This is a genomic window from Pseudomonas sp. NPDC088444 (assembly GCF_044900175.1).
GTDB lineage: Bacteria > Pseudomonadota > Gammaproteobacteria > Pseudomonadales > Pseudomonadaceae > Aquipseudomonas.
Window position 1 is genome coordinate 227,916 of record NZ_JBJDNK010000009.1, and the last position, 115,343, is coordinate 343,258.

At 59.7% G+C, this 115,343-nt stretch carries 98 protein-coding genes, 1 tRNA gene, 2 pseudogenes and 1 riboswitch (2 of these 102 cut by a window edge); of the genes and pseudogenes, 52 read left to right on the forward strand and 49 right to left on the reverse strand.

Annotated elements, in window-relative coordinates; all coding sequences use genetic code 11:
• From ACI2KB_RS19140 to ntrC, 4 genes are all read left to right on the forward strand, one after another.
• Positions 1–75, forward strand: the 3' end of a protein-coding gene (locus tag ACI2KB_RS19140; RefSeq protein WP_404636809.1) for a DUF4124 domain-containing protein. It extends 453 nt beyond the left edge of the window; the window shows 75 of its 528 coding nt (coding positions 454–528); the start codon falls outside the window, past its left edge; its stop codon occupies positions 73–75.
• Complete coding sequence (locus ACI2KB_RS19145; protein WP_404636811.1) at positions 59–700, forward strand: DUF4124 domain-containing protein; 642 nt, start codon at positions 59–61, stop codon at positions 698–700. The genes ACI2KB_RS19140 and ACI2KB_RS19145 overlap by 17 nt, the downstream gene beginning before the upstream one ends.
• A gap of 295 nt (positions 701–995) precedes the next feature.
• Positions 996–2,081, forward strand: a complete 1,086-nt coding sequence (gene glnL, locus ACI2KB_RS19150) for a nitrogen regulation protein NR(II) (RefSeq protein WP_404636813.1) — start codon at positions 996–998, stop codon at positions 2,079–2,081.
• Positions 2,078–3,514 (forward strand): nitrogen regulation protein NR(I), encoded by a 1,437-nt coding sequence (gene ntrC, locus ACI2KB_RS19155; protein WP_404636815.1) that lies wholly within the window; start codon positions 2,078–2,080, stop codon positions 3,512–3,514. The genes glnL and ntrC overlap by 4 nt, the downstream gene beginning before the upstream one ends.
• 133 nt (positions 3,515–3,647) lie before the next feature.
• On the opposite strand, the gene mgrA is transcribed toward ntrC, so the two are convergent.
• Positions 3,648–4,685 (reverse strand): L-glyceraldehyde 3-phosphate reductase, encoded by a 1,038-nt coding sequence (mgrA, locus tag ACI2KB_RS19160; protein ID WP_404636817.1) that lies wholly within the window; start codon positions 4,683–4,685, stop codon positions 3,648–3,650.
• Between the two features lie 132 nt (positions 4,686–4,817).
• On the opposite strand from mgrA, the gene ACI2KB_RS19165 reads away from it, so the two are divergent.
• Entirely contained in the window at positions 4,818–5,660 is an 843-nt protein-coding gene (locus ACI2KB_RS19165) for a LysR family transcriptional regulator (RefSeq protein ID WP_404636819.1), read from the forward strand.
• Between the two features lie 128 nt (positions 5,661–5,788).
• On the opposite strand, the gene betT is transcribed toward ACI2KB_RS19165, so the two are convergent.
• Positions 5,789–7,783 carry a choline transporter BetT gene (gene betT / locus ACI2KB_RS19170; protein ID WP_404636821.1) on the reverse strand — a complete coding sequence of 665 codons (1,995 nt, stop codon included), beginning with the start codon at positions 7,781–7,783 and terminating at the stop codon, positions 5,789–5,791.
• A 414-nt stretch (positions 7,784–8,197) separates the two neighbouring features.
• Positions 8,198–9,142, reverse strand: a complete 945-nt coding sequence (gene epsC, locus ACI2KB_RS19175; protein WP_404637020.1) for a serine O-acetyltransferase EpsC — start codon at positions 9,140–9,142, stop codon at positions 8,198–8,200.
• A gap of 216 nt (positions 9,143–9,358) precedes the next feature.
• Between epsC and ACI2KB_RS19180 the strand changes: the two genes are divergently transcribed.
• From ACI2KB_RS19180 to ACI2KB_RS19240, 13 genes are all read left to right on the forward strand, one after another.
• Entirely contained in the window at positions 9,359–10,360 is a 1,002-nt protein-coding gene (locus tag ACI2KB_RS19180) for a D-cysteine desulfhydrase (protein WP_404636823.1), read from the forward strand.
• 323 nt (positions 10,361–10,683) lie between these two features.
• Positions 10,684–11,481, forward strand: coding sequence for a cystine ABC transporter substrate-binding protein (tcyJ, locus tag ACI2KB_RS19185; protein WP_404636825.1), 798 nt, complete (start codon positions 10,684–10,686; stop codon positions 11,479–11,481).
• Entirely contained in the window at positions 11,478–12,146 is a 669-nt protein-coding gene (tcyL, locus tag ACI2KB_RS19190; protein WP_404636827.1) for a cystine ABC transporter permease, read from the forward strand. Before tcyJ ends, tcyL begins: the two co-directional genes overlap by 4 nt.
• A gap of 3 nt (positions 12,147–12,149) precedes the next feature.
• Positions 12,150–12,893 carry an L-cystine ABC transporter ATP-binding protein TcyN gene (gene tcyN, locus ACI2KB_RS19195; protein WP_404636829.1) on the forward strand — a complete coding sequence of 248 codons (744 nt, stop codon included), beginning with the start codon at positions 12,150–12,152 and terminating at the stop codon, positions 12,891–12,893.
• Positions 12,894–13,450: 557 nt separating this feature from the next.
• The gene (locus ACI2KB_RS19200; RefSeq protein WP_404636831.1) at positions 13,451–14,185 is read left to right on the forward strand and encodes a hypothetical protein; all 735 of its coding nucleotides are present in this window, start codon (positions 13,451–13,453) and stop codon (positions 14,183–14,185) included.
• Between the two features lie 479 nt (positions 14,186–14,664).
• Positions 14,665–15,906 (forward strand): SfnB family sulfur acquisition oxidoreductase, encoded by a 1,242-nt coding sequence (locus ACI2KB_RS19205; RefSeq protein ID WP_404636833.1) that lies wholly within the window; start codon positions 14,665–14,667, stop codon positions 15,904–15,906.
• Between the two features lie 23 nt (positions 15,907–15,929).
• On the forward strand, positions 15,930–17,144 hold the full coding sequence (locus tag ACI2KB_RS19210) for an SfnB family sulfur acquisition oxidoreductase (protein WP_404636835.1): 1,215 nt from the start codon (positions 15,930–15,932) through the stop codon (positions 17,142–17,144).
• The gene (locus ACI2KB_RS19215) at positions 17,144–18,529 is read left to right on the forward strand and encodes an LLM class flavin-dependent oxidoreductase (RefSeq protein ID WP_404636837.1); all 1,386 of its coding nucleotides are present in this window, start codon (positions 17,144–17,146) and stop codon (positions 18,527–18,529) included. Before ACI2KB_RS19210 ends, ACI2KB_RS19215 begins: the two co-directional genes overlap by 1 nt.
• A 164-nt stretch (positions 18,530–18,693) precedes the next feature.
• Positions 18,694–19,488 (forward strand): MetQ/NlpA family ABC transporter substrate-binding protein, encoded by a 795-nt coding sequence (locus ACI2KB_RS19220; protein ID WP_404636839.1) that lies wholly within the window; start codon positions 18,694–18,696, stop codon positions 19,486–19,488.
• Positions 19,489–19,490: 2 nt separating this feature from the next.
• Positions 19,491–20,618, forward strand: coding sequence for a methionine ABC transporter ATP-binding protein (locus ACI2KB_RS19225; RefSeq protein WP_404636841.1), 1,128 nt, complete (start codon positions 19,491–19,493; stop codon positions 20,616–20,618).
• Positions 20,608–21,252, forward strand: coding sequence for a methionine ABC transporter permease (locus ACI2KB_RS19230; RefSeq protein WP_404636843.1), 645 nt, complete (start codon positions 20,608–20,610; stop codon positions 21,250–21,252). Before ACI2KB_RS19225 ends, ACI2KB_RS19230 begins: the two co-directional genes overlap by 11 nt.
• A 235-nt stretch (positions 21,253–21,487) precedes the next feature.
• Positions 21,488–21,754, forward strand: coding sequence for an acyl carrier protein (locus tag ACI2KB_RS19235; RefSeq protein WP_404636845.1), 267 nt, complete (start codon positions 21,488–21,490; stop codon positions 21,752–21,754).
• A gap of 311 nt (positions 21,755–22,065) precedes the next feature.
• A complete protein-coding gene (locus ACI2KB_RS19240) occupies positions 22,066–22,692 on the forward strand; it encodes a class I SAM-dependent methyltransferase (RefSeq protein WP_404636847.1) in 627 nt (208 codons plus the stop codon).
• Positions 22,693–22,812: 120 nt separating this feature from the next.
• Here the strand turns inward: ACI2KB_RS19240 and ACI2KB_RS19245 are convergent, their stop codons facing one another.
• The 7 genes from ACI2KB_RS19245 to ACI2KB_RS19275 form a co-directional block, all read right to left on the reverse strand.
• On the reverse strand, positions 22,813–25,887 hold the full coding sequence (locus tag ACI2KB_RS19245; protein ID WP_404636849.1) for an efflux RND transporter permease subunit: 3,075 nt from the start codon (positions 25,885–25,887) through the stop codon (positions 22,813–22,815).
• Positions 25,884–26,954, reverse strand: coding sequence for an efflux RND transporter periplasmic adaptor subunit (locus ACI2KB_RS19250; protein ID WP_404636851.1), 1,071 nt, complete (start codon positions 26,952–26,954; stop codon positions 25,884–25,886). The genes ACI2KB_RS19245 and ACI2KB_RS19250 overlap by 4 nt, the downstream gene beginning before the upstream one ends.
• Complete coding sequence (locus ACI2KB_RS19255) at positions 26,951–28,078, reverse strand: efflux RND transporter periplasmic adaptor subunit (RefSeq protein ID WP_404636853.1); 1,128 nt, start codon at positions 28,076–28,078, stop codon at positions 26,951–26,953. The genes ACI2KB_RS19250 and ACI2KB_RS19255 overlap by 4 nt, the downstream gene beginning before the upstream one ends.
• A 188-nt stretch (positions 28,079–28,266) precedes the next feature.
• The gene (locus tag ACI2KB_RS19260; protein WP_404636855.1) at positions 28,267–29,286 is read right to left on the reverse strand and encodes an ABC transporter substrate-binding protein; all 1,020 of its coding nucleotides are present in this window, start codon (positions 29,284–29,286) and stop codon (positions 28,267–28,269) included.
• 42 nt (positions 29,287–29,328) lie between these two features.
• The gene (locus tag ACI2KB_RS19265; protein WP_404636857.1) at positions 29,329–30,195 is read right to left on the reverse strand and encodes an ABC transporter permease; all 867 of its coding nucleotides are present in this window, start codon (positions 30,193–30,195) and stop codon (positions 29,329–29,331) included.
• A gap of 144 nt (positions 30,196–30,339) precedes the next feature.
• Positions 30,340–31,221: an ABC transporter ATP-binding protein gene (locus ACI2KB_RS19270; protein ID WP_404636859.1), complete on the reverse strand. Its 882-nt coding sequence runs from the start codon at positions 31,219–31,221 to the stop codon at positions 30,340–30,342.
• 21 nt (positions 31,222–31,242) lie between these two features.
• Positions 31,243–32,139, reverse strand: a complete 897-nt coding sequence (locus ACI2KB_RS19275; protein ID WP_404636861.1) for a TauD/TfdA dioxygenase family protein — start codon at positions 32,137–32,139, stop codon at positions 31,243–31,245.
• Between the two features lie 260 nt (positions 32,140–32,399).
• Here ACI2KB_RS19275 and ACI2KB_RS19280 point away from each other — a divergent pair, with 260 nt between their 5' ends.
• A complete protein-coding gene (locus ACI2KB_RS19280) occupies positions 32,400–32,552 on the forward strand; it encodes a hypothetical protein (RefSeq protein WP_404636863.1) in 153 nt (50 codons plus the stop codon).
• A gap of 156 nt (positions 32,553–32,708) precedes the next feature.
• On the opposite strand, the gene ACI2KB_RS19285 is transcribed toward ACI2KB_RS19280, so the two are convergent.
• From ACI2KB_RS19285 to ACI2KB_RS19300, 4 genes and pseudogenes are all read right to left on the reverse strand, one after another.
• On the reverse strand, positions 32,709–33,497 hold the full coding sequence (locus ACI2KB_RS19285) for a MetQ/NlpA family ABC transporter substrate-binding protein (RefSeq protein WP_404636865.1): 789 nt from the start codon (positions 33,495–33,497) through the stop codon (positions 32,709–32,711).
• Positions 33,498–33,773: 276 nt separating this feature from the next.
• A pseudogene (locus ACI2KB_RS19290) lies at positions 33,774–34,589 on the reverse strand (sigma 54-interacting transcriptional regulator); the annotation flags it as partial.
• A gap of 106 nt (positions 34,590–34,695) precedes the next feature.
• Positions 34,696–35,277 (reverse strand): alpha/beta hydrolase, encoded by a 582-nt coding sequence (locus ACI2KB_RS19295; protein WP_404636867.1) that lies wholly within the window; start codon positions 35,275–35,277, stop codon positions 34,696–34,698.
• Positions 35,278–35,679: 402 nt separating this feature from the next.
• The gene (locus ACI2KB_RS19300) at positions 35,680–36,777 is read right to left on the reverse strand and encodes a fatty acid desaturase (protein ID WP_404636869.1); all 1,098 of its coding nucleotides are present in this window, start codon (positions 36,775–36,777) and stop codon (positions 35,680–35,682) included.
• 111 nt (positions 36,778–36,888) lie between these two features.
• Between ACI2KB_RS19300 and ACI2KB_RS19305 the strand changes: the two genes are divergently transcribed.
• Entirely contained in the window at positions 36,889–37,896 is a 1,008-nt protein-coding gene (locus ACI2KB_RS19305) for an AraC family transcriptional regulator (protein WP_404636870.1), read from the forward strand.
• 5 nt (positions 37,897–37,901) lie between these two features.
• Here ACI2KB_RS19305 and ACI2KB_RS19310 read toward each other — a convergent pair whose 3' ends face one another.
• On the reverse strand, positions 37,902–38,612 hold the full coding sequence (locus ACI2KB_RS19310; RefSeq protein WP_404636872.1) for a Crp/Fnr family transcriptional regulator: 711 nt from the start codon (positions 38,610–38,612) through the stop codon (positions 37,902–37,904).
• Between the two features lie 105 nt (positions 38,613–38,717).
• Here ACI2KB_RS19310 and ACI2KB_RS19315 point away from each other — a divergent pair, with 105 nt between their 5' ends.
• A complete protein-coding gene (locus ACI2KB_RS19315; RefSeq protein WP_404636874.1) occupies positions 38,718–39,254 on the forward strand; it encodes a DUF962 domain-containing protein in 537 nt (178 codons plus the stop codon).
• A gap of 161 nt (positions 39,255–39,415) precedes the next feature.
• Here ACI2KB_RS19315 and ACI2KB_RS19320 read toward each other — a convergent pair whose 3' ends face one another.
• From ACI2KB_RS19320 to dibA, 6 genes are all read right to left on the reverse strand, one after another.
• Positions 39,416–40,405: a sulfate/molybdate ABC transporter ATP-binding protein gene (locus ACI2KB_RS19320; RefSeq protein ID WP_404636876.1), complete on the reverse strand. Its 990-nt coding sequence runs from the start codon at positions 40,403–40,405 to the stop codon at positions 39,416–39,418.
• A gap of 3 nt (positions 40,406–40,408) precedes the next feature.
• Positions 40,409–41,281, reverse strand: coding sequence for a sulfate ABC transporter permease subunit CysW (gene cysW / locus ACI2KB_RS19325; RefSeq protein ID WP_404636878.1), 873 nt, complete (start codon positions 41,279–41,281; stop codon positions 40,409–40,411).
• Positions 41,282–41,291: 10 nt separating this feature from the next.
• Complete coding sequence (gene cysT, locus ACI2KB_RS19330; RefSeq protein WP_404636880.1) at positions 41,292–42,113, reverse strand: sulfate ABC transporter permease subunit CysT; 822 nt, start codon at positions 42,111–42,113, stop codon at positions 41,292–41,294.
• 234 nt (positions 42,114–42,347) lie between these two features.
• Positions 42,348–43,358: a sulfate ABC transporter substrate-binding protein gene (locus ACI2KB_RS19335; protein ID WP_404636882.1), complete on the reverse strand. Its 1,011-nt coding sequence runs from the start codon at positions 43,356–43,358 to the stop codon at positions 42,348–42,350.
• A 196-nt stretch (positions 43,359–43,554) separates the two neighbouring features.
• Positions 43,555–43,737, reverse strand: coding sequence for a sulfur starvation response protein OscA (oscA, locus tag ACI2KB_RS19340; RefSeq protein WP_108237597.1), 183 nt, complete (start codon positions 43,735–43,737; stop codon positions 43,555–43,557).
• A gap of 195 nt (positions 43,738–43,932) precedes the next feature.
• Complete coding sequence (gene dibA / locus ACI2KB_RS19345; RefSeq protein ID WP_404636884.1) at positions 43,933–45,849, reverse strand: phosphodiesterase DibA; 1,917 nt, start codon at positions 45,847–45,849, stop codon at positions 43,933–43,935.
• Between the two features lie 177 nt (positions 45,850–46,026).
• On the opposite strand from dibA, the gene desA reads away from it, so the two are divergent.
• Both desA and ACI2KB_RS19355 read left to right on the forward strand, forming a co-directional pair.
• Positions 46,027–47,211 carry a delta-9 fatty acid desaturase DesA gene (desA, locus tag ACI2KB_RS19350; protein ID WP_404636886.1) on the forward strand — a complete coding sequence of 395 codons (1,185 nt, stop codon included), beginning with the start codon at positions 46,027–46,029 and terminating at the stop codon, positions 47,209–47,211.
• A 141-nt stretch (positions 47,212–47,352) separates the two neighbouring features.
• Positions 47,353–48,324, forward strand: coding sequence for a GGDEF domain-containing protein (locus ACI2KB_RS19355; RefSeq protein WP_404636888.1), 972 nt, complete (start codon positions 47,353–47,355; stop codon positions 48,322–48,324).
• Between the two features lie 107 nt (positions 48,325–48,431).
• Here ACI2KB_RS19355 and ACI2KB_RS19360 read toward each other — a convergent pair whose 3' ends face one another.
• The 3 genes from ACI2KB_RS19360 to gabD all read right to left on the reverse strand — a co-directional run bounded on the left by ACI2KB_RS19360 (position 48,432) and on the right by gabD (position 52,839).
• Complete coding sequence (locus ACI2KB_RS19360) at positions 48,432–49,652, reverse strand: HDOD domain-containing protein (RefSeq protein ID WP_404637022.1); 1,221 nt, start codon at positions 49,650–49,652, stop codon at positions 48,432–48,434.
• Between the two features lie 163 nt (positions 49,653–49,815).
• Positions 49,816–51,099 (reverse strand): 4-aminobutyrate--2-oxoglutarate transaminase, encoded by a 1,284-nt coding sequence (gene gabT / locus ACI2KB_RS19365; RefSeq protein WP_404636890.1) that lies wholly within the window; start codon positions 51,097–51,099, stop codon positions 49,816–49,818.
• A gap of 297 nt (positions 51,100–51,396) precedes the next feature.
• Positions 51,397–52,839, reverse strand: a complete 1,443-nt coding sequence (gabD, locus tag ACI2KB_RS19370) for an NADP-dependent succinate-semialdehyde dehydrogenase (protein ID WP_404636892.1) — start codon at positions 52,837–52,839, stop codon at positions 51,397–51,399.
• A gap of 340 nt (positions 52,840–53,179) precedes the next feature.
• On the opposite strand from gabD, the gene ACI2KB_RS19375 reads away from it, so the two are divergent.
• A tRNA-Arg gene (locus ACI2KB_RS19375) sits at positions 53,180–53,256 on the forward strand.
• A 201-nt stretch (positions 53,257–53,457) separates the two neighbouring features.
• Here the strand turns inward: ACI2KB_RS19375 and ACI2KB_RS19380 are convergent.
• Positions 53,458–54,186, reverse strand: coding sequence for a DUF4431 domain-containing protein (locus ACI2KB_RS19380; RefSeq protein WP_404636894.1), 729 nt, complete (start codon positions 54,184–54,186; stop codon positions 53,458–53,460).
• A 136-nt stretch (positions 54,187–54,322) separates the two neighbouring features.
• Positions 54,323–54,386: riboswitch (Fluoride riboswitch) on the forward strand.
• A 76-nt stretch (positions 54,387–54,462) separates the two neighbouring features.
• Between ACI2KB_RS19380 and crcB the strand changes: the two genes are divergently transcribed.
• The gene (gene crcB / locus ACI2KB_RS19385) at positions 54,463–54,840 is read left to right on the forward strand and encodes a fluoride efflux transporter CrcB (RefSeq protein WP_404636896.1); all 378 of its coding nucleotides are present in this window, start codon (positions 54,463–54,465) and stop codon (positions 54,838–54,840) included.
• Positions 54,841–55,184: 344 nt separating this feature from the next.
• Positions 55,185–55,319, forward strand: a pseudogene (locus tag ACI2KB_RS19390) (hypothetical protein); the annotation flags it as partial.
• 60 nt (positions 55,320–55,379) lie between these two features.
• Here ACI2KB_RS19390 and tagQ read toward each other — a convergent pair.
• The 12 genes from tagQ to tagH all read right to left on the reverse strand — a co-directional run bounded on the left by tagQ (position 55,380) and on the right by tagH (position 72,599).
• On the reverse strand, positions 55,380–56,321 hold the full coding sequence (gene tagQ / locus ACI2KB_RS19395) for a type VI secretion system-associated lipoprotein TagQ (protein WP_404636898.1): 942 nt from the start codon (positions 56,319–56,321) through the stop codon (positions 55,380–55,382).
• Positions 56,322–56,405: 84 nt separating this feature from the next.
• On the reverse strand, positions 56,406–58,133 hold the full coding sequence (locus tag ACI2KB_RS19400) for a formylglycine-generating enzyme family protein (RefSeq protein WP_404636900.1): 1,728 nt from the start codon (positions 58,131–58,133) through the stop codon (positions 56,406–56,408).
• Positions 58,126–59,328 carry an ABC transporter permease gene (locus ACI2KB_RS19405; RefSeq protein WP_404636902.1) on the reverse strand — a complete coding sequence of 401 codons (1,203 nt, stop codon included), beginning with the start codon at positions 59,326–59,328 and terminating at the stop codon, positions 58,126–58,128. The genes ACI2KB_RS19400 and ACI2KB_RS19405 overlap by 8 nt, the downstream gene beginning before the upstream one ends.
• Positions 59,328–60,044 carry an ABC transporter ATP-binding protein gene (locus tag ACI2KB_RS19410; RefSeq protein ID WP_404636904.1) on the reverse strand — a complete coding sequence of 239 codons (717 nt, stop codon included), beginning with the start codon at positions 60,042–60,044 and terminating at the stop codon, positions 59,328–59,330. The genes ACI2KB_RS19405 and ACI2KB_RS19410 overlap by 1 nt, the downstream gene beginning before the upstream one ends.
• Positions 60,044–63,103 carry a serine/threonine-protein kinase gene (locus ACI2KB_RS19415; protein ID WP_404636906.1) on the reverse strand — a complete coding sequence of 1,020 codons (3,060 nt, stop codon included), beginning with the start codon at positions 63,101–63,103 and terminating at the stop codon, positions 60,044–60,046. The genes ACI2KB_RS19410 and ACI2KB_RS19415 overlap by 1 nt, the downstream gene beginning before the upstream one ends.
• Positions 63,104–63,113: 10 nt before the next feature.
• Positions 63,114–63,845: a PP2C family protein-serine/threonine phosphatase gene (locus ACI2KB_RS19420; protein WP_404636908.1), complete on the reverse strand. Its 732-nt coding sequence runs from the start codon at positions 63,843–63,845 to the stop codon at positions 63,114–63,116.
• Complete coding sequence (tagF, locus tag ACI2KB_RS19425) at positions 63,846–64,499, reverse strand: type VI secretion system-associated protein TagF (RefSeq protein WP_404636910.1); 654 nt, start codon at positions 64,497–64,499, stop codon at positions 63,846–63,848. It abuts the gene before it with no gap.
• On the reverse strand, positions 64,496–67,999 hold the full coding sequence (gene tssM / locus ACI2KB_RS19430) for a type VI secretion system membrane subunit TssM (protein ID WP_404636912.1): 3,504 nt from the start codon (positions 67,997–67,999) through the stop codon (positions 64,496–64,498). Before tssM ends, tagF begins: the two co-directional genes overlap by 4 nt.
• The gene (locus tag ACI2KB_RS19435) at positions 67,996–69,324 is read right to left on the reverse strand and encodes a DotU family type VI secretion system protein (RefSeq protein WP_404636914.1); all 1,329 of its coding nucleotides are present in this window, start codon (positions 69,322–69,324) and stop codon (positions 67,996–67,998) included. The genes tssM and ACI2KB_RS19435 overlap by 4 nt, the downstream gene beginning before the upstream one ends.
• A gap of 6 nt (positions 69,325–69,330) precedes the next feature.
• Complete coding sequence (gene tssK / locus ACI2KB_RS19440) at positions 69,331–70,665, reverse strand: type VI secretion system baseplate subunit TssK (protein ID WP_404636916.1); 1,335 nt, start codon at positions 70,663–70,665, stop codon at positions 69,331–69,333.
• 15 nt (positions 70,666–70,680) lie between these two features.
• Positions 70,681–71,187, reverse strand: a complete 507-nt coding sequence (tssJ, locus tag ACI2KB_RS19445; RefSeq protein WP_404636918.1) for a type VI secretion system lipoprotein TssJ — start codon at positions 71,185–71,187, stop codon at positions 70,681–70,683.
• A 53-nt stretch (positions 71,188–71,240) separates the two neighbouring features.
• Positions 71,241–72,599, reverse strand: a complete 1,359-nt coding sequence (tagH, locus tag ACI2KB_RS19450; protein WP_404636920.1) for a type VI secretion system-associated FHA domain protein TagH — start codon at positions 72,597–72,599, stop codon at positions 71,241–71,243.
• Positions 72,600–72,990: 391 nt separating this feature from the next.
• Here tagH and tssA point away from each other — a divergent pair, with 391 nt between their 5' ends.
• From tssA to ACI2KB_RS19505, 11 genes are all read left to right on the forward strand, one after another.
• Positions 72,991–74,004, forward strand: coding sequence for a type VI secretion system protein TssA (gene tssA / locus ACI2KB_RS19455; RefSeq protein ID WP_404636922.1), 1,014 nt, complete (start codon positions 72,991–72,993; stop codon positions 74,002–74,004).
• 108 nt (positions 74,005–74,112) lie between these two features.
• Positions 74,113–74,628, forward strand: a complete 516-nt coding sequence (tssB, locus tag ACI2KB_RS19460) for a type VI secretion system contractile sheath small subunit (protein ID WP_404636924.1) — start codon at positions 74,113–74,115, stop codon at positions 74,626–74,628.
• Positions 74,629–74,643: 15 nt separating this feature from the next.
• Positions 74,644–76,137, forward strand: coding sequence for a type VI secretion system contractile sheath large subunit (tssC, locus tag ACI2KB_RS19465; protein ID WP_404636926.1), 1,494 nt, complete (start codon positions 74,644–74,646; stop codon positions 76,135–76,137).
• 225 nt (positions 76,138–76,362) lie between these two features.
• The gene (locus ACI2KB_RS19470; RefSeq protein ID WP_404636928.1) at positions 76,363–76,851 is read left to right on the forward strand and encodes an Hcp family type VI secretion system effector; all 489 of its coding nucleotides are present in this window, start codon (positions 76,363–76,365) and stop codon (positions 76,849–76,851) included.
• A gap of 73 nt (positions 76,852–76,924) precedes the next feature.
• Positions 76,925–77,362 carry a type VI secretion system amidase effector protein Tae4 gene (locus ACI2KB_RS19475; protein ID WP_404636930.1) on the forward strand — a complete coding sequence of 146 codons (438 nt, stop codon included), beginning with the start codon at positions 76,925–76,927 and terminating at the stop codon, positions 77,360–77,362.
• Between the two features lie 478 nt (positions 77,363–77,840).
• Positions 77,841–78,269 carry a hypothetical protein gene (locus ACI2KB_RS19480; protein WP_404636932.1) on the forward strand — a complete coding sequence of 143 codons (429 nt, stop codon included), beginning with the start codon at positions 77,841–77,843 and terminating at the stop codon, positions 78,267–78,269.
• Positions 78,266–78,778, forward strand: coding sequence for a type VI secretion system baseplate subunit TssE (gene tssE / locus ACI2KB_RS19485; protein ID WP_404636934.1), 513 nt, complete (start codon positions 78,266–78,268; stop codon positions 78,776–78,778). The genes ACI2KB_RS19480 and tssE overlap by 4 nt, the downstream gene beginning before the upstream one ends.
• Complete coding sequence (tssF, locus tag ACI2KB_RS19490) at positions 78,775–80,634, forward strand: type VI secretion system baseplate subunit TssF (RefSeq protein WP_404636936.1); 1,860 nt, start codon at positions 78,775–78,777, stop codon at positions 80,632–80,634. The genes tssE and tssF overlap by 4 nt, the downstream gene beginning before the upstream one ends.
• The gene (tssG, locus tag ACI2KB_RS19495) at positions 80,598–81,677 is read left to right on the forward strand and encodes a type VI secretion system baseplate subunit TssG (RefSeq protein ID WP_404636938.1); all 1,080 of its coding nucleotides are present in this window, start codon (positions 80,598–80,600) and stop codon (positions 81,675–81,677) included. Before tssF ends, tssG begins: the two co-directional genes overlap by 37 nt.
• Entirely contained in the window at positions 81,670–84,351 is a 2,682-nt protein-coding gene (gene tssH / locus ACI2KB_RS19500) for a type VI secretion system ATPase TssH (RefSeq protein ID WP_404636940.1), read from the forward strand. Before tssG ends, tssH begins: the two co-directional genes overlap by 8 nt.
• A 153-nt stretch (positions 84,352–84,504) precedes the next feature.
• The gene (locus ACI2KB_RS19505) at positions 84,505–86,445 is read left to right on the forward strand and encodes a type VI secretion system Vgr family protein (RefSeq protein ID WP_404636942.1); all 1,941 of its coding nucleotides are present in this window, start codon (positions 84,505–84,507) and stop codon (positions 86,443–86,445) included.
• A 133-nt stretch (positions 86,446–86,578) separates the two neighbouring features.
• On the opposite strand, the gene ACI2KB_RS19510 is transcribed toward ACI2KB_RS19505, so the two are convergent.
• From ACI2KB_RS19510 to ACI2KB_RS19545, 8 genes are all read right to left on the reverse strand, one after another.
• Entirely contained in the window at positions 86,579–86,974 is a 396-nt protein-coding gene (locus ACI2KB_RS19510; protein ID WP_404636944.1) for a DUF6911 family protein, read from the reverse strand.
• Positions 86,975–87,369: 395 nt separating this feature from the next.
• Positions 87,370–87,765: a DUF6911 family protein gene (locus ACI2KB_RS19515; RefSeq protein ID WP_404636946.1), complete on the reverse strand. Its 396-nt coding sequence runs from the start codon at positions 87,763–87,765 to the stop codon at positions 87,370–87,372.
• Positions 87,762–89,033, reverse strand: a complete 1,272-nt coding sequence (locus tag ACI2KB_RS19520) for a PAAR domain-containing protein (RefSeq protein ID WP_404636948.1) — start codon at positions 89,031–89,033, stop codon at positions 87,762–87,764. Before ACI2KB_RS19520 ends, ACI2KB_RS19515 begins: the two co-directional genes overlap by 4 nt.
• A gap of 3 nt (positions 89,034–89,036) precedes the next feature.
• A complete protein-coding gene (locus ACI2KB_RS19525) occupies positions 89,037–89,480 on the reverse strand; it encodes a DcrB-related protein (protein WP_404636950.1) in 444 nt (147 codons plus the stop codon).
• Positions 89,481–89,701: 221 nt separating this feature from the next.
• Positions 89,702–90,160 carry a GTP pyrophosphokinase gene (locus tag ACI2KB_RS19530; protein ID WP_404636952.1) on the reverse strand — a complete coding sequence of 153 codons (459 nt, stop codon included), beginning with the start codon at positions 90,158–90,160 and terminating at the stop codon, positions 89,702–89,704.
• Positions 90,157–90,390 carry a hypothetical protein gene (locus ACI2KB_RS19535; RefSeq protein ID WP_404636954.1) on the reverse strand — a complete coding sequence of 78 codons (234 nt, stop codon included), beginning with the start codon at positions 90,388–90,390 and terminating at the stop codon, positions 90,157–90,159. Before ACI2KB_RS19535 ends, ACI2KB_RS19530 begins: the two co-directional genes overlap by 4 nt.
• On the reverse strand, positions 90,380–91,741 hold the full coding sequence (locus ACI2KB_RS19540) for a PAAR domain-containing protein (protein WP_404636956.1): 1,362 nt from the start codon (positions 91,739–91,741) through the stop codon (positions 90,380–90,382). Before ACI2KB_RS19540 ends, ACI2KB_RS19535 begins: the two co-directional genes overlap by 11 nt.
• A 41-nt stretch (positions 91,742–91,782) precedes the next feature.
• Positions 91,783–92,208 carry a DUF1795 domain-containing protein gene (locus tag ACI2KB_RS19545; RefSeq protein ID WP_404636958.1) on the reverse strand — a complete coding sequence of 142 codons (426 nt, stop codon included), beginning with the start codon at positions 92,206–92,208 and terminating at the stop codon, positions 91,783–91,785.
• 250 nt (positions 92,209–92,458) lie between these two features.
• On the opposite strand from ACI2KB_RS19545, the gene ACI2KB_RS19550 reads away from it, so the two are divergent.
• The 4 genes from ACI2KB_RS19550 (at position 92,459) to cysC (ending at position 97,576) form a co-directional block, all read left to right on the forward strand.
• The gene (locus tag ACI2KB_RS19550) at positions 92,459–94,153 is read left to right on the forward strand and encodes a molecular chaperone HscC (protein WP_404636960.1); all 1,695 of its coding nucleotides are present in this window, start codon (positions 92,459–92,461) and stop codon (positions 94,151–94,153) included.
• Between the two features lie 5 nt (positions 94,154–94,158).
• Positions 94,159–95,997, forward strand: coding sequence for a J domain-containing protein (locus ACI2KB_RS19555; protein ID WP_404636962.1), 1,839 nt, complete (start codon positions 94,159–94,161; stop codon positions 95,995–95,997).
• A gap of 231 nt (positions 95,998–96,228) precedes the next feature.
• Positions 96,229–96,924, forward strand: coding sequence for a sulfotransferase family 2 domain-containing protein (locus ACI2KB_RS19560; RefSeq protein WP_404636964.1), 696 nt, complete (start codon positions 96,229–96,231; stop codon positions 96,922–96,924).
• A complete protein-coding gene (cysC, locus tag ACI2KB_RS19565) occupies positions 96,917–97,576 on the forward strand; it encodes an adenylyl-sulfate kinase (protein WP_404636966.1) in 660 nt (219 codons plus the stop codon). Before ACI2KB_RS19560 ends, cysC begins: the two co-directional genes overlap by 8 nt.
• Positions 97,577–97,604: 28 nt before the next feature.
• Here cysC and ACI2KB_RS19570 read toward each other — a convergent pair whose 3' ends face one another.
• The gene (locus ACI2KB_RS19570; protein ID WP_404636968.1) at positions 97,605–99,092 is read right to left on the reverse strand and encodes a YdgA family protein; all 1,488 of its coding nucleotides are present in this window, start codon (positions 99,090–99,092) and stop codon (positions 97,605–97,607) included.
• 216 nt (positions 99,093–99,308) lie between these two features.
• Here ACI2KB_RS19570 and ACI2KB_RS19575 point away from each other — a divergent pair, with 216 nt between their 5' ends.
• The 4 genes from ACI2KB_RS19575 (at position 99,309) to ACI2KB_RS19590 (ending at position 104,396) form a co-directional block, all read left to right on the forward strand.
• On the forward strand, positions 99,309–100,001 hold the full coding sequence (locus ACI2KB_RS19575; RefSeq protein ID WP_404636970.1) for an HAD-IA family hydrolase: 693 nt from the start codon (positions 99,309–99,311) through the stop codon (positions 99,999–100,001).
• Positions 100,002–100,222: 221 nt separating this feature from the next.
• Positions 100,223–100,729, forward strand: a complete 507-nt coding sequence (locus ACI2KB_RS19580) for a sigma-70 family RNA polymerase sigma factor (protein ID WP_404636972.1) — start codon at positions 100,223–100,225, stop codon at positions 100,727–100,729.
• Complete coding sequence (locus ACI2KB_RS19585) at positions 100,729–101,694, forward strand: FecR domain-containing protein (protein WP_404636974.1); 966 nt, start codon at positions 100,729–100,731, stop codon at positions 101,692–101,694. The genes ACI2KB_RS19580 and ACI2KB_RS19585 overlap by 1 nt, the downstream gene beginning before the upstream one ends.
• Positions 101,695–101,933: 239 nt before the next feature.
• On the forward strand, positions 101,934–104,396 hold the full coding sequence (locus tag ACI2KB_RS19590; RefSeq protein ID WP_404636976.1) for a TonB-dependent siderophore receptor: 2,463 nt from the start codon (positions 101,934–101,936) through the stop codon (positions 104,394–104,396).
• Positions 104,397–104,504: 108 nt separating this feature from the next.
• On the opposite strand, the gene ACI2KB_RS19595 is transcribed toward ACI2KB_RS19590, so the two are convergent.
• Complete coding sequence (locus tag ACI2KB_RS19595) at positions 104,505–105,470, reverse strand: LysR family transcriptional regulator (protein ID WP_404636978.1); 966 nt, start codon at positions 105,468–105,470, stop codon at positions 104,505–104,507.
• A gap of 306 nt (positions 105,471–105,776) precedes the next feature.
• On the opposite strand from ACI2KB_RS19595, the gene ACI2KB_RS19600 reads away from it, so the two are divergent.
• The 5 genes from ACI2KB_RS19600 to ACI2KB_RS19620 all read left to right on the forward strand — a co-directional run bounded on the left by ACI2KB_RS19600 (position 105,777) and on the right by ACI2KB_RS19620 (position 110,836).
• Positions 105,777–106,655 carry an amino acid ABC transporter permease gene (locus ACI2KB_RS19600; protein WP_404636980.1) on the forward strand — a complete coding sequence of 293 codons (879 nt, stop codon included), beginning with the start codon at positions 105,777–105,779 and terminating at the stop codon, positions 106,653–106,655.
• Positions 106,656–106,689: 34 nt separating this feature from the next.
• Positions 106,690–107,454 (forward strand): amino acid ABC transporter ATP-binding protein, encoded by a 765-nt coding sequence (locus ACI2KB_RS19605; RefSeq protein WP_404637024.1) that lies wholly within the window; start codon positions 106,690–106,692, stop codon positions 107,452–107,454.
• A gap of 22 nt (positions 107,455–107,476) precedes the next feature.
• A complete protein-coding gene (locus ACI2KB_RS19610) occupies positions 107,477–108,298 on the forward strand; it encodes an ABC transporter substrate-binding protein (protein ID WP_404636982.1) in 822 nt (273 codons plus the stop codon).
• Between the two features lie 153 nt (positions 108,299–108,451).
• Complete coding sequence (locus ACI2KB_RS19615; RefSeq protein WP_404637026.1) at positions 108,452–109,636, forward strand: MFS transporter; 1,185 nt, start codon at positions 108,452–108,454, stop codon at positions 109,634–109,636.
• Between the two features lie 195 nt (positions 109,637–109,831).
• The gene (locus tag ACI2KB_RS19620) at positions 109,832–110,836 is read left to right on the forward strand and encodes an aldo/keto reductase (protein WP_404636984.1); all 1,005 of its coding nucleotides are present in this window, start codon (positions 109,832–109,834) and stop codon (positions 110,834–110,836) included.
• Positions 110,837–110,959: 123 nt separating this feature from the next.
• Here ACI2KB_RS19620 and lapD read toward each other — a convergent pair whose 3' ends face one another.
• Both lapD and lapG read right to left on the reverse strand, forming a co-directional pair.
• Positions 110,960–112,903 carry a cyclic di-GMP receptor LapD gene (gene lapD, locus ACI2KB_RS19625; RefSeq protein ID WP_404636986.1) on the reverse strand — a complete coding sequence of 648 codons (1,944 nt, stop codon included), beginning with the start codon at positions 112,901–112,903 and terminating at the stop codon, positions 110,960–110,962.
• A 27-nt stretch (positions 112,904–112,930) separates the two neighbouring features.
• Entirely contained in the window at positions 112,931–113,641 is a 711-nt protein-coding gene (lapG, locus tag ACI2KB_RS19630) for a cysteine protease LapG (protein WP_404636988.1), read from the reverse strand.
• Between the two features lie 328 nt (positions 113,642–113,969).
• On the opposite strand from lapG, the gene ACI2KB_RS19635 reads away from it, so the two are divergent.
• On the forward strand, positions 113,970–114,713 hold the full coding sequence (locus tag ACI2KB_RS19635) for a GntR family transcriptional regulator (protein ID WP_404636990.1): 744 nt from the start codon (positions 113,970–113,972) through the stop codon (positions 114,711–114,713).
• A 176-nt stretch (positions 114,714–114,889) separates the two neighbouring features.
• On the forward strand, positions 114,890–115,343 hold the 5' portion of the coding sequence (locus ACI2KB_RS19640; RefSeq protein WP_404636992.1) for a thioesterase II family protein. Its footprint extends 302 nt past the window's final position; 454 of the gene's 756 nt are visible here — the first part of the coding sequence; it begins with the start codon at positions 114,890–114,892; its stop codon lies beyond the right edge, outside the window.

Consider the following 115,343-nt stretch of genomic DNA (forward strand, 5'->3'; position numbering starts at 1 on the left):
CAAGGCACGCAAATCGTCCAGACGAGCCAGACCATCAACCTGACCGTGCAGCGAGTCCATGTCGGTAAGCCTTGAATTCACCTGGCTACGCGGTGCCTTGCTGTGCCTGCTGATGCTCATCGCCCATTCAGCCACTGCCGAGGTCTACACCTACATCGACGCCGATGGGAATCGGGTGTTCACCGACCAGCCGCACAAGAACGCGAAGAAAGTCCCGATTGCCCCCAGCAACGAAATCCGCTCGACGCCCAAAAAACCTGTTCAGGCCTCCAGCACCAAGCCCAAACCCGGCCCGCTGTTTCATTACTCGTTGCTGCGCATTCTGGCACCGGAGCCCGACAGCGCGATTCGCGACATTCAGGGCAACCTGATCGTCACGGTGACCAACGAGCCGGAATTGCAACCTCGCCACACCTACCGCCTGCTATTGGACAACAAGGTCTACGCCGAAGGCGGGCGCAGTCCGGTGTTCCCAATGACCAACATCGACCGGGGCACTCATCAACTCTCCATCGAAATCGTCGACGAGTTCGGCCGCGTCGCCGAGCGCACGCCCAATCAGCCGTTTCACATGATGCGCACATCTCTGGCACAAAAGCGTCTGGCGCAGCCCTGCAAGACCGACGATTACGGGATACGCCCCGAATGCCCCCTCAAGGACAAGCCACCTGAAGAAAGCAGCATCCTGCCTTTTTTCTGAATACCTCTACGCCAGCGACTAAGCTCCACAATGGTGCACAACCTGAACGAGCGTGCGATTTAAAATCCCATTTTGGTTCACAAATCGCCTTCCGCTGCGCTCTCTTTGCGCTGACGGTGCAAAAAAAGTCCGAAATGCGTCGTCGAACGCTTCTTTTCGGAGCCTTGGTTTGTTTTTTGCAATCTTTGGTAACCGGTACCGTATCAGCGGCTATAGACGCTGGCGAAGACCAACCAGAGCCTGCACGTTTGGGCCTGCCCCATGTGCAATGTGCCAAAAGAGGTCAACGAGATTCATGACTATCAGCGATACGTTGCACCGACTGTTACTCGACAACCTGACCACTGCCACGATTCTGCTCAACTCGGACTTGCGCCTGGAGTACATGAATCCGGCAGCCGAAATGCTGCTGGCAATCAGTGGTCAGCGCAGTCACGGGCAATTCATCAGTGAGTTGTTCACCGAATCCGCCGAAGCCCTCAGTTCGCTTCGTCAGGCGGTGGAACAAGCGCACCCGTTCACCAAGCGCGAAGCCATGTTGACCGCGCTCACCGGCCAGACGCTGACCGTCGACTACGCCGTGACGCCGATTCTGTCGCAGGGCGAAACGATGTTGCTGCTGGAAGTCCACCCCCGTGATCGCCTGTTGCGCATCACCAAGGAGGAGGCTCAGCTCTCCAAACAGGAAACCACCAAAATGCTGGTGCGTGGCCTGGCGCACGAAATCAAGAATCCCCTTGGTGGCATTCGTGGCGCCGCACAACTGCTGTCCCGAGAGTTGCCGGAAGAAAGCCTGAAGGACTACACCAACGTCATCATCGAAGAGGCCGACCGGCTGCGGAATCTCGTCGACCGCATGCTCGGCTCCAACAAACTGCCATCGCTGGCGATGACCAACGTCCACGAAGTGCTGGAGCGCGTGTGCAGCCTGGTCGAAGCGGAAAGCCAGGGTTGCATCACTTTGGTGCGTGACTATGACCCAAGTATTCCGGACGTCCTGATCGACCGCGACCAAATGGTTCAGGCCGTGCTCAACATCGTGCGCAACGCCATGCAGGCCATCAGCGGGCAGAACGAGCTGCGCCTGGGCCGTATCAGCCTGCGTACCCGGGCAATGCGTCAGTTCACCATCGGCCATGTGCGCCATCGGCTGGTGAGCAAGATCGAAATCATCGACAACGGTCCCGGCATTCCGCCGGAACTTCAGGAAACCATTTTTTACCCAATGGTCAGCGGCCGCCCGGATGGCACCGGGCTGGGCCTTGCCATCACCCAGAACATCATCAGTCAGCACCAGGGGCTGATCGAGTGCGAGAGCCATCCTGGCCACACCACTTTCTCGATCTTCCTGCCGCTGGAACAAGGAGCAGCTTCGACATGAGCCGTAGTGAAACTGTCTGGATCGTCGACGACGACCGTTCCATCCGCTGGGTATTGGAAAAAGCCTTGCAACAGGAAGGCATGACCACGCAGAGCTTCGACAGCGCTGACGGCGTGATGAGCCGTCTGGCACGTCAACAGCCCGACGTGATCATTTCCGATATTCGCATGCCCGGCGCCAGCGGCCTGGACCTGTTGGCACGGATTCGTGAGCTGCATCCGCGTCTGCCAGTCATCATCATGACCGCCCATTCGGATCTGGACAGCGCCGTCGCTTCTTATCAAGGCGGCGCATTCGAATACCTGCCCAAACCGTTCGACGTTGACGAAGCGGTTTCGCTGGTCAAGCGCGCCAATCAGCATGCTCAGGAACAGCAAGGGATGGACGTCGCGCCCGCCCTGACCCGCACCCCGGAAATCATCGGTGAAGCCCCGGCGATGCAGGAAGTGTTTCGCGCCATCGGGCGTCTGAGCCACTCCAACATCACGGTGCTGATCAACGGTGAGTCGGGTACCGGTAAAGAACTGGTTGCCCACGCCTTGCATCGCCACAGCCCGCGTTCGGCCTCGCCGTTCATTGCGTTGAACATGGCGGCGATTCCGAAAGACTTGATGGAATCCGAGCTGTTCGGCCACGAGAAAGGCGCGTTCACGGGCGCAGCCAACCTGCGTCGCGGCCGCTTCGAACAAGCCGACGGCGGCACGCTGTTCCTCGACGAAATCGGCGACATGCCCGCCGACACCCAGACCCGACTGTTGCGCGTACTGGCCGATGGCGAGTTCTACCGCGTGGGCGGCCATGTGCCGGTCAAAGTCGACGTGCGGATCATCGCCGCAACCCACCAGAATCTGGAAACCTTGGTACAAGCGGGCAAGTTCCGTGAAGACTTGTTCCACCGCCTGAACGTCATTCGTATCCACATCCCACGCCTGTCGGACCGTCGCGAAGACATCCCGACCCTGGCCAAGCACTTCCTGAGCCGCGCTGCGCAGGAACTGGCGGTCGAGCCGAAACTGCTCAAGGCCGAGACTGAGGAGTACCTCAAGCACCTGCCTTGGCCGGGCAACGTGCGTCAGTTGGAAAACACCTGCCGCTGGATCACGGTCATGGCCTCGGGTCGCGAAGTGCATATCAGCGATCTGCCGCCAGAACTGCTGAGCCTGCCGCAAGACGCCGCGCCCGTGACCAACTGGGAACAGGCACTGCGTCAATGGGCCGATCAGGCGCTGGCGCGCGGTCAGTCCAGCCTGCTGGACAGTGCCGTGCCGACGTTTGAGCGCATCATGATCGAAACCGCCCTGAAGCATACCGCAGGTCGTCGTCGCGACGCCGCCGTGCTGCTGGGCTGGGGCCGCAACACCTTGACCCGCAAAATCAAGGAGTTGGGCATGAAGGTCGATGGTGGGGATGATGATGAGGGGGATGAGGGCTGATCTCAGCACCTCGTAACGTTGTGGGAGCCGGCTTGCTGGTGAACGCGGTGTGTCAGCCACCGAATTTGGTACTGACATATTGCGTTCGCCAGCAAGCCGGCTCCCACAGGGTCGGCATTTCAAATCATTTGCATCACTCGGCCGACGACGGCTTTTCCCACAGGTTGATCCCGCCTTCCACTGCAAACCGGTCGATCTCGGCCAGCTCTTCCTGACTGAAGGTCAGGTTATCCAGCGCACCAACGTTCTCGATGATCTGCTCCGGACGGCTCGCCCCGATCAGCGCGGACGTGACGCGCGGATCGCGCAGCGTCCACGCCAAGGCCATTTGCGCCAGACTCTGGCCACGACGCTTGGCGATCTCGTTCAACGCCCTCACATGCTCGATGTTCTTCTCGGACAGGTGCGACGCCTGCAACGAACCACCGCCCGGACGGTTGACCCGCGCGTCTTTCGGAACGCCGTTCAGGTATTTGTCCGATAGCAGCCCTTGCGCCAGCGCAGTGAACGCAATCACGCCAGAACCCAGCTCGTCGGTGGTGTCCAGCAAGTCTTTTTCCACCCAACGGTTGAGCAGGTTGTAGGCCGGTTGGTGAATCAGCAGTGGTACTTTCCACTCTTTCAGCAGGCCCGCGATTTCGCGGGTCTTGGCGCCCGAGTACGACGAAATTCCGATGTATAACGCCTTACCCTGCTGCACAGCAGTCGCCAATGCGCCTGCGGTTTCTTCCAGCGGCGTGTCCGGGTCGAAACGGTGTGAATAAAAGATATCCACATAGTCCAGGCCCATGCGCTGCAGGCTTTGATCAAGGCTGGCCAGCACGTATTTACGCGATCCGCCGCCCTGACCGTAAGGGCCAGGCCACATGTCCCAACCGGCCTTGGTGGAGATGATCAACTCGTCGCGGTATTGCTTGAAATCCTCGCGCAGCAGACGACCGAAGTTGATTTCGGCACTGCCGTAGGGTGGGCCGTAGTTGTTGGCGAGGTCGAAGTGGTTGATGCCCAGATCGAACGCAGTGCGCAACATGGCGCGCTGGGTGTCCATCGGCGTGCTGTCGCCGAAGTTGTGCCACAGGCCCATCGACAGCGCAGGCAACACCAGGCCGCTGCGGCCCACGCGGCGGTAGGGCACACGTTCATAACGGTTTTCGGCAGCGATATAGGTCATTCAATCCTCTCTTCTTTTCTGAATGGCAGGGAGCGATAAGACGCGTCGATAGATAAGCGAGAAAACGAGTATATTCAGCCCTCACTATCCTCGAAAAATGCTTTATTCCTCTCGCTGGCATCGGATTCTGATATGGATATGCGGCAACTGAATGCGTTCATCGCAGTCTTCGAAGAGCGCAACATCACCTCGGCAGCGCAACGCCTGTTTACCAGTCAGCCCACGCTGTCTGTGACGATTCGCCAGCTTGAAGAAGCGTTGGGCACTACGCTGTTCGAGCGTTTGCCCAGGGGCGTGGAAGTGACCGATGACGCGCGCACGCTCTATCCCCAAGCGCGCCGGTTACTGGCCGATGCGCAGGCACTTAGCAATCAATTCCGCCAACGCAATGATCGGCTGACGTTGGAAATCGGCGTTGAAAGCGAAATCGCCGCCAGCCATCTGGAAGCATTTCTCGCCATGGCTTACCGGGTCGTGCCGAATCTGTTGCTGACGTTGCAGGATGGCTGCAGCGGCGATGCGCGCCTCTCTGTGGAGGAAGACTGCTGCGAGGACGAGCTGTTTTTGCCCTTGTGGGAAGAAGCTTTCGCGCTGGCACTTCCTGCGGGTCATCCACTGGCAGAGCGGTCCCATCTGGACGAAGCCGATCTGGCCAACGCGCAGTGGATTACCTGCCCTTCGCACCCTTCCCATCAGCGTTTGATGGAGTTGTACAACCGCTCAGGCGCAGTGGTCGCGACAGCAGGCTCTATGACACTGGCCTTGCGGCTGGTTGCGGCGGGCGCAGGGCTGGCGATGCTGCCGGAATCGATGGTCCACCATCACGCAGGCGTCATCACCCACCCGGCCCGCACGCCCAACCTCATCCGCAGGGTTGGCCTGTGCTATGCGGCACAGGCGCTGGATACGCCAGCATTGAGGATCTTGCACACCCACCTGCAGACGCCACATACGCGGGGCGCCGCAATTCCGTAACAGAAACTCCGAACGACTTGTGGGAGGAATTTATTCGCGAGGCGTCGTTACAGCCGATAGAGATGCCTCAGGTGTACGGTCAATCTCGGAATGAATTCGCTCCCACAGAGGGATTTTCATCGAGCTCGCTAACGCACCAAGTGCAAAAACTGCATGTGCCGCTCGTACTGATCAAGGATGTCGTTGATCACCTGCTCTTTGGTGTAGCCCACCAGGTCGTAATCCTGACTGCCCTCACTCAAATGCACCTCGGCCCGGTAGTAACGGCGGTTGTTGAGTTGCTTGGACCCCATCCCGGCGCGAGCGAATGACGGCGTGAAATAACCCCGCATCGTCACCTGGTAGATGAAAGGTCGCTCTTCGCCGTGGCCGATTTCCAGTCCCACGGTGTGATTCGCCGGATCGGGCTGCGTGACCACGCTCAAGCCTTTTTCGACGAAGACCGCGGTCACGTCTTCGATGGCCGGGCGCACGGTCTGATCGAGAAAGCGGTACACCTCATCTCGGGACGGGAAATGCACCGCCTGACTCAAACGCTGACGCCAACCACCTCGCCGCGCACCGGAGACCGGCGCCAGCGAGTAAAGCTGGGCGATTTGTCGTTGCGACTCCATGTAGAACGCTTTGTGCAAGCCCCACATCATGGTCAACAAAATCAACGAGAACGGCAGCGAGGTGAGTACAACCGCTGATTTCAGTGCATCGATGCTGCCGGAAAACAGCAAGCCACTGGTGATCAGCGCGGTCATCACGCCCCAGAACACGCGCAGCCACTTGGGGCCGTCTTCATCAGGACTGCCGCCTTTCGCTGACAAGGTCGAAAGCACGACCGTGCCCGAATCCGCTGAGGTTACGAAGAATACGAAGCTGATGAACACCGTGACCGCAATGACGGTTTTGCTCCACGGGTAGTTTTGCAACATCAGATAGAGGGTCATGGACGGGTCGTCGATGGCGGACAGGCCGAGCGCCGTCATGCCGTGGTTGAGCACCTGATCAAGTGCGCTGTTGCCGAAGATCGACATCCACGCCAAGGTGAAACCCAATGGAATCAGCAACACGCCGAAGACGAATTCGCGGATGGTCCGGCCACGAGAAATTCGTGCGATGAACAGCCCGACAAACGGCGACCACGCGATCCACCACGCCCAATAGAACACGGTCCAGCCGCCCAGCCAGTCGCTCGGACCGTTGTAGGCATAGACATCGAAGCTCTTGACTGGCAACGCCCCGAGATAATCGCCGATGTTCTGCACCAGCGTGTTGAGCAGATACTGCGTCGGCCCCGCGAACAGGACGAATAACAGCAGCGCACAGGCCAGCAGCATGTTGATGTCGGACATGACGCGCACGCCCTTGTCGACGCCTGCCACCGCCACGATGATCGCCGCGCCCATCATCAGAGTGATCAGGCCCACCTGAATCCAGTGGGTGTGGGCCACGCCAAACAAGTAATCCAGCCCCGAATTCAAGTGCAGCACACCAAAGCCCATGTCGGCGCCCAGGCCGAAGATCGTGGCGATGATGCCGAACCCGTCCACCGCGTAGCCGATAGGGCCGTTGATACGCTTGCCGATCAATGGATAGAGGGCTGAGCGCAACGCCAGCGGCAGGTTGTGGCGATAAGCGAAATAGGCCAGTGCCATGCCGACGAACGCAAACACGCCCCAGCCGTGCAAACCCCAGTGCAGAAACAGCAATTGCATGGCCTGGCGCGCGGACTCGGTGGTGCCGCCCTCGCCCTGCGGAGGTTGCAGCATGTGGGTCAGGGGTTCGGAGACGCAGAAGAAGAACAGCGTGATGCTGATCCCGGCGGCGAACAACATTCCGGCCCAGGACAGGTAACTGAACTCGGGTTCATCGTGGTCGGCACCAAGTTTGATCTTGCCGTAACCGGACAGCGCGGTGACCACGACGAACAGCAGGTAAAGCGTCATCGCCAGCATGTAATACCAGCCGACGGTATTGGCCGCCCAGTTTTGCGCAGCGAGGAGCCACTGGCCAGCGGTGTCGGGAAAGCTGATCACGACCAGCCCGAAGATAAGGATAAAACTGGCAGCGAAGTAGAAAACGGGAGCGTTCATGCGGACCGGCGCGCTGTTTTGCGCGCTCGAAACACTCATGAATCCGCCCTCGTGACGAGGGGTGAAACGTTCAGGCAAAGCAGATACGGCAAGGGTAGGCCTCCTGGTGTGAAGGGCAGCGAACCACCGGTTTAACTTGATTGAACGTTCAATTAAAACACAGAAGGCGGACCGAGGACCAATTGCATAGCCGACCGGTCGCGTTAGGCGAGGCAATACAGAGCACATTGTGGGAGCCGGCTTGCTGGCGAAAGCGGAGTGTCAGTCACCTAATCGGGTTCAGATATACCGTATTCGCCAGCAAGCCGGCTCCCACAGTGATGCGTGTCGAGCCCTGGATTTGTGCCTGGCGCCGATTCTGTGGGAGCCGTCTTGGTGCGGGCGGCGTTCCGACGAAGGCGGTTGATCGACCAACATGGAATCTCCCACACGAAAACCGGGGAAAATCAGGGGTTACTTCTGCGTCCCGTCATCGTGCTGCAAGTTCGCCTGATTCACATTGCTGCCTGCAGGTACGCCACGGGTCAGCCAGACGTTACCGCCAATAGTCGAGCCTTTCCCGATGGTGATGCGCCCCAGAATCGTTGCGCCCGCGTAGATCACCACGTCGTCCTCGACGATCGGGTGCCGCGCGTGGCCCTTCTGCAACTGGCCATCTTCGTCTGCAGGAAAACGTTTCGCACCCAGCGTCACCGCCTGATAGATCCGAACACGTTCGCCGATGATCGCCGTTTCGCCAATCACCACGCCGGTCCCGTGGTCGATGAAGAAGCTCGGGCCGATTTGCGCACCCGGGTGGATGTCGATGCCGGTGGCCGAATGCGCCAGTTCGGAACTGATCCGCGCCAGCAGCGGCAGGCCGTTGTTGTACAGGTGATGAGCCAGACGGTGATGGATCACCGCCAGAATCCCCGGATAGCACAGCAACACCTCATCGACACTGCGCGCCGCCGGGTCGCCGTGGTAAGCGGCCAGCACATCGGTGTCGAGAATGCGGCGGATGTTCGGCAAGGCGCTGGCAAAATCCTGAATCAGGCGCTCGGCATGGACATCCGCGCAACTGGCATCCTCGCCGCGCTGGCGAGCCACATAACGCAACTCCAGACGCGCTTGCCCCAGCAGCGAGTTCAGGGCCACATCGAGGGTGTGTCCGACATAAAAATCTTCGCTTTCTTCACGCAGGTCCACAGGACCCAGACGCATCGGAAACAACGCGCCACACAGGGCTTCGAGAATGTCACGCAGCGCTTCGCGGGAAGGCAGTTCACGACCGCCCTTCTCCCCGCTGACACGACCGTTACGGGTGCGCCACTCATCACGTGCAGCGCGCAACTCACCAACGATCCGCTGCAACTGCCAGTGGCCGGTCACGCCTTCGGCACAGGCTTCTGGAGACAGTTCGGGAATAGTGCTCACGCAGATTTCTCCTCAGTTCAACGGCTCGTCAGGCTGGACATGGCCGAGATCGGATCACTCTACGGCAAACAAAACCGGCAAAAAAATAACAATTTTCGTGAGGCTATAACCCGACACCTGTAAGAAACGGGGCGGTTGCCCTGTGGGAATCGTCTGCCTATAGTCCAGCGACTCACTCGAAGACGCCTCGACACGAACATGATCAAACAACAGCTCGACCGTTTTAATCGCCTGGAACTGCTGGGCGCTCCCACTCCGCTGGAAAAACTCGAACGCTTGTCGGTCTGGGCCGGTCGCGACATTTATGTGAAGCGCGACGACATTACCCCGCTGGCCATGGGCGGAAACAAGCTGCGCAAACTCGAATACCTCGCCGCCGACGCCCTGGCCCAAGGCGCCGACACGCTGATCACGGCGGGCGCCATCCAGTCCAATCACGTACGTCAAACGGCAGCGTTGGCCGCGAAACTGGGACTAGGCTGCGTGGCCCTGCTGGAAAACCCCATCGCCACCGACGACAGCAACTACCTCGGTAACGGCAATCGCTTGCTGCTGGATCTGTTCGACGCCAAGGTCGAGCGGGTGGAAAACCTCGACAACGCCGACGAGCAACTTCAGGCCCTGTCCGCTCGCTTGAGCGCCAGCGGCAAGAAGCCCTACCTGGTGCCGATTGGTGGCTCAAGCCCCGTGGGCGCGCTGGGTTACGTGCGTGCAGGCTTTGAGCTGGCAGAGCAGATTCAGCAGACACGTCTGGACTTCGCAGCGGTCGTGTTGGCTTCGGGCAGCGCGGGCACTCACAGCGGTCTGGGTCTGGCGCTGGCAGAAGCTTTGCCACAACTGCCGGTGATCGGCGTGACCGTTTCGCGCCCGGAAGAAACCCAGGCGCCGAAGGTGCAGGGTTTGGCGGAACGTACCGTTGAGCTTTTGGGTGAATCCTTGCCCGCCGCGTTCAAAGTGAACCTCTGGGATGAGTATTACGGTCCACGCTATGGTGAGCCGAATGCGGGCACCTTGGCGGCAGTGAAGCTGGTGGCGAGTCAGGAAGGCCTGTTGTTGGACCCGGTGTACACCGGCAAGGCCATGGCCGGGTTGCTGGACGGCATCGGCCGCCAGCGCTTCGACGACGGCCCGATCATTTTCCTGCACACCGGCGGTGCCCCGGCGTTGTTTGCATACCCCGGCGTTTTCTCCGGACAGTAATTAGGGCAGTTGTGGGAGATTCTATGTCGGCTGGTCAATCGCTTTCGCCACCAAAGGCGGCTCCCACAAGGATCAGCGTCAATCACAAATCCAGGGCTCCCACAGATGTCGCGAAATCTGACAAACCGCATACATAGACCAAAACAAACTAAATAAACTATTTTTAATTCTTTTTCATCCTGAACGCTTGCTCATATCATCGCCGCCAGTCGCTTCGACAACACCCGTCAGACCGCTGAAAAAGCTGGATAAAGCGGCGATGTCACAGTAGTTTCGTCAGGTCTGAGGCGCACCTGACATACCAATTAAAACAGGGGACTTACATGAACATGTCTGCAATCCGCCGCACTTTTCTGCTGTCGGCCTTCAGCCTGGTGCTGGGCACCGGTCTGGTGAGCCACGCTGTCGCTGGCGAGCAACTGGAAACCATCAAAAAGAACGGCACGCTCAACGTCGGCCTGGAAGGCACTTACCCGCCGTTCAGCTTCGTCGGTGAAGACGGCAAGCTGACCGGTTTCGAGGTCGAATTCTCTGAAGCACTGGCCAAGGAACTGGGCGTCAAGGTCAAGCTGACCGCCACTCCATGGGCAGGCATTCTGGCTGCGCTGGAATCCAAACGTCTGGACGTGGTCATCAACCAGGTGACCATTTCCGACGAGCGCAAGAAAAAGTACGACTTCTCTGAGCCCTACACCGTTTCCGGTATTCAGGCCCTGGTGCAAACCAAGGATGCGGGCAAGTTCAAAACAGCCAATGACCTGACCGGCGCAAAAGTCGGCGTGGGTCTGGGCACCAACTACGAAGAATGGCTGAAGGCTAATGTGCCGGGCGCCATCGTCAAAACCTACGACGATGATCCGACCAAATATCAGGACCTGCGTGTAGGCCGCATCGACGCCATTCTGGTCGACCGCCTTGCCGCACTGGAACTGATCGCCAAAACCAAGGACAAGCTGGCGGTTTCCGGCGAACCGTTCTCCCGTCAGGAAGCCGGTATCGCGATCCGCAAAGGTGAGCCTGAACTGGTCGACGCGCTGAATAAGGCCATCGACAAGCTGCGCGCTGACGGCACCCTCGCCAAGCTGTCCGAGAAGTACTTCAAGGCTGACGTGACCAAATGATTCCAGAGAGCCTACAGCTCGCGCTGGACTCCGCGCCCTTTCTGCTCAAGGGCGCGTATTACACGGTGGGTCTGAGTCTCGGATCGATGTTCTTCGGGTTGGTGCTGGGCTTCGGCCTGGCACTGATGCGGCTGTCGAAAGTCTGGGTCATCAGCGCCATCGCCAGGGTCTACGTGTCATTCTTTCGCGGCACTCCCCTACTGGTTCAGCTCTTCATGATTTATTACGGACTGCCGGATCTGGGCATCGAACTGGATGCGATCACGGCAGCGCTCATCGGTCTGTCCCTGAACATGGCCGCCTACGCCTGTGAAATCCTGCGCGCCGCCATCGGTGCGGTGGATAAAGGCCAGTGGGAAGCGGCCGCCAGTATCGGCATGACCCGCGCCCAGACCATGCGTCGGGCGATCCTGCCGCAAGCCGCGCGCACGGCATTGCCACCGCTGGGCAACAGCTTCATTTCACTGGTCAAAGACACCGCCATGGCCGCCACCATTCAGGTGCCGGAAGTGTTCCGTCAGGCGCAGCTTATTTCGTCGCGCACGCTGGAAGTCTTCACCATGTACTTCACCGTCGCGGTGATCTACTGGGTGTTGTGCACGGTGCTCGCGCACTTCCAGAACCGGCTTGAAGCCCGGGCCAACCGCCATGATGTGGAGTCCTGAGGCATGATCACCGTTGAAAAACTGACCAAGGAATTCAAGGGCAATCAGGTCCTCAAGGGCATCGATCTGAGGGTCGAGCCGGGTGAAGTGGTCGCCATCATTGGTCCCAGCGGCTCAGGCAAAACCACTTTTCTGCGCTGTCTGAATTTTCTTGAAGAACCCACCAGCGGCACCATCGTAGTCGGCGACATCAAGATCGATGGCAGCCGCCCGTTGAGCCAGCAGACCGGTCTGATCCGCCAGTTGCGCCAACACGTCGGTTTCGTGTTCCAGAACTTCAACCTGTTCCCCCATCGCACGGCGCTGGAAAACGTCATCGAAGGCCCGACCATCGTCAAGAAGGTTCCTCGCGAACAAGCGCTGGAACTGGGCCGCAAGCTGCTCGCTAAAGTGGGTCTTGCAGGCAAGGAAGACGCCTACCCCCGTCGCCTGTCTGGCGGGCAGCAGCAGCGAGTCGCGATTGCCCGCGCGTTGGCCATGGAACCTGAAGTCATCCTGTTCGACGAACCGACCTCGGCCCTCGACCCTGAGTTGGTCGGTGAAGTGCTCAACGCGATTCGCGCGCTGGCCGAAGAAAACCGCACGATGGTCATCGTCACCCATGAAATGAAGTTCGCCCGGGACGTCGCCAACCGGGTGGTGTTCATCGACAAGGGCGTGATCGTCGAACAAGGCGAAGCCAAAGAACTGTTCGCGAACCCCAAGGAAGAACGTACAAGGCAATTTCTGGAGCGCAGTAGGAATTAGTCCTACAACACGTGCTTAAAAAACGGCGTCTCTTGGCGCCGTTTTCTTTTTTTCGAACATTTGGAAACGGTGCAACACCCCCGCTGTTCGGGAGTGACAGGGCGAACTTTCGACTTTTCCTATCAAATTTTTCAATACGAACCGTGGGCACCTCCAGGCGTTACACGCCAGATCCGAAACGTTTTGTTTGATGTTAAAAGCCGTTCCGCTTTCCGACCCTGCCGTACTCACGATCAGACTATATGTCTCGAGGAGTAGGCAAACTTCTTTTTTTCAACTACTAGAGCTGGTTAAACCGTAGGAAATGTCTGTTTCTTTAAATCATGAAGTTTTACACCTTCAACCCTGTTGACAGATATGCAGCAACACAATTAGCTGAATGAAGAAAATCGGACCTTTAAGACCATTTAAATCAAGTCCGAAATTGGAACTGTTTGTATGGTTTGCCAACAATGCGCATCGAGCGTGTACTAACGGCATAACGTTCCTGGGACGTTTACAGCAGCGAACACTGCTGCAGGACGAATTCAGACCTACTATTCAACGAGCGTACGAAGATGATCAAAACCCCTGTCAGCCAAACACCCCTCAAGCTTTTTGCGCCTTATTTACCTCAGTCGAACCGGCAGGGCATTGGCGCACTCGCGGCCACTCACCTGCTGGTAAACATTGATCCATATCCCGACATGGAAAGCGGCGACCTGATTGAACTTTTCTGGGGCGATTGTTATGTCGCGTCAACACTTTTATCAGATTCTGACATTGGTTATACAACCGTCCTACATGTTCCAGAGAGTTTCCTACAAACAGGCAAGGTTAAAACTTACTACCGGGTAACGAAAATCGGCAGTGAGCCGGTTAAATCTCCGGGGCGCAAAATGTGGGTCAAACTGGAAATACCAGGAGGGCATCTGGTTGGTATCGATGGCGAGGAAAATCAAGGGCTGGCGCCGGTCAAGTTTTCCGAGCACCTGCCAGAAACCGGCCTGACCTCTCGGCATCTCGACGAAGGTATCGAGCTGGTCATCGAGCGCTATCCACACATGGAGGCCTACGATGAAATCACCCTGCGCTGGGGCGACAGGCGTATGGACTTCCCCGCACTGACCGAACAGCAAGTAGGCAGCGCGATCAAGTTGCACGTACCGGGGGACTTGATCAGAGAGGCCGGCGATGATGAGCATCAAGAGGTGACGTATTGCATCATTGACCGCGTCGGCAACAATTCCCTGTGGGCGCCGCCCCGCTCAATTCGGGTCAACATTCCTGACGGGGCAAGCCTTGAAGGTTGAAGCCGTCTGCCAGTCAATACGCAGTCGCGGTACTGAAACTCCATGCCGCGACGCCCGACTGCGCTGCCCCCGTGACGAACTCCACAAAACCCACCGGCAAAAGAAAAATCCCACAAAACGGATCAACCCTCCCCTACATCTCGTTTCACGCCCTTCGAACGCTCGCTGCTAGCCTGCTGGGAAACTCTTCACGAGACGTTCGCCATGCGCTGCAAACATATCGTCAAGTACCTGGTTTTGCTGATGCTGTTTGGCTCCTGCCTGACCTGGGCAGGCCACTTGGGGGGCCATCAAAGCCTCTGCGCGCCTTCTATGCTTATTCCCAAATGTTAGTTTATTTAATCTTTATACGTGTTTAGGGTATATGCACCGGACCACCGGACCACCGTCAGTTTTCCTGCCGCCATCGCGGTATTGATTCGAGGTTCGAATGGTCACGCACAACTACCCCAGTGTCCACGCTCGCGAAGGTCGCCATCATGACTGAGCCGAGCAGCCTGGCCTTCCAGCACCCACTGGACGTAGCCCCCCCTTTGCATTCGGCCAACGTTCTGCGCAACGACGCCGAAGCCATCGCCGCCGCCCATGAGCTGGCCGCGCAGATTCGCCCTACCGCTGCCGTGCGTGATCGCGAACGTCAGCTGCCATGGGCCGAGATCGAGGCCTTCACCCGCAGCGGGCTGGGCAGTATCTCGATTCCCCGAGCCTTCGGTGGCGCCCAAGTGTCGTTCGAAACCGTCGCGAAAGTGTTCGCCATCGTTTCTGCGGCGGATCCGGCAGTCGGACAAATCCCACAGAATCAGTTCGGCATTCTCAATTCGTTGAACGGCGCCGCCAGTGAGGCGCAGAAGAAGATCCTGTTCGAGAGCGTGCTCAACGGTGCCCGTATCGGTAATGGCGGGCCGGAGCGAGGGACCAAAAACACGCTTGACGTAAAGACACGCCTGACCGCCGACGGTGATCATTTTCTACTCAACGGCCGCAAGTTCTATTCGACTGGCGCCCTGTTCGCCCACTGGGTCGCAGTCAAGGCAATCAATGACGACGGCAAGCAAGTGCTGGTGTTCGTGCCACGGGGTACGCCGGGCCTGCATATCATCGACGACTGGTCCGGTTTCGGGCAGCGCACCACCGCCAGTGGCAGCGTGTTGCTGGACAATGTGCGTGTCAGCGGAGATCTGGTCATTGAAAACTGGAAGCTGGCCCTGTCTCCCAACATTCAGGGCGCGGTCTCCCAACTGATTCAAGCAGCCATCGACGCGGGCATCGCCCAAGAAGCCATCGACGAAAGCATTCGTTTCGTGCGCGAACGTGCGCGACCATGGATTGAAGCAAATGTCGAACGGGCCAGTGACGACCTTTACGTGATCGCCGACATCGGCAAGTTGAAGCTGGAGCTGCATGCGGCGCAAGCCCTGCTCTACAAGGCCGGGCGTGTGCTCGATGAAATCGCTGCTGCGCCCATCGACGCGCAGTCCGCCGCCCGAGCCTCCATTGTCGTGGCCGAAGCCAAGGTGCTGACCACCGAAATTGCCCTGCAAGCCAGCGAGAAGCTGTTCGAGCTGTCCGGCAGCCGAGCCACGCTGGCCGAGTTCAACCTCGACCGCCACTGGCGCAATGCACGCGTCCATACCCTCCATGACCCGGTGCGCTGGAAAGTCCACGCCGTCGGCGCCTGGCACCTCAACGGCACCCTGCCTGCCCGTCATTCCTGGATCTGAACCAGACAACTGGAAGCACATGTATGAGCCTTCAACCTTTGCCGCGTGACTCGCAGGCGGCGACCCCGATCATCCAAAATGACGCTCAGGCGCTGGAAATTGCCCACGCCTTGGCGGCCACCTTCACGCAACACAGCGCCCAACGCGACCGGGAACGTCGCCTGCCTCATGACGAACTGGAGCAGTTTTCCCGCTCGGGCTTGTGGGGCATCAGCGTGCCGAAAGCCTTTGGCGGCGCGGGGGTGTCCAGCGTCACCCTGGCCGAAGTCATTCGCATCATCTCAGCGGCGGATGGCTCGCTGGGGCAGATTCCGCAAAACCATTTTTATGCGCTTGAAGTGCTGCGCGTGAACGGCAGCCCAGAACAGCAGAAACGTCTGTACGCAGATGTCCTGGCAGGCCAGCGTTTCGGTAACGCCTTGGCGGAGCTGGGCACCAAAACCGCCCATGACCGCACCACCCGTCTGAGCCGCGACGGCCAAGGCTGGCGCATCAACGGTCACAAGTTCTACTCGACCGGTGCGATTTACGCCCAGCGCATTCCGACCTCAGTGATTGATGACGACGGCATTCAGCAACTCGCATTCGTCCCCGCAGACGCACAAGGTCTGAGCGTCATCGACGACTGGAGCGGTTTCGGCCAGCGCACCACAGGCAGCGGCTCGGTGGTGTTCGATAACGTTTACGTCAGCGATGAAGACGTGGTGCCGTTCCAAACTGCTTTCGAGCGCCCCACCACCGTCGGCCCGCTGGCGCAGATCCTTCACGCCGCCATCGACACCGGCATCGCCCGCGCAGCCTTTGAAGACGCGTTGCATTTCGTGCGCACCCGCACTCGGCCATGGATCGACTCAGGCATCGAAAAAGCGGTCGATGATCCACTCACGCTGCACAGCTTCGGCAAGCTCGGCATCCGTCTGCACGCCGCCGAGGCCTTGCTGGAACGCGCCGGGGAATATTTGGATCGCGCACAAGCCGACAGCACCGCCGAGAATGTGGCCGAAGCGTCGATCGCCGTTGCCGAAGCCCGCGCCATCAGCACTGACATCTCCTTGGCTGCCGGTAGCACCCTGTTCGAACTGGCCGGCTCGCAATCGACGCTGGCCGAACACGGGCTGGATCGTCACTGGCGCAACGCGCGGGTCCACACGCTGCACGACCCGGTGCGCTGGAAGTACCACGCCATCGGCAACTTCTATTTGAACGAGGTGAATCCACCGCGCCGGGGGACGATCTGATGAGCAAGAAAAAGATCCTGCTCAATGCGTTCAACATGAACTGCATCGGCCACATCAATCATGGTTTCTGGACCCATCCGCGAGACACCTCGACCCAGTACAAGACCCTCGACTACTGGACGAATCTCGCACAACTGCTGGAGCGCGGGCTGTTCGACGGGCTGTTCATCGCAGACATCGTCGGTGTCTACGACGTGTACCAGAAATCCGTCGACGTCACGCTGAAGGAGTCGATCCAGCTACCGGTCAACGACCCGCTGCTGCTGGTGTCGGCCATGGCGGCGGTGACGAAGAACCTCGGTTTCGGCCTGACCGCCAACCTCACCTATGAAGCGCCGTATCTGTTCGCCCGACGCATGTCGACGCTGGATCACCTGACCCGGGGGCGCGTGGGCTGGAACATCGTTACCGGCTATCTGGACAGCGCGGCCAAGGCCATGGGCCTCAAGGAGCAGATCGAGCACGACCGTCGCTACGATCAGGCCGACGAGTATCTGGAGGTGTTGTACAAGCTCTGGGAAAGCAGTTGGGAAGATGACGCAGTGATCGAGGATCGCCAGGCGCGAGTCTATGCCCAGCCCGAGAAAGTGCACTACGTGCGCCATCAGGGCGAGTTCTATCAGGTCGAGGGTTATCACCTCTGCGAGCCGTCGCCGCAGCGCACGCCCGTGTTGTTTCAGGCGGGCAGTTCGGATCGCGGCTTGCAGTTCGCGGGTAACAACGCCGAATGCGTGTTCATCAGTGGCCAGAACAAACCGGCGACCCGCGAGCAGGTAGACAAGGTTCGCGCCAGCGCCGTGGCGGCCGGACGCAACCCGGATGACATCAAGGTTTTCATGGGGTTGAACGTGATTGTCGGTGCAACCGAAGCAGCAGCCCGAGCCAAGCATGCCGAATACCTGCAATACGCCAGCGCGGAAGCGGGGCTTGCGCATTTCGCGGCGTCCACCGGGATCGATTTTGCCGACTACGAACTGAACGAGCCGATCCAGCACGTCAAAGGCAACGCGATTCAATCAGCAACGAAGATCCTCAAGAACAACGACTGGACCCGGCAGAAGTTGCTGAATCAGCACGCACTGGGCGGGCGTTACATCACCGTCATTGGCTCGCCTGAACAGGTGGCTGACGAACTGGAATCCTGGATCGCCGAAACCGGCCTGGACGGCTTCAACCTGACCCGCATCGTCACGCCGGAAAGCTATGAGGACTTCATCGATCTGGTGATTCCCGAGCTGCAGCGGCGGGGGTCGTACAAGACCGCTTATGAGCACGGGACCTTGCGCGAGAAGCTGTTTGGCGAGGGCTCGGCGCGGTTGCCGGAGCGGCATGCGGGGGCGGGATACAGAACAGCAAGCACGCTCGGCAACGCGACACCGGTTTAACGACGAACGAAGGCCCAACTGTGGGAGCGAATTCATTCGCGAGAGGACGGTACAGCCGATGGAGATTTGTCGCCTGAGCACCCGCATAGCGAATGAATTCGCTCCCACAGAGATCTGCGACAGGCCGATATACCTCATACCGACATTGAAACGGAAAACAACACATGACAAAAACGCTGCTCACCCTGGCCCTCTCCCTTGGCCTGTTCACTGGCGCCATTCAAGCCGCCGACCAACCGCTGAAAGTCGGCACAACTGCCGCCTTCGCCATCCCGCTGGAAGCTGCTGTCGCTGAAGCCGACAAACAAGGCCTGAAAGTCGAGCTGGTGGAATTCACTGACTGGATCGCGCCCAACGTCAGCCTCAACGCAGGCGACATCGACGTGAACTACTTCCAGCACATTCCGTTTCTGGAAAACGCCAAGGCCGCATCGGGCTTCGATCTGATCCCCTACGCGCCGGGCATCATCAACAACGTCGGCCTGTATTCGAAGAAATACAAAAGCTTCGATGAACTGCCCACCGGCGCCACCGTGGCCATCGCCAACGACCCGATCAACAGCGGACGTGGTCTGCAATTGTTGGCCAAGGCCGGTCTGATCACCCTCAAACCCGGCGTTGGTTACAAAGCCACCGAAGACGACATCCTTACCAACCCGAAGAAGATCAAGCTGATTCAGGTCGAGGCCGTGCAACTGGTGCGCGCCTATGACGACGCGGATCTGGTACAGGGCTACCCCGCTTACATCCGTCTGGCGAAGACCTTCGATGCAGGCTCGGCGATTCTGTTCGACGGTCTGGATCACCCGGAATACGTCATCCAGTTCGTGATCAAGCCCGACCACAAGAACGACCCGCGTCTGGCCAAGTTCATCGACATCTATCAACACTCGCCTGTGGTGCGCGCCTCGCTGGATAAAGTGAACGGCTCGCTGTATCAGGTCGGCTGGAAGAACTGACCATGAACGCCACCGTGCAACGCTCCCTGCCACTGGAAGAGCCCGCTCCGCATTCCGCCGAACAGGTGCGTTTGCACCCCGAGAAGACCCAGGCTCACGTGCACTTCAGCCAGTTGGGCAAAGTCTATGAGGGCCAGCAGGGGTCGGTCGCAGCCCTGCAAGGTATCGATCTGGACATCCAGCGCGGCGAGATCTTCGGCATCATCGGCCGCAGTGGCGCGGGTAAATCGTCGCTGATCCGCACCATCAACCGTCTGGAACAGCCCAGCAGCGGGCGGGTGCTGATCGATCAGGTCGACATCGCCGCGTTCAACGAAGACAAGCTCGTGGAGTTGCGTCGGCGCATCGGCATGATCTTCCAGCACTTCAACCTGATGTCGGCGAAAACGGTGTGGAAGAACGTCGAGCTGCCGCTCAAGGTCGCGGGTGTGCCCAAGGAACAGCGTCAGCGCAAAGTCGCCGAGTTGCTGGAACTGGTGGGCCTCAAGGACAAGCACAACGCCTACCCGGCGCAACTGTCTGGCGGGCAGAAACAGCGCGTCGGCATCGCCCGGGCGTTGGTGCATGATCCGGAAATTCTGCTGTGTGATGAAGCGACGTCGGCCCTCGATCCCGAAACCACGCAATCGATTCTCGGCCTGCTGCGCGAGATCAATCAGCGGCTGGGACTGACCATCGTTCTGATCACTCACGAAATGGCCGTGATCCGAGAAATCTGCGACCGCGTCGTGGTGCTGGAACAAGGCCGGATCGTCGAACAAGGGCCGGTTTGGCAAGTGTTTGGTAACCCGCAGCATGAGGTGAGCAAAACCTTGTTGGCCCCGTTGCAACAAGCCTTGCCGGATGACGTGAAGGCCCGCTTGCAGCCACATCCATCGGGCACACATGCCAGCGTGGTGCTGGACCTGCAATTCACCGGCAGCCACGGCGAAGAACCTGATTTGTCGGCCCTGTTCAGCGCATTCGGCGGACGCGTCAGCCTGCTGCACGGCGGCGTTGAGCGCATTCAAGGCCGCGCGCTGGGGCATTTGCTGCTCGCCGTCAGCCACTCGCCACTCTCCACTGAAGAACTGCTCAACCGCGCCCGCAAACAGGCGCAATACGCGAAGGTACTGGGTTATGTGGCTTGATCGTTTGTGGCAAGGCGTCATCGACACCTTTCTGATGGTCGGCGTATCGTCGCTGCTCGCGCTGATTCTGGGGATTCCACTGGCGGTGATTCTGGTCACCAGCGGCAAGGGCGGAATCTTCGAAGCACCGAACGTCAACCGCGTACTCGGGGCGTTCGTGAACATTTTCCGTTCGGTGCCGTTTCTGATCCTGATGGTCGCGCTGATCCCCTTCACCCGGATGATCGTCGGCACCACCTATGGTGTGTGGGCGGCGGTCGTGCCGTTGACCATCGCGGCCACGCCGTTCTTTGCGCGTATCGCTGAAGTCAGCCTGCGGGAAGTCGACCACGGCCTGATCGAAGCCGCCCAAGCCATGGGCTGCCGCCGCTGGCACATCGTCTGGCACGTGCTGCTGCCGGAAGCGCTGCCGGGGATCGTCGGCGGTTTCACCATCACCCTGGTCACCATGATCAACTCCTCGGCCATGGCCGGCGCCATCGGCGCAGGCGGCTTGGGCGACATCGCGTATCGCTATGGTTATCAGCGTTTTGATACCCAAGTGATGCTGACCGTGATCGTGTTGCTGGTGGTGTTGGTGGCAGTGATTCAGTTGGGTGGGGATCGGTTGGCGTTGCGGTTGAACAAACGCTGACGCACTACGGATCTGTAGGAGCGCGCTTGGTCTGGGCCGCACTCGGACGATCTGTCGCGAAGCGGTAGTTAAACCAGACACCGCGTTACTTCAGATGCATCGCGTGCGCAGAGTTTACTGCCGCTTCGCGCCAGATCGCGGGACAAGCCACGCTCCTACGCCCTCCGGGCAGAAACCTTATGCACAACCCTCTTTGATACAGTCAGGATCTTTGGCGTCATCGGGCTGTGTGCATATGAAGCAAAAAATCGGATCTGATACGAGCCGGGAAGAATTGACCCGACAGATAATCGATCTTTTTGTGTCGATTATCGGATTCATCCCCAAGGAAGCGGTGTCCGCAAAAACGAATTTCATCAGCGAGTTCGAGATCATCGACGACGACCTCACCTGCTTCATGATGCAGGTGAAATGGCAGTACAAGCTCAATCCAGATCCGGATCGGTGGCACAGAATCGAGACTATTGAGCAACTGGTCGATGTCATCCTCAGCCAGCGGTGATTCAGTTGGATCGGGATCGGTTGGCATTGCGGTTGAACAAGCGCTGATCCGCTTTTGATTCTGGCCGTAGGAGCGTGGCTTATCCCGCGATCTGCTGCGTAGCGGCAGTAAAACCAGACATCTCGTTACGTCAGACACATCCCCTGCTCAGGGTTTACTGCCGCTTCGCGCCAGATCGCGGGCAAGCCACGCTCCTACGGCCTGCGGCCAGAAACAGTTTTGCACCACCCGCACCATGCGAGGCGATGTCGGGATTGCGGTGATGCCAAGCAGGGGTATGTTGGCCGCTTCCTCCGCCCAGAATCCGCCCCATGAAACTCAACCCGCAGGACCTCGCCCAGATCACCGCCACCACATTGGGCAACTACAACGACGTGGCCGAGAGCTTTCGTGAGGGCACGCGGGATCATGATGTTAGCCAGAACATCGACGCGCTGCTGCGCAATATCCAAGGCTCGGCGCCGTTTCAGATCCTCGATTTTGGCTGTGGGCCGGGGCGGGATTTGCGTACGTTTACGGCTCTGGGGCACGTCGCAACCGGGCTGGATGGCTCGGAGCGTTTCGCTGAGATGGCCCGTGCAGACAGCGGCTGCGACGTGCTGCATCAGAACTTTCTGGAACTGCATCTACCCGCCGAACGCTTCGACGGGATCTTTGCCAACGCATCGCTGTTTCACGTCCCTCGTCAGGAGTTGCCTCGTGTGCTGCGCGAACTGCGAGCCGCTTTGAAGCCCGGTGGCGTACTGTTCAGCTCCAACCCGCGTGGCAACAACCAGGAGGGCTGGAAGGGCGAGCGCTATGGCTCGTTTCATGATCTGGAATCGTGGAGCGCGTTGCTGGTCGAGGCGGGGTTTATTGAGGTGGAGCATTATTACCGGCCAGAAGGTTTGCCGCGTGAGCAGCAGCCTTGGCTGGCGAGTGTGTGGCGCAGGGTTTGATCGTGGCCGCTGAATGCTTTTGATTTTTGTGGGAGCCGGCTTGCTGGCGAAGGCGGCGTGTCAGTCGGCATTGCTGTGTCTGACCCACCGCTTTCGCCAGCAAGCCGGCTCCCATAGGTGTTAAGCGTGCTTGGCCTTTTCGCGCTGCTCCTGGGTCGGCTCCTTGATCTTGTACCAGGCCACATACAGCGCGGGCAGGAACAGAAGCGTCAGCAGGGTCGCGATGATGATGCCGCCGATCATCGCGTAAGCCATCGGCCCCCAGAACACTTCGCGGGCGATGGGGATCATGCCCAGACTCGCCGCCGCAGCGGTCAGCAAAATCGGCCGACGCCGATGTTCGGTCGCTTCAGCAACCGCATCCCACGGTAGATAACCTGCCTCTTCATACTCATGAATCTGCGTCACCAGAATCACCGAGTTGCGGATGATGATGCCGATCAACGCCAGAATCCCGAGAATCGCCACGAAGCCCATGGGTGTTCCGGTCGGCACCAGCGCCAACACCACGCCGATCAGCCCCAATGGCGCAACACTCGCCACGAGAAACATCTTCTGCACGCTGTGCAACTGGATCATCAGAAAGGTCGCCATGAGGAACAGCATCAGCGGCACCACCTTGGCAATCGGCCCCTGCGCCTTGCCGCTCTCCTCCACGGTCCCGCCCGTGGCGATCTTGTAGCCCACCGGCAAACCCGCCGCGAACTGGTCGATCTCAGGCTTGAGCTGCTTCACCAGATCGGTCGGCTGAATCTCATCCCTCACCGCAGCCTTCAGGGTAATGGTCGGCTTGCGATCACGCCGCCAGACCAGCGGCTGTTCCAGTTCATAACGCACATTGGCGAAGGCCAGCAGCGGAATCGAGGTGCCGCCTTGGGTGACGATTTGCAGGTTTTGCAGGGTTTCCGGCGTCCCCCGCTCGGCATCCACCGCGCGCCCCACCACGTTGATCAGGTAAATGTCGTCGCGCACCTGAGTGACGTTGGCACCCACGACGATGCTGTTCATCAACTGTGCAACGTCTTCGGAAGACAACCCCAATTGCCGCGCCTTGTCCTGATTGATGTCGATGCGCAGGACTTTGCCCGGCTCGTTCCAGTCGTAAATCATCTCGCCGATGTGCTGGTTTTTGTCGAGCAAGGTCGCCAGATCGATGGCGTGTTGACGCACCTTGTCGATGTTGTCGCCGCTGATCCGGTACTGGATCGGACGCCCCACCGGAGGCCCCATTTCCAGCGGCTGCACGTAGGTGCCGATACCGACGAAATCATCGCGCAGACGCTTCTTCAAGCGCTCCATCAGCGCGCCGCGTTCTTCCAGGCCTTTGCTGACGATCACCAACTGCGCGTAATACGGGTTTTCCAGTTGCTGGTCCAGCGGCAGGTAAAAGCGCACTGCGCCCTGACCGATGTACGTGCTCCAGCGCACGATGTCCGGGTCGTCCTTGATCGCCGCTTCCAGCCGGTCCACCGCTTTGCGCGTCTCGTTGATCGAGGCGTTCTGCGGCAAGTTGAGGTCGAGCAGGATTTCCGGCCGGTCCGACGACGGGAAGAACTGGTTCTGCACGAAGCGCATGCAGAACAGCGACACGGCGAACAACGCGATGGTGATGAAGATCGCCAGCCAGCGATTGCGCATGGCCCAGAGCATCGAGCCTGTGAACCCGCGCGCGATGCGCCCCGGCGGCTTCTCTTCATGCTTTTTGATGTTATCGCTGAGGATGTGCACGCCAATCACTGGCGCAAACAACACGGCCACCACCCACGACACCAGCATCGCCACCGCAATCACCGCAAACAGGGTGAAGGTGTATTCGCCTGCCGAACTGGCGTTGAGGCCGATGGGCACGAAACCCGCCACTGTCACCAACGTGCCGGTGAGCATAGGGAAAGCGGTCGAGGTGTAGGCGTAAGTCGCCGCCTGCTCCTTGCTGTCGCCCATTTCCAGCCGCGTGACCATCATTTCCACGGTGATCATCGCATCGTCCACCAGCAGACCCAGCGCAATGATCAAAGCCCCCAGCGAAATCCGTTGCATGGTGATGCCGCTGTATTCCATGAACACGAAGACCATCGCCAGCACCAGCGGAATCGAGCACGCCACTACCAGCCCGGCACGCATGCCGAGACTGATGAAGCTCACCACCAACACGATGATCACCGCCTCAAACAGTGCGCTGGTGAAGCCACCCACGGCCTTTTCCACCACCTGCGCCTGATCGGACACATTGTGCACACCCACGCCCATCGGCAGATCGGCAGTGGCTTGATCCATGCGCGCGTGCAGGTCCTTGCCGAACGCCTGGACGTTGCCGCCCTTCTGCATCGCAATCGCCAGGCCAATGGCAGGCTTGCCGTCGAATCGAAACAGCGGCTTGGGTGGATCGACGTAGCCCCGGCTGATTTCGGCAATGTCGCTCAGACGATAGAAGCGATCATTGAGCCGCAGGTTCACGGTTTCCAGATCCTTCTCCGACTCGAACTGCCCCGAGGTACGCACCGAAATCCGCTCAGGTCCCGCTTCGATCACCCCGGCAGGCGTCACTGCGTTCTGCGATTGCAGGCTTTGCACCACCTGGCGTTGATCAAGGCCCAGCGCCGCCAGTTTGCGCGTGGAGAAATTCAGGTAAATCACTTCATCCTGCTGACCGATCATCTCGACCTTGCCCAACCCCGGTACATCACGAATCTGCACCCGCACCTGCTCGACGTAATCGCGCAGTTGCCGGAACGTCAGGCCGTCGGCGGTGAAGGCGTAGATCGAGCCGTACACGTCGCCGAATTCATCGTTGAACGCAGGGCCTTGCAAGCCTTGGGGGAACGAGCCACGAATGTCGTCGATCTTCTTGCGCACCTGATACCAGATTTCCGGGATGTCCTTGGCGCTGGTGGTGTCGCGCAGATAGACGAATACCGTCGATTCGCCGGGCCGCGTGTAGCTCTTTACGTAGTCGAGGGAGTCCAGCTCTTCGAGCTTCTTCTCGATGCGGTCGGTGACCTGTTCCAGCGTTTCATCCACCGTCGCGCCCGGCCAACGCGTCTGGATAACCATGGTCTTGATGGTGAACGAGGGGTCTTCCTCGCGACCTAGGTTCATGTACGAAAACACGCCCATCAGCAGGGCGACGAACATCAGATACCAGACGAAGGACTGATGTTTGAGCGCCCAGTCGGAGAGGTTGAAATTCCCTTTCATCGTGGGCTGTCCTTATCGACTTTGACTTTCTGCCCCGGCTTGAGGCTGTTCACACCGGCGGTGACTACTCGCTCGCCGTTCTTGACCCCACCGGCGATGATGAAGGAATCGTTATCGCGGCTTACGACCGTGACCGGGTGCGGTGAAACGGTCTGGTTCTGCATGTCGATCACCCAGATCTGCGTCTTGCCATCGACTTCCTGCAAGACGTTGAGGGGCAATTCGATACGCGGCTGGATGGCTGAACTCAACGTGACGCTGATCGCCGTGCCCAAGCGGAAAGCCGCCGGGGTATCGGCCAAGGTCAGGCGAGCGCGCCGAGTGCGGGTCGAGCTTTCGGCCTGCGGCTCCAGCTCGCGCAGCGTCGCAGTGGTGCTGATGTCTGGCTCCAATTGGCTGGCAACTTTGAACACCACGTCTTGTGGCAATTGCTCGGCCAGTGGCGCGGGCAGATCAATGACCGCTTCTTTGATGTCGGGCCGCGCCAGCGTCACCACTTGCTCGCCTGCACTGACCACCTGCCCCGCTTCGGCTTTCCATTCGGTCACGACTGCGGCGTGATCGGTGCGCAATTCGCTGTAGCTCAACTGATCCTGAGCCTGCTGCACCGAAGCCTTGGCCTGATCGAACGACGACTTGGTGGTTTTCAGGTCAGTCACGGCCACATCCAGCGCCGCCTGAGCGCCCACGCCCCGGTCGAACAACTCCTGCTGGCGTCGCGCATTGGCTTGGGCGTTGATGTATTGCGCCTCGACGCGGGCCAGGTCGCCTTGGGAGGCGCGCAACTGGTTTTGCAGATCCGTGGGGTCAAGGGTTGCCAGCAACTGGCCTTTTTCCACCTCGCTGCCGACATCGACACTGCGAGAAGCGATGCGACCTGCGACCCGAAAGCCCAGCGTACTTTCGTAGCGGGCGGCGATGTTTCCAGCAAAGCGACCGAGGCTTTCTTCGGATTGAGGTTTGACCTCCATGAACAATACCGGGCGCACCGGCTCGGGCGGCGGCTCTTCCTTGCCGCAACCTGCCAACACACATGCGCTCAACAGCAGACTCGACAGGCGTTTCATTTGGCCGCTCCTGTCGAGGGTTTGTAGACGTCCGCCAGTTCCACTTGCATGTCCGGGTGCAGCAACTGGCTGCCCGCGACCACCACCTTTTCGCCGTTTTTCAGGCCGTCAACGATGATGACTTTCCCGGTCAGGTAACGCCCGACCGTAACAGGGCGCAGATTGGCCTTGTTCTGATCATCGACGATCCACACGGCAGGCTGGCCGAGGTGATCGCCCAAGCCTTTGGTCAGCGCCGACCATGGCAACTCGACACTCTGCTTGGCTGGCACGCTCAACGCGGCGCTGACCACCGACCCCAAGTCCATGCCGTTCGGCAGCGAGTTGAGGGCGATCTTCACCTGCAGCGTGCCGGTTTGCGCCGACACCGCGGGCGTTACTTCGCGCACCTTGCCGCTGGCTTTGATGGTCGGGTTATCCAGCAACGTGACTTCAACAGGCTGATCACCGGGTGGCTGGACGAACAGGGACTCATAAACGTTGAACACCGCATCGCGCTCGCCATCTCGGGCCTGGCCGAAGATCGGCATCGTTGCCTGCACCACCTGACCGACTTCGGCCTGCCGCGCAGTAATGATGCCCGGCGCATCGGCAATCAACGAGGTGTAACCCAGTTGCTCACGGGCGTTGGCCAATTGAGCCTGTGCGGCTTTCAAGGCGCTCTGGCTGCTGCGCAGTTGGGCCAGGGCGGAGTCATATTCACTTTTGCTGGTGTAGCCCTTGGGCAGCAGCTTTTCCTGACGCACAAAGGCCGCAGCCGTTTGTTTCACACGCGCCTGTTCGGCAGCTTCGGCGGCGATGGCCGAATCGACGTTGGTTTGCAGGTCTTTAGGGTCGAGCTTGGCGAGCACCTGTTTGGCGGTGATGCGGTCGCCCACATCGACCATGCGCTGAATGATCTTGCCGCCGACGCGGAACGACAGCTGGGTTTGCACACGGGCCTGAATGTCGCCGGTCAGTGCGACCGTGGCAGCAAATTCAGTGGTTTTGACTTCCTGTACCTGCACGCGCGGGCGCACGGGGTCGGCGGGCTTTTCCTTGCCGCAGCCCGACAGCACAGCCAGGCAAACGCCCAACGCCAACGCTTTCATGCCGAATCGGAGGAATGAGGGATGAACAGGCATGCAAGCTCCTTGTGCCAATGCCGTGCGCGTCGAACGCTATCGTGTCGTGATCATGCGACTGTGAGCGTAGATCAGGGTTCCTTACGACGCGAAAGGCAGGCAGGCGGGAGCTGTAATGCGATGGACGCGGAGCGTCCGGGGCAGCGTTCCCACGCAGAGCGTGGGAACGATCAGGTGAAGAAGGTGAATCAGCTACCCGCGCCACCATGGGCTTCTTCGAAGAAGAAGTCCTTCCAGCTGTCGGCCTTGTTCTTCAGCACACCGATTTCATGCAGTTTCTCGGCATAGATGTATGTGCGTTGCGGCACGACGGTGAAGTCGATTTCCGGGTCGTTGACGATCTTCTCCACCAGCGGCAACGGCAGTTTGGACTTCTCAACGTCGATGTAGGTCTTCGCCGCTGCGTTCTTGTCGGCCTTGATGATCTGCTCGGCCTCGGCCAGCGCGTCGTAGAAGGCTTTGTAGGTTTTCGGGTTTTCGTCGTGGAATTTCTGGGTGGTGTAGAGGACGTTGAACGTGGCCTGGCCGCCCAGCACGTCGTACGAACTCAGCACTTTATGCACGTTCGGGTTTTCCAGTTCCTGGTACTGGAATGGCGGGCTGGAGAAGTGCGCGCTGATTTCCGAGCCGCCCGCGATCAACGCCGAGGTGGCGTCCGGGTGCGGCAGGCTGACGGAGATGTTGTCGAATTTCTTGTAGTTGTCGTTACCAAACAGCTTGGCGGTCTCGATCTGCAAGGTACGCGACTGGAAGCCCACACCTGCGGCCGGAACCGCAATGCGGTCCTTGTCGGTGAAGTCTTTGATGGTCTTCACTTCAGGCTTGTTGCTGAGCAGGTAATTCGGCATCGAACCCAGCGAAGCGATGGCTTTGACGTTCTGCTTGCCCTTGGTGCGGTCCCAGATGGTCAGCATCGGCGGCACGCCTGCCGACACCACGTCCAGCGCGCCTGCCAGCAGGGCTTCGTTCATCGCGGTAGCGCCGGAAATGCTGTTCCAGTCGACCTTGATGTCGATGCCCTGCTCTTTGCCGTGCTTCTCGATCAGCTTCTGCTGCTGCACGACATCGAGGATCAGATAGCCGATGCCGAACTGCTGGGCGATGCTGATCTTGCCCTCGGCCTGTGCGCCGCTGCTCAACAGTGCGCCGACCAGACCCAGCGTAGTGGCCAGCACGGTCAGTGCCGGACGTTTGAATGAAGTCCCCATAAAACCCTCACAAGAAAGCGAAAATGTTGGCGTGTATTTGGATCAGCGCTGCATGCCCCAGCGCTTGACGGTCAGGCGCTCGACATTGCTGAACAGCAGGTTTTCCACCAGCAAACCGATGATGATCACCGCCGCCAGGCCCGCGAAGACCTTGTCGGTGTACAGCTCGTTGCGGTTCTGGAAGATGTACCAACCCAGGCCGCCTTTGCCGGACGACGCACCGAACACCAGCTCGGCAGCGATCAGCGTGCGCCAGGCAAACGCCCAGCCGATTTTCAGGCCCGCCAGAATCGACGGCAGCGCGGCGGGAATCAGGATGTACCAGACAAACCGAATACCCTTGAGGCCGTAGTTGCGACCAGCCATGCGCTGGGTTTCGGACACCCCGAGAAAACCCGCATAGGTATTCAGCGCCAGCGCCCACAGCACCGAGTGCACGAGCACGAAAATCAGGCTGTTCTCGCCCAGACCAAACCACAGCAGCGACAGCGGCAGCAGCGCGATGGCAGGCAGCGGGTTGAGCATCGAGGTGAGCGTGGCCAGCAGGTCGCGCCCCAGTTGCGTGGACACGGCGAGGGTGGTCAAACCGAACGCCAGCACGATGCCGATCAGGTAGCCCTTGACCAATACGGTCAGGGAAATCCAGACCTTGGCCAGCAGCTCGCCAGTCACGACGCCGTCGACGAAAGCCTTGGCGGTGTCGATGAAACTCGGCAACAACAGATCGTTACCTTGAATGCGCGCTGCAATTTCCCAGATCACCGCCAGGGCGATCAGGATCACGCTTTTGCGCACCCAGCTTTGTTGCCAGATACGTTGGACGAGAGGAATGTCGCGGGCCAGGTCTTCCTGCGTGAAAGGCTCCAGCGCGATCTCGTATTCCTCGCGAATGGGGGGTGAAAGGCTCATGGTGTTGTCTCTCTGAGTCAGCGCACGTCCCTTGTGGGAGCCGGCTTGCTGGCGAATGCGGTGTGTCAGGCAACCTGTGCGTCACTGATCAACCAATTTCGCCAGCAAGCCGGCACCCACAAGGAAAAATGAAAACGTGAAGGGCTAATAGGCGATCCGAATATCCTGAAACCGCAAATCCTGCTCGACCGCAGGCGCATCGCCCTCATCGAACAGCAAGCGGTGGATGCGCTGGGCAGAGGCCTGGAAATCCACGCCGCCGAGGCTCTTCAGGTCGTACTGGTGGCTGTTGATCTCGGCACGCACGCGCCCCGGATGCGGCGACAACAGCAAAATCCGGTTGCCCACCACCAACGCCTCTTCGATGGAGTGGGTGACGAACAACAGCGTGAAACGCACCTCCTCCCACAGCTCCAGCAGCTCTTCCTGCATCTTGCGGCGGGTCAGGGCGTCGAGGGCCGCGAACGGCTCGTCCATCAGCAGGATTTTCGGCTGCATCGCCAACGCACGGGCAATCGCCACGCGCGCTTTCATGCCGCCGGACAAGGTGTGCGGGTAGGCCTCGGCAAACGCGCTCAGGCCGACCTTTTCCAGATAGTGCCGCGCCCGCTCTTCGGCTTCGCGACGCTTGAGGGTGCGCGAGGCGAGCAACGGGAACATGACGTTCTCGATCACCGTCTTCCAGGGCGGTAGTTGATCGAACTCCTGAAACACTACGATTCGGTCCGGCCCCGGTTCCTTGACCTGCTGGCCTGCCAGACGGATCTGCCCTTCACTGGGCGTGATGAAACCGGCCACCGCCTTGAGCAGCGTCGACTTGCCGCAACCCGAAGGGCCGAGCAGGACGAAACGATCTGCAGGGTCGACTTCAAAACTGACTTGATGAGTGGCCCGCACCACACGTTGCGGGGTGCGGTATTCAAGGCTTACGCCCTGGACTTGCAACAGCGCTTCAGCGGTAGGCTGATTGGCCTGTTGCGCGGTCAAGCGGTCGCTAGCCGTGTGGCTTTGCAGAACAGCGTTCATGGAGCAGGTCCCCGATATGAATCAGAACGGCGCATCGCCCTGGATGGTGGTGCGATGCAGGCGACGACGCAGATGGTCAGGCGTGCCGCCCGCCAGGTGAATAAGGGAACGGTTGTCCCAGAACACCATGTCGTTCTCCTGCCATTTGTGGCGGTAAACGTTCTCCGGACGCACGCTGTGGGCGTAAATCTCTTCGAGAATCGCGCGGCTTTCGTCTTCAGGCAGGCCGACGATGTGGGTCGTGAAGCCTTCGCTGACGAACAGGGCCTTGCGACCGTTTTCAGGGTGAGTGCGCACCACCGGGTGGCTGACCACTGCGACCTGAGCCAACTGCTCGGCACTGAGGGTCGGACGCCAGTTCTCGGCGTTACGGCCATCGCGATAACGGGAGGTATAGCTGTGCACGGCGTTGCGGCCTTCGACGGCTTTGCGCAGGTGCTCTGGCAAGGTGTCCCACGCTTGGTGCATGTCGGCGAACAGGGTGTCACCGCCTTCACTTGGCAACTCCTGGGCGTAAAGCATCGAACCCAGGCTTGGCAGTTCTTTGTACGACAGGTCCGAGTGCCAGTATTTACCTGCATCACCCAGACCAACCGGCTGGCCGTTCTCGACGATGTTGGAGACGATCAGGATTTCCGGGTGGTTGGCGAGCAGAAACTGTTTGAGGACATGGATTTGCAAAATCCCGAAGCGGCGACTGAAGTCGATCTGCTGTTGCGGGGTAATGTGCTGGTCACGAAACACCACGACATGGTGATCCAGATGCGCGCGATGTACGCGTGCGAAGTCTGCGTCATTGAGCGGTTGGGACAGGTCCAGCCCGACGATTTCCGCGCCCACCTTTTCGGCGAATGGACGCACATCGAACTGCTGATCCGGCGCTTGCGCCGACAAGGAAGCGGGGGAGACTGCTGGCATGAGAACTCCGACTCAAAAAGGCTAACGGCTGAGCCAGAACTTTATAGATATAAGAATCGAAATTTAAATACCGTTAGAGCATATGCATAGCATCGAAAGCACTAGCCCCGGCGCAATGCCACTATCGGTAACCGGATGGATACCAAATTCTTATCTTGGGACGCGAACCCAAAGCGCAAGATAGGTGTCTATCTCCCATCTTGCAGCCAGGCAGGGCTGTGAACGAACCGATGTCAGGGATAAGAACAAGAGGAACGATCATGCCAGTACGCGGAAACGATGCCGATCATTCGCAAGACAAAGCGCACGAAGACAACGTGAAGCTGCTCATCGCCCTGCGCCGCGCATTGGGCACCCATGCAAAAACGCCGACGCAGGTACGAGCCGTCGGCGTGAAAAGCGTGGGGCAGTGATTTCGGGGCCAGCCTCTACCCCTGCGGGAGCGAATTCAGTCGCGATAGCGTCGGCACACGCGACATGTTTGTCGCCTGACATTCCGCATCGCGAATAAATTAGCTCCCACAGGTCACAGGTCGACCCTCAATCCGAAATCAACCCATTCCCCTCAATCAGAACGCTGGCAATACCGCGCCGTCGTACTTCTTGTTGATGAAGTCTTTCACTTCCTGGCTGGTCAGCGCCTTCGACAACTTGTTGATCGCGTCGGTGTGGGCGTTGTCGCTACGAGTCACCAGGTAGTTAACGTACGGCGAGTCGGAACCTTCCAGAATCAGCGCGTCCTTCTTCGGATTCAGCTTGGCTTCCAGTGCGTAGTTGGTGTTGATCAGGTCCAGGTCAACCTGGTCCAGCGCGCGTGGCAGCAGGGCCGATTCCAGCTCGCGGAATTTCAGTTTTTTCGGGTTGGTGGCGATGTCTTTCGGGGTCGCCAGCGCGTTGGTCGGGTCTTTCAGGGTGATCAGGCCGTTCTTCTGCAACAGCAACAGGGCACGACCGGCGTTGCTGCCTTCGTTCGGAATGGCAACGGTGGCGCCTTCAGGCAGTTGGTCGATGGACTTCCACTTCTTCGAGTAGCCACCGAACGGTTCGACGTGCACGCCAACGCCAGTCACCAGCGTCGCGCCTTTACCTTTGTTGAAACCGTCCAGGTAAGGCTTGGTCTGGAAATAGTTGGCGTCCAGACGTTTCTCGTTCAGTTGCACGTTTGGCTGCACGTAGTCAGTAAACACCTTGATTTCCAGGTCCACGCCTTCTTTGGCCAACTCAGGTTTGATCAGCTCCAGAATTTCGGCGTGGGGCACGGCAGTCGCGCCGACCACCAGTTTTTCCGCAGCTTGCGCCGCGTTGATGCCGAAGGAGAGGGCAGCCGCCAGTGCGGTGAACAGCAACGTCTTTTTCATGCGATGTCCTTAGAATCCGGTCGCCTTGTGGGCAACTCTGTGGAGATATTGCCGCGGATACGACCCCGTAGGGTGGCGGCTGAAGCGGACATTACCGAGATTTTTTATTCCGAGACAATACTTTTTAAGCGGATAGTTATGCCTTTTTGTTCTCTTCGAGCAGATGGCTACTATCGGACCGCGATGGAAGGCTCTATATCGCGCTCCTTTGACCTCGGCCTCTTGTGCGAGCCGCCCGCACCCAGCCGACTCCCACAAAAGGTGGGATCAGCGGGCAGGCAGATTCAAATGCTCCGGCAAAATCTCCGCCCCACTGCTCACCAGCAACGCGAAGTGAATGACATTCTCCAGCTCCCGCGTATTCCCCGGCCAATAGTGCGCTTCCAGCAACTGTTGCGCGGCTTCGCTGATCAAAGGCATCTCAAAATCCAGCCGCTGGCTGTAGATCCCCAGAAAATACTCGGCCAACGGCAGAATGTTGCCGGGTTGCTCCCGCAATGACGGCAGATCCAGTCGCCCCTCGCTCAGGTAACGGTAAAGCCGCTCGTGAAATTTCCCGGCCTTGACCGCAAGGCTCAGATCAATGCTCGTCGCCGCCACCAGCCGTACGTCCACCGGGCTGGGCTGTGAGGCGCCCACGCGGGTGACTTCGTGATTTTCCAGCGCTGCCAGCAGCTTGATTTGAATCGACAACGGCAGATCGGCGATTTCGTCCAGATACAGCGTCCCGCCGGTGGCCGAACCGAACCACCCTGCCCGGCTACTCGCTGATCCGCTATAAGCCCCGGCCGCATAGCCAAACAACTCGGCATCCGCGTAAGTCGGGCTGATTGCACCGCAGTTCACCGAGACGAACAGTCCCGAGCGATCACTGCCCCGATGAATATGTCGCGCCAGCAGTTCTTTACCGGTGCCTGGCTCGCCACGAATCAAAACCGGCAGATCGAGCGGGGCCAGTTGCTCCATTTCTTCACGCAAGCGGCGCGAGCGCGGGTCGAAAAACACCAACGCTTTGGCGCGGATGCTCAGGGGGCTTTTTTCGGCGTCGGGAAACGTAAGAAGGGGTTGTTGCGGTACGTCTGATTGACTCATGGCAGGCTCCCGCCCAAGCCATCAGTGCCTGAGCGTTAAAAAAAAGGCCGCAGCGCCTGTCGGTCAACTGCGGCGAAATAAACCAGACACGGCGCGCAGTGAGGCTTCATGCGCGGCGGCGAGTGAGTTGTTCGATACGGCCTTGCAGGCGATACAGGTAAGCGAATCCCTGTTCCCAGCGCTGGTGGCCGGACTTCACGTTGATATGCCCTGCGCCGCTGAGAATGCCGATCTCGGCGCCCCAGTTGCGGGCCATCTCCATCGCCCGCAAGGCGCTGACGGCAGAATCGTTATCGGAACTGACCACCTGCGTCGGAAAAGGCAACAGGTGCTCGGGAATCGGCGCAAAGTTACGAATCGCAGGCGGGCAGTTAGGGCGTTCGACGTCAGCCGGCGCGACCAGCAACGCGCCACGCACCTGACGCAAGGTGTCCAGCGGGGCCAACTGTGCCCAGTGGGCGATGGTCACGCAGCCCAGACTGTGGGCGATCAGAATCACCGGGGAATCGTCCGAAGCGATCACGCGTTGCAGCTCGCCAACCCAGTCTTCACGACGGGGTTTGAGCCAGTCGGCCTGCTCCACACGTACGCTGTTGGGCAAGCTGTTTTGCCAGTGCGTTTGCCAATGGTCATCGGCAGATCCTTGCCAGCCTGGGACGATCACGTAGCGGATCGATTCGTTATGCATGGCCTTCGCCTCCTGCATTTTCTGCGTTCATGGCGGCGAGTATAGGGACGAGACATATATTCGAAAAAGAATAAGAAGATATTTATTAATACCCAAAAATCATATGTCGCAACCATGGGCATCAGCGCGGCAAAAAAAGAGGGCCACCCCCTGCCTTAAGGAGCGGCCCTGATAAATCACGCTGTCTGCCCCCAGCTCGCCGGGGATGAGTGAAGAATACGGGTGAGTTGTTACAGAAATTTTTATGGGCTTGAGGTTTTATTGTGGGAGCCGGCTTGGCGCGGGCGGCGTTCCGACGAATGCGGTGTATCAGGCAGCTCATTTATGACTGACCTGGCGCCTTCGCCAGCAAGCCGGCTCCCACGGGTTCGGCGTCGAACAAACGGCCTGGATCCGGCGCGGTTATTGTGGGAGCCGCCTTGGTGGCGAATGCAGTTGACCAGACAACATAGAATCTCCCACACCACCACCGCGTTCAAACCGGTTCGCCCGCCCAAACGTACCGAAATCATTGAAGCGTACCCCCATCTCGGCCATGACCTTGTGCGCCACTGGCGCGGTCATCTGGCGGATGTAGAACGGATCTTTCACCACGAAATGATGAATTGCGTGGGTGCTGCCGAAGTTGAAGCAGAACGCCTGCAACGGCCACAGCCACCAAGGATTGAGCACCTGAGTCTGCTGCATGACGTTACCCGCTTCGACGTCGCCGTAGTAGTGCATGTTCGAACTGACGAAATGCAGGCAGAACGTGCGCAACACATTGGGAGCGATCAGCACCACGACCGCGATGTCGATGACGTGCATCAAGGCCAACGTATCGGCCGACCAATCAATCGACACGCCCATCAGGCTGGCAACACCGTTGGCCCCATGAAAGCCAAGGAACACGTACCACGCGCCCCAATTGAGCAGCGCCAGCGGGGCATAAACCCGCAGCGTTCTTTTGAGGATGCTGAATTTATGCGCCCAGGTTTTCGCCCGCAGCATGCGGATCAGCGACGACATGACGTTGTCGCCCACCATCAGCAAACGTGCGATGCCCCAGGGTTCGCCATTGGTGATGGCGCGCTCTTCCATGTCGGCCTCAGTACCGGACACCTTGTGGTGATTCAAATGCAGATGCCGACGAATCCATGGATTGATGGTGCTGGGCCGGGCCATCCACACCAGCGCTAGCATCAGGTTATGGGGCACGCGTTGCTTGCGAAAATACAGACTGTGGATCAGGTCGTGTTCCAGCTCATGGGTCAATGAAGCGAAGAACGCATTCAGCAGCAAACACACCCACCACGCCATGAAATCGTTGAGATAGAGCACCGCACTGCCGATCATCCCGGCGAGGGCGAAAATCAGAATGCCGGCCCCAATGGCGTCCTGATGTTCAAGGATCGGGTAGCGCTGGCGCAGGGCATTTCCATGGGCCATCACCACCGCGCGAATATGGGCTGATCGCTGTTGTGCATTCAGTCCGGCAGCGCTTGCAGAAGTGTCGTGCATGCTTCCATTCTCCGGTTTTATGATGAGCGAAACGTTGCTCCACTGTGCCGTGCGGGGCCTCAAGCTGCCCGGCCGTGGACGCCAATCTGTTGACCGGAAGCGCCAACTTGTATGTCTGAGCCGAGTATTCTCGCCAGTTGGACCCGCGCCCTACGCAAGCAACTCGATGCCCTTGGCCTCGACAGTCTCGCGCTGAGCCAGGCTGCGGGCCTCGATCCACAATTGATGGACGACCCCAATGCGCGGTATCCGGTGACGGTCACCACAAAGCTTTGGCAACTGGCGGTCGAGGCCAGCGGCGATCCGGCACTGGGGTTGCGGGTGTCGCGGTTCGTCAGCCCGACGACCTTTCATGCGCTGGGTTACGCCTTGGTGGCGAGCGGTTCGTTGCGCGAGGTGTTCGAGCGCATCGTGCGTTATCACCCCGTGGTCAGCGATGCGCTGGACCTGAGTTTTACCCGCGTCGGGGATCATTACGAGTTTCGCTTTCGTGTGCCGGAAGGCGGCCCGGTGCCCGCCAATGAGGCAATGGATGCCTTCGCGGCGATCTACGTGCGCACCTGCCGCAATCGATTGGGGCGTCATTACGCGCCCCTTGCGGTACATCTGGTGAGGCCGCAACCCGCCGACCCCAAACCCTGGCATGACGTGTTCCGCTCACCGCTGTACTTCGGTGCGGCGGAAAACCTGTTGATGTTTGCCTGCGCCGATTTCGACAGCCATCTGGACGACGCCAACCCGGAACTGGCCGAACACAATGAGGCCGTTCTGGACCGTGCGCTGGAAAAACTCAGCCCGCTGACCTGGGAGCGCAAAGTGCGTGGCGCCATCGAGACCCAGTTGCCCGAAGGCGAACCCTCGGCAGACCGCATCGCCCAGCACTTGCACCTGAGCCTGCGCAGCCTGCAACGACACTTGGCCGACGAAGGCTGCAGTTACGACCTCTTGCTCAATCAGTGTCGCCAGAACCTGGCGCTTCAGCACATGCGCGATCCCGGCAGTTCGCTCAGCGAAATCGCCTATTTACTGGGCTTTGCCGACACCAGCAGTTTCAGCCGCGCCTTCAAGCGCTGGACCGGCATGACCCCCAGCCAGTATCGCGACGGCATGCTGCGCTGACGGTTTCAGGCGCCTGCCAGCGTCAACCGGTGCTGGGCAATCTTTCGCAGTCGCTCGATGTCCAGCTCACTGATGAAATCGTGCTCCCGGCGCAGAAGCCCTCGTTTGGCAAACCCTTCAAGCACGCGATCCACCACCTCGGGCACCAGCCCCAGACAGCGCTGGGAGTGCAGATCAACCATGGAAATGATGCGTACCGACTGATCCATGTCGCCGTAGCCCTGGGCGAGCATCACCAGACGAAACGCCACCCGCTCATCCGTCGGCAGTAAGGTCATTTGATCGGGAAGCGGCACACCCAACCCCAGTTTGCGCTTGAGCAAATCGCCGAAATAGCGCCAATAGCGGGGCTGGTCCTTCAGCAACTGATCAAGCGGGGCCTGGGGCATGTGCAACAGAATCAACTGGTCCGCGGCGAAAACATCCCGCAAACGCGGGCGGTCATCGAACAGTGATACTTCGCCAAACCAGTACGGCCGGGCAGTCACCACCGGAGAAAGCCATTTGCTTTGCTGATTGACGTCGTTAAAGCGCAATGACCCGTCGAGCAGAGCGTACAGCCCACACGCAGGCTCGCCCTTTTGGAAGATCAGTTTGCCGGGGGTGAAGCGCCGCTGCCGCATACCGGTGAGCAGGCTATCCTGCAGGGAAGCGGGCAAATCGTTGAACCAGTGATCGTTGTCCAACCACGAGCGCCATTGGGTTCCATTCGTCACGTGAATCTCCTTTTTCTTGCTGGCGTTTTATTGCAGGCTGAGCCCATCAGTGGGCCTGGCCAAAAAATCAGGGCGCATGATCCACGCATAACGGGAGGAATAACAATGAAAAACCTCGTCGATCACCTCAGTCAGTACGCGGCTTACCATCGCGACACCCGTAACATCGCCACCCATTTCATCGGTGTGCCGCTCATTGTGCTGGCGGTTTCCGTGCTGCTGTCCCGCCCTGGCTGGAGCAGTTGGGCGCTGGGCGAGTTGTGGTTGTCACCGGCGCTGCTGGCGACCGTGGCGGCGACCTTGTTCTACCTGCGGCTGGATAGGCCGCTCGGCATCGCACTGGGCGTGGTGCTTACGCTGTTCCTGTGGATCGGCGCGCACCTGGCGCAACAAAGCATGCTGGTCTGGCTCGGCTCCGGGGTGGGGCTGTTCGTCGTGGGCTGGATCATTCAGTTCGTGGGCCATTATTACGAAGGCCGCAAACCGGCGTTCGTCGACGACGTCACAGGTTTGATCATCGGACCGTTGTTCGTCACCGCCGAAGCGGCTTTTCTGATGGGGATGCGACGCAAGTTGAAAGGCAACATCGAGGGGCGTGTGGGGCGCACGCACAAGCGGGATTTGAAGAAAGCGGCGGTTTAAAAGCTCCTCGGCGCGTTTCTGCCGAAGGCTGTCAGATCGTTCCCACGCTCCGCGTAGTAACGCCGCCCAGGACGCTCCGCGTCCATCGCCAGGGTGACGCGGAGCGTCACGGGATGCATGCCCACGCAGAGCGTGGGCACGATCATGTGTTGATCATCCGATCAGAGGTTTTCCACCTTCTGCCAAACCTTCGGCTTGAAGAACAGCGTCTCCCCGCGCGCCAGGCCGATCAGGCTGTCGTGATCCTTCACCACTTCCACTTCGATCAAATCCGGCTGGCCTTCGGCCTTGAGCGTAACCCGCGTGGTCGCGCCCAGCGGACGGATATCACGCACTTCCGCAGGGTGATGCCCTTCCACTTCCTGACGCGACAGCGACACTTCGTGAGGACGGAACAGCACGTGGTTGTCTTCACCCAAGTGCAGGCGGTTGGAATCGCCCAGGAAGTGGTACACGAAATCACTGGCCGGGTTCTCGTACACCTCGCCCGGTGAGCCGATCTGCTCGATCACGCCCTTGTTCATCACCACGATGCGGTCGGCGACTTCCATGGCCTCCTCCTGGTCGTGGGTCACGAACACCGAAGTCAGGTTGATGTCTTCGTGCAGGCGCGCCAACCAGCGGCGCAGCTCTTTACGGACCTTGGCGTCGAGGGCACCGAACGGCTCGTCCAGCAGCAGCACTTTAGGCTCCACCGCCAAGGCCCGAGCCAGGGCGATACGCTGACGCTGGCCACCGGACAGTTGCTCCGGGTAGCGATCAGACAGCCAGTCCAGTTGCACCATGTTCAGCAGCTCGTGAACCTTGGCGGCGATTTGGGTTTCGTTCGGGCGCTGGTTCTTGGGTTTCATGCGCAGGCCGAAGGCGACGTTGTCGAACACGGTCATGTGGCGGAACAGCGCGTAGTGCTGGAACACGAACCCGACGTTGCGATCACGCACATCGTGACCGGAGACGTCTTCGCCGTGGAACACGATGTTGCCCTGATCCGGGGTTTCCAGCCCGGCAATGATGCGCAGCAAGGTAGTCTTGCCACAGCCGGACGGCCCCAGCAAAGCCACCAGCTCGCCACTCTGGATGTCCAGATTGATGCTGTTGAGGGCCTTGAAGGCGTTGAAATTCTTGCTGACGTTACGGACTTCGATCGACATGAATTATTCCTCCGCCGCGCTTTGGCGCAGACGGCTAATGCGCGCTTCGCTCCACTGCTTGAGCAGCAGGATGAACAGCGCAAGGATCAATAACAGGCTCGCCACGGCAAATGCAGCCACGTGGTTGTACTCGTTGTAGAGAATCTCGACATGCAGCGGCAGGGTGTTGGTCACGCCGCGGATATGGCCGGAGACCACCGACACCGCGCCAAACTCGCCCATCGCCCGCGCGGTACACAGCACCACGCCGTAGATCAGGCCCCATTTGATGTTGGGCACAGTCACATGCCAGAACATCTGCCAGCCGTTGGCGCCCAGCAAGCGCGCCGCCTCTTCTTCCTGCGTGCCCTGCTCCTGCATCAGCGGGATCAGCTCGCGGGCCACGAAAGGCACGGTCACGAAAATGGTCGCCAGCACGATACCCGGCAAGGCAAACACGATCTGGATATCGTGATCCTGCAGCCACGGCCCGAACACGCCGCGGGCGCCGAACATCAGGATGTAGACCAGACCGGCGATGACCGGCGACACCGAAAACGGCAGGTCGATCAGGGTGACCAGAAGGGCCTTGCCACGGAACGAATATTTGCTCACGCACCAGGCGGCTGCGACACCGAACACCACGTTCAGCGGCACCGAAATCAGCACGGCGTAAATGGTCAACTTGAGCGCCGACAGGGCGTCCGGCTCAAGAATCGCCGTGAAGAATCCGCCAATGCCATCTTTCAGGCCTTGGCTGACCACGACAAACAGCGGTAACAGCAAAAATAACGCAAAGACCAGCCACGCAAGGCCGATCAGAATGCGCCGCGACACCGCGCTGCCCCGACGGGCAGCATTGGCGGAGGAAGCGGCAATAAGCGATGGACCGGACATAAGCGCCTTCTCAGTTCGGGGTTTCGATACGGCGCTGCAAAATGTTGATCAGCAGCAACAGAATGAACGACACCACCAGCATCAGCACGCCGATGGACGTCGCGCCCGCGTAGTCGTACTGGTCGAGTTTGACCATGATCAGCAGTGGCAGGATTTCGGTCTTCATCGGCATGTTGCCTGCGATGAAAATCACCGAACCGTACTCGCCCACGCCACGCGCAAAGGCCAGTGCAAAACCGGTCAGCCAGGCAGGCAACAAGGCAGGAACGAGGATGTGACGAAACACCTGAATCGGTTTGGCACCCAGACAGGCTGCCGCTTCTTCGACTTCACGGGGGATGTCGGCCAGCACCGGCTGCACCGTCCGCACCACGAACGGCATGGTGACGAAGGTCAGCGCCAGGGTGATACCGAAAGGGGTGTAGGCGATCTTGATGCCCAGATCCGTCGCGAACTGGCCGACCAGACCGGTCGGGGTGTACAGCGCAGTCAGCGCAATACCGGCGACGGCGGTGGGCAAGGCGAATGGCAAGTCGATCATTGCATCGATGATCTTGCGCCCCGGAAAGGTGTACCGCACCAGCACCCAGGCCAGCAGCGTGCCGATGATGCCGTTTATGATCGCCGCGTAGAACGCCGTGCCGAAACTCAACTTGAGCGCGGCCAGCACCCGAGGTGCCGTGACGATACCCCAGAACTGCGCGGCGCTCAGTTGGGAGGCGTGGATGAACATGGCCGCAAGCGGTATCAGCACAATCAAGCTGAGGTACACCAAGGTGTAACCCAGCGTCAGCCCGAAGCCGGGTATGACGGGGGATATGCGTCGAGACATAAGTGTCCTTGGTTTATACACGGAACCCGGAGCGGGTCCGGGTTTTTTAACTTGGCCTTTAAAAGCGCCGCAAAATCTAGCAGATCACGACGAACTCTGTGGGAGCCGGCTTGCTGGCGAAAGCGGTGTACCAGTCAACAAAGCAGCGTCAGACCGAACGCCTTCGCCAGCAAGCCGGCTCCTACAATTCACTGCATCTCATGAAAAGAAGTAGCGAGCCGTCCTCCGCCGTAATTACTGCGGTACGTAAATCTGGTCGAAAATCCCGCCATCGTCGAAGAATTTAGGCTGAGCCGATTTCCAGCCGCCGAAATCCTTGTCGATGGTCACCAGATCCAGTTTCGGGAATTGCTTCTCGTACTTGGCCGCCACTTCCTTGTCACGAGGACGGTAGAAGTTCTTCGCCGCGATTTCCTGGCCTTCCTTGCTGTACAGGTGCTTCAGGTATTCGGTAGCGATTTCGGTGTTGCCTTTCTTTTCGGCATTTTTGTCGACCACAGCAACCGGTGGCTCAGCCAGAATCGACAAGGATGGCACGACGATATCAAATTTGTCCGCGCCGCCGTCTTCTTTCAACGACAGGAAGGCTTCGTTTTCCCAAGCGAGCAGCACATCACCCAGGTTGTTCTGCACGAAGCTGATGGTTGCGCCGCGAGCACCGGTGTCCAGTACCGGAACGTGCTTGAACAGCTCGGTGATATAGGCCTTGGCCTTGGTCTCGTCGCCACCGTTGGCTTTCAGGCCGTAGGCGTAAGCAGCGAGGAAGTTCCAGCGGGCACCGCCAGAGGTTTTAGGGTTAGGTGTGATGACCGACACGTCTTTTTTGATCAAGTCTGCCCAGTCATGAATGCCTTTCGGGTTGCCCTTGCGCACCAGGAACACGATGGTCGAGGTGTACGGCGTACTGGCATCCGGCAGGCGCTTTTGCCAATCGACCGGCAGGGACTTGCCCAGTTTGGCGATTTCGTCGATGTCACCGGCCAGTGCCAGGGTCACCACGTCCGCTGGCGAGCCGTCGATCACCGAACGGCCTTGTTTGCCCGATCCGCCGTGGGACTGGTTGATTTTGACGGTGTCGCCAGGGTGAGCCTTGGCCCAGTAGCTGGCGAACTCAGCGTTGTAGTCCTGATACAGCTCGCGAGTCGGGTCGTAGGACACGTTCAGCAGCGTGTAATCCTTGGCAACAGCAGAACCGGCAAACACGGCACTGGCGAGTGCGGCCAGCGCATAACGGCGAATGGACATGAATCAAGCTCCTGGAAATCGGTGTTGTTGGCGTTTTTCTAGTTTTATGTAGGAGCGTGGTTTGTCCCGCGATCGACTGCGAAGCAGTCGTAAACCGGTAAACGCGGTGCACCAAGCAGGCCACACTGGCAGAGTTTACGACGACGATGTCGCCGATCGCGGGCAAAACCACGCTTCTACGGGGGTCGTGCGTGACTCAGTTCGACTGTTTGCCTGGGTTCTGCAAACGGAATTTTTCCTTGCGCTCGATCTGGACCACTTGTGCGTTGTGTACGGTGATTTCAACCGCGCCAAATCGCAGGTCACGCAACGCGCTCTGAATTTCACGCAGAATGCTTGCTTCGTCCTGGCCGTCGACGCTACGTAGAGATGCGCTCATGATCGTGCTCCTTGAAAGGGTTGCCCGCAGCGGCGGTGGGAATCGGCTGCTTGTGGCGTGGGAGCGATATTAGAGAGAGAGGGATATTCTTAAAAATACTATTTAAGAATGCAGATATAACAGAATGGAATTTGTAAACCCATCACATGCTCGACGCCCGCGCTCCCACAGATTTGACGATCATCGCTCCAGGACTCAAACCGCCGCAAAGACCGGCGCATGCTGCCAGTCGATCTGCTCAGCGGGCATGGGCTTGGCGAACCAGTAGCCCTGCCCCAACTCGCAGTGGTTTTTCAGCAGAAAGCCCGCCTGATCAGCGTGTTCGATACCTTCGGCCAGCACCCGCATGCCCATGGCACGAGCAAGGGCGATGATCGCGTGGACGATGGCAATGTCGTCATCGTCTTCAGGCAGACCGGCGACGAAGCCCTGATCGATCTTCAGCTTCTGCACCGGCATGCGCTTGAGCCGCAGCAGAGACGAATAGCCCGTGCCGAAGTCATCAATGGACAGTTTCAGCCCCAACTCGCGTAAGCGGTGCATCTGCTCAATGGCCTGCTCGGGGTCATCCATGACGGCACTTTCCGTCACTTCCAACTCCAGAAATCCCGGCGCCAGCCCTGTCTCATTCAATACTTGCGCGACACGCCGCTCCAGATCGCCACGGCTGAACAAGCGGCTGGATACGTTGACGGCCACGAAGGACAACTTAATGCCCGTATCAAGCCATTGACGCATCTGCCTACAGGACTCGCTGAGTACCCAGTTGTCGATGTCAGCGATCAGCCCACTCTGCTCGGCAATCGGGATGAACTCCCCCGGCGAGACCATTCCCAACTGCGGATGCTGCCAACGCACTAACGCTTCGACGCCTTCGATACGGCGCGTTTGCAAATTGTGGATCGGCTGATAAAACACCCTCAGCTCATCGTGCTCAATGGCCCGGCGCAGCTCGCTGGCCAGCTCCACACGACGCTGGGCGTGCGCCGTCAGTTGCGCGGTGTACAGCGCGTAACTTTCACGGCCTTGGCTTTTGGCCTGAAACAACGCTGCATCCGCATTGCGCAGCAGTTGTTCGGCCGTCAGCGCATCGCTGGGAAACAGGCTGATTCCGATGCTCGCCGTGAGGAACAGTTGCTGCCCGTCGATCACGAACGGTTCACGCAATCGGTCCAACATGGTCTGCGCAAGCTCTGCCGCCTGAACTGCATGATGCGGGCTTTCCACCAGCACCGCGAATTCGTCCCCGCCCAGGCGAGCCAGCGTCAGGCCCTTCTCCAACAGGCTGCTCAAGCGCCCAGTGACCGCCTTGAGCACTTCATCGCCCATGTTGTGCCCTAGGCTGTCGTTGATGTGTTTGAAATGATCCAGATCGATCAGCAGCAACGCCAGGTTCTGCTTGTGACGCCGGGCGTGACTCTGCGCCTGCTCGGCACGGTCGGTGAACAACAGGCGGTTCGGCAGGCCGGTCAGCGCGTCGTAGTGGGCCAGATGGGCCAGTTCACGCTCAGAATGCTTGACGGTGGTGATGTCGGAGAACACCGCAACAAAATGGGTGATCTCGCCCCGATCGTTCTTGATGGAGCGAATGCTCTGCCACTGCGGATAAACCTCGCCGCTCTTGCGCCGGTTCCAGATTTCACCACTCCATTGCCCGGCGCTGAGGATGGTCTTGTACATGCGCTCGTAGAATTCCGGGCCGTGGCGCCCGGACTTGAACTTGTTGGGCGTCAGGCCCAGCACTTCGTCCTGGCGGTAACCGGTGATTTGCATGAACGCGCGATTAACGTGCACGATCACACCGTTGGCGTCGGTGACCAGCACACCTTCCAGTGTGCTGTCGAAGACCGCCGATGCGAGCCTTAGGCGCTGAATGTCTTCATCACGCCGAGGCCCCATCCCTATCCGCCGTGACAATCGGACGCGGGCGAGAAAGATGCAGACGCCACTGATGGCCAGCCACCCATAACCGCTCATCAGTTGGGCGCGGGCCAACCGGACCGGGTCATCGATCAAATGGGGTAACGCGTAGTCGCTGAACGCCAGCCAGAAAATCGACAGCAGCCCATACAACAGTGCGGTTTTGAGCGCATCTCGGGTAATCGCTGACATGGAAAACCAAAAGCCTTACGAATGGACGGGATTATAGAGTAAGAAACATCCTGCGACGCTTATCTCAAACGCGGACTGTTTTTATCAGATGGCTAAGTGATAATGCGCGTTGCCATCTCAGGGCCGTCGCACAGGCCCTGCACACCCGATGCGTTACAACCGAGGGCAACTCAGCCTATGTGGAACAACGGTCTACTCGACCTTTCCGTCTGGCAATTGGTCGCAGTCATTCTGGCGATGACTCACGTCACCATCGTCAGCGTCACAGTCTATCTTCATCGCTATTCCGCGCACCGCTCACTGGAGCTGAATGCCGGGCTCAAGCACTTTTTCCGTTTCTGGCTGTGGCTGACCACGGCGCAGAACACCCGCGAATGGACCGCCGTCCACCGCAAGCATCACGCCAAATGCGAAACCGAAGATGATCCGCACAGCCCGGTCATCAAGGGCTTGTCTACCGTACTGCGCAAAGGCGCCGAGCTGTATCGCGCCGAAGCGGAAAATCCGGACACACTGCGCATCTACGGCAAGAACTGCCCCGAAGACTGGATCGAACGTAACCTGTACTCGCGCTACCCGAAACTGGGCATTGCGATCATGGCAGTGCTGGACCTGGCGCTGTTCGGCGTCATCGGCATCACGGTCTGGGCCATCCAGATGATCTGGATTCCGCTCTGGGCGGCCGGTGTGGTCAATGGCCTGGGCCATGCCGTCGGCTACCGCAACTTCGAATGCCGTGACGCCGCGACCAATCTGGTGCCGTGGGGCATCCTGATCGGCGGCGAGGAGCTGCACAACAACCACCACACCTACCCCAACTCGGCCAAGCTGTCGGTCAAGCGCTGGGAGTTCGACATGGGCTGGGCGTGGATCAAGGTGTTCACCTGGCTGCGTCTGGCCAAGGTGCAGCGGGTTGCGCCCATTGCCCATCGGGTCGAAGGCAAGGGCCACGTGGACATGGACACCGCCATGGCCATTCTCAACAACCGGTTCCAGATCATGGCGCAGTACCGCAAGCTGGTGATCGCGCCGTTGGTGAAACAGGAACTGGTCAAGGCCGATGCATCGGTGCGTCATCAATTCCGCCGCGCCAAACGCCTGTTGTCCCGGGAAACCAGCCTGCTTGAAGACAAGCATCAGGTGCGCATCCAGACCATGCTGGAGCACAGCCAGGCCTTGAAGGTGATCTATGAAAAGCGCCTGGCCCTGCAACAGATCTGGGCACGCACCAGCAGCAACGGCCACGACATGCTCGCCGCGATCAAGGACTGGGTGCACGAAGCCGAAGCCAGCGGTATTCAGTCCCTGCGCGACTTCGCTGATCAGCTCAAATCCTACTCGCTACGCCCCCACCACGGCTGATGCCGTTGATCGGCGCACATCCGGATGGATGTGCGCCTGTCGGAACTAAGTGCCACTACACCTATCTCATTAGCACCTTCGCACTATGCTGTGTGACACGTTGTGGCTGTGCGCCGCACCTTATTTTGAGATGCCGTGCTCATGGACAACAATAAATCCGCGCTCGACACCCCAGCCTCCGCTGAAACCCTTCTGGCCCTGATGCACGCCCAGGCGGAAGTCGCGCGCCTGAGTGAACGGGAGCAGTTGTTCAGCTCCTTGCTGGTCAGCGTCAACGCCGTGTTATGGGCCTTCGACTGGCAGACCCAGCGCATGGTTTACGTCAGCCCTGCTTATGAGCGCATCTTCGGTCGCTCGGCCGGTCTGTTGCTCGCCGACTTTGGCGAGTGGCGTGACAGCATCTACCCCGACGATCTGGATTACGCCGAGCGCAGCTTGAGTGAAGTGCTGGAAAAGGGCTCCATCGAGGATCGCGAATACCGCATCATCCGCGCGGACGGGCAGGTGCGCTGGCTCAGTGACAAGTGCTTCGTCAGCCACCAGGCCGATCAGCGTCTGATCGTGGTCGGCATCGCCGAAGACATCACCGAGAAGAAACAGCTCGAAGACGAATTGCAGCGTCTGGCGACCACCGATGTCCTCACCCAAAGCAGCAACCGACGGCATTTCTTCGAATGCGCACAGCGCGAGTTCGAGCAAGCCCGTTTGCAGGGCACACCGATGGCGTTTCTGTTGCTTGACGTCGATGACTTCAAAATGGTCAACGACACCTGGGGCCATCAGGAAGGCGACGTTGTACTGCAACGCATTGCCGAATGTGGGCGAAATACGCTGCGCCGTGGCGACCTGTTCGGGCGTATCGGCGGTGAGGAATTTGCGGCGGTTTTCGTCGGCTGCGCACCCGACATGGCCAAACAGATCGCCGAGCGTCTGCAACGTGAAATTCAGCGCCTGACCTTTCAGCGTGACGACAAGGTGTATGGGATTACCGCAAGCCAGGGCCTGACCAACCTCGGCAAACAGGACCAAAGCCTCGAAGCCCTCTTCGCCCGCGCGGATGCGGCGATGTATCAAGCCAAGCGGCAGGGCAAGAATCAGATTGTGTTGGTGTAAATCTGCCTTTGAGTGGCGTGTGACGCAAACTCACCTGACGCGCTCCTATCCTTGTGGTAGCCAGCAAGCCGGCTCCCACAAGTTTGCGTCCCGTCTTGAAGACGTAATCAAGCGACCAACTTATTACGCACCCGCTCCAGATCCGACGCATTGACCTTCAACAGCCGCGCCGACTTGCTCTTGGCCAGCGCTTCAAGCGGGTCTTCCTGCCCCAGCCGCCCCATCTGCCCTGCCAGATTCATCGCCAACACCTCACGGGTGTAAACCCCGGTGTTGTACTGGTAAACGGCCGCGATCAGCTCGCGCAACTCCAGCGGCAGACGCCAGCGGGTGCGCAACGCCGAACCGAACGCAGCGGCATATTGCTCAAGGGCGTGAGCGATGGTCGCGTCATCCAGCGTGCCCCCCGCCTGACGCCACTCCTGAAGGCAGCGAATGACCGACAGATCACCCAACCCCCTGAGCAGCCCCGCGCAATAACAGCGCTCGTGATCCAGATCCAGCGTGCGCGCCAGAATCCGCGCATACCCCGCCGTGCGACGAGACACGTCCCAAATCTGGCTCGCCTGAAGAATCAGGGCTTCGTCGGTCAATATCGCCCCACGCTTGAGCGCCAGCCCCTGAATCAGATTGGTGCTCTGCGCGCCGCCCAGAACGTTCAGCGCCTGCACCAGCGTCTGCTGCGGCTTGCCCTGATGCTGCGACGCACTGTTGGCCGCCGCGATCAGCACAGCAGTGACATGGGGGTCTTCGATCAACTCGCGCTCAAGTACCTTGAGATCAACGCCTGCCGGGCTGCGGCTGCGCGCCAGCACATCACGCACATCGACATACAGCGGGCCGCCATCGGCCAGTTCACGGCGTTTCTCCAGAAAGGCATCCAACCCGACGCCTGGGGCCAGTGCCGGGACCTCACACGCCACTTGCGCGCCATCCTTGAGCAGCAGGTTTTCCAACCGTTGGCGCAAGTTGTCGATATTAAGGGGTTTGGTCAGGTATGCGGTGGGGGCCAATTGCACGGCTTCGCGTACGCTGGCGCTGTCGTTGCGATTGCTCAGCAGAATGAAACGCACGGCAGGCTGGCGCTTGAGCAGCCTTACACCTCGCAACAGGCTCAGGCCGTCCACGCCCGGCAGTTCGCGGGACGCGATCACCAAGTCTGGAATGTACCCGCGCATCAGTTCCACAGCCTGTTTGCCGTCCAGGCACACATCAAGCTGTGCATCACAGCGCACATCCAGCACCAACTCACTGAGCATTTCGCGGGCCCAAGGGTCCGCCTCGGCGATCAACACACGAGGAACTAGAGGCGCCTCTACAACGGTCATCATGACTCTCCGGCATCAGTCTTCGTACATTAGTCAAAGACCGGCGAGTGAGACAGGGCAAAAGCGCGTTTTCTGACGTCAATAAACGAAAAAACCTGCCGAAGCAGGTTTTTTCTGACGAACTGGTCACAATTTGATCAATTGCGACCTGACCGCTGGAGCATCAAGCCAGTTCAGCGAAGCACTCTTCGATGATCTTCAGGCCTTTGTCCAGCTGCTCGTCTGGCGAGGTCAGCGGAACCAGAACGCGCAGCACGTTACCGTAGGTGCCGCACGACAGCAGGATCAGCCCCTTGTCACGCGCCTTGGCAACGACCGAAGCCACGGCAGCCGCGTTTGGCTTGTGAGTGTCGCCGTTTTCGAAGCACTCGATGGCGATCATCGAGCCCAGAGCACGAACGTCGCCGATCACACTTGGGTGTTTGGCTTGGATGGCTTTCAGGCCCGTGACCAGACGTTCACCCACAGCCTTGCTGCGGTCCAGCAGGTTTTCTTCTTCGAACACTTCCATGACCGCCAAGGCAGCGGCGCAAGCAATCGGGCTACCCGCGTAGGTGCCGCCCAGACCGCCCGGGGCGATGGCGTCCATGTATTCGGCCTTGCCGCACACACCGGCCAGCGGGAAGCCACCAGCGATGGATTTGGCGAAGGTGGTCAGGTCAGGCGCAACGCCCATTTGCTCCATGGCGAAGAAAGTGCCGGTACGGCCAGCGCCGGTCTGCACTTCGTCAGCGATCAGCAGGATGCCGTGCTTGTCGCACAGCTCGCGCAGGCGCTGCATGAAGGCTTTCGGGGCGACGTAGAAACCGCCTTCACCCTGAACCGGCTCAAGAATGATCGCAGCGATGTCACGTGGCTCGGCGTCGTTCTTGAAGATGCGCTCGATGCTGGCGATGGAGTCGTCGATGCTGACGCCGTGCAGCTCGTTCGGGTACAGAGCGCGGAAAACGCCGCCTGGCATCAGGCCCATGCCTGCGGAGTACGGCACGACTTTACCGGTCAGGCCCAGGGTCATCATGGTGCGGCCGTGGTAAGCGCCGGTGAAAGCGATCACGCCAGCACGGCCGGTGGCGGCGCGGGCGATCTTGACGGCGTTTTCGACCGCCTCGGAACCGGTGGTCACCAGCAGGGTTTTCTTGGCGAAGTCGCCTGGAACACGCGCGTTGATTTTTTCACACAGCTCAACGTACGGCTCGTACGCCAGCACTTGGAAGCAGGTGTGGGTCAGCTTGGTCAGCTGCTCTTGTACTGCAGCAACGATTTTCGGGTGCAGGTGACCGGTATTCAGTACCGCAATACCGCCCGCGAAGTCGATGAACTCACGACCTTCGACGTCAGTAACGGTAGCGTTCTTCGCGGTATCGGCGAAGATCGGGTGAATTTGACCAACGCCACGGGGTACAGCGGCTTCGCGGCGTTTCATCAGGGATGCGTTGGTTTTGCTCATGACTTCCTCATTCACCGCTCATCGGGCGGCGTGGTTCAAGGATGAAGCGGCGGGGGTCAACAGCGGCAGCATACGATGATCGACTGCCGCGGCCTCCCGGCCACCAGATAGTTTTTCTACAACAAAAACCCGCAAAGCGTCGCTCTCGCGCCCTTCGGGCTGAATCTTTCACCTCTATTTGAAGCGTTGCGAGCGACGGTCAGGCAAGGCGGCAAGGTTCGAAAAAAACGGAGTTGGCTGCAGCCAATGAGTATTTTTTCGAACCTTGCCAACGCAGCCTCACCGAGCGCAGCAGGTTCAAACGCTCAGGCAGAGGTATTTGATTTCCAAATAATCTTCGATGCCGTATTTGGAGCCTTCACGGCCCAGGCCCGACGCTTTCACACCGCCAAACGGCGCGACCTCGTTGGAGATCAGGCCGGTGTTGATACCCACCATGCCGTACTCCAGCGCTTCGGCCACGCGGAACACGCGGCTCATGTTCTGGGCGTAGAAGTACGACGCCAGACCAAACTCGGTGTCGTTGGACATCGCAATCACTTCAGCTTCGTCTTTGAAGCGGAACAGCGGCGCCAGCGGGCCGAAGGTCTCTTCCTTGGCGACGGCAGCGTTTTTCGGCACGTTGACCAGAATAGTCGGTTCGAAGAAGTTGCCTTCGATCAGCTTGCCGCCGGTCAGGACTTTCGCGCCTTTGCTCAGGGCATCATCAATGTGTTCCTGGACTTTCGCCACAGCCTTGCCATCGATCAGCGGGCCAGTGGTGGTGCCTTCGGCCAGACCATCGCCGACTTTCAGCTTGGCCACAGCAGCTTGCAGCTTCTCGGCGAACGCGTCGTAAACGGCGTCCTGCACGTAGATACGGTTGGCGCACACGCAGGTCTGGCCGTTGTTGCGGTACTTGGACACAATCGCGCCTTCGACGGCCTTATCCAGATCCGCGTCGTCGAACACGATGAACGGAGCGTTACCGCCCAGCTCCAGCGAGACTTTCTTGATGTCGTGGGCACATTCGGCCATCAGCTGACGACCGATTTCGGTCGAACCCGTGAACGACAGCTTGCGCACGATCGGGTTGCTGGTCAGCTCGGTACCGATGTCGCCCGCGCTGCCAGTGACAACGCTGAATACACCGGCAGGAATGCCAGCGCGCTCGGCCAGCTCAGCCAGCGCCAGCGCAGAATACGGGGTTTGCGAAGCAGGCTTGAGCACCATGGTGCAACCGGCGGCCAGTGCAGGACCGGCTTTGCGGGTGATCATCGCCGCCGGGAAGTTCCACGGGGTGATCGCAGCGGTCACGCCGATTGGCTGCTTCAGGACGATCAGACGCTTGTCAGGCTGGTGGCCCGGAATCACATCACCGTAAACGCGCTTGGCCTCTTCAGAGAACCACTCGATAAAGGAGGCAGCGTAAGCGATCTCACCCTTGGCCTCGGCCAGCGGCTTGCCTTGCTCCAGAGTCATCAGGCGACCGAGGTCTTCCTGGTTTTCGATCATCAACTCAAACCAGCGACGCAGCTTGGCGCCACGCTCTTTGGCGGTCAGGGCACGCCAGGCTGGCAGGGCTTTGTCCGCGGCCTCAATGGCACGACGGGTTTCGGCAGCACCCATTTTTGGCACGGTGCCCAGAATTTCGTTGGTCGACGGGTTGTTGACCTTGATGGTCTGGCCGCTGTCGGCATCAGCCCAGGCGCCATTGATGTACGCCTGCTGGCGGAACAACTTCGAATCTTTGAGCTGCATGTCGGCCTCCTAAACAGCACCGCGCAAGGCGGAGCGAATTATTGATTATTCAAAGGCGCCTTGAACAAGGCTGCCGTCAGGAAAACATTCGCCGGGCCCCGCACGCACGGATCGCGAAAAGCGCGAGTGACCGAACGGGAGCGTTTGAAATCTCAAACGAATCCTAGGGACAACAGGGGTAAAGGACAATAGTCCGTTCGAAAAAAAGAACGCTGATTGTCGTATTGGCGAAAAATTCTGATCAACGTCACCTCCAACATCTGGAAACGTGCGAAATCAACAACAGTCGTTCGCCAGCATGGACGCACGCAGGCCAGATGAGTATCATGGCGCCCGCGTTGCACTTGTAGCTCAGCTGGATAGAGTACTGCCCTCCGAAGGCAGGGGTCGTGGGTTCGAATCCCGCCAAGTGCGCCATTTTTGATTTCAGCGCGTGCGAGACGTTCTGAGAATCTGCTTGATAGAAAGAAGCCCGCGATGCGCGGGCTTTTTTGTTTTTGGGCTGCCTGTGCGGCAGTGAACGTTTCGTCGTAACGCAGACGCGAACATCGATTTTTCTGAGCTGCCGTACAGGCAGCTCAGAAAATCAACCAGATCATCAAAGCCTGTGCCCTCCCTCTACTCCTGCTCCCCATCCCCCAACCCCAACACCACCTGCGCCTGATCCAGCCACACTGCTTGGGTCTTGCCGTCATTCCCGGTGACTTCCGCTCGCACCCATCCACCCCTGGCCACTGAGGTGACGCTCACGGCGGTGCCTGCCTTAACGAACTCGCGTTTGTGGGTGCAGGTGGATTGGGGGGCTTGGTAGATCCAGGCGTTGCCGCCGATGATTTTGCCTTGGAGGGGCGGGGTGTAGGTTTCTTCCTGCATGCCGATTTTCTGGTTCAGCAGTTCGCAGTCGACCGGCGCGGCGGCCATGCCGCTGATGAGTTGCACTTGTTGCATCAGCACCTGGGTGTGGTGAAAGCCGGTTTCGGCGCCGAACAGGGTGCCTTTGAGCACGACGGGTTGGTCGAGGTAGGGTCGCAGGTTGTCGTAGTCGGTGGCCTGGAGGATCAGTTGGACGAGGGTTTCGTTGTCTTCGACGCTGATGTCGCCTTCGTTTTCATTGCCTTTCATGCACAGTGGCTCGGACAACGAGAGGTAAAAGCCGACCTGTGGTTCATCGCCAGTGACGACGTCTTCAAAGCCGGGCGGGCCGGGGAAGACCTGCCGCGTCAAGGTGCCGCTGAGGGTGGTGTCGGCCGGTTCGTACTGGTTGCACTCGCTGGCCTTCGCGGTGACAAAAAGCGAAAGCCAGAGGCTGAGTATCAACGGTAGGTGAAAACGAGAGATGGTGGTCATTGAGGAAGTTTCCGACAGCACTTCAGGATCGATGATGAGAGGTTAGAGAAATCTCTGACAGGCGCCAGCTTTAGATGAACGACACGCGCAATCCGGCAATGCCCCTTGAGAAATGGCCGTTTGATGGCATAGCATGGCGCGCTCAGGAGATGGCATTCCTCCTTATTAACCGCCTTCGGGCTGATGATGCCTACGCGATCCCTCTGGAGGGGTGCGTAGGCTATCGCCTTGCTTTTCTCTTCCAGCGGGTTATTTCCGACTCTCTGAATAGACCCCATGTACAAATCTTTGTTGGCCGTCATCGTTGGCGGCAGTCTCGGTTGTGTGTTGCGCTGGGCCATCGGCCTGAAATTCAACACGGCCTTTCCCAACCTTCCTCTGGGCACATTGCTGGTGAACCTGATCGGCGGGTTCGTGATTGGCGCGGCGATGGCCTTTTTCCTCAAGACGCCCAGCCTCGATCCGGCGTGGCGCTTGTTCGTTACCACTGGTTTCTGCGGCGGACTGACCACCTTTTCCACGTTCTCTGCCGAGGTGGTGTACATGCTGCAAGACGGTCGTCCGGGCTGGGCTGCGGCGACCATTACCACTCACGTGGTGGGTTCGTTGCTGATGACGTTCGCCGGTTATGCGCTGATCAACGCGTTCGATTGAGAGGTGGCGTCAAAGCTAGCAGACCATTTGCCACGCCTTGCGGTGGGTCGTTTTGTCACTCTATATTTCGGCCCATCGTGCGAAACAGCGAAGGGATTTGCGTCAGCCAAGGCGCGATTCTGACAGCCGTGCGGAGCCTCACTCTGCGTCATGGATCACTTCTTCAAGGACGAACGAATACAGCATGAGCCCCTCTTCCACTCCCCGCGCCGATCGTGTGCAAGGTCTGTTGATTGCCCTGATCGGTGTCGTGCTGCTGGCCGTCGCCGGTTATCTGGTCAGCGAGCGTCACGGTTTTCTCTCACACGCGCAAAAGCACCATGGCGGTCAATACCACGCCAGTGGGCGCTGTGCTCGGCCCTTTGGTGATGCAGCGTCAATTGCTGCAATCGACCAAGGGCACGCTGGTCATGGCGGGCGTCAACGCCGGTTTACAGGCCGGGGGCGGCGGCGCGATTTACCTCGTCGGTCTGTTCTGAAAAAAAAACGGCCCTGCTCATCGAACAGGGCCGGTTTTCTCGTTACTCAAACCCGCTCAATCACACATTCGGGCAAGGCACTGGTGCCCAGTCGCCCAGGTCCGGGTTTTTGCACATGGCGTTGACCTGCGACTGACCGGTGGCTGCCACCTGCTGGCTCGCCGCCTGTTTGGCCTTGGCGTCCTGCAAGGTCTTCTCGGTGCTGACCGCTTCTTGAGGCACGGTCGGCAGCTTTTTCTTCACCGGAGCCTTTTTCTTGCTGGTCGTGGTGGTGGTTGTCGTGGTGTCGGCAGCGGCGACGGTCGCGACGTCCGCACGTTTTACGCCCACGGTTTGCAGGTCTTTTTCGTAGGCCTGGGTGTAGTTGTTGATGTCTTCACCGGCCTTGCCGTTCACTGCGGTGATCAGGTCGTTGGACTCTTTCAGGCCCGCGACGATTTCAGCCAGACGCTTGCGTCCTTCGGTGTCGTTGATAGTCTTCGCCTTGCGCCCTTCGACCAGCTTGGTGAACTCGCTCTGGTAGCACGACTGCGACGCCTTGGCGTAGCCCACGCTGCGGTCGATGTCCGCCGTGCTCTTGTCGATGTCGGTGGCGTAGGAGCCGATGCGCTGATTGTCGTCAGCGATCTGCTTTTGTTTCTCGGTGTAGTAACCCGCCGCGCCGCCGACCAGCGCGCCCCCTGCAACGCCAATGGCAACGTTGCGTGCGCGATCTTCGGAGTTGCCGACCAGTGCACCGGCCAACGCGCCGCCCAAGGCGCCCACCGCAGCGCCACCCAGCACCGACTTGCTCACGTCAGAGTCGGTCTGACGCAAGTGCTGCACCGGCTCATAGCACGTCGGGTAGTACTCGACCTTGGTGGTCGCGCCTACTTTGGAAACCGGCGAGTTGGCACATCCCGCCATCAGCACGAAGCTGAATCCTGCGACAACCAACGCTAGCCCACGGCAATTGAAGTTCGAAACCACAGTGTTAACAGCAGGGTTACGGGATAACTGCATGGTGATGCTCTCTTTTTTGGTTTTACAACGCCGGCAGGGCACATGCCTGACCGGACTCCCTTTAAGCTCGCTGGGCAACGGCCGTCATGGCTGCGCGGCCGAAGCGAGCAATTCCTTCAGAATCGCCTGTGGGTCCGCCCGCTTCTGCTGGCGGTAGTTGCTCACATGACGAACGAATAACGTGGCCCGGGCGACCAGACTCTTGCCCAGCACCGGCTTGCGATTGAGTTCTTCCTTGACCCGCTGGAACTGCGCCTGAATCACCGCGTCGGTGTAGCGCGTGCCGGTCGCAAGGTTGTCGATGTAGATGGCCACCGCGCCGTCCAGTGCGCTGGTGCCGTTTGCGATGGCGCCCGCAAACAGCTTGGCGCTGGCCTCGTCCTTGGCATCCGCCGCCTGCTTCTGGCTTTTGCGCAGGTTGGTCAGGCGAATGTTGTAGTTGTTGATGGTTTCAGCGACGAGGGCCGAAGACTGAATCAGGTTGCCCGCCGCTTCTTCACGCTGTTGGGCGATCAGCGAGACGTTGCGCTTGAGTTCTTCGTTCACCAGACCCAGCTCGGCCTGAAGGCGAGGGTCGCTGCTGGCCGCGATGATGGTGTCCAGCCGCTTGGTCGGGTCTTGAGCGTCGTCAATGGCATCGGTGAGAGAGGCCAGTCGCCCCTCTTTCTGCCACTGCTCGAACAGCTCTTTATAGCGAGAGCGAGGGGCAGACAACGCGCCGATGGCGACCCGGAACCCAGTGGTTTCATTGCTCTGCTCGGTGCCGTCGGCGGCAAACAGCGGGTACTCGCGGCGCATGCCGGTGAACAGCGTGCCCTCGCCTTCCAGATAATTGCCGCCCTTGGCCACGAAGCCGCCGTAGGTGCCCTGACGACGCCCGGCGTGAACCAACTGGAACGACTCCTGAACCATTTCGGCGGCGTTGCCGATCACATCGAACAGGCCAATCGGGTTGGGCAATTTAGTGCCAATGGGCATCAGTCGCGCGGCCTGGCCAGTGCCCCCCGCCACCTGATTGAACACCGCCCAGTCACTCAACGGGCCGTCTTCTTCGCTGCCTTCGACACGACGCGGGAACAGGCGGCCTTCCAGCTCCTGACGGCTCACGGCCTGACCACCTCGCGCGGCGTACTCCCACTCGACTTCGGTGGGCAGGCGCACGAATCCGACGCCGCCGTCGTCATCGGTTTTGCCGCGCCCGCTGATGGGCAGCAGGTCGCGGTGGTACTTCATCAACCAGGCGCTGTAGACCGCCGAAAAGCGCTCGGCTTCAAAGCGCGACAGCTTGACCTTGGGCAGCCGTCCGATCATGCCTTCCGGCGCTTCGCAGGCCGGGGCCGGTTCGCCGCTGGCCAGCGATTGCGCCTGGGACATGACCTGCGCGTATTGCCGCGCCGTGACTTCGTACTTGCCGATGAAATACAGCATCGGTTTGAGCGGCGTGGCGGCGTCGGTTTCCGGTAATTGCGGGCCAATGGTCTTGCGCCAGTCGCCGGGCAGGTCGTTCAAGGTGAACTGGCCGTTGATGAAGTCGCGGCGATAGCCAGAAATGAACGATTGTTTGTAGCCCGCTTCGCCTTCGCTGAACGGGTATCCCAGGCTGACCTCGCGATCATCCAGCGAACCTTGCGCCAGCACGTAGACGTAACGAAACACCATTTCCCCCTCGCACGGCAGCGGCAACACAACGTCGTCCGCAAGCGGCTTGGGGTTATCCAGCGTGTTGTCCTCAGCCGCTAGCGCCAACGACGACAGGCTCAAACACGCCCACGCGACAGCTGCCGCTCGGGCCATCAAGCGCCAATCAGACATCTCGTAATCCTTCCGAAGCGTCGATGCGCGCCACACGCCAGCCGCCCAATGCCGCAGCGCAAGCGCTGGCACCGAGCACAGCCAGCACGGCCACGCAGTAATGACGTAACAGCAGGTGGCTGGCGTACTCCCCCGGCACCTGCACGAATAATTGATTGAGGCCGCGCTCGGCCAGCGCGTAGAGCACAAAGCTGATGACCGTCGCGAGCACGCCGCTGTAAAGGGCTTGCAGGATGACGAACAGCAGCAGCGCTCCTGTGCTGAAGCCCAACAATCGCAACACCGACAGCTCGCGACGCTTGCGCTCGACCGCTGCCAGCGCGCCCGCGATAACGGCGGCGACAGCGCCGAGGACAGCGAGGGCGGTAATGATCCAGAACACCAGGGTCAGGTTGCGGCTCAAAGACTGCACCTGCGCGATGGTTTGCGCCTGCGTCGAGACAAGCAGATGCTGATCGGCGAAATAACGACGCAGCGGCTCGACGTCGTCGAGCGTGCGGGCATAGAGACGGAATGCCGGGAACACGCGCTGCTCATCAACCGCAGGCGCATCGCCCGGCCAGCCAAATGCGTCAACCGCACGACCGTCGCGGTAATCTTCGACGGCCTCCAGTAGCGCCATCGACGCAAACAGGGCATCGCGCCCAAAGGCTTCCAACGGCAACACCGCCGAAACCTGCAAACGCGTGCGCTGCACCTGTGTCACACCTGAAACCTGGCGAGTGAAGGCAGCGTCGAGCCAGTCACCGGCCTGAGTACCGAGTTTTTCAGCGGTCGTTTGACTGAGCAAAATTTGATCAACACCAGCGGGCGGCGATGCCGTGCCCAGCAGCGGATCGCCAATGGCGGTGGGAATCATCTCAACGTTGACCACCTGCTCCTGCGCAGGCACGGACAGATCCGCCGTGGCGGCGATCTGTCGGGTGCGCGGCAGAGCGAACGCGACATCGGGTCGTTTCGTCAGGGCGTCGACAAAAGCGGCGCTAAAGCGACCGCCGCCCATGGGAATCACCTCGCGAACGGCGGGATCGCGCTCAAGGCGCTCAGTCAGGCTGCCCACCAGACCGAACTTCAACCCAAACAACACCAGCAACGGCGCGATCACGGCGACCAATGCCAACACGGTGCAGGCCGAGAGCCGCGCATCGGCGCGGTAATCCTGCAGGGCGAGGGACATCACCAGCGTGATACGCATCAGTGTTCGACCTCCAACGTGGCCGTCACACCGCCGTCTTCGTCGCGAACACAGACGATGCGCAACGGGCGCAATCCCATTTCCAGCGCCAGCACCTCATCATGAGTCGCGATCACGCAGCACGCTCCCTGCTCACGGGCACGGCTCAGCAACAACTGCATGACGCGCAGGGCATTCAGCGGGTCCAGCGCCGCAGTGGGTTCGTCGGCCAGCAGCAATCGAGGGTTGTGCGCCAACGCTCTTGCGCATCCGACTCGCTGCCGTTGCCCCACCGACAGCATGTGGGGCCTTTTGCCCAGTTGTTCGCCAACTTCCAATTGCGCCGCCAGACGCTCGACCGTGCCGTCATCGCTCATGCCCAGCAACCGGCGTGACAGGCCGATGTTGGCACGCACATCGAGGTAGCTCAGCAGCCCACCGGTTTGCAGGACATAGCCAATCTGGCGGCTGCGCAGTTGCGCCAGCTCGCTCTGTCGGGTGTCACGCCACAGCCCGGCGACATCGACATGATCACCATCGACAAAGAAATCGAAACACTCAGTTGCGTCAGGCGAGAGCACCCACGCGAGCAGGTCGAGCACGGTACTTTTGCCGCAACCGCTGGGGCCAATCAGCGCCCATTGCTCGCCCGCGCCCAGCTCCAGACGCGGGATCACCAGGCTGAAACGCTGGCTGCCCTCGCCCCGCGTCTTGCGCACCGCTCGCAGGCTCATCATCACGGCAACGTCGACAACGGAACGCGATATAACGCATCACCCGGCTCGGCATCGCCGAAACGGACCCAATTGGCCAGATCGTTGTGGAAGGTTTCGTAGAGGCGAATCTTGGAATCCAGTTCGTCGATGAAGTCCTCCTGCTCGGCCACGCTCAGCGACAGCCACAAATCCTGGGTCATCGTCAGCGATTTACTGCGGTACGGCAGCCCTTCCAGGTATTCACCCAGCACGCCGCTCTGCGCCAGGTTGCCACCCTTGCGCAGCGCAGACGGGTCGCGGCTCATGTAGGCACTGGCGCTGGCGATTTCCTGGAAGAAATCCTTGGGCGAGCTTTGTGTCTTGCGCGCCGCATCGACGATCAGCTTCAGCGACTGTTGCAGATCATTGAGCTGCAACTTGCTGAGCATCACGCACACCTGAAACTCCGGTTGCGCGGGGTTGGTGAGGTCACGATCTGCCGTCCATGCACTGACCAGTTGCGGCGCGCGCACCCCGGTTTGCTGGCCGAGAAAGTCCATGCGCATCGCGTAGCCGATGGCGGCCGATTTGTCGGCCACGCTTGGCGCCGACGGCAGCGAAGGTGCGACCTGCGGCTGGTTGCTGCGCACCTGATGGACGAGATCGGCGAACACCGAGCCGATTTCCGAGACACGCTGGCCGAATTTCTGCACATCGCCGCCCGGCACCGGCACGTACAGGTCGCCGATCTGCGGGTTGGCGTCGGCGGTCAGCGTGCGGTATTGCTGCTCGGCGAAGGCGTGATTCTTCTTGCCCGCATCGGTTTTCAGGTGCAGCGCATAGATCTTGATCTGCTTGCCCAACGCGGCCTGACGCACCTCGGCCTCGTTCATCTGCGTGCTGCTGAAAGGGTCGTTCTTACGCAGCGAGCCGGCGTCGCTGACCAGCAGAATCAGCCGTCCGCCGTAACCCGACCAATCCATACCGTTGACGGCCCGCATCACCCCGGCGAAAGCGTCTTCGTTGAAGGAGTGGCTGGACACGTTGGTGGCTTTGACCTGCCGCGCCAGCTCCAGAAAACGCTGCGGATCGCGGCCCTGATCCAGTGTGATCAGGGTCTTGGTGAGGTATTCCAGGCCCGGCGTCTTGCTGACGTTGTTTCGAAAGCCCACCAGACCGAAGCTGACGCTGTCCAGTTCGCCGCGCTTGCCGATCTGGTTCTGCAACTCGGCGATCACGTCGCGTACCTGATCGATGTAGGGCTGCATGGACACCGACGTGTCGACCACCAGCACCACCCCCGTGCGGAAAGCATCTTTGCTGGCGGAAGTCTTGATCGCCTCGCCGGATGCCGTGCGCTGAGGGGTGTTGCCGGGGTCAATGGAGGCGACGTTAAGCAGTTGAACGGGCTGACCGTTCTGGTCGAATGTTTCCTTGGCGTCGAAGATCGGCAGCAAATAAAACTGATTCTGCGGCACCGCGCTGGCAGCAGGCTCAAGGGCCAACACCTGATGGCTGTCATCGGCGTTTTTCTGCGCATTGAGCAGCAGCTTTTTAGCCGCTGCCGGGTCGTTCAGCAGCTTTTCCAACGGGCCGGGTTCGCGCAGGAACATCGCCGGAGCACGCCCAGAGCGCTCGCTGAATTTGAGCACCAGACTCTGCTTCCAGTCGCTGACCTGATCGGCAGGCAACCAGCCTTCGCTGTGCCCGTCACTGGCAGCGCCAACCCGCAGCCACTCGCTGCCACTCAGGTGCTTGCGCTGGTAAACGTACAGCACCGAAAACGCCGGAAGCGCCTGATCGCCTGTTCCACCCGCCTCTGCCGCGTATTGGGCGCCGGGTTTGCTCAACACGCGCTGAAACAGGGTCTTCTTGTTCGCCATCAACAGCGGACGATTGCCGCCATCGGCGTCTGTCACCGGGGTTTGAACCGAAGGCGTGGCAGCCAGTGTTTTTTCGGGGGCAACAGGCGCAGTGGCGGCAGGCGCTGCATGACTGGCCGCAGTCGTAGAAGCTGCGGCGGGCGTGTTGTCGCCCATCCACCAATAGGCACCGATGCCCAGCCCCAACGCGGCGGCAATCGCGACGCCCAACAAGGCCAGCACAGGCCCCTTGCGTTGCTCGGCCGTGCTGGACGTTTCCAGCACCGGCGTGGGCCGTGGTGGCGGCGCGGTTTGCACAGGGGGCGTGTCGGGGATTTCGATGGAAACCGGCGTAAGGCCTGCCAGATCATTCTTTGGCGTTGGACTCGCCTGAAAATCGGCAGGCGGCAGCGGCAACATGCGGATCTGCGTAGCGTCGCTGTCTTCGGGCGGTAAAGCATCCAGCGACGCGATCAGCTCGGCTGCATCGGCAAAACGCTCTTCGCGGTCCTTGGCCAGCAGTTTGGTGAGGATGTGCTGATAGCGACCGTGGTGAATCGGCAGCTCCGGCAACGGCTCGGTCAGGTGCGCGAGGGCCGTGGACAGGGCGTCAGTGCCGTTGTAGGGCAGTTTGCCAACGAGCATTTCGTAGAGCACGACGCCAAGGGCGTACAAATCAGCACGACCGTCGATTTCCAGCCCCCGAGCCTGCTCGGGGCTCATGTAACTCGGGGTCCCGACGGCAAAACCCGCCTGAGTGAACTGGGTGCGGTCATCCAGCGATTTGGCGATGCCGAAATCCGACAGCACCGCCGAGCCATTGGCGCGAAACAGGATGTTGGCAGGCTTCACATCACGGTGCACCAGCCCTTCGGCATGGGCATACCCCAACGCCGATGCGATCTGGCGAATGTAGGTCAGGCCTTGCTCAGCGCTCAAGCCGCTGGCGATGCGCTCTTTCAGCGTGCCGTTGGGCAGGTATTCCATCGCCATGTAATACAGGTCGCCGACATTGCCGATGTCGTGAATGGTGACCGTGTGCGGGTGTGACAGGCGCGCAAGCGTCTTGCCCTCGCGCAGAAAGCGTTCGCAGAACGTCGAATCGGCAGCCAGCGCTGCGGCCATGATTTTCAACGCCACCTTGCGCTCCAAAGAGCGTTGTGTGGCGAGATAGACCGTGGCCATGGCGCCTTCGCCAATCTCGCCTTCGATGTCGAATCCGGGAATCAGTATGTTCATGCTCGGGTCTTCAGGCGGCTTTGACGACAATGGCCGTGATGTTGTCGGGGGCGCCCCGGGTCAGTCCCAGATGAACCAGGCTGCGGACCACCTGGTAGGGGTCGGCATGGCCCAGCACATCGCGAATCTCGTGGTCTTCGGCGGTCTTGTTCAGGCCGTCGCTGCACAGCAGCCAGGTGTCGCCAGGCAGGATGTCGAGGTTGAGCATCGCCACATCGAGCGCGTCATCGACGCCGATGGCGCGGGTGACGATGTTGGCGCGCGGGTGCACACGGGCTTCGGCCTCGCTGAGCAGGCCGCTGTCCTGAAGGTCCTGGACATAACTGTGGTCGCGGGAGATGCCGATCAGCTCGCCATCGCGCAGCCGATACAGGCGGCTGTCTCCAGCCCACAGGCACACGCCCTGATCGCCACGTACAGCGAAGGCGACGACCGTGCTGCCCATCATGCTCAGGCCGCGACGCAGGGTTTCGGCGCGCACTGCCGCGTTCACTTCCGTGAGCGCCGTACGCAGCGCGCAGGTGTAGATCGACAGCACGTCAGCCGGTTGTGTCCGACGCAGGCTGTCGACGATCAGGCTGGCGACGTAATCCCCCGCCGCGTGACCGCCCATGCCATCGGCGACGGCCCACAGTCCGTTTTCCGGCAGTTCGAGAAAAGCGTCTTCGTTGATCTGCCGCACCATGCCAACGTGGCTGTAACTGGCAGAGCGGTATTGAAGTGTTTCAGGTCGTGCAGGCATCTAGATCGACGCTCCTTGTCCCAACAGATAGCTGCCGAATTCAGCGGCGTCAGGCAGGCCCTGACAGCGCATCAAACCCGGGGCGATGCGTTCCGATCCCTTGCCCCACCAGAGGCTGGCGCCTTCACAGGCCAGTTCGGCCAATACGCGATGACGTTGTTCTGGCTCGTTCACTCGCGTGCGCTGTAGCCCGGCAAAACGATGAATCGGTTCGCGGGCAACGGTGGGGAGAAAACCTAGAGTAGACACACCGTCATCGAAGGCCGAAAAGTCGGCGCTGTCGTCCAGCGTCGACAACATCAGCGCTTCGACCTGTTCAAACCAGGCATCCGGCGCGCTCACCAAACCGGCCAGCGACTGTCCGGCTTCGAGGGTCTGGGCGACGGTCAGCGGAAAATAACGCCCGACCCGATCAATGCTCGGCATCAGCACCCCCACCACGGCATCAGGGCCGCACACACCCGCCGCCAAGGCGAAACGCCACAAGGGGCTGACCAGATAGGCATCGAGCCAATCCTCGCCCAACTGCTGCTGGCTGACGTGCAACCCTGCCGCCAACCAGGCGTCCCAAGGCTGAATGAAGCTTTGCGGCAGGCCGCGACTGACAAAATCGCCACGGCTGGGCAACTTGCCGTAAAAACCCAGCGTCGTCATAACCGCTCCGGCAGGCTGAAGCCGCTCAACACACGGCTCTTGAACGGGTTGAACGCGCTGTTGGCGCGCAGCTCGTAGGAAATACTGGCGTTATCGACTCGCAGCCTCAGGTTGAAACGATCAGGCGAACCACCCGCTACCAGGTCGGACTGTTCCAGCAATCGGAACCACGCCCACGGGCCGTCCAGCGTGATGCCCGAACGACCGCTGGCCGCAGGCGGCGAGATCGACAAGCGCACCACGCCAATGCTGCCAGGGTTCGGCCATTGCATCGCAACCGGGCGGCTCGGGCCGTGGTCGTAGCTGATTTGCTGGCCGTCGAGGTCCAGCAGGAATTGCGTGACAGACGCGTCCATCGCCACCGGCTTGAGTTCGAAACGCACGGTGGGCTGCACGCCGCCGGAACGGAAGAACGCGTCACGAATCGCCGCCGCGCGCTGGAACGTCTGCAACACCGAGGCATTGATACCCAGCTTCTGCGCCGCACCCGGCTGCCAGCGCCAGGCCGACGCGGAGGTGTCGACGTAGGCTTGCAGGTACTTGCGGAAGTAGTTGTCCATCACCCCGCCGACCCCGAAGAACTGGCCGAAGTCATCCAGCGTTGCATCCCGCGCACTGCCGGGCGCCAGCGGGTAGCGACCGCTCAACGACTGTCGATAAACGTTCACCACGTCGCTGACCCACGCGGCGTTCAGTTGATTGCGAACGCCGCCCATCATGGTGTTGGTGGTGGAACTGACCACCGATTTGACCAGCCCCTGCACCACGGGCGGCTGGCGTTCGGCGTTCAAGTTGACCCGAGTCGCCGCAGCGCTCGCCGAATTCTTGGCTTCGCCCAACAGCGCATCGCCGCTGGCACCGACCATGGCGCTGACCTGCACGTACAGGGCGTTCATGTCAGCCAGCAATCCGTCGATGGCCGCAGGCTCGCCTTCGCCCTTGGTAACGAAAGCGTTTAGCTCGGCAAAATGCGCGCTCACCGGATCTTCGTTCGCCACCGGTGCAGACGCGATGTTCGCCTGCTCCTGCCCCAGCATCGAACCCAGTCGCTGTTTGAGCTGATCGACACTGCCCTCGACCTTTTTGCTTTGCTCGGCCAGCAGTTTGTCTTCTTGCTGCAAATTGGTTTCTTTGGCGATCGCCACCAGCAGCTTTTTCAGCGGCGAGGTCGGCCCGGAAATCACCCGCAACACATCCGCTGCCTGAGCGACGCTGGTGATCGGCACGAAGTCGATGTCGGCGAGCAGCGCGTCCCACTGACGCTGGTAATCCTGAAAGTACAGACGGCGCACATCACCTGCGAGGCTGGCGACGTTCTGTTGGTCTGCACGATCCAGGCCCAGCACCCACTGTTCTTCAGCCAACGTACCTGCCTGGCTCAGACTGGTTGTAAGAAAGACCTCGCGATAGCCTTTGGCGGTGAAGAAACCGCTCAAGGGATCGCCCAGTGGCTTGCCGCTTTTGCGTGAGAAGACCAAGGCCGCGTCACGCCCAGCGGCGTCAGTCAGGCGGAAATCCGGCACGCTGTCGGGCAGCTTCTGGCGCTTGACCCGGTCGTACACCCGCTGGGCCACGGGCAGTTGCTGCAACTGCCGACGCAGATCGTCGATCAGGCGCTGATCCAGGCGCGCATTGGGCGGATGGCGCTCGAACAGCGCCTGCAAATGCTCTCCCAGCGCCTGACGCTGATCGGGTGGCAAATCCCGTGGCAGGCTTTGATCCCAGTCCAGTGCGATCCAAGCCTTGATGAAGTCGGGATCGTAATGCTCGCTGTCCGCCAGCATCAGATAAGCCTTCAGACCTTCGTAAAGGAAATCCGAACTGCCACCACTGCGCAGTTGCTCTTCCACGCGGGTGACCAGACGCGGCGCGAACACAGCGATCAGCAACTTGCGGTACACGCTGCCAGATTCGGCTTCCAGCATGTCGCCCTGGTACAACCCCAGCCCCTGCGACATGCCCGGTGGATCACCCGCCAGATTGCGCACGGCATTGAGCAGCGGCAGAACGGCCAACACGTCACGCTGCGCCGGGCTCAGGCTCTGCACGCTTTGGCCCAACGGGGCGACTTTTTGATCGACCTGTGCGATGTACGCCTGATTGGCGCGGAAACTGATCAGCCACAACGTGCCGACCACCAACACCAGCGCGACAGTGGCGGCCAACGCACCTCGCGCCAGCCATTTGCGCCGCCGCTCGACCTTCGGGTTGACGCCGACCAGCCCGCGCTCGGCGAAGGCCACGGCGGTGAACAGTTTTTCAATGAAATAGCTGCGGCCTGTACCGGTCTGCCGCGCCAGGTGTTGGCGGTCCAGATTCATGCTCTGAGCCATGGCCCCGATCAACCGGTCAATCGGGCTGCCTTCCTGAGTGCCGCTGGTGAAATACACGCCACGCAGCAGCGCCCGATCCTCAAACGCATTGGGCTTGAATACGCCGTCGAGGAAGCCTTGCAGTGTATCTTTCAGCGCGCCGAACTGTTGCAGAAAGCCGTAAATCAAATCGCGCCGCGCGGGGTCCCGCTCCTGCTGCAAACGCTCGACCAGCCGCGCATTCAGGCGTTGCTCCAGCAACGCGAACTCACTCAGGAAATTGGCCAGCGGTCCGTCAGGTTGCTTGCCGTCGTCGAGGGCAAACGTCATGCCCCAGACTTGCGCGCGCTCCTCTTTATTCAGGGCGTCGAAGAACTCCATGAAGCCCGGCACCAAATCGAACTTGGTGAGCATGACGTAGATCGGGAAGCGCACGCCCAGTTGGCCGTACAGCTCCTGAATTCGCGCGCGAATCGCCGTGGCATGGGCCGCGCGCTCGGCTTCGCTGCTCAGCAGCAGGTCAGAGAGGCTGATGGCGATGAACGCGCCGTCGATGGGGCGGCGCGAACGCTGGGTTTTCAACAGGTCGAGAAAGCCCAGCCAGGCGGCCTTGTCGACTTGGGCGTGACTGTCTTGTGTGGTGTAGCGGCCCGCGGTGTCGAGCAGAACGGCTTCATCGGTAAACCACCAATCGCAGTTGCGCGTGCCGCCCACGCCACGAATCGCGCCCGCACCCATTTGTGCGGCCAACGGGAAATGCAGCCCGGAATTGACCAGCGCGGTAGTTTTGCCCGAGCCGGGCGGGCCGATGATCACGTACCACGGCAACTCATAGAGGTTGCGCCGCTCATCCCCACCCAGACGGGCCTTTTTCAGTAACTTGAGCGCATCGTCCATGCGCTGGCGCAGGGTCGCCAACTCTTCGGCGGTGGCCACGCTGGCAGCGTCCGGCGCGGTTTCGGCTGCCAGACTCTCCATGACCTTTGCTGCATGCCGCCGCGCCTGAATGATGCGAAATACACGCCACACGATCCAGATCGCGAACAGCAATACGATCAACGCCCAGCGCCGCCCCTCGGGCACCAACACGTCCAGCACCGGGCCGACGAACCAGATGATCAGACTCAGCGCGATCAACCCCAGAATCGGCACGACCCAGCGAATGACAAAACCGAAAAACGCCTTCACTCGACCCCCTCCGCCAATACTGTGATTTCAACCCGACGGTTCTTCGCACGCCCCTCAACGGTGGCGTTGGAAGCCACCGGCTCGGTGTCGCTGCGCCCCTCGGCAGAGAAACGTTCGGGCTGGCCGGTCTTGGCCGCTAGAATCTGCAAGACCTGCTCGGCACGGGCCTGAGACAGCGCCCAGTTGGAAGGGAAGCGAAGGGTGGCGATGGGGCGGTTGTCGCTGTGGCCGGTGATGCGCACTTGGCCCTTTACTTTGCGGATGGCGTCAGCGATGCGCAGCATCAGGGGCTGGAAATCATCGACGATGGTGGCGCTGCCCGAGGCGAAAATCTCGTCACCGCGAATGGTCACCACCGAGCGGTCCACGGCGTCTTCCACCGCCACTCGATTGGCTTTGATGTCCTCCACCAGAAAGCCCGCCAGATGCGGACGCTCGATGACCTTTGGCTGAACCACCGCCGGGGTGATCGCCTGCACCGGGATCTCGCCCAGCGCATGAATGTTCTTGAACACCGGTTCCGCGTCGGCAGCGAGCTTCAGCCGCAAGCCGAACAGCAGCACCAACAGCAACGCCAGCCCGATGGCCAGCCCAACCCAAGGCGGCACGAATTGCGAAAGCCGATCGCGCACCACGCTCAGCCCGCGCCAATGGGGCGACAGTTCGCGCTCGAACTCGCCACGGGCGCTGCGAATCGCGGCACTGGTGCGCTCGCGCAGCGCTTCCAGTTGGCTGCGGCCATCGTTCATCACGCGATAGCGACCTTCGAACCCCAGGCACATGCACAGGTACAGCAGCTCCAGCAGATACAGCCGTTCGCGGGGGCTTTGCAGGCAGTGTTCCAGCAACTGAAAGACCTTCTCGCCCCCCCAGGCTTCGTTGTGCACGGTGATCAGCAGGCTTTGCTTGCCCCACTCGCTGGTGCTGCCCCACGGCGTGCTGAGCACGGCTTCATCGAGTGCCGTGCAGAGCGCATAGCGAGCAAGCAGAACCTCATTGCGCACCACACCGGCGGCTTCGGCACGCTCTTCGAACTGGCGCAGATAACCCAACAACTGCGCCCGCAAGCTGGCGGGCGCCGGGTGGGCGATGGTGCTGCGCAGGCGCGTCAGCATCGCCAGCAGCGGACCGGCTGCGGCTTCCAGTGGATTGAGACCCTGCGCCTGACCGACCGGCAACGGCGCAGCGGGCACCGAGAGCGGCGGCGGTGTCGGATTGGCTGGCGCGGCAGCAGGTTGAGGCCCTCGGCCACCGGGGCGAGGCATAAATTGAGTTCGGTCGTTGCCGGGCATCGGCGGGTTGAACGGTTCGTCGTGGGAAGGCATCGCGCGTTATCCTCGGATGGCCCAGAAAGCCAGGTTCAACCCCGGGAATTCGCCTGCGATATGGAACGCGAAGCCCCCGGACTGCGCCAATTGCTTCCAGTGCTCGCTGCCGCGATCCAGTTCGTAGTACGTGGAACCCGCATGGAACGGGATCTGCCGGGGCGCCACCGGCAACGGCACCAGGCCTATGCCCGGCAGTTGCAAGTTGACCAGGTCGCGGATGTGCTCCACCGAACCGATCTTGCTCTGTTGGGCAAAACGCCCGCGCAAGGTTTCGCTGGGCATGTCGGCGCTCACCACGAGGATGAAACTGGCGGTGTCGATCAAGGTGCGATCCTTGAGCATGGCGACGTGAATGCCGTAGGCCTTTTCGTGGATCTCGATGGGCGTGGCCTTGCTGTCGATCAGCATGGACAGGGCCTCGCGCAGCGCCAGGATCACCGGCTCGAAGGTCACCGCAAGGTTGTCGTGCTGGTACTGACCGAAGGCCTCAGGCCGACGTCCGGCGTTGGAAAACGTTGCAAACTCCCCGGCCAGACTCACCAGTTCGCCGTAGAACCGCTCGGGATGCAACGGAGTCAACTCGCTCAAGTGGCGAATCAGCGGCTCGGCCCGGTTGACCAGTTGCAACAGCATGAAGTCGGCGATCTCCGACGCACCGCCCTCCCCTGAAGCAACTACCCGCCCTGCCAGCGCCTCGCCGCGCTGATGCAGCAGGCCCAACAGTTCGCCGCGAAAACGCTTCAAGGATTTGGACGCCGACACATCCAGCACGGGAGGGATGTACATCTCGTCGAGTTTCAGCGCACCATCGGCCAGCTTTTCCTTGATGCGCACCACGCCAATCGCCGCGTATTCGCGCAGTCCGTCCTTGTCGGTCAATAGACGCAACGCTCTTGCACCCAATGCCACAGGCGCACGATTTTCGAACGGTGCGTTGTCATCCCGCACCTCGCGCACCTGGCTGACGAAACGCGCACCGCCTGCGGCCTCACCCTCCTCAACCGTGTCCCGCTGCCCTGCGCGCTTGAGCGGCAGCGCCAGATACACGATGCCGTCACGCAAGGTTGCATCGATGTTCAGCGGCGCGGGGGCCAGATCGTCATGGGGAATGTTGAATGGCGTGCCATCGGGCAGCAGCCCTCGCGCCGAAGTGATGGCCAGCTTGCCCTGGGTCAACAGGCCGTCATCCAGCGACAGCTCGGAAAAGCCCCAGGCTCCTGCCGAAAGCGGGCGGCTGCGGGCATCGATGAGGTTTTCCAGATAACGGTCATGCTGTTGAAAATGCTGGGTGCCGATGAACATGCCTTCCGACCAGACCACACGATTGTTCCAGGACATGGCTTCTCCGATTGCCTATTGGGCGGGGCGAGTTGAGGGGACGGAAGGGGTGCTGCTGATGGCGCGTTTATCCAGGACGATCTGAAATTCGTTGGTCGTGCGGGGCACGACATCGAGCACGACCCGCCATTGCGCCTGATCGATCTCGCGATAGCCGACCACCAGACCGACCTGGCGAGTGGCGGCGTTGAGGGTGCGATCGACCGTCAGTTGCTGGCCAGGTTGCAAAAGCACTTCGTCCTGATCGATCAGGTCGGCGCCCAATGAACTCTGCGCGCGCTCTGCGAGGGCGAAATAGTCCGCGCGGCTGAAATTCGCCGTGTTCCTCAGTTCGAAAATCCGCACCCGCACAGGCGCGGGCTGACCGTTGGCGCCGGGATTGAGGCCCGCAGCGGCAGTGAAATGCAGCGCAAGGGTGGTGGCATCAGCGGCCTTGTCGACCGGCGGTGGCGATTCGGCGTTTTTGGCACAAGCAACCAGCAACAGCGCCATGGCTGCGGCCGATACAACTTTTCGAAACATCCTGCGTCCTCATGACGAACTGACTGTCTATCCGTTTTTCCTGTTGCAGCCCTTCAGGGGCGGCGCAGCCGTGCGCTGTGCTCCTCGTAGGCACGACTGAATTCGCGACCGAACAGGACTTGAAAGTCCTCTTCGGCCTCATGGGAAATCTGTGCGTAAAGTTCTGTGAACTGTTGCCAGTGCTGGGCCTGGCGAGAACCGAACAGGTTCGACAACGTGCCGGGTTTGCCCATGCGTGCCTCAAGCTCGGAAGGCTCGAAGCGCTTGAGCAGCGCCTTGATCGCGGCCTCGACCCCGGCCATCACAGCGAGCTGGTGGGCGCGCAAATCGTCGAAGCTGTCCGCGATGGCCTGGTCTGGCGGCATGAACGCCTGATTGCCATGACGCAGCAGCAACAGCAGCGCTTCGTCGGCATTCGGCGCGAACTTCAAGGGGTTGTTTTCCACTGGGCGAATGAGGGTCTGCTGCATGCGGAATTCGCCTTTGAGGCTGCTGCGCGCACGCAAGACGTCGATCAGTCCTTCAACCATCAACCGATAGCTGCGCCCGACGGCTTCCATTTGCGCCTCGACCTGGGCCGGATCGAGACGCAGTTGATCAAGGCCCGCCCCCCGTAGAAACGCTTTGAGAAGATCGCCTTCGCGTCCCTCGCTCACAGGAGCTTGCGCCTCGACGGCAGGAATGGGTGTGATCGCCGGTTCGACGACAGGCACGGCAGCGTTCTGTACGACCGGCGCAGAAACCGGAGGTTTGGGCACCTCTACAAACAGGTTCCAGTCTTCGGGAATCACGCCCGGCGCAGCCACGGGAGCATGCTGCGCGACAGGGGCGGGCGCAATGCTGGGCGTCGGCGGACGAAAGTCATGACGTTCGGCGGGAACATGGTCCGAGCGGGTCTGCGGTGGCACGCTGGCAGGGGTCAGAAAATCGAACAGATCAGGGAAGGTGTCCTGCGCTCCACCGCCTTGAAAATGTGCAGTAGGAACCGGCTCCACGGGCACCGGCGCAGAGCTGTTTTGCCGCCCCATCAGCGCTTCGAAACTGTTGGAAAAATCGGCGCCCGACACACCCGGATTATCCAGTTTCATTCCATGATCGATTCGCGCCCGAATCTCGTAATCACCAATACGGATAAGTTCGCCATCTTCCAGCGGCTCACTGTTCCCGCGACGCAGACGAATACCGGCATTGACCAGCTCAACGCCGTTAGTGCTGTTATCGGTCAAATAGTAGCGACCGTCTTTATATTGAATGACGCAATGCCTTGAAGAAACAAGGCGTTCCGGGTCTGGAAGTACCCAGTCATTTTCTTGACTGCGGCCAATTGCCATCACCCCATTATCCAATGATTTCTCGGGAATTTGGCCAGGGGTTATCTTGTGATAACTGGTGATAGTCAGACAGAGCGACACTGCGCCTCCTTGCTTGCACTTCGATGCTTTTGCGACAGACGCGAAGGCCTGTGCATGACAGTCGAATATCGTGCAAAAACGCTCAAAAACCGGGTTTAAACGCGCCAGATGCTGGCTTTTCCACAATTCTACACACACATCCGTGACACTCGTACAGCGCCTGACTGCTCAGTCCCATACGCTGTTAGCTACATCACAACTGTCACAGAGGGCGCATAGCTTACCTTGACAACCGATAACTTCCACACCAAAAATGCACAACTTTCCAAACTTCCATGATGTCTTGGTGACATCACTGATCATATGCGTTATGGAAAGTTCCGTAGTTCGCGTAGGAAATTTCCTCGCTAATTAACTGGTTTGTCCGCACCCGATAAGGAGATCGATTTTGGTGGATGTTCCGTTGTTGCTCGCCGCAGTTTCCGCGAATTCTCCGTGTGGTGATGACCTGGAATATGACGCGGACTTTCTGCAACTGGAGCGCGACGCCCAAGGTAAACCAGAGCGCATGATGGGCGACTCGGTTCACCCCGCAGAACCGCCACAATGGCGCCAGATCGAACACACCAGCATTGCACTTTTGCAACGCAGCAAAGACCTGCGAATTACCCATTTTCTCCTGCAAAGCGCCCTCGCCCTCGACGGCTTTTCGGGTCTGGCCAACAGCCTGACGCTGATCAGCGATTTACTGGGCCAATACTGGCCGAGCCTCTACCCGCAACTCGATGCGGACGATGACAACGACGCCACCGTGCGCATCAACGCGCTGTCTGGAATTGCCTGCGATACCAACGTTCGGCTGTTGCGCGAAAGCCTGCTGACCCGCTCGCGAACGTTTGGACCGATCAGCCTGCGTGCGGCGCTCAATGCCAGTGGCCTGCAAAGTTTCCCGGACGAACACCTGACACCCGATGAACTGGCAGGCGCCTTGCGCGACAGCGATCCCGAGCAACTGTCCGCTCTGCGCAGCGCGTTGCAGGAAGCCCACAGCACGGCGGACGCCATTGAGCACTACGTTTCCAGCCAAGTAGGGTCAGCTCAGGGCGTGGACCTGTCCGCCCTGAAGCAGCCGCTCAAGCAGGCGCTGCACATCCTGAATGAATACGCACCCGGTGCAGAGCGCGAGGAAGCCCCGGTTCCGGAATTCGCCGAGGCCGTCCCCGTCGAATCAGCCGCTTCTGCCGCGCCGCGTATTTCCGGGGACATCGCCAACCGCGATGACGTGGTCAGAAGCCTCGACAGAATTCTCAGTTACTACGCCCGCCACGAGCCTTCCAGCCCGCTGCCGGTGCTGTTGAACCGTGCGAAGAATCTGGTGCACGCCGACTTCGCGGCCATCGTGCGCAATCTGATTCCCGACGGCATGTCCCAGTTCGAAAACCTGCGCGGTCCCGACGCCGAGTAAAGCGGGGGGCGCAGGCAGCGGCCCCGACAGTGCAAGGATCACGCAACCCCGTTACCGGCCAAGACCGATGACGCCAATCACGTCGCAGGAGCGACCAGGAGGAGCAACGTGGCGAACACCAGTTCTCAGAAATTCATTGCGCGCAACCGCGCCCCACGGGTCCAGATCGAGTACGACGTCGAGCTGTACGGGGCCGAGAAAAAGGTCCAGTTGCCATTCGTGATGGGCGTCATGGCGGATCTGGCGGGCAAGCCTGCCGAACCACTGGCCGCGGTGGCAGATCGCAAGTTTCTGGAAATCGACGTCGACAATTTCGATTCGCGCCTGAAGGCCATGCAGCCTCGCGTCGCGTTCCATGTCCCCAACGAACTGACCGGCGAGGGCAACCTGAGTCTGGACATCACCTTCGAGAGCATGGACGACTTCAGCCCCGCCGCTGTCGCGCGCAAGGTCGATTCGCTGAATCAGTTGCTCGAAGCGCGCACTCAGTTGGCCAACCTGCTGACCTACATGGACGGCAAGACCGGCGCCGAAGACATCATCATGAAGGCCATCAAGGACCCTGCCCTGCTGCAGGCCCTGGCCAGCGCGCCGAAACCGCAAAGCACCGAGCCAAAGGCCTGATCAGGACGACCGACCATGACCGAATTGCTGCGTGACAATCAGCCCCAAGCCAGCCAGACCGAAGACGCCGACGCGTTCGCCTCGCTGCTGTTGCAAGAATTCAAACCCAAGACCGAGCGCGCCCGCGAAGCGGTCGAAACCGCCGTGCGCACCCTGGCCGAGCAGGCGCTGGCTCAGACCGATCTGGTCTCCGACGACGCCATTACGTCCATCGAATCGATCATTGCGGCCATCGACGCCAAACTCACCGCGCAGGTGAATCAGGTCATCCACCACCCGGAATTCCAGCAACTGGAAAGCGCCTGGCGCGGCCTGCACTACCTGGTCAACAACACCGAAAGCGACGAGCAACTGAAGATTCGCGTGTTGAACATTTCCAAGCCGGAACTGCATAAGACCCTGAAGAAATTCAAGGGTACGGCGTGGGACCAGAGCCCGATTTTCAAGAAGATGTACGAGGAAGAATACGGCCAGTTCGGCGGCGAGCCTTACGGCTGTCTGGTGGGCGATTACTACTTCGATCAGTCGCCGCAAGACGTCGAGCTGCTGGGCGAGCTGTCGAAAACCTGCGCGGCCATGCATGCCCCGTTCATTGCAGCGGCCTCGCCGACCGTAATGGGCATGGGTTCCTGGCAGGAGTTGTCCAACCCACGCGACCTGACCAAAATTTTCACCACGCCAGAATACGCAGGCTGGCGCTCGTTGCGTGAGTCCGAAGACTCGCGCTACATCGGCCTGACCATGCCACGCTTCCTGGCGCGTCTGCCGTATGGCGCCAAGACGGACCCGGTGGAAGCCTTCGCCTTTGAAGAGGACACCGACGGCGCTGACAGCGCCAAATACACCTGGGCCAACGCGGCCTACGCGATGGCGGTGAACATCAACCGCTCGTTCAAGCACTATGGCTGGTGCTCGCGAATTCGCGGCGTCGAATCCGGCGGCGAGGTGCAGAACCTGCCCGCACACACCTTCCCGACCGATGACGGCGGCGTGGACATGAAGTGCCCGACCGAAATCGCGATCTCCGACCGCCGCGAGGCCGAGCTGGCGAAGAATGGTTTCATGCCGCTGTTGCACAAGAAGAACACCGATTTCGCGGCGTTCATCGGTGCTCAGTCGCTGCAAAAACCCGCCGAATACGACGACCCGGACGCCACCGCCAACGCCAACCTGGCCGCGCGCCTGCCGTACCTGTTCGCCACTTGCCGCTTCGCGCATTACCTGAAGTGCATCGTGCGCGACAAGATCGGCTCCTTCAAAGAGAAGGACGAAATGCAGCGCTGGTTGCAGGACTGGATTCTGCGGTATGTCGACGGCGATCCGGCGCACTCCACGGAATCCACCAAAGCCATGCAGCCGCTGGCCGCTGCGGAGGTGGTGGTCGAGGACGTCGAAGGCAATCCGGGTTACTACAACTCGAAATTCTTCCTCCGTCCGCATTACCAGCTGGAAGGCCTGACCGTCTCGTTGCGGTTGGTTTCCAAACTGCCTTCGGCAAAGGGTGCGTAACGGACTGACAAACTCTGTAGGAGCGCAGCTTGCTCGCGATCGAGTGCGCAGCATTCGCAAACCCGGTAAACGCGTTCCGTCATCAGGAACGAGTCGCCAGATTCCACGACCGCTTCGCGGCCGATCGCGAGCAAGCTGCGCTCCTACAGGATTCGCATCGTGCACAAAAACTCGGGCATATGCTCCGACTGGCAATTGCGTGGCGAACAACACACTGGAGAAAACATGGCTGTTGATATCTTCATCAAAATCGGTGACATCAAGGGCGAGTCGCAAGACAAGGCACACAAGGACGAAATCGATGTCCTGAACTGGAGCTGGGGCATGACCCAGTCCGGCAATATGCACACCGGCGGCGGGGGTGGCGCGGGCAAGGTCAATGTCCGAGACCTGTCGTTCACCAAATACATCGACAAGGCTACGCCGAACCTGATGATGGTGTGCTCCAGCGGCAAGCACATCGACAAGGTCACCCTGACCGTACGCAAGGCCGGTGGCGAGAGCCAGGTCGAGTATCTGGTGATCACCCTTGAAGAAGTCATCGTGACCGGTTACGACACCGGCGGCTCGGGTTCGGAAGATCGCCTGACCGAGAAGCTGACGCTGAACTTCGCTCAAGTCCGCGTCGACTACCAGCCACAGAAAGCAGACGGCACCAAGGACGGCGGCTTGATCAAGTACGGCTGGAACATCCGCACCAACACCAAGCTGTGATCACCTCCACGCGCGTGCTCGTTACGGGCACGCGCGTGGATGGAACAGGTATTTTTTGCAGGGAGCATGAGTCGTGGCAAAGCCTTCTTTTTTTAACTTGCAACGAGCTTACCCACCAGTGGACTCGCCTTGCGACGGCCCATGGGACAACCAGTGTGCCATCCGCATGAGCATTGCGCTCAACGGTGAAATGACCATCAAGGTTAACAAGGCTACTTATTCAGAACCCAAATGCGCCCACGACCATGCACGAGGAGCAGAGTCGTTAGCCAACTGGTTGTGGCGTCACCATCTAGGCAGACCGATCATTCTCAACGGGAGTGCGGAAGACCGACAGCGCATCGCAGAGAAAACCGGAATCATTTTCTTCAAAGATTGCTTTTCGCGTCTCAACGAAACTCCCGATCAGCGTTCAGGCGACCATATTGATCTTTGGGATAGGGGTAGAACTGAAGGTTTTGCTGATGACACTCACATGTCGAGGCAAGTCTGGTTTTGGGAGCTGACATGATCAAATTCTGCTTCAAAGCGCTACTGCTGGCGGTTTTATTACACAGCGTTCACGCATGCGCTACTCCGCTCCCCCCGCAGCCCTCGGAAAAGCTGATGACGGTCACTCTGGGTGGTCAACTATTGAGACTGGTGGATGCTAAAGGTCAATGTGCGTTGCTCAAAGAAGACGGTAGTACACAACTGACGAACATCGCCTGGCCCTGCCGCTTCAGTCCAAACCGTGCAGGAGAGTCTCGGGTGGAGGTGTATCAGTCGATCCCCATTGTCTTAGTCGAGCACTGTGAGCCCTCATCTGAAGTGGCTGCCGGTCAACGGCAATCCCAAGCGATACGTTTGCGCGCCGAAAGGTATGAGACCTCGACAGTCAACACGAGCAGATGTGGAAGTGGCGTGCAGGACCAAAAAATGTTCACAGCCCTTTTTCGTTGGTGAACACGATGACACTCCAAAACCTTCTTGCTCCAGGAGCTCGCGTGATGAAAAGTCTCAACGCGTTCATCTTGAGCCTGCGCACTTTTTCAGCGTATGCCAGCACTAAACCCCAAGATCAGAAGGACGTGCTCGACATCTCTTTCGATGGCCGGAGAATCAGTCTGGTCAACGATAACGGTCACTGCGCCCTCGCACGCTCAGACGACTCGCTGCTGCGCCTTGACGTGAATTGGCCTTGCCAATTCAGCCAAACCTTTCTGACGAAGGCCGTTCTCGAAAACTACCGCTCGGCAACCATCTTTATGGTTCAGCACAGCAATCGCGTAGTACCTCCCGACACACACTGCACGACCGACCTGCAAGCTATCCGCTATTTCAAAGGCAACGTAGAACTTGCTCCCGTACACAAAGTGGAAAGATGCAGTATCCGCCGATGGGACCAGAAAATCTTCGTTGGGCAGTTCGACTGGTGAGCACCCTGACCTCTCGCGAACGCCTGCAGCCCTCGCTGCTCGACCGCCTGACCGACGAGGAGCCTGGCAATCTTCAGGAAAGCGCCGACAAGCGCGTGCTGTCGCTGAATCAGCTCAAGGCCTCTGTGCTGCGTGACCTGACGTGGCTGCTCAACACCACGTCATTGCTGGACGCCGACGCCACGCTGAATACGCCCGCCGGAACGTCAGTGGTCAATTACGGTTTGCCTGCGTTGGCGGGCAACAGTGCGTCGAGTATCGACGTGAGCATTCTGGAAGGCCTGATTCATCAGGCGATTGCCACGTTCGAACCGCGCATCCTGCGCCACACCTTGCGCGTCCGTGCCCAGACCCTGCCCGAGCAGATGAACCACAATGCCCTGAGCTTCGAGATCGAGGGTGATTTGTGGGCGCAACCGGTGGCCCTGCCGCTGTTGCTGCGCACCGATCTGGATCTGGAATCCGGCCACGTGCAAGTGGTGCCCGCCGAGCAGCGGAGGCGCGCATGAATCCGCGCCTGCTGGAGCTGTATAACCAGGAACTGCAACACGTGCGCGAAAGCGCGGCGGAGTTCGCCAAGGAATACCCGAAGATCGCCGGGCGTCTGACGCTGTCGGGCATCGAATGCGCGGACCCGTATGTCGAGCGCCTGCTGGAAGGTTTTGCGTACCTCACCGCGCGGGTGCAATTGAAGCTCGACGCCGAATACCCGACCTTCACCCACAATCTGCTGGAAATCGCATACCCTCATTACCTCGCGCCCACGCCTTCGATGACCGTGGTGCAGATGCAGGTCGATCCGGATGAAGGCTCGCTGAGCGGCGGATTCACTTTGCCCCGCGACAGCGTGTTGCGAGCCACGCTTGGCCGGGATGCTCAAACGCCGTGCGAATACCGCAGTGCCCACCCGGTCACGCTGTGGCCGCTGAACGTGAGCCAGGCCGATTACTTCGGCAGTCCTGCGACCGTGCTGGGACGCTTGGCCGCCAGCGAGCCAAAGGCCAAGGCCGGACTGCGCATCACGTTGAAAACCGGTGCCGAGCTGCCATTCAACACGCTGGATCTGGACAACCTGCCGCTGTATTTGAGCGGCGCCGACGAGCTGCCATTTCGTCTGTACGAACAATTGCTCGGTAACGCTTGCGCAGTTTTCGTTCGCCAGCCAGGCGCGGACTGGGTCGAACGCTTGCCGATCGATGCGTTGCAGTCTCGCGGATTCGATGACCGGGAAGCCGCGATGCCGGTGGTGCCGCAGGCATTTCAGGGCTATCGGCTATTGCAGGAGTATTTCGCCCTGCCCCAGCGCTACCTGTTCGTCGATTTCACTCAGCTTGGGCGAGCCGTTCAACGGTGCTCGGGGCAGGAACTGGAATTGATCGTGCTTTTCGAGCGCTTCGACCAAACGCTGGAAGGCAGCGTGGGGTCGCAGCAGTTCGTGCCGTTCTGCACCCCGGCGATCAACCTGTTTCCTCGGCGGGTCGACCGGATTCATCTGTCAGACAGGGTCAACGAGCATCATGTAATCGTCGACCGGACCCGCCCCATGGACTTCGAAATCCATTCGTTGACTGGCGTGACGGGCCACGGCACCGGGCCTGAACAGCCTTTCCTGCCCTTCTACGCCGTGCGTGATCCCTCGCGCTATGGCCGCAACAAGGCCTATTACACGTTGCGCCGTGAGCCTCGCGTGCTGTCCAATGAGCAACGCCGCACCGGAACGCGTTCGACCTATGTCGGCAGCGAGACCTTCGTCAGTCTGGTGGACAGCCAGCAGGCGCCCTATCGCCATGACCTGCGCCAGCTTGGCGTCAGCGCGCTGTGCACCAACCGCGACCTGCCGCTGTTCATGAATGTGGGCAGTGGCAAGACCGACTTCACCCTCGCGGACAGTGCGCCAGTCACCTCGGTCCGCTGTGTCGCAGGCCCCAGCCGCCCCCGCGCCAGTCACGCCCACGACTACAAGGCCTGGCGCCTGATCAGCCAGTTGTCGCTGAATTACCTGTCGTTGAGCGAGAACGGCCAAGGCGCAGCAGCACTACGCGAACTGCTGCGCCTGTATGGCGACGATCACGACACCGCCCTGCAATTGCAGATCGAGGGGCTGCATGATGTCAGCAGCAAACCTTGCACACGCCGCCTGCCAATGCCCGGCCCCATCGTGTTCGGGCGGGGCATGGAAATCACCCTGACCTTCGACGAGAACGCCTTTCGCGGCACGGGTGTGTTTCTGCTGGGTGCGGTGTTCGAGCGTTTTCTGGCGCGTTATGTCTCCATCAACAGCTTCACCGAGACCGTCATTCGTACCCGCGAGCGCGGCGAGATCATGCGATGGAAAGCCAAGCCCGGCAGGCGCCCGACGCTGTGAGTACGCTGACGGACATGCACGAAGCGCCTTGGGAATACGATTTTTTCCAGGCGCTGCGCCGGATCGAGTGCGAATCCCCGGACCTGCCGCGCGTAGGCCACTCGCTGCGCCTTGTGGATGATCCATTGCGACTTGGCCAACAGCCCGATTGTGCCTTCGCCCCGTCGACGCTGGCGGCTCTGACGCCAACCGAGGACGGCAAACCCGCGCGGCTGGAGCAGTTCTTTTTTGGCCTTGGCGGTCCGAATGGCCCGCTGCCGTTGCACCTGACCGAATACGTGCGCGAGCGTCAGCGCAACAACGCCGACAGCACCAGCAAGCGGTTTCTGGACGTGTTCCACCATCGCCTGCTCAGCCTGTTCTACCGGGCCTGGGCCGAGGCGCGACCGACTGTCAGCCATGACCGGCCCGATGACGATTACTGGTCGGCACGACTGGCGGCGCTCAGCGGTCGAGGCATGCCGAGCCTGCTGGATCAGGGCTTGATTCCCGACACCGCCAAGCTGCACTTCAGCGGGCATTTGTCCGCACAAACCCGCTACCCGGATGGATTGAAAGCGATTCTCGAAGACTACTTCGGCCTGCCGGTGGAGATTGAAGAGTACGTCGGCCAGTGGCTGGAGCTGCCTGAACGCAGCCGCCTCGGGGTGAACGCACATCAGCTTGGCGTCGACTTCTGCCTCGGCAGCCACGTCTGGGACCGCCAGCACAAATTCCGCATTCGCCTGGGGCCGCTCACGCTCGATGAATACATGGGCATGCTGCCCGACGGCGAGCCATTCCGGCACCTGGTGGCCTGGGTCGCTGAATACCTGGGCCACGAACTGGATTGGGACCTGAATCTGGTTCTACAGCAACCTCACATCCCGAAATTTCAACTCAACGGCCAGTTCCGCCTGGGCTTCAACACGTGGCTGGGACAACCGAAAGACGACGCCCGCGACCTCATCCTCGCCCGTCATTACGCCGATCAGGCCCCCGCGACGGCACCCGAATCAGTGACGTCGCCACATCATCACGCAAGGAGCACAGAACATGGGTGAGATCAGTCGCGCAGCGCTGTTCGGCAAACTCAACAGCGTTGGTTACAAGGCCATCGAAGCCGCCACGGTCTTCTGCAAATTGCGGGGCAACCCCTATGTGGAACTGGCGCACTGGTTTCATCAGTTGCTGCAATTGCAGGACTCGGACCTGCACCGGATCATTCGCCAGTTCAACGTCGAACCGGCGCGGCTGGCCCGCGACCTGACCGACGCACTGGATCGCCTGCCGCGCGGGTCGACCTCGATCACCGACCTTTCATCGCATGTCGAAGAAGCGGTCGAACGCGGCTGGGTCTACGGCAGCCTGATGTTTGGCGAAAGCCAGGTGCGCACGGGCTATCTGCTGATCGGCATCCTCAAGACGCCCAGCCTGCGCCATGCCTTGCTGGGCCTGTCTTCGGAGTTCGACAAAATCAAGGTCGAAGCCCTGAGCGAGCGCTTTGACGAGTACGTCGGTGATTCTCCCGAAAACACCCTGAGCGCCAGCGACGGTTTCAACGCAGCCTCCACACCCGGCGAGGCCAGCGGCGCGATGGCGCCCAGTGCGATGGGCAAACAGGAAGCCCTGAGACGCTTCACCGTGGACATGACCGAACAGGCCCGCAGCGGCAAACTCGACCCCATCGTCGGGCGTGACGAAGAGATTCGGCAGATGGTGGACATCCTCATGCGCCGTCGTCAGAACAACCCGATCCTCACGGGTGAAGCGGGCGTTGGCAAAACCGCAGTGGTCGAAGGCTTCGCCCTGCGCATCGTTGCCGGTGACGTGCCGCCTGCGCTCAAAGACGTGGAACTACGCAGCCTCGACGTCGGCCTGCTGCAAGCCGGGGCGAGCATGAAAGGCGAGTTCGAACAGCGCTTGCGCCAGGTCATCGAGGACGTTCAGGCCTCACCCAAGCCGATCATTCTGTTCATCGACGAAGCCCACACACTGGTGGGCGCGGGCGGCGCGGCGGGTACTGGCGATGCGGCCAACCTGCTCAAGCCTGCGCTGGCGCGTGGTACTTTGCGCACGGTGGCCGCAACCACATGGGCCGAGTACAAGAAACACATCGAGAAAGACCCGGCCCTCACCCGCCGCTTTCAAGTGGTGCAGGTCGGCGAGCCTTCGGAAGACAAGGCCCTGCTGATGATGCGGGGCGTGGCCTCGACCATGGAAAAACACCATCAGGTGCAGATTCTTGATGAGGCGCTGGAGGCTTCGGTCAAGCTGTCTCACCGCTACATTCCGGCGCGACAGTTGCCCGACAAATCCGTGAGCCTGCTGGACACCGCTTGCGCACGGGTCGCTGTCAGCCTGCACGCCGTGCCTGCGGAGGTGGATGACAGCCGTCGCCGCATCGAGGCGCTGGAAACCGAGTTGCAGATCATTGCGCGGGAGCATGCAATTGGCATCGACACCGGTTCTCGCCAGAGCAATAGCGAGGCCCTGTTGTCAAGCGAGCGGGAACGACTGGCTGCACTGGAAAGCCGTTGGGCCGAAGAGAAGTCGCTGGTCGATGAACTGCTGGCCACTCGCGCCGAATTGCGCGAAGTCGCCGGGGTTGTTGATCAGGATTCAGGGACCGGGCAAAGCCATGCGCTGCGCGAGAAACTGGTTGATCTGCAATCCCGCCTCAGCGCCCTGCAAGGCGAAAGCCCGCTGATTCTGCCGACTGTGGACTATCAGGCCGTCGCGTCGGTGGTCGCTGACTGGACCGGAATCCCTGTCGGCCGCATGGCACGTAACGAGCTGGAAACGGTGCTCAATCTCGATCAACATCTGAAAAAACGCATCATCGGCCAGGATCATGCCTTGCAGATGATCGCCAAACGCATCCAGACCTCCCGCGCCGGGCTGGACAACCCGAGCAAGCCGATCGGCGTGTTCATGCTCGCGGGCACTTCGGGTGTGGGCAAGACCGAAACCGCACTGGCGCTGGCCGAGGCCATGTATGGCGGTGAGCAGAACGTCATCACCATCAACATGAGCGAGTTCCAGGAAGCGCACACGGTGTCCACGTTGAAAGGCGCACCACCCGGCTACGTGGGTTACGGCGAGGGTGGTGTGCTGACTGAAGCCGTGCGCCGCAAACCGTACAGCGTGGTGCTGCTGGATGAGGTGGAAAAAGCCCACCCAGACGTGCACGAGATTTTCTTTCAGGTCTTCGACAAGGGCGTGATGGAAGATGGCGAAGGCCGGGTGATCGACTTCAAGAACACCCTGATCCTGCTGACCACCAACGCTGGGACCGAGCTGATTTCGCACCTGTGCAAAGACGCGCACAGCGTGCCTGACCCGGACGATATCGCCAAAGCCCTGCGCCAGCCGCTGCTGGAGATTTTCCCGCCCGCGCTTTTGGGCCGCCTGGTGACCATTCCGTATTACCCGCTCAGCGACACCATGCTCAAAGCGATCACTCGGTTGCAGCTCGATCGCATCAAAAAGCGCGTGGAAAGCACACACAAAGTGGCCTTCGATTACGACGACGGCGTGATCGAGTTGATCGTCTCGCGTTGCACCGAGACCGAAAGCGGCGGACGGATGATCGACACCATCCTGACCAATACATTGCTGCCGGACATGAGCCGCGAATTCCTGACGCGCATGCTCGACGGCAAGCCAATGGCGGGGGTGCAGATTCGAGAGCGGGATAACCAGCTGGATTATCAGTTCAGCGATGCGGGCGCCTGAACCGGCGCCATCGCGAATGAATTCGCTCCCACAAGACTTACACCGCCTCACCTGTAGGAGTCCGGCTTGCCGGCGGCAGCGGTCGGATCAACGCTGCCGCGGGCAAGCCATGCTGCTTCGAGGTGTAGATATGATTTTTTAGCGGAATAACCCATGCCATTCACTCAACTCACCCGCTTGACACAGGTCACCAGCCCGCTCGGCCCGGACGTGCTGCTGCTCAAGCACATGGGCGGCTACGACGAGTTGGGCCGTCCGTTCGAGTACAACCTGCAACTGACCTCCAGCGACAACACCATCGACCTGAACCAACTGCTCGGCAAGCCCATGAGCGTGTCGCTGCAATTGGGCAACGGGGGCCATCGCTATTTTCACGGGCTGGTCGCGCGTTGCAGCCAGAACATCGACAGCGGCCAGTTCGCCAGTTACTCGGTCACGCTACGCCCATGGCTGTGGATGCTGACCCGTACCTCTGATTGCCGGATTTTCCAGAACCAGACCATCCCGCAAATCATCCAGCAGGTGTTTTCTGATCTGGGCTTCTCCGATGTCGAAAACCTGCTCAGTCGCACCTATCGCACGTGGGAATACTGCGTGCAGTACCGCGAAACCAGCTTCAACTTCGTCAGCCGCCTGATGGAACAGGAAGGGATTTACTACTACTTCCGTCACGAAAAGGACCGCCACTTTCTGGTACTGGCCGACGCCTACGGCGCGCATCATCCGGCGCCGGGTTATGAATCGGTGCCGTTCTACCCACCGGACGGCCAGCACCGCGAGCGCGACCACATCAGCGGCTGGCAACTGGCGCAGGAAGTCCAGCCCGGCTCGCTGGAACTGAACGACTATGACTTTCAGCGCCCCAGTGCCCGCATCGACGTACGCTCGGCCATGCCGCGCCCGCATTCGGCAGGTGATTATCCACTGTTCGATTACCCCGGCAGCTACGTGCAAAGCGAGGACGGCGAACACTACGCGCGCACCCGCATCGAGGCGATCCAGAGTCTTCACGAACGCATCGAACTCAACGGCAACGCCCGTGGCATGGGCGCCGGACACGTGTTCAGCATGACCGGCTTCAGTCGGCTGGATCAGAACCGCGAATACCTCATCGTGCGCACCCAGTACCTGATCACTCAGGAAAGCCTGGAGACAGGCGGCGCGTCCGCAGGGCTGCAATTCGAAAGTGCGCTGATCTGCATCGACGCCCAGCAAAGCTTCCGCTCGCAACCCACCACCAAACGCCCGCTCATTCGAGGGCCGCAGACAGCGGTTGTCGTGGGGCGATCCTCCGACGAAATCTTCACCAACGCATTCGGCGAAGTGAAAGTGCATTTTCACTGGGACCGCCACGATCACTCCGACGAAAACAGCTCCTGCTGGATTCGCGTGTCACAGGCCTGGGCGGGGAAGAATTGGGGCTCGATACAGATCCCGCGCATCGGCCAGGAAGTGATCGTCAGTTTTCTGGAAGGTGATCCTGATCGACCGATCATCACCGGACGCGTCTACAACGCCGAACAAACCGTGCCCTACGACCTACCTGCCAACGCCACGCAGAGCGGGATGAAAAGCCGGTCCAGCAAGGGCGGCACGCCTTCGAACTACAACGAAATCCGTATGGAGGACAAGAAGGGCGAGGAGCAGTTGTACATCCATGCCGAGCGGAATCAGGACATTGTGGTGGAGGTGGATGAGAGTCACAGCGTTGGGCATGACCGGCATAAAGAAATCGGTAACGACGAGATCGTGAAAATCGGTCGAGACCGTAAACGCGGCGTGAAGCGCGATGACCGATTGCAAGTGGGCGGCGAGAAGTCTGACAGCATCGCCACCCGTTATCTGATCGAGGCAGGCAGCCAGATTCGTTTGGTATGCGGAGACAGCGTGCTGGAAATGAATGCCAATGGAGAGATCAACATTTCAGGAACCTCGTTCAAGGTTCACGCCAAAAATAAAGCCGACATCGACAGCGCGAGGCTGGATTTGAACTCGGGCGGGGCTAAGGAAGTGGATAAGAAGGGTGAGGGTATTCAAGGCGTAATCGATGGAAATTTAAAGACTTTCTTATCAGGCCCTAAGAAGCCCGTGTAGGTAGCTCAGGGGCGCTTATAACGATAAGCGCCCTTGTTATCTGGCCATCTCGTTTCTGCATGAGTCCTACGAGCGTGGGAAACTGTAGCCTTCTGAACGTTGATCGAAATTTTATTTACAAAAACGAATAACCCTAGCTTAGCCATTGACGAGAAACATCACCTGTTTCAAAAAACTCTTTGAACACCATACAAACAAAATCAAAGTCGCTAGTCAGGAGTCGCGCGTCCCAATAATCCCCCAGAAGCTCAACCATCTCTGCACAGGCTGTTGGATTGGAGTACGCCCTGACTTCAGTATCATCCTCTACCTCTTCTAAAAGAGTGACTAAATAATTACTGGCATCCGCTCTTACACTGATGTTCAACGGACTCATATCGGCAGCGCATTCTATATTCAGAGAGACCGAGCCCGGGAGTGATACGAGCAACCTCAACTTGGCCCGAACTTCACTCCAGTCCACATCATGGCTGCTCCCTCCTCCGCGCTCGTATATGCCAGAGATCGCCCAGGACATTGAGAATTTCATTCTCCACTCTCTCCATTAGTACACTATGAAAAACCACCATTTAACAGCCCACGAATACTAGATATATTCAATGATCGTATATCCACGTTAAATAATGACACCCTTCCAGTTGAGTCACGACTGTTAGATGGGATCACCTCTATTGGAGCTTGGCACGATAAACAACCACTCATCCAACTCCCGTCGACGGCAACTGTCTGCGAATAAAATCGCCGCGCCGAGGTCATTTTGAAAAGAAACGTAACATTCCATACGTCAGCTCATAATACTCTTCGTAATCAACCGCTCCATTGCTAACAAGGATGGAAAGATAAAAGCGACTAGTCTCTTCTTCAATCCCTATTGAAAGACTATGCTCAGCACTTACAAAATTGTCGAAAAACTTCATAGCAGCACTAATTGAGCCATTGACGAGAAACATCACCCGTTTCGAAAAACTCTTTAAACATCATACAAACAAATTCAAAATCGCTAGTTAGAAGTCGGGCATCCCAGTAATCACCCAAAAGCTCCACCATTTCTTCGCGAGCTGCCGGATTAGAATATGACCTCACTTCAGTGTCATCCTCCACTTCTTCCAGCAAAGTAACCAAATAATTACGCACATCGGTTTCCACACTGATACGGAATGGACTCATAGCGGCAACATCAATTATATTCAAAGAGACCGAGCCTGGGTTTGACCCTAGACGTACTAACTTAGCCCATACCTCACCCCAATCTGCGACATGGCTGCTCCCCCCGTTGCGATCGCAACCATCCTTAATCACCCAAGACATTGAAAATCTCATATCCCGCTATCCTCCATTAACCTAGTCATACCAAACTCCCAATAGAGGAGTTCCCCGGATTCTCGCTCATAAATAGAAAGTGATCGAAGCTCAGAGGCCTTCGCCATCGACGCCAAATCTGACCTGCAATAGTCACATACTCGCTTACCGTGCACAGTCATCACCATATCAGCATTTTTTGTTAGGCCCTTTTCATACGCCTGCTGGATGACAGCTACCTCTGCGTGTGCATCTGCCATATTGCCATTCGGAAAAGCCTTCCGACGCTTGGCAGCTTTTACAGCGACCTTTTCAGATATCAAAGTCTTATGGTTACCATTAGATTGATCAGACGGCCGAGCTCGCTGGTTCACATCTCGAAAAATAATGTGACCAATTCGTCCTTCCGCAAAAACCTCAGGTTCTTCTCTGAGCCCGCGGATCTCATAACGCTTATATAGCCTAGCTTCCTCAGCATGCGCGATGACACGCTTACTCTGAACCGCAACCTTCGGCCCCATCCCCATCAACACCATCCCCGCCACACCTTGCAGCAGGTCGCGATACCCTGGCCCGAATCGGTCTCCCAGTTCGCCCAGCAGCGCCATTCCGCCCATGACCGCTGCTCCGGCAACGACCACACTGGCAAGCGCCGTCGCACCGACCATCGCTGCTAATACAGCGGCGGCACCCACGGCAGCGACGCCCAAGACCTCAAGCCCGGTTTTCATCCAGCCTTCAACGTCCAGGACGAACGCGACTGACACCGTTGCGCCGCCGATAAAGACGTTGTCGCTACCCGTCTTGATATGCGCGCCGCATACCAGCTTGCTACCCACACGTGCAGCAGGTTTGCCATTGATGAAGACTGTGGCGCTGCCTTCGGCGACGGTGACTTGAAACGGCCACATCGGGTGATTGAGCGCAAGGCCCGTGCAGGATGACGCGACATCTTCGCCTGCACGCACGGCGGGTCTGCCGTTGATGAAGACGTCGGGGCTGCCGCTTGCCAATTTGCCGGTCGTGGGTTCTGGCCAGTCGAAAACAGTGCTCAGGCCCTTCACGACCTGCAGGACGGACAAGCCGCCACCGGCAATCGCGCCACCCATGATCGCCAGCGCAAGGCCGCCTGTTGCTGCGGTCGCGACCAATACCGCAGCGCCGATCAAGGCTCCGGCGACCGCCCCGGTGATCATGCCCGCGAGGCCGAAACCATGAGCAATCTCGTCTCCAACGTGTGCGGCAGGCCGAGCGGCCGTCGCCCCCTCGGATGTGGAGTCGTTCGCCATCGCTTAGGCGTCGTCAGCAGGCAGGGGGCGCATCGTGAGCGAGTGCATGGTCTTCTTCCATGCTGTCTCGTGGTGTGGCAGGTCGTTGAGGGTCGTAGTCAGACTGGTGACCAGAACAGTTTTGCCATGCTGGACGAAGACTTGGCGCAGCATCAACTCGTGCCCTTCCCGCTCCCAGAGGTAATCGGCGAGCGCAGCAGGAAAGCCATGCAGTTCGAAGTCCCAGCTCTGCAAGAGCTTGAAGCCAGGTAGCTGCTGTTCAGCGCTGGCCAACTGGTTAGTGACGTAGTCAACAAAGGTGCCGTGAGTACCGATGGCGTCACGACTGATGACGAAGCTGGCCTCTTGGGCGTCGCCTTCGGCGGGCAGTTTGAAGATGTTGAGGGTCTGGTCGTACCAGCCTTGGGGGATGTCGAGATCAGCTTCCTGAATTCGATAGGGCATCATCGCGAGAGCGTTCCGTGCGGGAGAGGATCGGGTGAGAGCGCTCACCAACCTCCTGACCTGCCGGAGTTGTATCGAATCGCCCTCTTCGGGACGTGTTTATGCCCGTTGCTGGAGCGCGATGAAGTCGGCTACGGCCTCGCGGCACCGTAGGACCTTTCCGAAAGGTGCGCAGTCCTTGACCGGCGCACATGGGGTAACCCTGAGAAATATCGGCTGGACGTTTAAGCACTGCCGAGAGAAGTTACAGCGCTATCATCACCTGCGCCCAACAGGCTAGAAAGCGCACGGTGATACTTGGCCGCTCGTTGCAAATCCTTTTCCGTAACGGTCGGCAACCGGGTCAAATCCAGATTGTCGCGAATGTCAGCGATCTTGACTCGCCGTGCCAAGGGGTTGGAGAGGATGCGCGCGATAAAGTCTTCATAGACCTCACCCGGCCGTTTGGTCAGGCAGTCGATGGCCTCAATGACCCGCTCCGAAATGCCGGCCTCCCGCAACGCCTCCAGCGTCACGTCCGAATCCTCGACCACGTCATGCAATACGCTGGCAATCTGAGCGTCTTCGTCGTCGAAACGCAGCATCAATCGCAGCGGATGAAGGATGTAGGGTTTACCGGACTTATCCACCTGCCCGGCGTGCGCCTTGCAGGCGAGCGCGATGGCCGTGTCGAGAGCGTTCATCGGCGCGGAAATCCTTTCTCGTATTCGTCTTTGGTGATTTCTCGACCGTAGAGCACGGCATCGTTGTAGAGGCGATTATCGGTCGGCACCGGCCTGGCACTTTCGTCAGCGCCATAGAATCGGACATAGGCCGTTTGGGTCAGGTGATCCCAACGATAGGTCACCTCTTCGAAGTCGTAATCCAGGTACACGTCTCGCGAGGCAAATGCACTCAGGTCCTTAATTCCCACTGCCACCTCTCACCGCGTCGTAATACGCTTTGCTCTTGTCTGCGATCGCTTGCGCTTCAGGGCTGGATTTGTCCAATACCCTGAAATCCTCGTAATACTTATGCCCAAGACCGCCCGGCACGTCCGTCTTCGCAGCGACAGCGTCGTAGGTGTCATTACCCAGCAGCGCTCGGGCCAGCGGTTCCGGCTCTTTGGCATAGATCATTTCGGGCGAGTTTACCTGTATTTCTCCGGGGATACCTGCGCGGGTCGGCAGGGTCGAGTTCACCCCGCTGTAGCCCATTTCGTTGGTGGCGCCGTCGATGATCTTGACGTTGGCGCCTCGGCTGCTCAGTTCGGCGGCGACCGTCTGCACCTGATCGGCTTCAACAATGATGGTGTTGCGTGCGAGGTCCTTGATGCGCGTCGGATCGCCGTCGTAATCGTTGTTGATTTTCTCCAGCGCTCGCGCTTGGGACTTGATCGGCGCCTTGGCCACTTTACCCCCGTACTGAGCTGCGATTTCATCAGCAACCGCGTCGATCTCGGCTTTGGCCGCGGGCGCCCGGGCGTAGATCTCCTCGAACGTTTTGGGAGCTGTGGGCTTGCCCAGCTTCGCCATTTTTGGCCCCAACCCCAACAACGCCATCCCCGCAACGCCTTGCAGCAGATCCCGGTAGCCCGGCCCGAGGCGGTCACCCAGATCGCCGAGTAGAGCCATGCCGCCCATGACCGCGCCACCGATCACGACAAAACCTGCCAAGGCGGCCACACCCGCCATCGCCGCGAGCACCAGCCCGGCGCCTGCTGCAATCAGACCCAGTGCTTCAAGCCCGGTATGCATCCAGCCTTCAATGTCGAGCACGAACGCCACGGAGAGGGTTGGCCCGCCGATGAAAGTGTCTTCGCTGCCTGTCTTGATGTGTGCGCCGCACACCATTTTGCTGTGCAGCCGCGCTGCCGGGCTGCCGTTGATGTAGACCGTCGCACTGCCTTCGGCGATAAGCACGGGAAACGGCCACAAGGGATGATTGAGCGGCAGGCCGCTACAGGACGACGAGACGTCCTCACCCGCACGCATGGCGTTACGCAAGTTGATGTAGACGTCGGGGCTGCCTCGAATAAGTGCCCCGGTCGTGGGTTCCGGCAAATTGAAAATGGTGCTCAGACCTTTGACGATCTGGAACATCGACAGACCGCCTGCTGCGATGGAGCCGGCCATGATCGCCAATGCGACACCGCCCGTGGCAACCGTTGCCGCGACCACCGCAGCACCGATCAACGCCCCTGCCACGGCGCCGCCGATCATCGCCGCGACCCCGAAACCGTGGGCTATCTCATCGCCTAACCGTGCTGCTGCTTGAGCATCCATTGCGTTACGTCTTCCTTGATCGAATCAATCACGTCAGCGAGTCATGACCTCGGCGTCAACGTCGCCATTGCCTGTTTCCACGCAGGCTCATGATGAATCAGATCCCCGGGCGTGGTGGTCAGGGTGGTGATCAACACCGCAGGCTTACGCTCGATGAACACCTGGCGCAGCATCAGCTCGCGCCCTTCTCGTTGCCAGGTGTAATCGATCAAAGTGGCGGCGTGGCCGTGCAGCACGAAATCCCAGGTCTGGGCGAGCTTGAAGCCGGGTAATTGCTGTTCGGCGCTTTTCAGTTGGTTGGCGACGTAATCGGCGAACGATGCTTCACCTTGCCCCGCATCCCGGCTGATCACGAAACTGGCTTCTTTCGCCCCGCCCACCGCAGGCAGTTTGAAGATATTGATGCTCTGGTCCTGCCAGGTTTCGGGAATTTCGAGGTCAGCTTCTTGAATGCGATAAGGCGTCATGAGAAGGGTTACTGTCCGTGTAGGTGAGTGGCTCTAAGAACGCAAAATTTTCGGGCAATGCTGGCTGACAAGCAAGGAAAAGGACCGGAAGAATGACCGAGAATGTGTATCGGTGCTCGTTCCAGCATGCGAATCTGACGGACCGCCCCACTCAAGCCCCACACCACCCCGCCGATAGCCTCTAATCACCCCACTTGTTCATTCGTCTGATTCAAACAGACACAGCAGTCCCGCAAGGAGCACGTTCGACATGATCGTCGGTATTGATCTGGGTACCACCAACAGCCTGGTCGCCATCTGGCATGATGGCGCCACTCAATTGGTCAGCAACGCGCTGGGCGAGTTGTTGACGCCCAGCGTGGTCGGGCTGGATGACGAGGGGCATGTGCTGGTGGGCAAGGCCGCACGCGAGCGTTTGCAAACCCATCCGACACTGACCACCGCGCTGTTCAAGCGACACATGGGCAGTGCGCATGAAGTGAAACTCGGAACGCGCAGTTATCGGGCCGAAGAGCTGTCGGCACTGGTGCTCAAGAGCCTGAAAGCCGATGTGGAACGTGCTTTCGGCGAGCCGGTGACCGAAGCGGTCATCAGCGTTCCGGCGTATTTCAGCGATGCACAACGCAAGGCAACCCGGGTGGCCGGTGAGCTGGCCGGGCTGAAGGTGGACAAGCTGATCAACGAGCCGACCGCCGCCGCGCTTGCGTATGGCCTGCATCAGAAAGACAGCGAAACGTCGTTTCTGGTGTTCGATCTGGGAGGCGGCACGTTCGATGTGTCGATTCTGGAGCTGTTCGACGGCGTGATGGAAGTGCGCGCCAGCGCCGGGGACAACTTCCTGGGCGGCGAAGACTTCGACACCCTGCTGCTGGATCACTTCGTGGCGCTGCACAAGAACGAAGCGAACTTTCCGGCGACGCCCTCGGTCAAGCAAGCTTTGCGTCGAGAAGCCGAACGCGTGCGCAAAGCCTTGGGGCAGGAGGCGAGCGTCGACTTCGTGCTGCGCCACTCCGATCAGGAATGGCGCAAATCCATCACTCAGGATCAGTTGATCGGACTGTACGCTCCGCTGATGGACCGCCTGCGCGCGCCCATTGAACGCGCTCTGCGTGATGCGCGCATCCGCGTTGCCGATCTGGACGAGATCCTGCTGGTAGGTGGCACCACGCGCATGCCACTGATTCGCAAACTGACAGCCAGCCTGTTCGGGCGCTTTCCGTCGATCACCCTCAACCCGGATGAAGTGGTCGCTCAAGGCGCTGCGATTCAGGCAGCGTTGAAGGCACGAGACTCGGCGCTGGAGGAGGTGGTTCTGACCGATGTCTGCCCCTACACGCTGGGGATCGAGACCACGCACCGCATCGGCGAACATTACGAATCCGGCCATTACCTGCCGATCATCGAGCGCAACACCGTGGTGCCGGTCAGCCGGGTGAAAACCGTGAATACGGTCAATGATCATCAGTCCTTTGTCATCGTGAAGATCTTTCAGGGCGAAAGCCGCAAGGTGAAAGACAACGTCGCGCTGGGCGAACTGGAGATCAAGGTGCCACGCCGTCCTGCCGGAGAAGTCGAACTGGATGTGCGCTTCACCTACGACAACAACGGCATTCTGGAGGCCGATGTGCGCATTCCGCTGACGGGCGAAGCGCACACGCTGGTGATCGAGAACAACCCGGGCGTTCTCACCCCCGATGAGATTCAAGAGCGCCTGAACGCGCTGAACTCACTGAAGATTCACCCTCGGGAGCAGCAAGTGAACACCCACCTGACCGCGCGTCTGGAGCGTCTGTATCAGGAATATCTGGGCGACGCCCGTGAACTGGTCGGCTCTTGGGCCAACCAGTTTCAGCGCGTGCTGGAAACCCAGGATGAGCGCCAGATCAGCGAGGTGCGCAAGCGGCTGGTCGAACAGGTCGAACGTTTCGAGCGGGGTGACTGGTGAACGCCATGAACCCCTGGACTGTATTGGGCCTTGAAGACGACGCCGATGAGCGCACCGTCAAACGCCAGTACGCCAAGCTGCTCAAGGTCACGCGCCCCGACGACGACCCGGAGGCCTTTCAGCGTTTGCGTGAGGCTTATGAACGGGCACTCGACTGGGCCCGGAACCGGGTTGATGACGAGGATGATGTCGACACGCCAACGGCCGCCGTTGCACGGCCTATGGAGGCGCTGATCGAATCGGCGTCGATTGAAAAGCCACCCGCGCCGCAAGACACTTTGCTCGTCAATCGGGTCATGCCAGCGCCAGATGCCGCGACAGTCGCGCGCCAAACGGTTCACCAACTGGTGGATGAAACCACCGCGCAGAACATACCAGAGCAACATCAAAACGCTGTGGAGCACAATTGCGACCTGCCCTTTCAACAGCGTCTGCTGGAGCGCTGCCTGGACGATGCGCACACCGACAATGACCTGCTGAGCGCCGCCGTGGCCCATCTGCGCTGGCTGACGCCTTGGCAGACGTTACGTCTGAGTGCGGATCAGGAAGTCCAACTCACCCACCAATTGCTGGACATCGAAGGCCCTGTGCTTGAACAGATGCTCAGCGAGGGGCAAGAACGGGCCTTTCTGGCCGCGTTGGACACCTTGACGCAACAGCCATGGCTGGCCTCGCTGGAACGCCGCGACCAGTTTCAGCGCTGGACGATGTTTTTCCTGCACAACCACAAGGGCTGGACCGCTGCGCTGTTCGACCGTATCTGCGCGCTGTTCGGTTGGGATGACCGCAAGGGGATCTTTCCCCAGCCGGAGTTCATCTGGCGGCACCTGATCGAGCGTTGCGAAAAGTACGCCTACATCGAGCATTGGCAGCGACGGGTTGCCAGTGGCCGAACCGACAGCGTCGAAGACAAGGCCGCCATGCTGGTGCTGAAACCGGGGCGCAAGGTCGACCGTTTGCGGCTGGCGCGCTTTTGCAGCGCCGATGTGTGGGTCACCTGTGAGCGCCTGTGTTCGACCATCAACAACCGCTATCCGGAAATGCTCGATCGCTTTCCACAGGCCGACCTGAAGTCGTGGAGGGAATTGCAGGTGGCGCCGCTGAACCCTTCCGTCTGGACATGGTTCGGCTGGCTGCTGTTCAGTCTGTTTTTCATGATCCCGAACGAGATGATGAAAGGGCCGCTGGAAGGGAGCAAAGCCGCACTCATTCTGCTGCTGTACCCCGTCATCATGACCGGCATCTGCCGTGTTTTCATGCGGGTCTGGCGCCCCATTTCACTGGCGGTTGAAAACACGGACGAGTGGATCAGCGACAAGGTGCTTCCGGAGTGGCTGCACTGGCCCGCATCGCAGGCCTTGCTGATTCGCCACGGGGTGCCACTGGCGGTGGGCGGCGTTGTAGTGGCGCAGCAGGGTTTCCCGGCGCTGGTGTGTTACGGACTTTTGATGTCCGCGTGGTTTTTTCTCTCGCCGTATCGCCATCCGCACATTTATGCGCAGGTCCGGGGAGCTGTGCGCCGTTTCTGGCACGTGCACTTCAGAAAGCTCTCGCTCTCGGCTGTCGCCATTGCTGCGTTCGCGATGTCGCTGGTATTGAATCCATCGGCGTCAAAGACACCGACAAACCCAGCCACAGCCACGTCCCCTTCATTTACCTCCCCGGTAGCCTCAGCCTCGCAACTGGACTGCTATAGCCAGCAGAGCATTGAACTGATGGAGAAGGAATGCCGTCACTCGTTGGTGCCACAGCGGTGCACCAACGAAACACGTGAACAGAAGATCAGTCGTTGTTTAAGGTTGAAGAATCGGTTGCAGAGTGAATTGCAAACGCAATCAGACTGAGCCGATTCGCACAGGCTCGACAGTAACGTTGCAGCGCGCTGCGCACCGCCTGCAACTTACTGAATAAACTAACAATAACTAATTGTAGCCAACGTATCTGAAAACTTACAAAAAACTACAAACTTCCCGCTCGCATTTGGCCAGCGTAAAGTATTTGCAAAGTTCAACCCTTTCGTTATAAGTGCCTGTAGTCTGAACATCGCTTCAGACCCCAGTTACAGGTTACTTCTCATGAACCACATACTCTGGAAGTTATTTCCAAAGCACCAGCGCGAGTTTTTGCTGGAGCGACTTTCCGTCGTGGACCGTCAGGTGGTCAACAAGGCGCTGTCGCGCAAGGCCCGATTTCCCGAGGCTTTCGACCACTTCGAGTGCATCTTCATCCACGTTCCAAAATGCGCGGGAAGTAGCGTGGCGATGTCGATTTTTGGCGACACACCCACCGGCCACTTGCCCTTATACTGGTACGAGAAGCAGTTCAAAGACCGCTATGAGCAATACTTCAAGTTTGGCTTTGTACGTAATCCATTACATCGAGCACTGTCGGCTTATCGTTACTTACTACAGAATCCGCAGCCACGGGACAGAGCCGCTTTCGAGCTGGTCAGCCGTTACTCTCGCTTCGATACGTTCGTCGATGGCTGGTTACACCCGGAGAATGTGTCGAAACAAATACACTTCGCGCCGCAGTATCATTTTCTGCAAAACGGCATGGGCCAGATTTCCGTGGACTTCATCGGCCGTCAGGAACATCTGGAATCGGACTTCGCCACCCTCTGCGAACACTTGGGCATCAGCACCCAACTGCGGCACCTCAACCGTTCCCCCGGTCCACGCTATCAAACCGCAACACTCTGCTCCGAGGCGTCACGCAAACGCATTCGCGAGGTCTACGCCCGAGACTACGAGCTGTTTTCCTATGAATGATCAAAGAACCGAACCCCGCCCCCTGATCATTGACGCCCCGTTAACGGTCGGGCAGCACGAGCGCCAATCCCTCAAACAGCAGCGAGCCTGCTGCATCTGGTTCACAGGCTTGTCCGGCGCGGGCAAAACCACGTTGGGCAGTCATCTGGACCAGACACTGGTCGCTCACCAGCTGCACAGTTACCTGCTCGACGGCGATCGATTGCGTCGAGGTCTGTGCCAAGACTTGGGCATGTGCGAACAGAGCCGTCGGGAAAACGTGCGGCGTATCGGGGAAGTCGCAAGGCTAATGGTGGATGCGGGATTGATCGTGATCGTCTCGGCCATTTCACCGTATCGCGAAGACCGGGACGCCATTCGCCAGCATTTCGCCGAAGGCCAGTTCATTGAAGTGCACGTCAGTACGCCGTTGCGCGAGTGCATGCGCCGCGACGCCAAAGGCCTTTACAGAGCCGTGCGCGAAGGCAAGATCAAGCACTTCACCGGTATCGACAGCCCTTATGAGCCGCCGATAGACCCTGAGTTCGTGGTCGACACCAGCGCCGATTGCGGGAGTCTGTTCATCGACCAACTGCTTTCTCGGCTTCTGGAAAGCCGACCTCAAAACGGCGCCTGGCACGCCTTCACCAGCGCTCATACATTGACGCGCTAGTGCAGGTTGAGCAGACAGGCGCGGGTGATCACTGACCGCGCGTGAGCATCACGAATTTGCCCATCATGGCGGCGGCAAATTGCTGAGCGCTCATCTTCTCGCCGTTGAAGTCCACCACATCGTTGGCGTAATGCAGGTTCGAGACGATGTTGTCGCCTTCGACCTTGCCCAACTGGAACATGATCGCCATGCCGCCCACGGAGTCCGCCGCACCCTGCGCGTTCTGTGCGATGGCCGCCGGGTCAGTGATACCCGCCGATTGCGCCTGTAGCGTCGCGAGGTCCTTGATCATAGGCTTGGACAGCACCAACTTCGCATCCAGATTGGTCAACAGTTGCTTGAGCAGTTCGCTACCGGGCTGATCGAGGGACGTAGGGTTACCCAAATCCATCGACAGGTTGAAGCGGCTCTCGCCATGGGTGGTTTTCAGCGACAGTTTTTCCAGCTCGACGTGTGGCTTGGCCGCCAGCAACTTGCCGACCTCGGCCTGAACGAACGCCTGATCGGCCGGGCTCAGGTGAGGGGTGTAGTGTTGGCCGGTCGCGGCAGCGGCTTGCGCCTGTGGCTGGATTTTGTCCTGATAAAACTGCAACAGGTTCTTGGTCGAGGCGATGTCAAAGTTGGCGAATTTCCACAGCATCTGCGACGAGCCGATGTCTTTGCCGCCGAAGCTGATGTTGGCGATGTCGTAGGTCACTTGTGCAGCCAGGTTGCCTTCGACTTCCTGCAACAGACTGGTGTTGACGAAATCCTTGAGCACCACCGCTGGCTGATTGGCCGCCTGGAAGGTGACCGAAGCAGCCTTGGCGTCGCTGTGACCCAGATAGAAGCCCGACTTGCCCTTGGTGCCGCCGGTGTTGAATGTCACGTCCTTGAGCAGCAAGTGAACCGGCCCTTCCTCGGAGGTAGCCGTCACATCGAGATCGCCCAGCACGCCATTGGCTTCCAGTTTTTCGCCATTGGCGGTACCTGACGCGTTCAGCGTGAAGCCTGAGAACTTGATCGAGCCGCCCTCACTGTCGAACTGGAATGGCAGGAGTTCGACACGGCCCTGCGCCGCACGGTCATAGCCCATGCTGAACTGGCCGGTCAGGGGCGACTGGCCGTTGGTCATTTCAAACCACTTCTCGGAGAAAACATTCTTCTCCAGCGCCATGTTGCTGGCGGCCATGACCGGCACAAGATTGAGCGTCTTCACGCGGCTCCACGGGAAAGGGCCGTGTTCGATCTTGTCTTCGAACAGCAACTCGACCGGCTGCCCCTCGTTGAGCTTCGGCTCCTGGAACGTGAATTTGTAGTGCGCGGTGCTGGTGAAGAAATGGCGATCCAGCGACAGCAACTGGACGCTGGCGCTGCCTTCATGGCCGACCAGCGCCGCCTGAATTTGCTGATTGCCCTGCTCAACCGCATCACCGAGCACGCCTTCCAGACGGGTCCCCGTGTACCAGGCGCCAGCAATGACAAGAGCGCCCGCGACGATGACGACGCCTACGGCAATGTTGACTGATTTTTTCATGTGTCGACTCGAAGATGTCCGTTCTTGAAGAGAGGTGTTGTCGTCCCTGACCCGAGAGGTGTCGGCGTCGGGATACTCGTATTGAACAGCGTCCAGCGCTGTCCGAGGCCCGGCGAGAGTAGCACCTGATGCGGCTATTTTGCAGCCGCCAGGCCCTAGCCACGAACTTTGCGCAGAGGTTAGGCTGGGCGACAACCTGCAAACGGGATCGATGAAATGAGCGACGCGCAAAAGGCAAAGGGGCCGATCAAGGCGGTGATTTTCGACATGGACGGCCTGCTGCTGGACACCGAAGGCATCTACACCGAAGTCACCAATACCATCGCCACCTGGCACGGCAAGACCTTCGACTGGGCCATCAAACAGCACTCGATAGGCCGCGGCTCGCAGGATTTCGCCGAATACGTGATTGGCGCACTGGGACTGCCGATGTCCGCCGAGGAATTCCTCACCGTGCGCCAGCCCATGCTCGATGAGCGCTTCCCCCATGCCCAGCCCATGCAGGGCGCCGAGGCGCTGGTTCGTCACTTGGCCGCTCATAACATCCCTATTGCCGTGGGCACCAGCTCGTCGCTGCATTACTTCCAGGTGAAAACGGGCAATCACCGTTCATGGTTCGAACTGTTCAGGCATGTGGTCACGGCGGATCATCAGGATGTGAAGGCTGCCAAGCCTGCGCCGGATATTTTTCTGACCGCCGCACGCCTGCTCGGGGTCGATCCCAAAGACTGCCTGGTGTTCGAAGACTCGCCATTTGGCGTGACGGCTGCCAAAACCGCTGGCATGTACGCGGTGGCCGTGCCGGATTCGCACATGCCGGTTTCGCAGTACGCCCATGCCGACCTGATATTGGGGTCCTTGGCTGAGTTCCCTCTGCAGGATTGGGGTTTGCCGGGGTACGGGCGCTGAACCCGCCTCTGTAGGAGCGAGCTTGCTCGCGACCGCGATCTGCTTGATGGGGTGTGCTCGTCTGGCGCTACGTTATCGCGAGCAAGCTCACTCCTACAGCCAAGACCACTCGTCTCCCACGCTGTGCAATGAAATTGCCATCGCTCAGGACTCAACTATAGAATGCGATCAATTCTTAATTACATCCGGCACGGACGCCGGGACCGTTTCCAGTGGTCTCTATGTCGTCAGTCGATCGATCGCTCAACTTGCACGTCCAGAATCTCTACAGCGAACACCACGGCTGGCTGCACCGTTGGCTGGATCGCAAGCTGGGCAACACCAGCGATGCTGCCGACCTCGCGCATGACACGTTCATTCGTCTACTGACCCGCCAGAACACCGCCAGTCTGGGCGCCGAGCCGCGTGCGCTGCTGACCCACATTGCCAAAGGCCTGGTGATTGATCGCTGGCGCCGACAGGACGTCGAGCGCGCTTACCTGGAAACCATTGCCCATTTGCCCGAACCGGAAGTCCCCTCACCGGAAACCCGCTGGCTGATTCTTGAAGCGCTGCACCGCATCGACGCAATGCTGTCAGCGATGCCGGAAAAGACCCGTCAGGCCTTTCTGATGTCACAGCTCGACGGCATGACGTACCCGCAAATCGCCACCGAACTCAAGGTGTCGCTGATCACCGTCAAACGCTACATGCGTGACGCCTTCCTCGCCTGTCTGAGTGTTGCCTGATGAATCACGCCATCGACCCGGAGATCCTCGGCGAAGCTGCCGACTGGCTGGTGCAATTGCAGTCCGGCGCGGCAACGGATGACGATCATCGCGCGATCCAGCTTTGGCGCGCACGCAGCGCCCAGCACGCGCAAGCCTGGCAACGCGCCGAGGCGATCATGGGCGACTTCCGTTCGATCCCGGGTTCGATCGCCAGCGACACGATCAAACGCATTGGACGCAACAAATCCATCGGGCGGCGTCAGGCGCTCAATCGCATCGGGCTGTTCCTGCTCGCAGGCCCGGCCATCTGGATGGCGCAGCACAAACTGCCGTGGCAGGAATGGATGGCCGATCAGCACACCGTCGTTGGTGAGCAGAAGAACCTGACACTGGCAGACGGTACTCGATTGCTGATCAACACCGACAGTTCGCTGAACATCGCTTTCAGCGCCGATGAGCGGCGGATCAATCTGCTCAAGGGCGAAGTGCTGATCACAACCGGCCACGATGCGTCATCCACGTACAGGCCCTTTATCGTCCAGACGCGCCACGGCACCGCGCGCGCATTGGGGACGCGATTCAGCGTACGCGTTGAAGAGCGGGCCAGTCGCCTGGCGGTGGTCGAAGGCGCCGTGGAAATGCGGCCGACGCATTCAAGCACGGTCGTCATCGTCAACGCCGGCGAGCAAAGCGCGTTCGGATCGGAAGGCACTGCGCCAGTGCTGCCACTGGATCAGGCGAGCCTGACGTGGGAGAACGGCATGATGGTGGCAAAAAACATGCGACTGGCCGATCTGTTGCAGGAACTGGGGCGCTATCGTCAGGGTGTTCTGCGCTGCCACGATGCAGTCGCGAATTTGACCGTCTCCGGTGCTTTTTCGCTGCGCGATACCGACGCCAGCCTGCGCCTGTTGCAGAACACGCTGCCGATCAGCGTCAGCAGCCTGACCCGCTATTGGGTGGCGGTGGAGCCTCGCGGCTAAGCTCCAACGCTAATCCCTGTGGGAGCGAATTCGTTCGCGATGCGATGTAACAGGCAATACATATCTGTCGTCCGTCATGGCCTCATCGCGAATGAATTCGCTCCCGCAGGCCCAAGCCGTGCTGCTACAGGGGCGATGCTGAGCAAGAAAAGATTTCAACAATCGCTGATACCTTTTTCCCTGTCGTTCGGTGAGGGAGAGAACCCCCTCACTTTTCAATGCTTCGACAGGATTGCCGAATGACGTTCAGGCCGCTTCAGCACGTTCCAAGAATGAGTCCCACTCGCTTCCCGCTCAAAGCCCTGAGTCTGGCCATCGCTCTGACCGGTCTGGCGCCTGTTCCCAGTGCGCTGGCCGCTGATCCTGTACAAAGCAGCGCGGCTCGCAGCTACGCAATCGCACCCGGCCCGTTGGGTGATGTCCTGGCTCAGTTCGCGGCCATTTCCGGCGTGCCGCTGTCCTTCGACTCGAAACTCCTGAACGATCATCACAGCGACGGCCTGCAAGGCAGCTACACCGTGCAATCGGGCTTCGCTCATCTGTTACAGGGCAGCGGCTATTCGTTGTTGAGCACCGGCGAGAACGGCTACACCGTCGCGCCCGACGTCAAAGTCGGCGACGCCATGGAGCTGAGCGCCACCACCGTCAACGGGGACATGAGTGCTCAGTCCGACACTTATGCCGGTGGCCAGGTAGCTCGGTCCGCGCGCCTCGGCGTGCTGGGCAACCGGGACATCAAAGACGTGCCGTTCAGCGTGGTCAGCTACACCTCGAAGACCATCGCCGATCAGCAAGCCCGAACACTGGGTGACGTCCTGTTGAACGATGCCTCAGTGCGCCAGTCGGCGGGGTTTGGCAACTTCTCGCAGGTATTCACCATTCGCGGACTGCCATTGCAGACCGACGACATTGCTTTCAACGGGCTGTACGGCTTGCTGCCACGGCAGATCATCACCACCGAAGCGGTAGAGCGTGTTGACCTGTTCAAAGGCCCGAACGCGTTTATCAACGGCGTATCGCCTCAGGGCAGCGGGATTGGCGGCAGCGTCAACATCGTGCCCAAACGCGCTGACGACACCCCGACTCGCAGCATGACACTGGATTACGCCAGCGACACCACCGTGGGCGGGCATCTGGATCTGGGCCAGCGATTCGGTGAAGACAATCGCTTCGGCGCGCGCATCAACCTGGCACAGCACGGTGGTGAAACGGCCATCGACGACGAGACCAAGCGCTCGCAACTGATCGCCGTGGCTCTCGACTATCACGGCGACCGCCTGCGGATCTCGACGGATTTCGGCTATCAGAAAGAGCGTATCAACCAGGGCCGAGCAGTGGTGTACCCGAACGGCAGCGTGGTGCCCCACCCGCCGTCCGCCAAGGACAATTACTCGCAGGACTGGAGCTGGTCGCAGTTGGAGGACACCTACGGCATGGTCAACGCCGAGTATGACCTCAATGACCACTGGACTGCCTATGTCGGCGGCGGCGCCAAGCACACCCGCGAAAACGGCGAATACTCGTCACTCTACGTGAGTGACAAAAGCGGCACGGCGAAGACCGGCTTCCTCTACTCGCCTCACGATGAGGACAACAAGAGCGCTGTCGCCGGGCTGAACGGCCACTTCGACACCGGCCCCGTGACGCACCAGATGAACTTCGGTTTGTCAGGCATGTGGGGGGAACAACGTTCCGCTTACGAGGCGATTCTGGTTGCCAATCGCCAGCCCAACAATTTGTACAACCCGGTGCAGATTCCGCGTCCGAGCGTCACCTATTTCGGTTCGGACATTCATGATCCGCGCATCGTGGGCAAGAACCGGATCAAGAGCGCGGCGGTTTCCGACACACTGGGCTTTGTCGATGATCGCGTTCTGCTGACCGTGGGCGTACGTCGCCAAAGCCTTGAGGTCGATGCCTGGAACACCGCCTCCGGGGCACGAAGCGCCAACTACGATGAGTCGATCACGACGCCCGTATACGGTCTGGTGCTCAAGCCATGGGATCACGTCTCCTTCTATGCCAACCGGATCGAAGGGCTGGCGCAGGGGCCGACCGCACCTGCGACCAACGTCACCAACCCCAACGAAGTGTTCCCGCCCCGCCGAAGCAAGCAAACCGAGGCAGGTGTGAAACTGGACTGGGACGACTATGGCGCGACCTTCGGCGTCTATCGCATCGAACAGCCCAACAGCGCCACGACTCTCCTGCCGGGCAACCGGCTGGGCACCTTCAATGTCGACGGCGAACAGGTCAACAAGGGCCTGGAAATGAACATCTTCGGTGAGCCCCTCGACGGTCTGCGCCTGCTAGCCGGTGCGACGTTCATGCACACCGAACTGAGCAAAACGTCCAACGGCCTTACCGACGGCAACCGCGCCGCGGGCGTGCCGCGCTTCCAGTACAACCTGAGCACCCAATGGGACATCCCGGGCCTGGAAGGCGCGGCACTGAGCGGCCGGATACTGCGAACCGGTGGCGAGTACATCAACGCCGAAAACACCTTGAGCATTCCGGCCTGGACCCGCGTCGACCTCGGCGCCCGCTATGGTTTCAAAGCCGACGACAAGTACATCACCCTGCGCGCCAACGTCGAAAATGTCGCCAACAAGGCGTATTGGGCTTCGGCGTCAACCGCGAACAACTACCTGACGCAAGGTGAGCCGAGAACGTTGAAGGTGTCGGCGACGGTGGATTTTTAGACGCTACAAGCTACGTCGTGATTTCCTACTGATAGTGACGGGTTCTGCGGGTCAGGTGGTGCATGCGGCCGGACTGACCTTCGCCGCCATTGCCTGAGTGCGCAACAATCAAACCACCCGTTTCAAATCCACCCCCAGCGCCTGCGCGAACGCTTTGACCAGCGGGCTGCGCGGGGCGTTTTGGCGCAGGATGAGATTGAACGGTGTGCTCAGGCGAATCACGTCCGGGCGCAAGGCGCGGAGCTGGCCATCGTGCACCAGATGGCGGGCGTAGTGCTCGGGCAAAAAGCCAATGAAACGCCCCGTGAGGATCAGAATCGCCACCGCCTCGACCTGTGAGGCTGACGCCGACTGGCTGTCGTAATTGACGAAACTGGCCTTGTCGCGGTGAATCGCGTAGCGATGGTTGATCACTTGGTAGTGACGCAGGCTGTCGATGTCCAGAGCCTGATCATCCACATCGAACAAGGGATGCCCCGCCGCGCAATAGGCGTGTGACGGCTCTTCGTACAACTCGAAGTAATCGAATTCTTCACGACGCTGGTACACCGGCACGATCCCGACGCTCAATCGCCCTTCGACCACGCCCCGCTCTATCTCGTCAAGTTGCGAGGCATGCAGGCGCAATCTGACTTTGGGCGCTTCATCATGCATTGTTCTGAGGGATGCAATTAACGGCGAACGTTTATCGGACATCGTGTTGTCGATAACGCCAATACTCAGATCACCAATCAATTCATTTTGCGCTGAACTAATGCGGTCACGAAAAGTGTCCACCGAGGCGAATAATTCGATGGACGCCTGATAGACAAGTTTGCCTTCTTCGGTCAGATGAAAACCTTCTCGCCCTCGCGTACACAGGCGCATGCCGATGCGAATTTCGAGGTCGGAAATCTGCTTGCTGATCGCCGCGAGGCCCACGTTCAGCTCGTTTTGCGCCGCACTGAACCCTCCGGCTTCGACAACGGCCTGGAAGACGCGCAGCAGTTTGAAGTCCATTCCGCTGAGCGACAAGGGTGGGCGAATCCCCGGTTTGGGCGGCACGTTTCCAGAAGTGGAAAGTGGAGTTTCCATAATGCTTATTTACCTCGCCCGTTAGATTCAACAGGCTTTGACCCACAACAAAAACGTGCCCGATTGATAATAATGAACACAGAAAATGGCGATTGGCAACCATCTGCACGACGCCCTGATCAGTGACCCGGTTACTGAATTCAGACCATAAAACCTGACACTTCGATCAGGACCTTGAACGCTTTACTGCCCTCACTCTCAGCGATTACACCCGCCTCGAATGCGTGCCCGAACACACACCGACCGGCCTGACGATCACCCGCTGAAATCGAACACCACGGCCTGAACACGCTTCGGAGAAACACCATGAACCAGAACCCGGCAGAGCGTCTGCAAGCCGAACGCAAGAAGGCCGAAAACGAGTTCGACATCACTCAGTACGAACACGTCCCGCGCCGCTATTACGGGCGGATTTTCTTCGCCACATTGATCGTCGTCGCGTTGGCAGGCCTGGTTCGCGCCTTCGCCAACGGCCAGATCGAATGGGGCTATATCGGTCAGTTCCTGACCTCCGAAGCCATTTTGTGGGGCCTGCTCAACACCATCATCATGTCGATTCTGGCGATGGTGCTGGGGGTGTTGATCGGCGTGATCACGGCGATCATGCGCATGTCGGCCAACCCGATCCTGCGCTATGTGGCGATCACGTACACCTGGCTGTTTCGCGGCACGCCGCTGATTCTGCAACTGCTGCTGTGGTTCAACCTGGCGCTGATTTTCCCGGTCATCGGCATTCCCGGCGTGTTCGCACTCGACACCGTGAGCCTGATGACACCCTTCGTGGCAGCACTTCTGGGGCTGAGCATCAATCAGGGTGCGTACACCGCTGAAGTGGTGCGCGCAGGTTTGCTGTCGGTGGACACCGGCCAGTACGAGGCGGCGAAATCCATCGGCATGCCCCGCCTGCAAGCGCTGCGTCGGGTGATTCTCCCCCAGGCCATGCGCGTGATCATTCCGCCAGTGGGCAACGAATTCATCGGCATGGTGAAAATGACCAGCCTGGCCAGCGTGATTCAGTACTCCGAGCTGCTGCACAACGCGCAAAACATCTACTACGCCAACGCGCGCGTGATGGAGCTGCTGATCGTCGCCGGTATCTGGTATCTGGCGGTGGTCACCGTGTTGTCGTTCGGCCAAAGCCGTCTGGAGCGTCGCTTCGCTCGTGGCGCTGGCAAGCGTTCGTAATCAGGCCCTGGAGTTGCATATGAACAAAAGCCACATGAGAAGCATCGTCAAAGCCGTCGGCCTGAACAAATACTACGACCAGTTCCACGCCCTCAAGGACGTCAGCATCGAAGTCGAGCAAGGCGAGGTGCTGTGCATCATTGGCCCTTCCGGGTCGGGCAAGAGCACCTTGCTGCGCTGCGTCAACCAGCTTGAAAAAATCGACAAGGGCGGCCTGTGGGTCGATGGCGAACTGGTGGGTTATCGCGTCGTCGGCAACAAGCTGCACGAACTGACCGACGTGCAGATCGCTCGCCAGCGGCTGAGCACCGGCATGGTGTTTCAGCGCTTCAACCTGTTCCCCCACATGACCGCGTTGCAGAACGTGATCGAAGGCCCGATTCAGGTGCTCAAGCGTTCGCCCAAGGAAGCCAACGACGAGGCCATCGAGCTGCTGGCCCGTGTCGGTCTGGCAGACAAGCGCCACTCCTATCCCGTCGAATTGTCCGGCGGCCAGCAACAACGCGTGGCCATCGCCCGCGCGCTGGCGATGCGGCCCAAGCTGATGCTGTTCGACGAGCCCACTTCTGCCCTCGACCCGGAGCTGGTAGGCGAAGTGTTGTCGGTGATGCGTGACCTCGCGCACACCGGCATGACCATGATCGTTGTGACCCATGAACTGGGCTTCGCGCGCGAAGTGTCCAACCGCATGGTGTTCATGGACGGCGGCCAGATTGTGGAGGCCGGCAGCCCCGAAGACATTCTAATAAGTCCACAAAACCCACGAACCCAAAGCTTCATTTCTGCCGTTCGCACTTAAACCAGAACAAACGAGAACGACCATGAAAAAACTGATCCTCCCCGCATTGCTCGCAGGCCTCATGGCCTCCCCTGTGGTCTTTGCCGACCTGCCTGCCGCCATCAAGGACAAAGGCGAAATCACGGCGGCCATCGTGCCGAACTACCCGCCGATGGACTTCAAGGACACCAGCACCAATACCTTGACCGGCCTGGACGTCGATCTGGGCAACGCACTGGCCGAGCGGCTGGGCGTGAAAATCAAATGGCAGGAAACGGCCTTCGAGCAGATGGTCAGCGGTTTGGTCACCAAGCGCTTCGACATCATCCTGTCGGGCATGACCGACACCGCCGAGCGCCAGAAGTCCGTGACATTCGTTGACTACTTCACCAGCGGTCCGCAGTTGTACACGCTGACCAAAAATGCCGAACTCAACCAACTGACCGACCTGTGCGGCAAGAAAGTCGGTACCAGCCGCCGCACCACCTGGCCTGCTGAAATCGCGGCCTGGAGCAAGGAAAACTGCGAGGCCGCAGGCAAACCGGCCATCGTCGTGACGGGTTCCGAAGGTTCGGCCGACGCCCGAGCGCAACTGCGTCAGGGTCGTCTGGACGCCGCGATGCAGGGCAGCGAAACCATTCCTTACCTGATGTCGCAAGAGAAGGACACCTACAAGCCCATCGGTTTGGCGATCTCCAAACAGTTCACAGGCCTTGGCGTGAACAAGTCCAACCCCGAGCTGGCCAAGGCCATCGCGGACGCGTTGCAGGCGATGATCGATGACGGCACCTACGGCAAGATCCTGAAGAAGTGGGAGCTGGAGCAGGGTGCGGTGGCCAGGATTGGTATGAACCAAGGGCAGTAATCCCTTTGGGAGCCGGCTTTCTGGCGAAAGCGGTGGGTCATTCAAAAAGAAAGTGTCTGACACTCAGCATTCGCCAGCAAGCCGGCTCCCACACAGGTTTACGGCGCTCCATGAGATCGGCGCCAAGGCTTGAACAAGGACAAAACAACAACAGTGGTCACCTACTCCCTCGTCATCCGCCGCCTGATGGTCTGCTCGCTGACCATCGTCATGAGCCGGGCGATGACCAGCCCGTTACTCACGCTGTTCCTGAGCACGAAGCTGGGCCTGAACCAGCAGGATGTCGGGCTGCTGATGGGCATCGCGGTGTTTCTCGCAACCCTCCTGGGGCTTTACGGCGGCTACATCATCGACCGACTGGAAAAGCGCAAGCTGCTGATTCTGGCGATGCTCTCCAGCGCCATCGGCTTCACCCTGCTGACCTTCGCCCAGAACGTTTACCTGACCACGCTGACTCTGGTGCTCACCGAAACCGCGTCGGCGCTGTTCCTGATTGGCTCCAAGGCGATCATCAGCGAGAACCTGCCCATCGGCCAGCGCGCCAAGGTCTTTTCGTTGCGCTACACCCTGACCAACATCGGCTATGCCACAGGCCCCATGCTGGGCGTGGTAATTGCCGGGCAACTGCCGCTCGCGCCGTTCTTGATCGCCAGTGCCATCGCCTTCGGCAGCCTGTTTTTGATGATCGGCATCCCGCCAACGGTGACCCGCGGCAAAAACCAACCCCGCAGTTTTCTCGACACCCTCGCCACGCTCAAAAACGATCGCACGCTGATTCTGTTTACGGGCGGCAGCCTGCTCAGCACCATCGTTCACGGCCGCTACACCCTGTACCTGTCGCAATTTCTGCTGGTGACGCACGCCTCGGAGCAGGCGTTGAAAATCCTCTCAGCCGTACTGGCCTGCAACGCGATCACGGTCATCCTGATGCAGTATCAGATCGGTCGTTTCCTCAAACGCGAGCAACTGCCCTACTGGATTTGTCTGGGCACGGCCTTGTTCGCCCTTGGGCTGCTGGGCTTCAGCTGTGCCGAAACGACCCTGGCCTGGTGCGCGGCAATGTTCGTGTTCACGTTAGGCGAGATGATCATCTACCCCGCCGAATACCTGTTCGTTGACACCATCGCCCCGGACCACCTGCGCGGCAGCTATTTGGGCGCACAGAACCTCGCGGCTTTCGGTGGCGCCCTGAGCCCGGTGATTTGTGGTTATTTATTGATCAACTCACCTGCGCCAACGATGTTCTATGTATTGGCCTGCCTGACGGCGGTGGGCGGCACGTTGTGCTTTCTGGCGGGGCGAAATGCGCGATTGATGAATGCCGACGTTCCCCTCTGACCCTACTCATATGCGAATGGCCTTGCCCCTGTAGGAATGGGGCGCCTTCTGTAATTGTCACTTTTCAAATTCGCCCCAAACAGGCGAGTATGTCCGGCCTAGAGCTGTCGGTCTGAAAGGCCTTTACGAGACCACTTGCAAGCCTGTCCCAGACTGTCCTGATTTCCACTTCCCTGACGAAAAGGATATCGAGTAATGAACTACCGCATTCTTGGCCAATCCGGCCTCAAGGTTTCGACACTGACACTGGGTTCGATGATGTTCGGCGTGCAGACCGGCACCGAAGAGTCGCTGCGCATCATCGACAAGGCTTGGGACGAGGGCGTGAATTTCATCGACACGGCCAACGTCTACAACGCCGGGCGCTCCGAAGAGATCGTCGGCGAGGCCATCGCCAAGCGTCGCAGCGAATGGGTGCTGGCGACCAAAGTCGGCAGCAGTTCCGGCAACACTGCGCCCAACACCAGCGGCCTGAACCGCAAGCACATCTTCAACGAGATCGAATCCAGCCTGCGTCGGCTCGACACCGACTACATCGACATTCACTACCTGCACAAGGAAGACCACAGCACTCCGCTGGAGGTAACCGTCTCGGCCATTGGCGATCTGATTCGCGAGGGCAAGATTCGTTACTGGGGCGTGTCCAACTTCCGTGGCTGGCGTATCGCCGAAGTGGTCAACGTGGCCCAGCGTCTGGGCGTCGACAAACCGGTCATCAGCCAGCCGCTGTACAACATCGTCAACCGCCAGGCGGAACTTGAGCAGATCACCGCCGCCAAGTTCTACGGCTTGGGCGTGGTGCCTTACAGCCCACTGGCACGTGGAGTGCTCAGCGGCAAATACGCGCCGGACGTGACTCCGGATGCCAGCACCCGCGCCGGACGGCAGGACAAGCGGATTCTGGAAACGGAATGGCGCACCGAGTCGCTGCACATCGCGCAGAAGCTGCAGCAGTACACCAAGGACAAAGGCATAGGCCTGGTGGAGTTCGCCATTGCGTGGGTGTTGAACAACCAGGCCGTGACCTCGGCCATCGTCGGCCCGCGCACCGAGGAACAATGGGACAGCTACACCAAAGCCCTAAGTGTGAAAATTACGGCGGAAGATGAAGCCTTCATCGACTCGCTGGTGACACCGGGCCACGCCTCGACGCCTGGCTTCAACGATGTGCAGCATTTTGTGACGGGGCGGTATATCTAACCCAATAACCTTGTGAGAGTCGGCTTGCTGGCGAAGACCATAGGTCAGTCAACATCGTCAGCAAGTCGGACACAGAGCGTTTGTACCCAACCATAGAATCTCCCACAGCAGTGAGTACGCGCTCTATTCCCAAGGCGCAGGATCGCCAAACAACTGCCCTTGCACGCCCTGAATCCCCATCTCCCGCAACACGACAAACTCTCCTTCTGTCTCCACCCGTTCAGCAATCAACGGCAAATCAATACTGTGTGCCGCGCGCTGTATGGCCTCGATGAACAACCGTTTGTGCCGCTCCCGATCAATGGCGCGGATGTAACTGCCTTCGATTTTCAGGTACGCCAGCCCCAGGCTCGACAAATTGCCAATCATGCTGAAACGCCCGCCGAAGTGTTGCAGCGCAAGCGAGTAGCCCATCTCCCTCAGTTGCCTCGTCAGGTCTTCCAGCCCCTGCTGATCCGGCATCTGATCCTCGCTGATTTCCAGCACCAACCTTGAGGCCAGATGCGCATGGCGTTTGAGCAGCTCCATCGCTTCGCCTAGCGCGAAGGCGTCGCAAAGCGTGGCGGCAGAGAGGTTCAGGGCCAGTGTCTGATCGTGCCGGGGTAGCTGCTCGAAGACTGTTTCGAGCATCACCCGATCATGACGCGCCGACCAGCCAAAGCGCTCGATCCACGGCAGAAAGCGTCCCGCCGCAAGCGTTTGTGAATCCTCGTCGAACACCCGCGACAGCACCTTGAAATGCAACACGCGGCTGACATCGCTGGCGTCCATCACCGGCTGGAAGAACAGTTGAAAACGCCGCTCGGTCAGGGCCTGATCCAGCAGTTCGTACCAGGCGTGGTGGTCGTCTTCCAGACTTCCGACCGCGCTGTGCTCGATGCAATGCCAGATCGTCTCGCTCTGGGCCTCGGCCTGAGACAGCGCCTGATCTGCCAGCCCCAGCAACGTCTGCGCCGAATCTCCCGGACTGTATGGCGCCAGACCTATGTACGCCGCCGGGCTGACATCCGAGGCACCGGTACTGCGTAAACTGCTCAGGGCCGTTTCCAGCTCATGGGCCAGTTGCAGCGCCTCCTCTTTCACCAGTCCCGGTGCCAGCACCGCAAACTCGCCGCCACGAATCCGGCTGATCAAATGCCGCGCTTCGGCGTGATTGAAGCACTGTCGCACCAGCACATCGCTGACCGAGACCAGCAATGCATCGGCTTTCTGGCCGCCCATTCGCTCATTCAGCCCGGCCAGATCGTTGATTCGCATCAGCAGCAGGTAGCCCGAACGCGCGTCTTCCACTTGGCTGACGTGCTCGTTGAGGCGCATGTCGAAATAGCGCCGGTTGGCGAGACCGGTAAGGCTGTCTTCGTAGCATTCGATCCGCAGTTTTTCCGTGCGCTCGGCCTGTTCCTGAAAAAGCGCCTTGAGCTTGTCGACCATCTGATTCATGGCCTGCACGACCCGGCGCAATTCCGGCGTGACCGGCAACTGCGGCACGCTCAAAAATTCGCGACGGCCAATGGCTTCGGACTGTTCGACCATGTAATCCAGCGGCTTGAGCTGGCGTCGCAACAGCCACGCCCCCAACAGAAAGCTGACAATCCCGCACAGCAGCAGCCACCCCAGATTGCCCAACGCGGCCTGCCACAGCTTGCCAATGGCGAACATTGGGTGGCTGACCACTTCGACCCGCGCCGCCGGGCGCCAGCCTCGGCTGACAATCGCGCTGGCCCCCGCAGGCTGCAATGCGATGAGCTTGATGAACCAGTCCGGCGCAGTGGCCGCAGGTACGGCATTGCGCTCGACAATGACCTTACCGGTGGCCGGGTTCACTACTCGAATACGCGCGTAATAGCCGCTGTCGAAAATCGAGCTGACCATCAGGTCCATCATGGTCGGATCATCCACCGAAGGCTTCAACGACAACGCCAGTGCGGTGGCCGCGTCCTGCGCGTGGGAGCGCAACTGGTTGACGTACTGATCGCGGGAGCTTTCCAGGCTGACCATGAAGCCACCGCTAAAGGCGACGACCATGAACAGGCAGATGGCGATCAACAGCTGTTTGAACAGGGTCATGGGCGAATCCTTGTTCTGGCAAATGGCTCAGGGCGTGTTGCCCTCGACCGGAAAACCTTCGGCTTTCATCTTGTTCAACACGTCCTGCCAGCGGGACAGCTGTTTGATATCCCCCGCAATGCTGTTGCTGCCAAACGTGGCGTCCGTAGCGTCCGGCAACCACACGCCCTCGCCATTGAAGGCGTACACCGGCAGCAGATCCTTACGTGCGTCGGCGCGCTCAATGGTGTCGGTCAGGCTGTCGAGCACCAGCGGCTCGCCGTCGGCGTCCGGGTAATACGTCAGCACCATGTGCGCGCGTTCCGGGTTGAGCACCTTGACGTAGGTGATCAGCAGTTTGTCGGCAGGCATGCCCGACTGCCGCAAGCTGAAATACTTGGCGATGGCGAAGTCCTCGCAGTCACCCGCGCCTTTCCACAGCGCTTGGACGGGCGTCGCCCAATAGTCGTCCATGTGCCACAAATCGATGTCTTCGACGTAGCGCAACTCTTGGTTGAAAAACTGGTTAACGCGCTGCAACAGCTCAAGATCATTGCCCGGTTTACGTCCTGCGAGCATCGCCCTCCACTCATCGATCCGGTGCCGCCCCTCCGTTGCCGGGCCGTACAGTGCTGTCGCCCGGCGCGTGATCAATGAAAAGTCCCAATCGGCATTTGCCAGACTCGCCACTACGACACCCGCCAGCAATACCTGGCAGAGCGTGCGCGCAAGCCGGTCAACAGCGAAATGGATCGCCAATGCGGTCAGTCCAAAGGGGTCGACGGGAGGTACTCGCTGACGAGGCTCCAACCGAGGAAAATAATGGCATCTGGCGATCATTGGCTTGCGAATCAATGACTTCGATTGTCTGCGCACGTGAGCGTTGGAATGCCGCGTTCAGGCGACCGTTTTCCGACGCCTCGTATCGCTCAAAGGATAGAACACCCCACACACATGAACGCCATAAAGCCTTGTAGAATGCGCTCCGCCGCAGGCAGGTCAGAGATGTTTCAAAGTTTGACAAGGCCGAATACGGCCTCTAGTGTTCCATTGGATCCAATGTCTGGTCAGCAAAGAAGAAGTGACGATGCGCAGGGCTGAAAAAGAACAATTTCTGCGGGAAATCCTCGGTAGCGAGCAACCGCCCGCGCATTTGGCGCGCGGGGTGATCGAGGAAAAATTGCGCGCAGCGATACTCGACGGGCGTCTCCCGGCGGGCGTTGCCCTGCGTCAGCAAGAGCTGGCCACACTGTTTGGCGTCAGTCGCATGCCCGTGCGCGAAGCCTTGCGCCAGTTGGAAGCCCAGTCGCTGCTGCGGGTCGAAACACACAAAGGCGCTGTCGTCGCGCCACTGATCAACGAAGACGCCACCGATGCCTACGCACTGCGCATTCTGCTGGAATCCGAGGCGCTACGGCAGTCGATTCCCCTGCTGACCGCCGATGACATCCAGACCGCTCGCGGCTACATCGAACAGCTCGAAATCGAAACCGATTATTCGAAGATGGGCACGCTCAACCGCCTCTTCCACATGACGCTATACTCCCGGGCCACCAACAAACGTCTGCTCAAGCTGGTGGAAGACGGGCTGAACGAGGAGGAGCGTTTTCTGCGCTTCAACCTCAAATACATGGGGTTGGGCAAGCTGTCCCAGCACGACCACTATGAATTGCTGCGCATGGCTGAAGCCGGTGACGCCAAATCCACCATCGACGCCCTGGCTCACCACTTGAATCGTGGTGTGGCGGCCATCAACACGTATTTGAATAGCCGACCTGCGGAAGTCGCCAAACCCGCCTCGGCGTCAAGGAAGCGCGCCCTCACCCAATGAGGGTTCGACGGTCGTGAGCGGCGACAGCTCACGATCCAGCATCGCCCCCCCTGCTTGCGGCCGCCATTGGTCGGATGAGGCACGGGGTTATTGAGCATCGGATACGCGATGCCAGCGCCGAAGGACCCGGCCCCACGGATATCAGTAGTCTGCCCACGCAGGCTTGGGGAACCCCTGTGTACGCTGAAAAAAGCAAATGGCTGATGGTGGTCAATTCCGGACAGCCCGTCAGGACGCGCCTGATCTGCTTCCCCCACGCGGGCGGCGATCCGGAGCAGTTTCGTGAATGGTCCGAAGGCCTGGCCGACCATATCGAGCTGGTCACCCTGCGTCTGCCAGGCCACGGCAGTCGCCTCAAGGAAACGCCTTACGATCAGTGGGCGCCGTTGCTGGAAGATACCTTCCTGGCGCTACAGCCCTACCTTACCGAACCTCACGCGTTCTATGGCCATAGCTTCGGCGGACGAGTCGCGTACGAGATGGCGCGTCTGGCGCAATCTCACTATCCCGGTCTGACCCGCCATCTCTTCATCTCCGGCTGTCGCAGTCCCGACAGCCGCCAGCCGACGCCTTACCTGCACACCCTGCCCAAAGACGACTTCATCCAGGCTTTGATCAAACTGGGCGTCG

Bases quoted from the DNA above. Each gene is read 5' to 3' on its own strand.
- ACI2KB_RS19145 (WP_404636811.1), top strand. From the start codon at position 59: ATGTCGGTAAGCCTTGAATTCACCTGGCTACGCGGTGCCTTGCTGTGC.
- glnL (WP_404636813.1), top strand. From the start codon at position 996: ATGACTATCAGCGATACGTTGCACCGACTGTTACTCGACAACCTGACC.
- ntrC (WP_404636815.1), top strand. From the start codon at position 2,078: ATGAGCCGTAGTGAAACTGTCTGGATCGTCGACGACGACCGTTCCATC.
- mgrA (WP_404636817.1), bottom strand. From the start codon at position 4,685: ATGACCTATATCGCTGCCGAAAACCGTTATGAACGTGTGCCCTACCGC.
- ACI2KB_RS19165 (WP_404636819.1), top strand. From the start codon at position 4,818: ATGGATATGCGGCAACTGAATGCGTTCATCGCAGTCTTCGAAGAGCGC.
- betT (WP_404636821.1), bottom strand. From the start codon at position 7,783: ATGAGTGTTTCGAGCGCGCAAAACAGCGCGCCGGTCCGCATGAACGCT.
- ACI2KB_RS19180 (WP_404636823.1), top strand. From the start codon at position 9,359: ATGATCAAACAACAGCTCGACCGTTTTAATCGCCTGGAACTGCTGGGC.
- tcyJ (WP_404636825.1), top strand. From the start codon at position 10,684: ATGAACATGTCTGCAATCCGCCGCACTTTTCTGCTGTCGGCCTTCAGC.
- tcyL (WP_404636827.1), top strand. From the start codon at position 11,478: ATGATTCCAGAGAGCCTACAGCTCGCGCTGGACTCCGCGCCCTTTCTG.
- tcyN (WP_404636829.1), top strand. From the start codon at position 12,150: ATGATCACCGTTGAAAAACTGACCAAGGAATTCAAGGGCAATCAGGTC.
- ACI2KB_RS19200 (WP_404636831.1), top strand. From the start codon at position 13,451: ATGATCAAAACCCCTGTCAGCCAAACACCCCTCAAGCTTTTTGCGCCT.
- ACI2KB_RS19205 (WP_404636833.1), top strand. From the start codon at position 14,665: ATGACTGAGCCGAGCAGCCTGGCCTTCCAGCACCCACTGGACGTAGCC.
- ACI2KB_RS19210 (WP_404636835.1), top strand. From the start codon at position 15,930: ATGAGCCTTCAACCTTTGCCGCGTGACTCGCAGGCGGCGACCCCGATC.
- ACI2KB_RS19215 (WP_404636837.1), top strand. From the start codon at position 17,144: ATGAGCAAGAAAAAGATCCTGCTCAATGCGTTCAACATGAACTGCATC.
- ACI2KB_RS19220 (WP_404636839.1), top strand. From the start codon at position 18,694: ATGACAAAAACGCTGCTCACCCTGGCCCTCTCCCTTGGCCTGTTCACT.
- ACI2KB_RS19225 (WP_404636841.1), top strand. From the start codon at position 19,491: ATGAACGCCACCGTGCAACGCTCCCTGCCACTGGAAGAGCCCGCTCCG.
- ACI2KB_RS19230 (WP_404636843.1), top strand. From the start codon at position 20,608: ATGTGGCTTGATCGTTTGTGGCAAGGCGTCATCGACACCTTTCTGATG.
- ACI2KB_RS19235 (WP_404636845.1), top strand. From the start codon at position 21,488: ATGAAGCAAAAAATCGGATCTGATACGAGCCGGGAAGAATTGACCCGA.
- ACI2KB_RS19240 (WP_404636847.1), top strand. From the start codon at position 22,066: ATGAAACTCAACCCGCAGGACCTCGCCCAGATCACCGCCACCACATTG.
- ACI2KB_RS19245 (WP_404636849.1), bottom strand. From the start codon at position 25,887: ATGAAAGGGAATTTCAACCTCTCCGACTGGGCGCTCAAACATCAGTCC.
- ACI2KB_RS19250 (WP_404636851.1), bottom strand. From the start codon at position 26,954: ATGAAACGCCTGTCGAGTCTGCTGTTGAGCGCATGTGTGTTGGCAGGT.
- ACI2KB_RS19255 (WP_404636853.1), bottom strand. From the start codon at position 28,078: ATGCCTGTTCATCCCTCATTCCTCCGATTCGGCATGAAAGCGTTGGCG.
- ACI2KB_RS19260 (WP_404636855.1), bottom strand. From the start codon at position 29,286: ATGGGGACTTCATTCAAACGTCCGGCACTGACCGTGCTGGCCACTACG.
- ACI2KB_RS19265 (WP_404636857.1), bottom strand. From the start codon at position 30,195: ATGAGCCTTTCACCCCCCATTCGCGAGGAATACGAGATCGCGCTGGAG.
- ACI2KB_RS19270 (WP_404636859.1), bottom strand. From the start codon at position 31,221: ATGAACGCTGTTCTGCAAAGCCACACGGCTAGCGACCGCTTGACCGCG.
- ACI2KB_RS19275 (WP_404636861.1), bottom strand. From the start codon at position 32,139: ATGCCAGCAGTCTCCCCCGCTTCCTTGTCGGCGCAAGCGCCGGATCAG.
- ACI2KB_RS19280 (WP_404636863.1), top strand. From the start codon at position 32,400: ATGCCAGTACGCGGAAACGATGCCGATCATTCGCAAGACAAAGCGCAC.
- ACI2KB_RS19285 (WP_404636865.1), bottom strand. From the start codon at position 33,497: ATGAAAAAGACGTTGCTGTTCACCGCACTGGCGGCTGCCCTCTCCTTC.
- ACI2KB_RS19295 (WP_404636867.1), bottom strand. From the start codon at position 35,277: ATGCATAACGAATCGATCCGCTACGTGATCGTCCCAGGCTGGCAAGGA.
- ACI2KB_RS19300 (WP_404636869.1), bottom strand. From the start codon at position 36,777: ATGCACGACACTTCTGCAAGCGCTGCCGGACTGAATGCACAACAGCGA.
- ACI2KB_RS19305 (WP_404636870.1), top strand. From the start codon at position 36,889: ATGTCTGAGCCGAGTATTCTCGCCAGTTGGACCCGCGCCCTACGCAAG.
- ACI2KB_RS19315 (WP_404636874.1), top strand. From the start codon at position 38,718: ATGAAAAACCTCGTCGATCACCTCAGTCAGTACGCGGCTTACCATCGC.
- ACI2KB_RS19320 (WP_404636876.1), bottom strand. From the start codon at position 40,405: ATGTCGATCGAAGTCCGTAACGTCAGCAAGAATTTCAACGCCTTCAAG.
- cysW (WP_404636878.1), bottom strand. From the start codon at position 41,281: ATGTCCGGTCCATCGCTTATTGCCGCTTCCTCCGCCAATGCTGCCCGT.
- cysT (WP_404636880.1), bottom strand. From the start codon at position 42,113: ATGTCTCGACGCATATCCCCCGTCATACCCGGCTTCGGGCTGACGCTG.
- ACI2KB_RS19335 (WP_404636882.1), bottom strand. From the start codon at position 43,358: ATGTCCATTCGCCGTTATGCGCTGGCCGCACTCGCCAGTGCCGTGTTT.
- oscA (WP_108237597.1), bottom strand. From the start codon at position 43,737: ATGAGCGCATCTCTACGTAGCGTCGACGGCCAGGACGAAGCAAGCATT.
- dibA (WP_404636884.1), bottom strand. From the start codon at position 45,849: ATGTCAGCGATTACCCGAGATGCGCTCAAAACCGCACTGTTGTATGGG.
- desA (WP_404636886.1), top strand. From the start codon at position 46,027: ATGTGGAACAACGGTCTACTCGACCTTTCCGTCTGGCAATTGGTCGCA.
- ACI2KB_RS19355 (WP_404636888.1), top strand. From the start codon at position 47,353: ATGGACAACAATAAATCCGCGCTCGACACCCCAGCCTCCGCTGAAACC.
- ACI2KB_RS19360 (WP_404637022.1), bottom strand. From the start codon at position 49,652: ATGACCGTTGTAGAGGCGCCTCTAGTTCCTCGTGTGTTGATCGCCGAG.
- gabT (WP_404636890.1), bottom strand. From the start codon at position 51,099: ATGAGCAAAACCAACGCATCCCTGATGAAACGCCGCGAAGCCGCTGTA.
- gabD (WP_404636892.1), bottom strand. From the start codon at position 52,839: ATGCAGCTCAAAGATTCGAAGTTGTTCCGCCAGCAGGCGTACATCAAT.
- ACI2KB_RS19380 (WP_404636894.1), bottom strand. From the start codon at position 54,186: ATGACCACCATCTCTCGTTTTCACCTACCGTTGATACTCAGCCTCTGG.
- crcB (WP_404636896.1), top strand. From the start codon at position 54,463: ATGTACAAATCTTTGTTGGCCGTCATCGTTGGCGGCAGTCTCGGTTGT.
- tagQ (WP_404636898.1), bottom strand. From the start codon at position 56,321: ATGCAGTTATCCCGTAACCCTGCTGTTAACACTGTGGTTTCGAACTTC.
- ACI2KB_RS19400 (WP_404636900.1), bottom strand. From the start codon at position 58,133: ATGTCTGATTGGCGCTTGATGGCCCGAGCGGCAGCTGTCGCGTGGGCG.
- ACI2KB_RS19405 (WP_404636902.1), bottom strand. From the start codon at position 59,328: ATGCGTATCACGCTGGTGATGTCCCTCGCCCTGCAGGATTACCGCGCC.
- ACI2KB_RS19410 (WP_404636904.1), bottom strand. From the start codon at position 60,044: ATGATGAGCCTGCGAGCGGTGCGCAAGACGCGGGGCGAGGGCAGCCAG.
- ACI2KB_RS19415 (WP_404636906.1), bottom strand. From the start codon at position 63,103: ATGAACATACTGATTCCCGGATTCGACATCGAAGGCGAGATTGGCGAA.
- ACI2KB_RS19420 (WP_404636908.1), bottom strand. From the start codon at position 63,845: ATGCCTGCACGACCTGAAACACTTCAATACCGCTCTGCCAGTTACAGC.
- tagF (WP_404636910.1), bottom strand. From the start codon at position 64,499: ATGACGACGCTGGGTTTTTACGGCAAGTTGCCCAGCCGTGGCGATTTT.
- ACI2KB_RS19435 (WP_404636914.1), bottom strand. From the start codon at position 69,324: ATGCCTTCCCACGACGAACCGTTCAACCCGCCGATGCCCGGCAACGAC.
- tssK (WP_404636916.1), bottom strand. From the start codon at position 70,665: ATGTCCTGGAACAATCGTGTGGTCTGGTCGGAAGGCATGTTCATCGGC.
- tssJ (WP_404636918.1), bottom strand. From the start codon at position 71,187: ATGTTTCGAAAAGTTGTATCGGCCGCAGCCATGGCGCTGTTGCTGGTT.
- tssC (WP_404636926.1), top strand. From the start codon at position 74,644: ATGACCGAATTGCTGCGTGACAATCAGCCCCAAGCCAGCCAGACCGAA.
- ACI2KB_RS19470 (WP_404636928.1), top strand. From the start codon at position 76,363: ATGGCTGTTGATATCTTCATCAAAATCGGTGACATCAAGGGCGAGTCG.
- ACI2KB_RS19480 (WP_404636932.1), top strand. From the start codon at position 77,841: ATGAAAAGTCTCAACGCGTTCATCTTGAGCCTGCGCACTTTTTCAGCG.
- tssF (WP_404636936.1), top strand. From the start codon at position 78,775: ATGAATCCGCGCCTGCTGGAGCTGTATAACCAGGAACTGCAACACGTG.
- tssG (WP_404636938.1), top strand. From the start codon at position 80,598: ATGGAAAGCCAAGCCCGGCAGGCGCCCGACGCTGTGAGTACGCTGACG.
- tssH (WP_404636940.1), top strand. From the start codon at position 81,670: ATGGGTGAGATCAGTCGCGCAGCGCTGTTCGGCAAACTCAACAGCGTT.
- ACI2KB_RS19505 (WP_404636942.1), top strand. From the start codon at position 84,505: ATGCCATTCACTCAACTCACCCGCTTGACACAGGTCACCAGCCCGCTC.
- ACI2KB_RS19510 (WP_404636944.1), bottom strand. From the start codon at position 86,974: ATGAAATTCTCAATGTCCTGGGCGATCTCTGGCATATACGAGCGCGGA.
- ACI2KB_RS19515 (WP_404636946.1), bottom strand. From the start codon at position 87,765: ATGAGATTTTCAATGTCTTGGGTGATTAAGGATGGTTGCGATCGCAAC.
- ACI2KB_RS19520 (WP_404636948.1), bottom strand. From the start codon at position 89,033: ATGGCGAACGACTCCACATCCGAGGGGGCGACGGCCGCTCGGCCTGCC.
- ACI2KB_RS19525 (WP_404636950.1), bottom strand. From the start codon at position 89,480: ATGATGCCCTATCGAATTCAGGAAGCTGATCTCGACATCCCCCAAGGC.
- ACI2KB_RS19530 (WP_404636952.1), bottom strand. From the start codon at position 90,160: ATGAACGCTCTCGACACGGCCATCGCGCTCGCCTGCAAGGCGCACGCC.
- ACI2KB_RS19540 (WP_404636956.1), bottom strand. From the start codon at position 91,741: ATGGATGCTCAAGCAGCAGCACGGTTAGGCGATGAGATAGCCCACGGT.
- ACI2KB_RS19545 (WP_404636958.1), bottom strand. From the start codon at position 92,208: ATGACGCCTTATCGCATTCAAGAAGCTGACCTCGAAATTCCCGAAACC.
- ACI2KB_RS19550 (WP_404636960.1), top strand. From the start codon at position 92,459: ATGATCGTCGGTATTGATCTGGGTACCACCAACAGCCTGGTCGCCATC.
- ACI2KB_RS19555 (WP_404636962.1), top strand. From the start codon at position 94,159: ATGAACCCCTGGACTGTATTGGGCCTTGAAGACGACGCCGATGAGCGC.
- ACI2KB_RS19560 (WP_404636964.1), top strand. From the start codon at position 96,229: ATGAACCACATACTCTGGAAGTTATTTCCAAAGCACCAGCGCGAGTTT.
- cysC (WP_404636966.1), top strand. From the start codon at position 96,917: ATGAATGATCAAAGAACCGAACCCCGCCCCCTGATCATTGACGCCCCG.
- ACI2KB_RS19570 (WP_404636968.1), bottom strand. From the start codon at position 99,092: ATGAAAAAATCAGTCAACATTGCCGTAGGCGTCGTCATCGTCGCGGGC.
- ACI2KB_RS19575 (WP_404636970.1), top strand. From the start codon at position 99,309: ATGAGCGACGCGCAAAAGGCAAAGGGGCCGATCAAGGCGGTGATTTTC.
- ACI2KB_RS19580 (WP_404636972.1), top strand. From the start codon at position 100,223: ATGTCGTCAGTCGATCGATCGCTCAACTTGCACGTCCAGAATCTCTAC.
- ACI2KB_RS19585 (WP_404636974.1), top strand. From the start codon at position 100,729: ATGAATCACGCCATCGACCCGGAGATCCTCGGCGAAGCTGCCGACTGG.
- ACI2KB_RS19590 (WP_404636976.1), top strand. From the start codon at position 101,934: ATGACGTTCAGGCCGCTTCAGCACGTTCCAAGAATGAGTCCCACTCGC.
- ACI2KB_RS19595 (WP_404636978.1), bottom strand. From the start codon at position 105,470: ATGGAAACTCCACTTTCCACTTCTGGAAACGTGCCGCCCAAACCGGGG.
- ACI2KB_RS19600 (WP_404636980.1), top strand. From the start codon at position 105,777: ATGAACCAGAACCCGGCAGAGCGTCTGCAAGCCGAACGCAAGAAGGCC.
- ACI2KB_RS19605 (WP_404637024.1), top strand. From the start codon at position 106,690: ATGAGAAGCATCGTCAAAGCCGTCGGCCTGAACAAATACTACGACCAG.
- ACI2KB_RS19610 (WP_404636982.1), top strand. From the start codon at position 107,477: ATGAAAAAACTGATCCTCCCCGCATTGCTCGCAGGCCTCATGGCCTCC.
- ACI2KB_RS19620 (WP_404636984.1), top strand. From the start codon at position 109,832: ATGAACTACCGCATTCTTGGCCAATCCGGCCTCAAGGTTTCGACACTG.
- lapD (WP_404636986.1), bottom strand. From the start codon at position 112,903: ATGACCCTGTTCAAACAGCTGTTGATCGCCATCTGCCTGTTCATGGTC.
- ACI2KB_RS19635 (WP_404636990.1), top strand. From the start codon at position 113,970: ATGCGCAGGGCTGAAAAAGAACAATTTCTGCGGGAAATCCTCGGTAGC.